Below are 115,343 nucleotides of genomic sequence, written 5' to 3'. Positions count from 1 at the left end.
AGAGGATCTTATGAGCCTATCCCACGAACAAGCTATTCAAGCACTAACAAATGTAAATTGCCGCAGTAACTTTAATATCAAAAACGTTACCGAATATATGCTGCCAGAGTTAAAAGAGGCAGTGTATTTACACCTTGATGCCAAAACCCCTTTGTTGATTATTCGACCCGCCTTTGAGGTATTTTCCAGCGAATTAGCTACTATTGAAGGTGTACATGCAAAATATGATTATCATCATAATGCGCAAATGACCCGTTTTCCGACTCGACGCAATAAAGGTCTATCAGAAATTCACTACGGTTTAGCCTTTAAGTTTGATAATGAAAAAGCGGTTGAAGCCTTTATTAATCGATTAATTGAAATCGTAACTGGCTAAAAAATCTGAACACATTGTGAACCCTATATAAGGAGGCTTGCCATGACACACCCTTTTGATATTAATCAATTTAATTATCGCTCAACGGGTAAGGGCTCCGCGTTAATATGGTCTCATGGTTTGCTTGGCTGCATGCAAAGTGAAGATGCGTTAGGGATTTATGCTTGGCATCGATTCCCTAAAAAACTCACCCTATTGCGATTTGATGCTATTGGTCATGGTTTATCTGCCACAACAAATAACAAATCAGACTATCTTTGGACAAGCCTTGCTGAAGATACCTATCAACTCGGCACTAAGGTGCTTAGTGATACGGCAGTCGTGTTAGGCGGTCAGTCAATGGGCTGTGCGAGCAGTTTATTTAGCGCCATTCTTCATCCTGAATGGGTTAAAGGGCTGATTTTGATGAACCCGCCTACCGCCTGGGAATTAAGGTTTAAGCAAAAAGAGTATTATCACAAAGTTGCTAAAGCCGCCAAAATGCTTGGTGGTAAAGGGTTGGCTAAAATTAATGCCAAACATATTGATAGAATGCTGCCTTCGTGGCTGATTGACGCTCATAAACACAGCGTTTTGGGCATGCTTGATGGCTTAAAAAGTATGAAGCGAGGTAGCCTTGAACAGCTGTTTTTAGCCGCAGCTGAGAATGATTTTCCAACACATGAGCAATTAGCTAAGCTTAATATTCCTTGTTTAATCCTTGCGTGGGACGGTGATGAAACGCACCCTTTGTCCTGTGCGAAAACCTTAGCTGAAGTGCTGCCTAATACGACTTTGCATGTAGCGCAAAGTATGGCTGATGTTGACGAATGGCCTGAACTGATCATCACCTTTTGTCAGCAACTAGAGTAATTACACGATACATATCACATTTTAAGCTATTATTTACTTATAACATGTTTTTTGCTTTAGTTTTTCAGGGTGTTAGTCGATATAGTCTATTATAAATGTGTGTGTTAATTACGAATAAATAAGGATTTTTATGAATTGGCAATGGATTGGTAATCTTAAAATTTCACAAAAACTAGCATTTTTAGCACTTCCCCCTTTACTTATTTCCATTATTTATGGCGGTATGTTTGTCTATAATCAATATCAAACAAAGCAACAACTCAATCTTATTCTAGTATTAACTGAGTTAGCGGTAACCAATAGTGCTTTTGTACATGAACTGCAAAAAGAACGCGGAATGAGCGCGGGTTTTATTGGCTCTAATGGTCAATCTTTCAAAGATGCTCTGCCAAAACAGCGGCAGCTGACTGATCAACAAATTAATATATTTCATGATGTTGCAGAAAGCTCTGATTTACCACCAGTATTTAGCGATAAATTATCTCAAGTGACTCAATCATTACAACAACTGCAGCAGTTGCGGGTCTCTGTTGATTCATTAACCATTTCGGTTGCGGATGAAGTTAAATATTACACCCACATGAATACGTTACTATTATCTATGGTCGACAATGCAGCTGATGAAACCAGTATTAGTGAGTTGGCGCTACGATTAAAATCTTTTGCTGCATTTTTACAAGCTAAAGAGCGCGCAGGTATTGAACGTGCGGTATTAAGTACGACCTTTGGCCAGCAAGGTTTTAAGCCTGAAATGTTCCGAAAATTTGTCACGCTAGTTGCGGAGCAAAATACCTATGCTGAGCGTTTTATCGCGTCGGCATTAAGCGAAGATGGGCAATTATATAAAGACGCATTACAATCAGCGGCGTTTACAGATGTTGATAATATGCGCAATATCGGTTTTTCGCAAAATACCGATGCAATAGCACAACAAAACCCAGAAGATTGGTTTAAAACATCAACTGTTAGAATAAATATTCTTGCCGATATCGAACAAAAATTGGCACAAAGGCTACAGCAATTGGCGCAATCTAAGCTAGATTATGCCTCCCAGCAAATGTTTACTTCATTACTGGCGTTAATTATAGCGCTGTCATTTGTTGTGCTTGTGACTCTAAGTATTGCTAAATATTTACATGTTAGCTTACGAAAAGTACAACAAACCATTACTCATGTAGGGGCTAATTTTGATTTAACCACTCGCATTGACCATCAAACCTCTGACGAGTTTGGCCAGCTGGCATTGTCCTTTAACAGCATGATGGTGGAATTTGAAAATATTATCATGCAAGTGAGGAAAAATGCGCTCAGTTTGGTCAATGCTGTAGAAAAGATGAATGGCTTTACCAGTGCAATGCAAACAGATGTATCAGAAGGTTCTGCTGAAGCTGAGCAAGTCGCGTCAGCGATGACCGAGATGAGTGCTACCGTTACCCAAATTGCGGCTAATGCCGTGCAAGCATCAGAAGCATCTGCTCAAGCTAATTCAGAGGCTAAACTGGGTAATAGTGATGTGAGTAAAACTAGCTATGCGATTAAAGCGTTAGCGAATGAGATTAGTGATGCCGCCACAGCAATTCAAAATTTAGATCAAGATGTGCATGATATTGTCACTATTTTGGATGTGATCAGCTCTATTGCTGAGCAGACAAATTTATTGGCACTTAATGCTGCTATTGAAGCTGCAAGGGCGGGAGATCAAGGACGAGGTTTTGCTGTTGTTGCAGATGAAGTACGTACATTGGCACAACGTTCTCAAAAATCGACTGAAGATATTAAAACGATGACTGATAAGCTTAAAGCGGGTGCTGCACTGGCGGTTAAAGCGATGGAACGTGGTAAAGAACAAGCTGATAAAAGTGTGGATGAAGCAGTGCATGCAGGTAAAGAGCTTAGCCTTATCGTAGAGCATGTAGGTGTGATAGATAGAATGAATGAGCAAATAGCGACTTCTACACATGAGCAATCTGCTGTTGCGGAAGAAGTTAATCGTAACGCATTAAAAATTAGTGAAATTTATCAACATACCCAAGATATAGTCCATCAAATTGCTGAGTTGAATGACCTACTCCTAAATGATGCCAGTGGTATGTCGGGAACCGTCAGTAAATTTACCTTATCAAAATAGGTTTACTACCACTATCACTATTAATATTAGTAAAATACAAGCCGAGCATATGCTCGGTTTTATTTTGGGAACGTTAAATGGATTTATGTAAAGATTATCTCACCAGCAACAAAGCTACCTGGAATGCTCGAACTCAGGTACACGTAGCCTCGAAATTTTACGACGTCGACGGTTTTTTAAATGGCGCATCATCATTAACTGAAATTGAGACGCATGAGTTACCCGACGTTAACGGCAAAACCTTGCTTCACTTACAATGTCACTTTGGTTTGGACAGCCTATCGTGGGCTAGAAAAGGTGCGATTGTTACCGGTGTCGATTTATCGGATAGTGCGATTGAAAAGGCTAATGAGCTTGCATCTGCAATTAATGTCGATGCTCGCTTTATTTGCCATGATGTTTATCAATTTGGTGAATTAGTTAAACCTGAGTTTGATATTGTATTTACTTCATTTGGGGTAATTTGCTGGTTACCTGATTTAACCCTTTGGGCCCAAACCATAGTCAATAGTTTAAAGCCGGGGGGATTATTTTATATGGCCGAATTTCATCCATTTAATGACGTAGTGGAAGGCTATGGTTATTTTAATCGCGCTCAACCGGATATAGAACAAGAAGGTACTTATACTGAAAATTGTGATGGTACTGAACATACTGTGGTTACTTGGGCACATCCGATAAGCGATGTGATTAATGCATTATTAGCTGCGGGTTTACAGCTTAAGCATTTTAATGAATTTGACTATAGCCCTTATAATTGCTTTGCAGGGCTAAGCTTGGATGAAAGTAGTGAAGTCCCACGTTATCAGATGATTAAAAATAACCAAGCGATGCCTTTGGTCTACTCGTTGAGTGCAATAAAATTATAAAACTTTGCCTATACTGCATTGTTTTTGGGGATAGTACCTATGAGGTAAAGCGAGTTCTATAATCTTTCAGATAGGGAAGATAATTCAGTAAGTGCTTTTTCGAAATCAAGTACCTCTACAGCATCACATAACGCAGTGAAGTTGTGCTCAAGGGATAGCTTCTGGGCTCGGTTACTTTGAAGTAGTTCAGCGATATCGACAGCTTTGAGATTAAAATCGTCTAGGTGTTGCTTAAGTTCAGCTAGGATCAACTTCAGTTCAGTGAGGGTATATTCAGCTTGCTGCGGTGCTGACTCTGAGGGTTTTATTTGTGATTGATTGAGTAAAAGTGCATGAATACTCGATAGATCCGTTTGTGCTACAAAACGTAATTGTTCAGCTAGGTCGACACAAAGCATATCAAAGGCTGAAGCATTAGAGTCATAAGCTTGCTTTAGCTTAGTTTCACACTCACACAAATCGCGATACAATGATGATAAGCCCGTTGATCCTGCACTGCCTTTAAGAGTATGGACAATTCCCAGTATTTCTTTGGCATTTTTTTGCGCGATCATCAATGCCAAATTTTGCAGTTGTTGCTCCAAATTGTCTTCAAAAACGCTGATTAAGCGCCGATAGAATTTCTCATTCCCCCCAAAAGGTTGTAGTAAATTTTCGAGCGTCTTAGTTGTCGATTCTGAGCTACACTTATCTGTGATATTTTCATCAATGTCATTGACCGAATGCTGATTAACAGGCTCTTTATTCGTTTTCATAACTATGGTTCTCGGCTTATGATGACTTTTTAAGTTTACTATATGTAAAGATAATAGCAGCTTAATCGATATCTTGTTGCTGAATCCAGCACTTATATCTATCTATATAGATAATCCTGAGCTATTGTGAATCAATGATTTTATTCAACAACTTAGTTTGCTATAAAGAAATTATCATACAATAATTAGTAAATCAGTTTAACTCAATTTTTTGGGGATCCCCATCATACTGGAGCCTGCATGCCACTAGAGAAAATTTTACACGTAGAAGATGCTGAGACAATTCGAGTTATCGTCGAAATGGCTCTGGTTGATATATCTGGGTTTACTTTAGTATCTTGCGATGGTGGTTATGAGGCCATCAAACAGGTGGAGCACTTTACGCCAGACCTAATATTGTTAGATGCCATGATGCCGGGTATAGATGGTTTACAAACGCTGGCTGAAATTCGTAAAAAACCCCATTGCCAAACAATCCCAGTTGTTTTTATGACCGCGCGTATTCAGCAGTCGGAAATGCAAGAATATTTGAATGCTGGCGCAGTTGCTGTTATTGAAAAACCCTTCGATGCTATGAGTCTTGGCGATAAATTAGAATCTATTTATCAGGCTTACTTTGCATCACAAGACACAAATAATCCGGAGTAACTGATGCAAACTCCTTTGTTGCCTACCTGCGAGAAAGAAAGACTTATCGTATTACAAAATACTGGGCTGCTAGATACGCTGCCAGAGCAACGTTTTGATCGCTTAACCCAGTTAGCAAAACTGTGCCTAGGTACAGAAATCGTGCTTGTATCATTGGTTGATACCGACCGACAGTGGTTTAAATCTAAACAAGGTCTTGATGCCTGCGAGACCGGCCGAGATATCTCATTCTGTGGCCATGCCATTTTATCAAAGGGCATTTTTGAAGTTCCAGATACCTTACTTGATAGCCGATTTGCAGATAATCCTTTAGTGCTAGACGCACCATTTATTCGCTTTTATGCCGGTGTGCCTTTGGTGGTTAAAGGGCAAAATATTGGCACACTTTGCTTTATTGATAGCCAGCCTCGCCATTTTACTGAAAAAGAGCGCCAGATGGTATTCGGGTTTGCTAAGAGTGTTGAACAGGAAATTCACGACAGATTACAAGAGCAGGCCCATGATCAATTAGCGGCAAGTGAGTTACTTTATCGCTCAGTTCTAGAAGGAACGCGAATAGGGACTTGGCAGTGGAATATTGAAACCGGTGAAACGGTTTATAACGATCGCTGGGCTGAGATTATTGGTTATCAGCTTGAGGAGCTTGAACCCATTTCGATAGAAACCTGGATAGCTATGACACATCCAGATGATTTAGCTAACTCTAATATCTCACTCCAAGAGCATTTTAATGGTTTAACCGAGTTTTATGATATTGAATGTCGAATGAAACATAAAGACGGCCACTTTGTATGGGTACATGACAGAGGTAAAGTGGTTTCATATACCGCTGATGGTAAGCCTCTTATGATGTACGGCACCCATGCCGATATCACCACACAAAAGCATAACCAGTTAGCATTAATGCACAGCCGAGACCAGTTTAAGACTTTGGTCGCCAATATCCCTGGGGTGACTTACCGATGTAAAGCCGATGAGCACTGGACTATGCTATTTATGAGCGAGCATATCTACTCGCTTGTAGGCTATTCTGCTAGTGATTTTATCGATAATACTGTGCGCAGTTATGCCAGTGTTATTCATCCAGAAGACAGGGTACTTATAGTTAATCTTGTTGAAAAAGCGATACTGAATCTATCTAGCTGGGTAATCACTTACCGTGTGTTGCATCAAAATGGTTCAGTTATGTGGGTGGAAGAGCATGGCGCCGCCGAATATGATAGTAACGGAGTAGTGCAGTTTCTCGACGGTTTTATCATGGATGTCACTAAAGAAAATAAGCTGCAGGACCAATTGTTAAAATTGACCCAGCAGCTTCCTGGTGTAGTTTATCAGTTCCAGTTATGGCCTGACGGACGCAGTGCGTTTCCTTATGCTAGTGATGCAATTAAAGATATTTATGGTGTGACACCGGAAGAGGTTCTTAGCGATGCATCGAATGCATTTGCCAAAATTTATCCTGAAGATTTAGCTGCTGTTGGCCACAGTATTGAGCAATCTAGTCAACAACAGACTATCTGGGAACAGGAATATCGTGTTTACCGGGATGACAATTCACTTATGTGGCTATCTGGCAAAGCTACACCTGAAATGATGCCCGACGGCAGTACTTTATGGCATGGTTATATTCATGATATTACCCAGACTAAAGAATATTACCTCAAACTTGAGGAACTCAATTTACAGCTTAATGTTGCCCAGCAAAGTCTTGACTTAGCCAGTGAGCAAGCTCAAATTGGTTATTGGCATGCATCGCTTAAACATGGAACCTTATGGTGGTCGCCGATTATTTATCAGATTTTTGGTTTTGACGCACAGGATATCGTGCCGAGTGTGACACTGTTTAAAAGCGCTGTTCATCCTGACGATATTGATAAAGTGGAAAAAAGTGAGCAGCAGGCACGCTTGACAGGTATTCACAACGTGGTTCACCGCATCATTAAGCCTAACGGTGAAGTGCGTTGGGTACATGAATTAGGGCAATTGGTTACTGAAGATAAAAATCCAGATCTTCTCATGATAGGATCTGTGCAAGACGTTACCGACAGAATGAAATTACAGCAAATGAAAGATGAATTCATCTCAACGGTAAGTCATGAGCTTCGTACCCCCTTAACGTCTATTTATGGCGCCTTAAACTTATTACAGTCTGGAAAAATTGTCACTTTACCCGCTAAAGCGGAGAAGCTGATAGACATAGCAAGCAGTAACTGTATGCAACTCAGTCGCTTGATCAATGACTTATTAGACATTGAAAAACTTGCGGCAGGTAAAATGTTATTTGAAATGCAGCGCTTAAATATAGTGCCGCTTTTACAAAGAGCGATTGATGATCATCAGCCATACGCAGACCTGCATAATATCACTTTAGCATTACAACTGGATGAGTCAATGGATGAGATTTGGCTATTTGTTGATGAACATCGTTTGTTACAAATTTTGATCAACTTTCTCTCTAACGCAGTTAAATTTTCACCAGCTACAGGAAGCGTTACTTTGTCGGCGACGATTATTGCAGGTGAGGTTGAGATTGCCGTACAAGATCAAGGAGCCGGTATACCTGAAGACTTTCAAGATAAAATTTTCGAAAAGTTTTCCCAAGCCGACGCCAGTAGTTCTAAAGCTAAAGGCGGTACTGGTTTAGGCTTAGCACTGTGTAAGGAGCTTATTGAAGCAATGAATGGCAGCATTGGCTATAACTCTGAACCAGGCTGTGGTTCTCGGTTTTATATTCGATTACCCGTTGCAGGTGATATGTAAGGCTTTACTGTACCTTGATTTGTGCAGCATGATTAAGGCTGCTTTTTTGTGAAACTTTAGTATCAGTGCACAAGGTTAATTACTGCAGTGCACTTTTCATCAGTCTAGAGTGATACACGTGTTGTTTTAACTCAACCATGAATCAAAAAAGTAAGATTAAAAATGCCGCTTACTTCTAGTCAGAAATAAGCGGCAGTTTCATTTTTAGTTATTAATATTTATCAAATATTAATAACTTGCTACTAAACTTACACCCGAATAGCTAGTGTATCCTAACATCATTACATGGTAGGTGGTTTCCACTGTAGGGGTTAGTGAACAGGTTTCATTATTGCCATTTTTGTATGGACGGCAATCAAAACTGCTCGTGCTAGGCTGGCTACCGGCTTTAACATATAAATCCGCATCGCCGTTGCCACCACTCATCGCTACAGTCAATGTTTTGTTTGCGGGTACAACGACTTTATAGAAAGTCTGCGAACTGCTAGTGCCAGTTAGGCCTGTTCTTGCTACGCCATTGACTAGACAATCACTGCCTGAGCAACTGGTGCCGCCTCCTACGCTATAGTCAGCCATTAGGTTAGCATTTGAGTAGGCTGCATAACCCTGTACCATGACATACCACTTACCCGCAGCTGGATTGGTAAAATCACAACTTTCATTATTGCCCGTTTTATAGGGGCGACATTGATAACTATTCACTGTCGGTTTGATACCTTGACTGACATAAATGTCCGCATCACCAGATCCTCCAGCTAATGCAATGGCAAGACTTGAAGCATTTGCTGGCACATCGATGAAATAATAGTTCGCTGAACCCTGAGCCCCAGAAGTACTAATAGCTTGTCCATCTAAAAGCTCAGTATCTGTTGGCGGTGGGCAATTAGTACCACAACCACCCACTTCGTCTAACGAGAATAGCAGTGTGTTGGGTGAGCCCGTTTTTGCATCAGATACTTTACCGCCACTGCCACGCGTGGTCAGTAAGCTTGTCACTTGAGCTGGCGTCATAGTTGGAGTTTGATTAAGATAAACCGCAGCAACACCAGCTACATGGGGAGCTGCCATTGAGGTTCCGCTGATGGTATTTGTTGCACTATTTGAAGTATACCAAGCTGAAGTAATGCTTGAACCTGGGGCATAAATATCAAGACAAGTACCATAGTTGGAAAAACTTGAACGGGAGTCAGAGCTTGTTGTTGAGCCTACTGTGACAGCATTGGCTGCACGAGCAGGAGAGTAATTACAAGCATTGCTATTGTCATTACCAGCAGCGACAACAAAACTGATACCTGCTGCAACAGCAGCATTCACTGCATCATCGGTTGCTTGTGATGCGCCGCCACCTAAACTCATGTTAGCAACTGAAGGGCCTGAGGCATTATTTTTGACCCAGTTAATACCAGCAATGACGCCTGAGTTACTGCCAGACCCACTACAATTTAGTACGCGAACACCGACGATGTTAACGTTTTTGGCAACCCCGTAACTTGAACCACCAATCGTACCCGCTACATGTGTACCGTGACCATTACAGTCAGTGGCATCAAAGTCATTATCAATAAAATCATAACCACTACTGGCGCGGCCACCAAATTCATTATGGCTAGTCAGTACTCCAGTATCAACCACATAAGCTGTGACACCAGAACCATCGTAATCATAGTGATAGTTATTATCTAAGGGTAAATCTCGCTGATCTATTCTGTCTAACCCCCAGGTAGGGCTTCCCTGATTACCACTGGCCGTTATCACCGGTGAGATAGACATCATTTGATCTTGTTCTATGTATTTAATTTTGGGGTCATTTTGAAGTTCAGCAATTTGTTTGGCATTGGCATTAATTAATACACCATTTAATGCACTACCAAAGTTTTTTACTACGCTAATATCGTAGTTAGTGGCCAGTATATTCGCTTGCTGAGTTGAAAAGTCAGCTAAGGCTGATACGTCTTGAAGATTCAACACGCTAGGGGTATTAAATACCACGATATAATTATCTTTAATCGCTTTTGAACTGTCGACTAGAAGTAATTCTGCTGCCTGGGATTGAATTGGAAGTGTGCTCAGAGCTGCCAATACCGCAAGGGCTATTTTATGTTTTTGTATCATTTGATTCTCCATATTGTTGTTGCCTCCATGAATGTCGAGACTTATCCAAAATAGATTAAAAAGTGACACATTTGTTTATTTTTTGTAGTGCGCCGGTTGGGTTTTAGGTTGATTTGGTAACAATTTGTTTACATGTTGAGCATGAAAGCCGACTTGCAGATCCTAGAATAAATTACAGTATTAGTAATAAAGTAGGGGGTGGGAAGTTGGTTGATTTTAGTGAAATTTATTAATTTTTATATCTATCATGCCTTTAGGTATTTCTCATTCTAATTTTAATGCTTTTTTTGTAAGTCTTAAGGTGGGGGTTGTGGTTTGATTTTTAGGTTAAAAGTATTAATCTTTTCTGCGATTGGTTGTTATCTTATGGAGGAAATGAGATGGCCATTTATTAAAAGGTCATTTTCAATCACAGAGATAAACATGTTTAGTTTCTGATAAATATAAGTATTTTAGTTAACCGAAACAAATGTAATCCCCTTTACTATATTGTTCTGTATAAATAATTGGCTCAAAAAAACCAGTCATTTGACTGGTTTTGTGTTTTGCTGGTTATTATGGATTGCGAGTACAGACTGTTAATACAGCTTGCTAATCACGACAAAAATAGCGTGATTAGCGCTGCAACTACCTGAGCTGTAACTTTAGCCGTTATTTCAGCTGCTGTAGCAAATAGGCATACACTAAGCTTGAAAGCTCGGCAGCTTGTTTGTTGTCTGCTGCACCAGCATGACCACCTTCCATATTTTCGTAATACAGCACATCAATTCCCATAGACTCCATTTTAGCGACCATTTTACGGGCGTGCCCAGGGTGGACACGGTCATCACGGGTTGAGGTGGTGAAGAAGGCCTTAGGATACTTTTTGCTTTTATCTAAATTATGGTACGGCGAATAAGTTTTAATATAAGCCCATTCTTCAGCGATATCTGGATTACCATACTCGCCCATCCAGCTAGCTCCCGCTAACAATTGACTGAAGCGTTTCATATCCAATAACGGTACTTGGCATACCACAGCATTGTATAAGTCAGGGCGGCGAGTCAGCGCTGCGCCCATTAATAGGCCGCCGTTACTGCCGCCTTGAATGCCTAAATGCTGGCTTGAGGTGATGTTTCGGCTAATAAGATCTTCTGCTATGGCTTCAAAATCTTCATAGGCTTTATGACGATTTTGCTTTAACGCCGCCTGGTGCCAAGCTGGGCCATATTCGCCACCACCGCGTATGTTTGATAATACGTACACACCGCCTTGTTCTAGCCAGTTTTTACCTATGGTTGCTGAATATTTAGGGCGAAGTGAAATCTCAAATCCGCCGTAACCGTAAAGTAGGGTTGGATTCTTACCATTGAACTTCAGGTTTTTATCCATCACCACAAAGTAGGGTACTTTAGTGCCATCTTTTGAGGTGGCAAAGTATTGTTCAGTAACAAATCTTTCAGCATCAAACTGTTGTGGCAGCGACTTTAGTTTATTGATCGCTAATGTATTACCTTGCACTTCATACAAGCTAGAAGGCTCGAGAAAGCTGTTGTAATCGACATAGAAATCATCTCTGTCTTGCTCTATGTCAAAAATAGTCAGGCTGCCGTTAGCATCGAATGCCACCGGAGTTTGTACCCAGCTGCTGTCTGCTTTGGGCTCAAAACGTAACAGTTTGCTTTTTACATCTTCCAGGTAGTTAACGTATACCGCGCTTTTGCTAAAAGCGACCTGCGCGATAGCTGAATGGGCATCAGGGGCGGTTAATAACTGGTATTCTGGTTTGGCGCTAATAAGAGAGGCGACAGGCGCATAAACGACAGCCCCTTGAGCCAGTTTTTGACTGGTTAGCTCACTTTTAAGTTCAAGATAGATATTACCCTTGAAGTAGCCTTTAATTTCAGCGTCTTTGGGAATATTCAATTCAGTGAGTTTGCCTTGATCATAGACAAAGTGACTGGCAGTGTAGAAAGTATGATAATCGCCAATTAACACTATTTTCGATTCACCATCATCCAGTACCTGAGCGCCTGCGGCGACTGAGCTTTTATCTGACTGATAAATAAAGCTGGCTTTATCTAAGGCAGTGCCGCGTTGCCAAAGTTTGACTACGCTAGCATAGCCTGAATCTGTCATGCCTTCGGTGCCGCCAAAATCTGTCGCGACAAAGACTTGATCCTGGTTTAACCAGGTGAGATCAGATTTTGCTTCGGGTAATAAGAAACCATTTTTAATAAAGCTTTTAGTTTTTAGATTAAATTCCCGCACTTCAACCGCATCTGCGCCGCCACGGGAAAGTGATACTAAACACAGCGTATTGTCAGGGGTGTGACAATTAATGCCTTTAAAGACCCAGCTGACATCATCGGCTTTGGCAATGGCATCTATGTCTAAAACCGTTTCCCATTTAGGGTCATCTTTTACGTATTCGGCTAAGCTAGTACGGCGATATATGCCACGAACATGGGTTTCGTCTTTCCAAAAATTATACAGGTACTCACCCTTGCGTTCGGCATAGGGGATCCTGTCTTTACTGTTTAAAATAGCCAGTGAATTATCTACTAAGGTTTCAAAACCTTTATAAGACTTTATGGCTGCTGCGCTGTGGGCATTTTTTTCAGTTACCCAAGCCAAAGGCTTTTTACCTTCGACCTCTTCAAGCCATTGAAAGCTGTCTGTTTGCTCTGCCATTAATGCTGCCTTTACTGTTGTTTGTTGTACTACTGCTTGTTCCGCAAAGGCCGCTGTGGCGGTTATGCTACTTAAGACGCACAATGAAACGAGTGCCTTATTCATGTCCTTATCCCTTCTGCTACGGTTATTAGATCGGTAATCGCTGACTAAGCTAACCGAATCACGATATAAATCAAACAAGCGTGATGCATTTTTATTGTTATAAAGCTGTAAATATTTACTGCTTATTGGTTGTTATCCAGCTTATTTACTAGCATGGATTAAGACAATGTATTAGGTGTATTTTTTTTAATAAAAAAGCCTCAAGGTAACTCCTTAAGGCTTGGGTTTGACGCTATCGTGACTATGTCGCGATAAGAGAACTTACTGCTGGCACTCTTTAAGCAACTTAATAAAAAACTCGCTCCCTTTACGCTGAGCAAATTCGATATTTCGCTCTGGTATTGACTCAGGATCATCATAATCCGCTAAGGCCTTTTCCATACTAGCCTCTCTGATAAGATGCAATGTTGGGTAAGGGGAGCGATTAGTATAATTGGCTGGGCTATCTTGAGGTTCACCATCAAAACAATAGTCAGGGTGAAAACTGGCTATTTGGAACACTCCTTCAAATCCTTGCTCAACTAAAAGGTCGTTGGCTAAATCAACTAGGTCAAGATAGGGATAAAAGCCTTCAAATCCTCGGGGCAAAATAAACAGCGTAGTTTCAATGTCTGGTTGCTGTTCAAGTAAAATACATTCCATCACAAAGGCTTCAAGCACCTTTTTTACTTTAGCTTCTTCACAGGCGTAGTATCTAATGGTGCCGCGCTCCACTTCACGTCGTGCAAATGGGCAAATATTATATTTTACAATTACCCGCTTAACCCAATTTTCTGATTCAGCAATGCATGGATGTAAATCTGACATAAATTAGCCTATCTTTTTAATGATTTGGAATGACCATCGGAATGATGGATGCCACGAGTAATATTGCCATACTGATATTAAATATTCGTTGTTGGCGTTCATTTTTAAGAATGCGCTTTAAGGCGACACCAAAGCCAAGCCAAACGATGGCGCAGGGAAATGCGACACACAAAAACACACCGGCAATAGTGATAACTTGAGGTGTGAGATCCTGGTGTACAGTGGTGAATGTGGCTATTGCGCCCACAGCCATAATCCAGCCTTTGGGATTTACCCATTGAAAAGCCGCTGCCTGTAGAAAGCTAAAAGGCTTGCTGATTTTTTTACCTTCCATCTTGCTACTGCTATTGGCAATAAGCCATGAGAGGTATAACAAATAGCTTATCCCTAGCACTTTGATGATGGTATGTAAGATGGGGTAGGTTTGAAATACCGCTGCCATGCCTAAGCCTACAGCAAGGATCATTAGCGGAAATCCAAGGCTAATGCCAAGAAGGTGAGGTACACTTTGTTTAATACCAAAGTTAACACCTGATGTCATTAACATGATGTTATTAGGGCCAGGGGTGATACCTGAAGAGAATGCAAACAATGCAATGGCGAAGACCAGTTCCATTTTGAGTCAATTTATCCGGATCAATACATTAATGGCTGGCATTCTAACCAGTAACGTAATGACAATCTAATAAAAAGTTTACAAGAATAGATACTCGTTAATAAATTATTGTTATCTTAAGTTTATCGGGTTAATTGACTCGAATATTTTTCGCGATTTTGTATCAAACTCTGCACTAACACTGCACTAACACTGCACAATGTCATCTGAGTCAAAGGTGGCGAAAATAGGGCCATTATTTATGTTAAAACACTTTAGTCAGTTTATTCTCTCTGTTTGTATGGTTATGCTAACAGCGTGTTCCGCCTCCAATATCGAGTCGATTCCAACAAGCCGCGTTACTATGGTTACTAGCGGTGATTTATCTTCTGTTGCCAAAACCTATGCCTGGCATGCAAGCATGTTTTCAGTCCATACAACCAATAAAATAGATGAACAAACCTTAAAGACTCAGTTACGTGACTCAGTAGATAAGATAATGGCTGAAAAAGGCTATCTGGTGGTAAATACTACTGACTCTCCACAAATGACGATTGGTTTTGGTATGGCATTAGCATCAGAGATGAGCGATGCTGAAATATTAGCTAAGGCCGGGTTAGTGCCAGGGCTTGCTACTCAGGGAGTGGATAGCGAACATGAAAAAGGTTCTGTGCTGATAGCCTTATTTAATCCAATCGTCGAACAACCTTTCTGGCGTGTGTTAGCCCAAGGCTTTACCGAACCAGATAACAACATGGCACAAAGAGAAGCCCGTTTTGATAACTTAGCCCGAATGATGCTTAATTCGGTTCCCAAAGCAGATTGATTTAAGCTGTTAAATATCCATGCCAACAAGTAATACTTATTAAAAGGTTTTGATATAAAAATACAGCATTGTTGGTTAACGGTTTTGTTCCAGTGGTATCATCATAATATTAATGGTTTAAACGTAATTCATGCCGATGTTCCTGGTTGTAACGAGCGGCACAGATACTACAGCGTTGTTCAGTGGGATCGCTTTGTAAGCGTGATGCTTCTATTTCTGATTCACAATCTGAACATAGACCATATAAGCCTAAATCAAGTTGGCATAATGCGGCGTCTAAACGCATTAGGCGCTCAAATGAGCCGCAATCGGTAAGCTTTAATTCGCCAAGATAATCAATAAGGTTAGATAAATCCATTTGCTGAATAATATTGAGCTGCAGATCTGCAAGATGCTGCTGAATAAGCCCAAGACCAATTTCTGATCTAAGCGCTATCTCAATTTTTGATAATTGCGCTCGAATGTCCTGATTTTTCACCACATAACCTTTATTAGAGATAATCAATATAGCATGCCATTTTACGGGCTAGAAAAACCTGAGTTATGATGAAGATCAATTCTGAGTCAGATTTTAGCCATCAAACAGCATGTGTAGATTAAATTTTGTTAATCTACACATGCGAAAAAGACAATTAACCGAAAGGTTGGTAGGAGAAAAGTAACCAATATCTAATTGAGTTCGTGTTGTGCTTTGTTTAACACAGATACAATTTCATCGGCGGTTTTAAATACTCTTAATTCACGAAATAAATCATCTGCTTGTGGGTATTGTCTATTCAAATAACAAAACCATTGTTTAATCCGTGCAGGCAAGTAATCTGCTTTTTTACCACTCAATTGTTTATCGGTATAACCGAGCAGTAAATCTAAGGTTTCAGCCCAAGTATAAGGTTGGCTACCATTTTTGATACACGCCCCTAAATTAGGCAATGAAATTGCGCCGCGGCCAATCATAATGTCGCTACAGCCAGTCACTTCCATACAGCGTTTTGCATCGGCTTCATTCCATATCTCGCCATTGGCAATAACAGGTATAGGTAAGCGTTTTTTAACTTCAGTGATGTATTCCCAATAAGCAGGTGGCTTGTATCCATCAACTTTACTGCGGGCATGGATGGCTATTTCACTCGCACCTGCTTCATATATGGCTAGAGCATTTTCCATAAACAGTGACTTATCTTCGTAACCTAAACGAATTTTAGCGGTAACCGGCTGTTCAGCTGGTACGGCTTGGCGCATGGCTTTTACAATATTATGAAGACTATCAGGGTATTGAAGTAAGACAGCGCCACCTTTATTTTTGTTAACAATTTTTGCTGGGCAGCCAAAGTTAACATCTACACCACGGGAGCCAAGTTCAACCGCACGAACAGCATTCTCAGCCATCCACTCAGGATGTTGACCGAGTAATTGCACTCTTACCGGTGTACCGTTAGGTGTTAAACCATTATTGTGCAGTTCAGGGCATAGCTTATAGTAGACTTTTTCAGGTAATAGTTGATCCACCACACGCACAAATTCGGTAACCACTAAATCAAAAGGGTTAATAGTGGATAAAATATCGCGCATCAAATCATCAACTACGCCTTCCATCGGCGCTAATACAAGTCGCACAGCATTCTCACAGGTTAAAAATAAAGGGCGTCATTTTAACCTGAAACTCGGATGATGCCAGTGTTAGTTTTACAGGCTTAAGCTTAAAATTTAAAAACGTATTGAAACCATCAGGATATGCTCTATGATTAAGTAGCTTTGTTAATTCCTAACAGCTTTAGGAATGGCAAATGTTGATCAAGTTAAAATTATTTTAAATTTTTTGAAATTTATTATTTAGTCGCTAGGTCTTTATATGCAAGCCAGCAATGATGTTGGTCATCATTCAAAATTTATTTACAAGGAATCAAAACATGAACTCAATTAAGCAAACTACCTTAGCAGTGGCTTTAGGCGCAGTAGTAATGAGTGCTGGCATGGCAACAGAAGCACAAGCAAACCCATTTGGATTCGAGCAACTGACCCAAGGTTACCAATTAGATGGTGGCGAAGGTAAATGTGGTGAAGGTAAATGCGGCGCTGACATGAAAAAAACAGCTGAAAAAGCGGCTGAAGGTAAATGTGGTGAAGGCAAGTGCGGCGGCGACATGAAAAAAAGCGCTGAAAAAGCAGCCGAAGGTAAATGTGGCGAAGGCAAGTGCGGCGGCGACATGAAAAAAAGTGCTGAAAAAGCAGTTGAAGGTAAATGTGGCGAAGGCAAGTGTGGCGGCGACATGAAAAAAACTGCTGAAAAAGCCAAAGAAGGTAAATGTGGTGAAGGTAAGTGTGGTGGTAACAAATAACCACAAATTTATCTAAACAATTATTCTCCAAATAAGGCCTGTTTTCAGGCCTTATGTTTATTGTAAATAAGTACTTTGTTGTAAGGATTTGTCTATGTCTGCTGCCCATCAAATAATGCCTAATGCGATGGTAGGTTTAGGTCTTAGGCGGGAAATGTTGGACGAGTTCTGTCTGCTTACTCCTAAAGCGATAGAGTTTTTTGAAGTGGCACCAGAAAACTGGATGACCTTAGGCGGCAAATATGCGCGCCAATTCAAACAGCTTACCGAACGTCATCCCTTCTTTTGTCATGGGCTCTCGTTGTCGATTGGCAGCCCTGCACCACTTGATACTGAGTTTGTCAAAAATATCAAAACCTTTTTAGACTCACATAAGATTGAAATTTACTCAGAACATTTAAGTTATTGTTCTGGGGCTGGGCATATGTACGATTTAATGCCAATACCGTTTACCGAAGAGGCGGTTATCCACACTGCCAAACGTATAAAGCAAGTTGAAGATATTTTAGAGCGACCTTTTATTGTTGAAAACGTGTCTTTTTATGCCGCTCCGGGCGCGCAGATGACTGAGCTAGCGTTTGTTAATGCTGTGCTGACTGAGGCTGATTGTAAACTGTTGCTCGATGTGAATAACATTTATGTTAATTCCGTTAATCATCAATATGACGCTAATGCATTTTTAGCAGCTATGCCTACAGAACGTATCGCTTACTTGCATATTGCGGGACATTATCAAGAAGATATTGACTTAATGGTTGATACTCATGGGGCAGATATTATCGATCCTGTATGGGCATTATTGCAGGAGTGTTATCGCATTCATGGGGTCAAACCTACCTTGTTAGAACGTGATTTTAATATACCGCCGACAGAAATATTATTGCAAGAAATCAACCAAATACATGCATTTCAACAGCAAGCAACAGCGGCACTAACAGTGAGGAAAGCCTAATGGAATTTACTGCCATTCAACAGGGCTTTATGAACTACATACGTGATCCTAGTCAGCCATTACCTGAAGGTATTGAGCCAAGACGTATGACGATTTACCGTGAGTTATTCTTTAATAATATTAATGGCTTTATTTCTAGCGCATTTCCGGTTGTTAAAACTCTGTACCATGAATCAAACTGGCTTGCGTTAGTACAACAGTTTTTTGTTGAGCATGATTGTCACACGCCTATATTTATTGAAATAGCAGGCGAGTTTTTAGCGTTTTTACAGCAGTATCAATTAAAACCGACTGACCCGATTTTTCTATTAGAGTTGGCGCATTATGAATGGTTAGAATTAGTGGTTGCCACCACTCAAGCTAGCCTAACACAGCAAGCACTAACCATTGAACAGTTAGCGACTTGCCCGTTGCAAATATCAGCCTGTGCAAAAGTGGCGCAATACCAATTTGATGTGCAACATATTAGTGTAGATTATCAGCCAGTTGAACCGCCTGAGCAACCGCAATATTTTTGTGTTTACCGTGACCTTGACGATGAGGTGGCATTCTTACAGTTGAACCCATTAACCGCACAGGTATTAGCATTAGTTGCACAGCGTACCGATTTAACAGGGAAAAATCAGCAACAGCAGAACTTCACATTAGCTGAAATAGTCACTTGGTTAACAGAGCAATACCCACAGATGCAAACCGAGGTATTGACCAATGGATGTGTGCAATTGTTGTCGCAAATGGTTGAAAAAGGCATTGTCGTTACCAGTCGATAATATTGACAATAAAGGCCATAAAAAATTTAAGGTTTTTATTGTCAATGATTCCCAGTAAAATGCCGCCGTTGTGATCCGGTTCACGTTTTTTGCGTAATATATAACGCGATATGTTAACTGGAACACAGGTCAAACATAACCAAGTTCTTTTGCCGAAGGAAATATCATGAGCGAGCCGTTTAAAGATCCATTCAACATTTTTTATTTAATTGGTTTTATTGCTGTTTTACTTATTCCGACACTGCCAGCCACATTAACTTGGTTAAAAATATCTGGCTTAATTTAGACCAGGCATTAGGTTATAATAACCAGCAAGACCAGAGCCACTCATGTAGAGTGGTTTTTTATTTTAGGGTGACTAAGTATGATACTAAAGCGCGGCTTATATCTTTGCGTAGGACTACTTAGTTTAATACTTGGCATCATCGGTATTATTCTGCCTGTATTGCCAACAGTGCCTTTTATCCTATTGGCAGCATTTTGTTTTGCGCGTTCAAGTGACAAACTGCACCTATGGTTAATGACACACCCTTGGTTTTCTGAAGCATTACATAATTGGCAAACTAAGCGGGCAATGGATAAATCTTTAAAGCGCCGCGCGATGATAATGACCACATTAAGTTTTGCGTTAAGTATCACCATAGTGCCCATTATTTGGGTGAAAGCGATGCTGTTTTGTATGTTGTGTGGTTTGTTGCTTTATTTGTGGCAGATCCCAGAGTTAACAGAATAATTGCACAACAGTTGCAAGCCATAGACAACAGGCTTAAGATCGCTTCTATAATTAAAATAGTCCCCAGTGGGGCTTTTTTATTGCAATCACATTTAAAGAGTTCTCATTATGATGAATAAAGACAGTTTAGCGCTGATTAAGCAAAGCATTAAAACCATTCCTGATTACCCTAAAGCGGGCATCATGTTTCGCGATGTCACCAGCCTTTTAGAAAATGCAGAAGCTTACAAAGCCACTATTGCTTTATTAGTTGCACATTATCAATCTAAAGGCTTTACCAAGGTGGTAGGCACTGAAGCACGCGGTTTCTTATTTGGTGCACCTTTAGCGCTTGAGCTCGGTATCGGTTTTGTGCCGGTGCGTAAGCCTGGTAAATTACCGCGCGAGACCATCAGCCAAAGTTATCAACTAGAATACGGCAAAGACACTTTAGAAATTCATATTGATGCGATAAATGCCGATGACAAAGTGTTAGTGATTGATGATTTATTAGCCACAGGTGGCACAATTGAAGCAACGGTTAAGCTAATCCGCCAATTAGGTGGTGAAGTTAAACATGCAGCCTTTGTTATTTCATTACCTGAAATTGGTGGCGAAGCACGCTTAAAAGGCATGGGCATAGAAGTATTAAGCTTATGTGAGTTTGAAGGTGAGTAAGCAGCTTTATCAACAAGGATTGAATTGTTGATAAAGCCAGCTAATAGCCGCCAAACAATAGCCTGTGGCTGTTTTGCATGTTATTGTTTGGCATAATTAGCGGGATCAATTCCCGAACTTTTTAGCTTGGGGAATTGCATGTCTTATCAGGTGTTAGCCCGTAAATGGCGCCCTGCCAAATTTGAACAAATGGTCGGTCAAGCGCATGTGTTATTAGCGCTGACTAACGCATTAAGTCAGCAACGTTTACATCATGCCTATTTATTTACCGGCACCCGTGGGGTCGGCAAAACCAGTTTAGCGCGTCTGTTTGCCAAAGGCTTAAACTGTGAGCAAGGCGTGACGGCAAATCCTTGTGGCGTATGTTCAAGTTGTGAAGAAATCGCTCAAGGTCGATTTGTCGATTTAATTGAGGTGGATGCTGCTTCACGAACCAAAGTAGATGACACCCGAGAATTATTAGATAACGTCCAATATCGTCCTTCACGTGGCCGCTATAAAGTCTACTTAATCGATGAAGTTCATATGCTTTCTCGTAGCAGTTTTAATGCCTTGCTTAAAACCTTAGAAGAGCCTCCCGAACACGTAAAATTCCTATTAGCGACAACTGACCCGCAAAAGTTACCTGTTACCGTGCTGTCACGTTGTTTGCAGTTCAATTTAAAAAGCTTATCCCAAGAAGAAATTGCCAAACAGTTAGATTTTGTTTTAACCCAAGAGCAATTACCCTTTGAAAACCAGGCGCTGACGTTATTAGCTAAAGCAGCCAATGGCAGTATGCGTGATGCATTAAGTTTGACCGATCAAGCCATTGCCTTTGGTTCTGGTCAAGTGATGCATCAACAGGTACAAACCATGTTGGGCAGTATTGACCAGCAGCAGGTTATTGCACTGTTAAAAGCCCTGTGTGATGCCGATATTGAACCTTTAATGCAAACGGTTTCCAAGGTGTTAGCATTTGGTGCTGATGCGCAAGAAGTACTGCGCAGCTTATTGGAATTACTGCATCAAATCACCTTGACTCAATTTGCTCCAGCAGCGGCGCAGTCATCTTTATATAGCGAACAAATTTTGGCTTTTGCCCAGCAAATATCCGCTGAGCAAATTCAGCTCTACTATCAAATGTTACTGGCTGGACGCAAAGACTTACCTTTTGCCCCGGATCCAAAATCAGGTTTAGAGATGGCTTTATTGCGCGCAGTTGCATTTGTGCCAGAAAAACAAGCTAAGCGCTGGGTGACTGGCACGCCAGCTAAAGTCGATTTGACTGAGGCCGCGTTAATATCGCAAGAGGTCATAGAGACTCGCCCAAAGTCCGCAACTGAAAATGTTATTCAACAGTCTTTAGCCGCTGATACTGAAGAAGCGACGGGTATTGAGATCACTAGTTTAGAACTCGCCAGTATTGAAAATATTAGTGCTCAAGCCAGTGATACTAAAACAGTGGTTGAGCAAAGTACGCCGTTAGCTGCCCACTCGCACTCTCAACTTCAACCTCAACCTCAAGATGACCTTGACGATAAGGCTGTCGTTGATAATGAAGATGATGCGGCGGCAGAATTAATTGCCCAGCAGGCCATGGTGCTTAATCAGGCTGAAAGTATGGGCTTTGCTAGCAATAGCACTGCTACCAAGATAATTGACAGTGAAAGTGATAGTCAGACTGACATAAGCCTTCAATCTGAAACGGAACTGACTATTACGGCTGCAGTTGAGCCTGAATTTATTGATCATAACCAGTCAAGTGATCAACTAAGTGATCAATATTCTACCACCGACTATGGTGACTATAGTGATATTCAATACGGTGACGATGACGGCCAAGATAATAGCGACTATGAAGATTATCTTGCTTATAATCAGCACTCTGCTGGAGATGCATCACTTACTCCGCTTCAGCCAACAAAAGGGCTTAAAGCTGATAGTGAACAATTAGATCCATCCGTCAGTTCATCAGTTCAGCAACATGATGGCATAATAAACAATACCGATGGATTGGTTGAGTTGGATGATGACCCATTAGATGACATTCTCGATCTCGTATTAGCCAGTAGAGACACTTTATTGGCTGAAGTTATTGCCCATAAAGCGCAGGATGAAGTAGATGCTTCACATAAAAAAGCGGCAGATAAACAGCAAGCTAAGCAATCTAAGCTGGGCAGTGTTAGCACCCTTGAGCTTAAAAGTAATGATAAAATAGCACCGCAGCAATCATTGGCCCAAGATGAAGAGCCGCAAACTGTCATAGCAGAGTCTACTTCTCCAGCGACAACAACTATACCAACTCAAAACACTCACGCCCATCAAGCTGATACCGTTTATGACAGGCCACCTTGGGAAGCACCAACAGATGAAGAGCTGGCAGAAAAAGTCCAGTCAAGATTATCGCAAAGTGAGTCTTTAAGTTTACCTTCAGAGCCAGCTATATCGTCTGTGCCAACTGAACCATCACTTGAGCAGCATAAGACACCTGTTGGTATTGATTCCAATGATACGATAACTAATCATGTCGAAATGGCGGATGTAGATACTCAGCAGCATGTACAAGTTGAACCTGTGGCTGAAACGATACCTGCTATTGGTTACCCCACAGTTATCGGCCATAAAATTACTGGTCATACTGTCGACTTACATTGGTATCAAGTCATGGCACAAGTTAAAGTTGGTGGGCGCGTTAGACAGCTTGGGGTGAACTCTTTGTGTAAAGAGGTATCAAACCCGATACAACTCACCCTAAAACCGGATCAAAAACATCTGTGTGCAGATATTGCTATTGGCCAATTACAAGCTGGGTTATCGGCGTTTTTACAACAAGATATTCAAGTGAATATTGATATTGGCCAAGACTCGAAGCGGGAAACGCCATTGGAGCTACGTAAACGTTTTCACCACGAGTTAGTATTACAAGCTAAGCAATCGATACTGACCGATGACAGTGTAAAGTGGATGATAGATCAGCTTGCAGCTCAATTAGATGACGACTCAGTGGTTTATCCACCTGAGCAGCTTAATACCGTGGCGGAACAAATCCCCGCATTGCTCGGATAAGAGCCTTTCATGGGCAAAAATTCACTTGTTATACAATTCATAGCTTAGATATAGTGAAGTTTGACAATAGCCATTAAGCGTTAACCTTAACTTTGAATAGGTTAGCAAGTTCGCAAATTTATATTAACCCGTTTGCTAATCTGATTAATTTCAGTAAAATCAGGTTAATTTTGGCGACTTGCTATAACTCAGATTATTTAATAGAGAAAGAGAAAAGATTATGTTTGGAAAAGGCGGCATGGGCAACTTAATGAAGCAAGCCCAAATGATGCAAGACAAAATGGCTAAAGTGCAGGAAGAAATTGCCCGTATGGAAGTTGTTGGCGAGTCTGGCGCAGGTTTAGTTAAAATCACCATGACAGGTGCACACAATGTGCGTCGTGTTGAAATTGATCCAAGTTTGATGGAAGACGATAAAGAAATGCTGGAAGATTTAATTGCAGCAGCATGTAATGATGCCGTTCGTCGTGTTGAAGAAAATCAGAAAACTAAAATGGCTGAAGTGACTGGCGGTATGCAATTACCACCAGGCATGAAAATGCCGTTCTAATACGAGTCCATTACCACAATTTCAATCACGAAATGGTGGTAATAATAAAAAGCTCAAGCCGTGATGGCTTGAGCTTTTTTGATCTCGATTTCTAGATCAACCTACTTATTATAAGCACCACTGGCATAATGTAACTCATAGCTGTGGCTGTAAATTTCTAAGATATTACCAAATGGGTCTTCCATATAAATCATCCGGTATGGTTTTTCACCAGGGTAATAGTAACGGGGCGCTTTCATACGTTTTTTACCACCAGCGGCAACAATTTTCTCTGCTAAACCTTCAACATCAGGGTCTTGAACACAGAAGTGAAATATTCCTGTTTTCCAGTACTCAAAGTTATTTTCTGGGTTTTCCTGATTATTGAATTGAAACAGTTCTACGCCAATTCGATCACCGGTAGACATATGGGCAATGTTAAATGACTTCCAGCCAGCACCAAACACATCGGTACACATTTCACCAATAGCACTGTCATCTTCTGTTATTTCAGTAGGCTCCATAATTAAATACCAGCCCAGAACTTCCGTGTAGAATTTTACCGCTGCCTTGATGTCGGGCACTGAAATACCAATGTGTGAAAAACTGCGTGGATAATTGTTTGTCATAAAAACCTCTGCTGTTACGGATGTTTTGTTTCAATGAGGTTAGTGTATTTAAAAATAACTTCATTTAAAAATTATCATAAATACTCATTATGATAATATTTTGTTATTATTTTTTGTTGGATGTTTAAATAGCACTATATGTGAGTTATCTGGTGTTATGAATAGGAGGTGATGGAATGTTAAATCAACAGTGGTTAACCACGTTTATCTCTTTAGTTGAGCTTGGGCATTTTACCCAAACGGCGGAAAAGCTTTTTATGACTCAGCCCGGAGTGAGTCAACATATTAAAAAGCTTGAACAGCAGGTGGGTAGTGCATTGATTAATCGCATTGGTAAACGATTTGAACTGACTGAAGCCGGTCTAGCCGTTTATCATTATGCGTGCCTAATGCAAAGCCAGCAGCAGGCATTACTTGACAATTTAGCTGTCGATACGCCCTTTTCAGGCGAGTGCAAAATAGGCTGTTCTGGCTCAATGGCGTCTTTGCTATACCCTTACTTGCTCAAAGAGCAACAAAATCACCCTGATTTACGCATGTATTTAGAAGCGGGTCCTAACAAACGAATTATTGAAAGTGTTTTAACCAATCAATTAGATTTAGGTATTGTTACTCAAAATGTGGTGCAACCTGAGCTAGTGAGTACACAGATAGGTCTTCAGTCTTTGTGTTTGGTATTACCTAAAATGGTGGCAGGAAAACCGTATCAACCTAATATCAACTTTGAGTCATTAACCCTGCTTGGGATGATAGAGCATCCTGATGCCCATTATTATTGGCATCAATTAAAGGCTGCTTTTTTTCAAGCCGAATCGACTATAACAATAAAAACAAAAGGTTATGTTAATCAGCTTAATCAAATATTATTACCCGTCGCTAACGGACTTGGCTTTACTGTATTACCTGAGTTTGCGGTAAGAAGTTTTGTGCAACAGGGAGATATTCAAATAGCAAAAAATAAGGATGGACAAGCATTAATCGTTTTTGAGCCATTATATTTAGTGAATAAGCAACATCGTGTACTGGCAACACGTTATCAAAACATTATTCGTTTAATTAAATCGCTAATGTAAGCTTTAGGATAAATTGTTCGCTTACCTGCATTAAACAGATAAGCTTGGCAACAATGTTAGTTAGCGGGTGCCACAGGTATTAGGCTATGGCCGCTAATGCTGAATTTACATCGGTGAACTTGAATGTAAATCCTTCTGACAACGCACGGGTTGGCAGTACATATTGACCTTCTGTGAGTAATTCTGACATTTCTCCCATGGCTAATCTTAACGCTAGAGGTGGGGCGATAATTTTTGCTGGGCGATTTAATGCTTTGCCCAAGGCAGATGAAAATTCGGCGTTACTAACAGGATTTGGGGCTGTGGCGTTGTAAATTCCCCGTGTTGTTGGGGTCGTCAACATCCATATAATTAATGCCACTAAGTCATCCTGGTGTATCCAGCTCATTCCTTGTTTGCCTTTCCCAATTGGGCCGCCTAGGCCTAATTTGAATGGGGGTAACATCTTGCTTAATGCACCGCCATTTTTACCCAGCACTATACCAATGCGAGGTATGCATACTCGAGTGGTTGATGAGTCTGCTTCAATGGCCAGTTGTTCCCATTTTTGACATATTTGATGACTAAACTCATCATGAAATTGGCTATGTTCGTCAACTGGTTCCTGGCCTTGTCTGCCGTAATAACCGATAGCTGAAGCACTAATGAATGCTGCTGGGGGGCGTTGGCTTGAAGCGATTAATTGACTTAGCTTTTGAGTAATATCCCAACGGCTATGGCAAATGCGGATCTTCTGGTTTTTAGTCCAGCGTTTAGCCACAATCGGTTCGCCAGCTAAATTGATTACCGCATCGAAATTGTCTAAATTGTTCAGTTGGGCGATATCTTCAATAAAAGTATGATGGGTGCCTAACACTTTTGCGGCTTGATTAATGTCGCGGGAGAGGACAGTTAATTTATGTTCAGCCAGTTTGGCAACCAAATGTTTGCCAACAAAGCCGGTTGCACCAGTGATTAGTATATTCATATGCCACTCTAGCCAATAATTTTAAATGCAGTATACAGTAACATACGCATTATAATCTTGAGTTGATCAATACCAAACGTGCTCAATACTGTTAAGTAGGCTTTTGATAACAAAGCTCCATTGATACTGAGTCGGCAAATCTAAGTGCATGTGGCTTGTCAATTTCAACACTAGCAAACTCAACCCAATGATGCTCACTGGCTATTTCTAGGGTCTGGTTGGTCAAGTTTTCCAGTAATAAGAAACGATTGTTTTCAATTAAGGCAATGATTTTTTTTGTTATAGTGCGATAATTGAGAGCGTCTGCTAGGTTATCACTATTGCGAGCTTTGTCTGCACAGTAATGAATGATGACATTAATGATGACATCTTGTTGGTTTTGAATTTCATCTTCTTTAATGCCGATATAGGTACGTAAACGAAGATTTTTAATGCGTATAATAGCGGTTTCTGGTTTCATAATATTTTTCTAGTAATAAAGATTTTTCAATGAGTAAGCTTAACATAACTAATTTAGCACTTCGGTAGCAACAAGGATTTTTCTTCTATGAAGGGTATACATCAATCGTCTATGGCGGTTCGCAGTTTCATTGTAATGGCATGCGTAGTGATTATTCTTGCGGGCATTAAAACGGCCAGTCCTATTGTAGTGCCTTTTGTGTTATCGGCATTTTTAGCAATGATTTGTAATCCTGCTATTACGTTAATGTGTCGGTTCAAAATTCCTAAAGCGCTAGCTGTGATGCTGCTGATGTTATTCATTGTGCTAATTGGTTTATGGCTAGCAAGTTTAGTCGGCAGTTCAGTGAATGAATTTTCAAAGCAAATGCCAGTTTATCGTGCCCAATTAATAGAGCAGTTTGCATGGGTGCTCGATAAACTCCAATCGTTTAATATTAATATCTCCCGAGATAAAGTATTAGAGTATTTTGATCCCGGTATGGCCCTAAGCATGACCACTAATATGCTTTCTGGTGTGGGTAATGTGATGGCTAATTTATTCTTAATCATTTTGACCATTGTATTTATGTTGTTCGAAGCACAAGACATGCCTAAAAAATTCCATCTGGCGCTAGATGATCCTGATATGCGTTTAAAGCAAATCGATAAATTTTTAAATTCAGTTAATCAATACATGATGATTAAGACGTTAGTCAGTTTAGCAACCGGTGTGATTGTCGGCATTGGCTTATCGATTATAGGTGTTGATTACGCCTTGTTATGGGTCGTTATCGCTTTTTTGTTTAATTACATTCCTAACATAGGGTCTATTATTGCCGCTATCCCTGCTGTGCTATTGGCTTTTATTCAGTTTGGTCCCGGCACGGCAGGGGCAACAGGATTACTTTACTTTGGCACCAATATGGTGATGGGTAATGTGATTGAGCCTAAGTTTATGGGGAAAGGTTTAGGCTTATCAACCTTAGTGGTTTTCCTGTCATTAATCTTTTGGGGATGGCTATTAGGCTCTGTTGGGATGTTATTATCAGTCCCACTGACCATGGTGGTTAAAATTGGCATGGAATCGAGTCAGTCGGGTATGTGGTTAGCGATTTTATTAGCAGACAATGTCGACGATGCAGAAGATAAAATGACCGAGTTAGACTCTGAGGCGCAAGCCAGTAGCGAAGAAGTAGAAGTTGACAATGTGGAGGGTGAACCAATCGCTGCGGTGAATAAGCTGGATGATACAGATGATGAACCTAGTCAAAAGAGCTAATATTTCTAACTGAGTCACTCATATTTACCACTATATAAGTACGGCCAAATAGCCCTACTAAAACGATATCAATAAGCTAATATACTTTTAATATTAAAATGTTAATAGCTAAAATGAATCCAATTTAAAATAGAAAGATAAGAGAATACAGTATATTTATGTCTGGATTAATAACAGCCTTGAGTCAATTTACTTTTGATAATGAAGTTCAGCGGGTGTTTCATGGCCGTGGTGGTTTATTCCAAGGTGAAGAACACCTGTGTCTCGATTGGTATCCTCCCGTGCTACTGCTGACCAGCTTTAAATCATTGGATGAGCCAGAACAGCAAGCCTTGTTTACGGCCATCACCGAACAGTATCATCAGCAAGCTGACAGTAAAGAGTTGAATTTGGCATTTCAACATCGAAGTGGCGGGCAAACAGTGACTGAACTGGTCAGTGGTAGTGTGCCAGATAATCATGTAGTAACAGAGCAGGGCGCTTTGTTTAATGTGCATATCATGCGTGGACAAAATCATGGCTTATTCTTGGATATGGCAAATGGTCGACGCTGGGTACGGCAGCATGCTCAAGGTAAAAAAGTATTAAACTTATTTGCTTACACCTGTGGTTTTTCGGTCACGGCATTACTTGGTGGCGCAGATGAAGTGGTTAATATGGATATGAGCAAAGGTGCCCTCAGTATAGGCAAGCAAAATCATGTATTAAATGATTTACCTCAAGGTGCAAGATATCTTGGTCATGATATTTTTAAATCCTGGGGTAAGCTGACTAAATTGGGTCCCTATGACTTGATTGTTGCCGACCCTCCAAGTAATCAAAAGGGCAGTTTTGTGGCGACCAAAGATTATGAGCGTTTATTGAAGCGTTTACCTAGTCTACTTGCTGATAATGGCGAAGTGTTGTTGTGTTTAAATGCACCGGAATTAGGCTGTGATTTTTTAATGCAGCAAGTGTCCGACAATGCACCGCAACTACATTATGTTGAACGTATCGCCAATCCCGATATTTTTGCTGATATTGATGAGCAAAAGTCGTTAAAAGTACTGCGTTACTCACTCAGCTAGCATAGCCTATGTGCTCTCAGTGAACTATTTAACTGAGAGCCGTTATCTTTATTTTACCCATGCTACCTATTTTTCTGCTCAGCGGTCTCCTGGACCTAGGTCATCGTTTTACCTTTAAATTACGATAATGCCCTGTATTTTGCCCCTTCATTTTGCCCGTGAAATATTCACCGCTATTATCTTTAAGCAGCTATTTTTGTTAAATAACCTCAACTCGAGGGAAGAGATGAATTAATTGGATTGATATAGTCAACACTCCAGAGTTTCCCTTCAAGCTGAACTTTACGCTGTTAGCCAAGGCGGATTTACACGTCAATAGCTAGCCTATTGTAAGTAAATTCAACACAGTTAGCGGTGCAAAAAACGGTTTCACCTGCATTTATTATTCCGAGTTGATATTAAATAATATATTTAATCGATATTTATGCTTCAGACACTGCATGTTGAGTAATTGTTTACTTATTTTTAATGATCTAGATCAACTAATCACTTGTTTACCAATTTGTGAGTATATAGATCGCAAATTGTTTAACGGTAAAATCCATGTAAACCGAAATAATGACAATGACTTATTCATTAAGTCCCCCATCCTAACCACTCCTGGAGGCTCCATGAGTAAAGACACTAAAAGTGAAAAAAGTCTCGAATTGAAAATTTTTATCTTCTTGACGGTCTTCCTTGCACCTATTTTATCGGTACTTCTGGTCAGTGCTTTAGGCTTTAGCATCTGGTTTAGTCAAATTTTAACTGGCCCGCCAGGTGTTGGGTAATATAAAAACAAAAAATGAAAAATAAACATGTGAGTGTGATTAATGAGTAATGAACTTCACGTAACCAGTTTAATTGTCCAAGTACATCCAGACAAAATGGCTGATGTTAGACAAAAAATAATGGCAATCAAAAACGCAGAGCTTTCAGCAAACAATGACGTCAAGCTTGTTGTGGTGATTGAAGGTACAAGCCAAAAATCATTAATGGATGATATTTCGACAATTAATGCATTACCCGGCGTGTTAACAGCGACCATGGTTTACCACCAAAGTGAAGAGCTTGAAGAGGGTGAGATATGAAAATGAATAGACGTGATTTTATGAAAGCTAATGCCGCAATGGCAGCAGCGAGTGTCGCTGGATTAGCATTACCTGCAGCTGCAAGTAACCTAATTACCAGTTCAGAACAAACCAAACTTGAGTGGAATAAAGCCCCTTGCCGTTTCTGTGGTACAGGTTGCTCTGTGATGGTTGCAACCCGTGATGGTAAAGTCGTTGCGACACATGGTGATGCGAATAGTGAAGTTAACCGTGGTTTAAGCTGTGTTAAAGGTTATTTTCTATCCAAAATCATGTACGGCCGTGACCGCTTAACCTCGCCTATGTTACGTATGACCGATGGCAAGTATGACAAGCACGGTGAGTTTACTCCCGTTAGCTGGAGTACGGCTTTTGAAACCATGGCACAAAAGTGGAAAGCAACCATTAAGGCAAAAGGACCTACTGCTGTTGGCATGTTTGGTTCTGGTCAATGGACTGTTTGGGAAGGTTATGCCGCCGTTAAGCTAATGAAAGCTGGCTTTGGTACCAACAACATCGACCCTAACGCGCGCCACTGTATGGCTTCTGCTGTTGCTGGTTTTATGCGTACCTTTGGTATTGATGAACCTATGGGTTGTTACGATGATATGGAAGCGGCTGACGCGTTCGTATTATGGGGCTCTAACATGGCAGAAATGCACCCGATCCTTTGGACTCGAGTGACAGACCGTCGTTTAAGCGCGCCCCATGTAAAAGTCGCGGTATTATCGACCTTTGAGCACAGATCATTTGATTTAGCTGATTTGCCAATGGTGTTTAACCCGCAGACAGATTTGGCTATTCTTAACTTCATTGCTAATTACATTATCCAAAATGACAAGGTCAACTGGGATTTCGTCAATAAGCATGTCAATTTCCGTAAAGGCACCACTGACATAGGTTATGGCCTACGTGCGACTCATCCTACCCAGATGAAGTCTAAAAATGCCGATACCGCAAACGATTCAACCCCAATCGATTTTGAACAGTTTAAAAAGTTTGTTGCTGACTACGATGTGACATCGGTCAGTAAATTATCAGGTGTACCTGAGCACAAACTGCTTGAGCTTGCCGAGCTGTATGCTGATCCTAAAATTAAAGTGACCTCATTTTGGACCATGGGCTTTAACCAACACACTCGTGGTGTTTGGTGTAATAACTTGATGTACAACATTCACTTACTTGTGGGTAAAATTTCTACTCCAGGTAACAGTCCATTCTCTCTTACTGGCCAGCCTTCAGCTTGTGGTACTGCACGTGAAGTGGGCACTTTCTCGCACCGCTTACCTGCTGATATGGTTGTGACTAACCCAGAGCACAGAAAAATTGCTGAAAACATTTGGAAAATTCCAAGTGGTATTATTCCAGAAAAACCTGGGTTTCATGCCGTTGAGCAAAGCCGCCGCCTTAAAGATGGCGATCTAAATTGTTACTGGGTCCAAGTTAACAATAACATGCAGGCTGGCCCTAATATAAACGAAGAAGGCTTACCGGGTTACCGTAACCCAGATAACTTTATCGTGGTGTCAGATGCCTATCCAACAGTGACCACCCAAGCTGCAGACATGATTTTACCTACAGCTATGTGGGTTGAGAAAGAAGGCGCTTACGGTAATGCTGAACGTCGTACCCAGTTCTGGCATCAAATGGTCAAAGCACCGGGTGAGTCTAAGTCCGATTTATGGCAGTTAATGGAGTTTTCTAAATACTTCACCACTGACGAAGTGTGGCCTGAAGCGGTATTGGCAGCAAATCCGCAGTTTAAAGGTAAGACTTTATATGAAGTCTTGTATCAAAATGGCAATGTCGAAAAATTCCCACTTGCTGATGCGGATCCTAAATTCCTCAATGATGAAAATGAGGCATTTGGTTTCTATGTTCAAAAAGGGCTGTTTGAAGAATATGCTACCTTTGGTCGTGGCCATGGTCATGATTTAGCTGATTTTGACACATATCATAAAGAGCACGGTCTTCGTTGGCCTGTGGTTGATGGTAAAGAAACCAAATGGCGTTTCCGTGAAGGTTCAGATCCGTATGTCAAAGCGGGCAAAGGCTTTGAATTCTATGGTAAACCAGACGGTAAAGCGGTTATTTTCGCATTACCTTACGAACCCGCAGCGGAAGCCCCAGATGAAGAGTTCGACCTTTGGCTATCAACGGGTCGAGTGCTTGAACATTGGCATTCAGGTTCAATGACTCAGCGTGTACCAGAGCTTTATAAAGCTTTCCCTGATGCCGTGTGTTTTATGCATCCTGAAGATGCTAAAAAACGTGGTTTGCGCCGTGGTGATGAAATTAAAGTCATCTCGCGTCGAGGGGAAATTAAGACACGTGTAGAAACTCGTGGTCGTAATAAGCCACCTGTTGGCTTAGTGTTTGTACCTTGGTTTGATGCAAGTCAACTGATTAATAAAGTGACCTTAGATGCTACCGATCCAATATCTAAGCAAACAGACTTTAAAAAGTGTGCCATTAAGATTATGAAGGCATAAGGGGAAGACACATGAACATTATCAAAGTTGCGTCAATGGTTGCGATTTTAGGTTTATCATTCAGCGTACTGGCGACCAGTGTGCCTGAAGACCAGATTGATACCTTACGTTTGGCGCCAATTAATATCGAACCAACACCGCCAGCAATGCAGCAAGTGCTTAATACTGATTTAAAGCAAATGCGTAATTATCCAATGCAGCCACCTTTGATCCCTCACAAGATTGATGGTTACCAATTAGATTTAAAGGTCAATAAGTGTATGCAGTGCCATGCTCGCAATAGCACTGGCCACTCTCAAGCACCTATGGTTAGCGTGACTCACTACATGGACAGAGATAACAACTTCTTGGCTGAACTTTCTCCAAGACGTTATAACTGTACCCAGTGTCATGTGATTCAATTAGATGCCAAACTACTGGTCGAAAATGACTTTGTCGACCTCGATCATCTAATGGATGCTACAGCACCTGCTAAGCATTAGGAGTGACTATGTTGGCTAATTTGTTTGAAAAGCTAAAAGTTGTTTGGAAGGTACTAAACCGTCCGAGCGTTCATTACAGCCTTGGGTTTCTGACATTAGGTGGATTTGTTGCAGGGGTAATTTTCTGGGGTGGTTTTAACACTGCGCTTGAGGTGACCAACACAGAGAAATTCTGTATCGGTTGTCATGAGATGGAGAATAACGTCTATCAGGAATTACAAAGCACGATTCACTTCACTAACCGAAGTGGTGTGCGTGCAACCTGTCCTGATTGTCATGTTCCGCATAACTGGACCGATAAAATTGCCCGTAAAATGCAAGCTTCAAAAGAAGTGTGGGGCAAGGTGTTTGGTACAATTAACACCCGTGAAAAGTTTGAGGCGAAACGTCGTCACCTAGCTGAAAATGAGTGGGCCCGTCTGAAGGCAAATGACTCACTTGAATGTCGTAACTGTCATAACTTTGATTATATGGACTTTACTCGTCAATCAAAGCGTGCGTCACAAATGCATTCAACGTCATTGGCAAGCGGTGAGAAAACCTGTATCGATTGTCATAAGGGGATTGCACACCAATTACCTGATATGGCGGGTGTAGAAGGTTTCTAACCGTTAAGGCTAATACATGATCATAAAAGACCAGCTTGCTGGTCTTTTTTTTTACTTTAATCAGTAAAAAGTAGTTAGATAGCAACCCATTATATTTTTAATAAGCTATGATAAATTAATACCAATTTACCAAGAAAAATTGTCAATCATCATATTGATAGGGATATTTTTTGTATTCTCGAAGGAGATATTATCGGCGTGAAAATATCAGTGTTGAATGTGGTTATTTTAATTGGCTTGTTGTGGACTACGTTCACAGCTGAGTCATTTGCTCAAACTGAATTAGACTCAAATTCAGTTGTAACCGCGACACATTTACCTATCGAATCTATTCCCATCGTAATCCCGGATTGGATTATCGATGAATTACAACCTACAACCCTAAGCCCGCAGCAACAGCGGCAAGAGTTAGCCTGGTTTGCCACTCAATCCATACCCTTTAAAGGTATGACTATTCGAGTCGTATCTGAGCGTATAAATACCCATATATATGAATCTGAAGTACTGGCCAAAGCATTCTATCAATTAACCGGTATCCATGTTATCCATGAGTTAACGGGCGAAGATGATGTGATTAAAAAACTGTCGGCTCAACTGATGACAGGGTTAAATTTATATGATGCCTATATTAATGATAGTGACCTTATTGGTAGCCACTTTCGCAGTGGTCAAGTTACGCCCATTAATGAACTGTTATTATCAGATTCTGGGAAATATGCGTTACCTACTTTGGACCTTAACGATTTTATTGGTTTACAGTTCACTACAGGCCCTGATGGTGTGATTTATCAGTTGCCGGATCAACAATTTGCTAATTTGTATTGGTATCGTAGTGATTGGTTCGAAAATCCAACCTACAAAGCTTTATTCAAAAAAAATTATGGTTATCAATTAGGAGTGCCTCAAAATTGGCAAGCTTATGAAGATATCGCCCGTTTTTTTAGTGAAGACATTCGCTCAATTAATGGCACAAAAGTCTATGGTCACATGGATTATGCCGCGACAGATCCGTCATTAGGTTGGCGAATATCCGACGCCTGGTTGTCAATGGCGGGCGTTGGGGATATTGGCTTGCCAAATGGTCTGCCAGTGGATGAATGGGGGATTAGAGTTGAAGGATGCCAGCCTGTCGGGGCAAGTGTTGAACGTGGTGGCGCGCTTAATAGCCCAGCTGCTATATATGCTATTGATAAATTTGTATCATGGCTGGAATATGCCCCTGAAGAAGCTAAGCGCTTAACCTTTTCAGAGGCGGGTAAATGGCTTGCAACGGGGCAGGTTGCTCAACAAATATTTTGGTATACCGCTTTTGTCGGAGACTTAACAGATCCTGGTTTAGATATAGTTGATCAAGATGGTATACCTAAATGGAAAGTGGCTCCCTCTCCTGTGGGTAAATATTGGCAAAAAGGCATGAAGTCAGGCTATCAAGATACAGGCTCCTGGACATTTTTGAAAAATACCCCCAAGCAACAGCAATTAGCCGCTTGGCTGTATGCCCAGTTTGTGGTGTCAAAATCAGTATCACTGAAAAAGACGCTTAAAGGCTTAACGCCAATTAGATTGTCGGATATTGAATCAAAAGTCATGACCCAAAAAGCACCTTATCTTGGTGGGTTGGTTGAATTTTATCGCAGTAAAGCCCGAAATGTTTGGACTCCTACAGGAACAAATGTTCCCGATTACGCTAATATGGCAGGGTTCTGGTGGCAATATATTAGTCAAATTGTCAATGGCACATACACTTCAAAACAAGGTCTAGATGCATTAGCTGAACGTATGGATAAGCATTTGTCCCAGCTTGAGTTATCGATGGTTAATATCCAATGTGCTCCCAAAATGAATGCAAGCCAACCCGCAGAATATTGGCTATCTCAGCCGGGTTCACCCAAAAGTGAAATACTAACGGAAGAACAAGGGCGTACCTTACCCTATGAGGAGGCTATTCTTGTTTGGCATTAAAGGCTTAATATTACAAGTAGTCTTATTGGTTGTGCTGTTTTCAAATTATTTGAAAGCGGAAAAGCTGACCATTATTACCTATTCAGAAGTTCCCTTTGCATCGCAAAATGAGGACAAAAAACAAGGTTTGGTAATCGAGCTTATTGAGGCTTTATTTAACCAAGCAGGTATGGAATATGAAGTATTATTTTATCCACTCAAACGGGGTATGGCGATGGCTGCATCGGATAAAAATACCTGTGTACTCCCGATTGAAAGAAATCAGCAACGTGAAACGCATTTTAGTTGGATAGGTCCAGTGATGCTGTCTCGATATGGTTTGTTTAGCCGTAAACCTCTGCTCGATCCACTTATTACCCTCAGTGATGCTAAATCCTCAAGTATTGGCAGCTTTCTGGGCAGCGGCATAGGCGAGTATCTGATCAATTCAGGCTATGAAGTTGAATTAACTAATAATGATAGATTGAATATTAAGAAGCTTGAACGTGGGCGTATTAATTTTTGGGCTGCGGATATCGTCAGTGCTAAAGCATTAATGAAAAATGAAGGCCTAGCATTCATTGAACCTGAATTGATTTTTTATACTTCAATTAGAGCCATGGCTTGCCATTACGATTTACCAGAATCAACCCAGAAATTGTTAAATGATGCACTACTATTTTTGTATAGAAGTGGTTATATGGCGCAATTGAATAAAAAGTACGGTTTGGAGTTATAAAAGGCAACCTAAGCAGATTGCCTTTTAAGAATGCGTACAATTAACTTTTCAGCTGTGAATCAATGATGTCAGTTAAATAGATACTAAAATCATGGCCATGATGCTCAAGCATCTTAGGGAACATTGAAATAGGCGTTAAACCCGGAAAGGTATTAATTTCATTCAATAGAATTTGATTGTCAGCGGTTAAGAAGAAGTCAATACGCGATAAATGACGTAGTTTCATCCCTTTAAAGGCTTTTATGGCATAAGCGCGAATTTGTTCGCTAATCTCATCGGGGACATTAATAGCTTCGATAAAGGTTTTAGCCTTGCTGTTAGTGGCATACTTTTCATCGAAAGTATAAAAGTTATTACTGTCGCAGACAATTTCGCCCGGTTTTGTCGCCACGATTTCACCTTGGTATTCATAGACGGCCACTTCCAGCTCTCTGGCAACTATCGTTTGCTCGACAATCACATAGGGTGAATAGCTAAACGCCTCTTTTAATATGTTGGCAATGTGAGTTTTATCATCGACTTTATAACAGCCGACAGATGACCCCTGAGATGCCGCTTTAATAAATAGTGAACCCCATTTATCAAACGCTGCAGTAGCTTGGGCTATTGCGTCATCATCATATTGGTGCAGAAAAATATACGGCGTATTAGGCACGCCTAACGCGCTAAACCACATTTTGGCGGTGATTTTGTTAAAGCAATTGCTTGATGCTTCTGATTCACAGCCAAAGTAGGGTAATTGGATTAAATTAAAATAGGACTGTATATCGCCAGTTTCAGCGGGATATCCATGAATACAAGGGATAACATAATCTACCGGCCATGTTGATATTGTTTCATCTTCGAAACGAACTTCACGGCGGTTAGTCAGTTCACAGACTTTTCCGTCTTGCGTTTTATAATGACCGTGTTTATCTAGCTCTAAACGCAGTACCGAGAATTTATCTGACTTAGCCAGCGATGACTCGAAAAACTTAACCGACATTAATGAAATATCGTGTTCTGCGCCGCCACCACCACATAACAGTAGCAGATTAATTTTTGGCATGGTTGCTCCTAAAAATGAATAAAATTGGGCTAGATGAATGGGCCCTGAAATGACCTGCTTATAATAAAGATCCCCACTAGGTAATGGCAAGTGGAGGTTAACAATATTTCAGTTATAAACAGCAGCAAAGCTTAATTATCTAGGCTCTGCTGTTTTTTCGCAGACAAACCGGATCAAAGTTTGCTCAAATGCGGCTATTGTGTACTTTTTATAAGTGAATTCAATGCCGTTTTCGATACAAACATCTGCTTGAAGTACACTTATTTATTTCAAACTAAGGCTAGCTAGCCTCAGTTTTAATCTCAGCATTCAACTCAGTATTCGCTTCAGGAGCCCATAAACGCAGTGCTAATCCTGATGCTCGGGTGGTGACTTGTTTCGCCGCTCGCTCAAACACAGTGGTGCTGCCCAAACAATAGAAGTGATTCTTTGCTCGGGTAATCGCGGTATAAACTAGTTCTTTAGTTAGCAATTGCCACTGGGCTACACTTGGCCTTGGCGGCAGCACAAAGCTGACTTGATCAAACTCACTGCCCTGGGATTTATGTACCGTCATGGCAAAGCAGGTATCATGTTTAGGGAGTCTTGCGGGTAACACTTTTAATAAATTGCCATCAGCTTGGATAAAGTGTGCCATTAACCGAGCCGGATTTTGCTGGTCCTGTAAAATCAGGCCAATATCACCGTTAAACAGGCCTAAATTATAATCATTGTTTTGAACTATGATTGGCCGCCCAAGGTAAAACTCTTGCTTTGGTTGAATAAGCTGAGCTTGGCGCAAACTGTCAGTAATCGCGATGTTCATTCCGTCGACTCCGTACTCTGATGCGCGCATGGCGCACAGCATACGATACTGATTATATTGCTCAATAATTTGTTCAGCGCCATAAACAGGCGTATTGGCGACATTATTATTAAACACATTTTGATTGAAATGTATCATGTCTAAGTACGGCTGATAAGCGCTGACGGACAAGGCTAATAACTGCTGTTTACCAGCGTTGTCTTGATTAGCACTGATTTGATTGGCGCTAATTTTATTGGAATGGGTTTGATGCTCAAACCAGTTCAGTTCAGCATAACCGTGCTGCCACACTTGACGGATATGGCTGATATTCGCGTCATTAACCGCATTTGCCAACTGACCAATACCCGCATCACCCTTAAATCTGTGGCTATGCATCAACATACATAAGCTGTCGCCAAACTGACTGCTAGTATTATGCGTGTCAGAATTATTTTGAGTATTGTTATTGTCAAGGGTATCAATAAACTGACTCACATCTTGCCCAGTAAGCCGTTTAATGTTGTCAGCTTGCTGCTGACTATAATGCATACGCCAGGGCGCCAGATTGGTTTGATCTGCGTTGATGCCAACGTTAATGTCAGTTTGTGCAGTTTGTGCAGTTTGTGCAGTTTGTTTTAGCCCCTGGCAAATATCAGCTAACACGGCTCCGGCCTCTACCGAGGCTAATTGATCTTGATCGCCTAATAAAATTAACCTGGCGTTGTCCGGCAGTGCGCTTAATATTTTGTTCATCATAGGTAAGTCGACCATTGATGCTTCATCAATGACCAGCAAATCAAGTCGCAATGGATTGTCTTTGTTATGCCTAAATTGATGGGAATGCGGTATGACACCGAGTAAACGGTGCAACGTAGCGGCTTCTTCAGGTATCGCCTCTAATGCGGTCAATAGTGCTTGAGGTTGCTGATTTGCGGTTAAGCTTTGTCTTAAACGATTTTTCGAGGCTTTGATTGATTCACTCAGTCTAGCTGCCGCTTTACCTGTTGGGGCCACTAATCGAATGGTCATACTCTGCTGAGTCAGTAATAACAAGAGTAACTTGGTGACTGTGGTGGTTTTACCGGTACCCGGGCCGCCAGTAATGACGGCAAGCGCTTTGGTTAGCGCGGTTGCTGTGGCTATTTTTTGCCAATCGAATTGATGGCTATTATGGATTTGTGGTGGGAATAAATCATCTAAATAGCCAGGCAGTAATGGGTTGTCGGCAAGTATATTAATACTGGCAAGTTGGCGTAATTTAAGGGCTACCTGAGTTTCGAACACATAGTATTTATTCAGATAGAGTCGATTAAATTCGATGATCATTGGCGTGTTATCACCTGGCAGACCGATAGCATTAAGCTGGCTAAGTTGTTCAATTAATTGATTGTGATCGACCGTGATTTGACATGATGCTTCAGCACTCACCGCAAAAGGGTGGCTACCAATGTCTTCTGCCATTGGATTAGTTAGCACAATATTATGCAACACTAAACAACTGTGCTGATTCGACAATTGCTGACTTAGTAGGGTGCAGATTAATAGCAATAAATCACTGTCTACTTGGTCAACTGAATCGGTATTATCAACACTCTTGATATCGCTTGTGGGCATAACGCTAGAGGCAGCCATGTTTTCAATATTGGCCAGCTCAAGGGCAAAGTGTCTGTCTAACGCGGTGATCAATTTTGCTTGTTGCCACTGTTTAAGCAATTGAGCCATGGGGAGCGTGGTGGTTAACATATTATCGCTTCTCCGCGTTATTATGACTGATGTGTTGGCTTGCTGGAGTGTCCAGTTCAGGATGAGAAAATAACTTATCCAACTGGTCGATAAGGGCGGCTTCAGGTTTATCAAAAAAGACCCCTGAGCCAACAGCATCAGGACTCATACCCCTGAGAAATAGGTAAAAACAGCCACCAATATGCTGATGATAGTCATAGTTTGGCATCCGCAGGCGTAAATATCGATGCAGGGCTAGCGTATAAAGTATGTACTGTAAGTTATATCTGTGACTATTGATGGCTTTAGCCATCGATGTTTGGCTGTAATCGTGCAGCTGGTGGCCTAAGTGGTTGGACTTATAATCTGCAATATAGAACTGACCTTGATGTTCGAAAGTTAAATCGATAAAGCCTTTTAACATGCCCTTTAAGGTGTCAAAGCTGAAGCTATTCTCATAACCAAATTGTGCTAATAAGCGATTAAGCTTTTCAGCATGCAGTTCAGTGATCGGTATATAAAACTCCATTTCCACCAGGGTTTGTTGTGGGGTTAATTCCTGTAAAAAAATAGGATGTTGGCCCGCTTGGTTTGATGTATTTAGCAAGGTTTTCACTAAGGGAGTGGCCAGGATTTGTTGATACCACAAGGTTAAAGGCGCCAACCAAACTTGTTGATCAAAACCATATTGCTGCATCGCTTTGATTAAGGCGGGCTGAAGCTCAGTGTCTGCCTGGGTGAAATCGAATAGCTCTAATACTAAATGCATAAAGCTACCGGCATTGGCGCCGCGCTCAAAGCTAAATCGGTCTAAAACATGTGCAGCAGGCAGTTCAACCTCAATAAGTGTTTCTTCACTAAAGTCTTCATCATCGGCGCCGGGAACGGTTTTTTCATGGGCAAGATGTTTTACTAACCCAGAATAACTGCCTACTCGCCAAGGTAAGCCAAGTTTTCGAGTGGTTTGCTTGGCAGCATAGGTTTGTTTTGTATCAACATTGTCTACTAATACCGTATTGTCGATAATGTCAGTCACTTGGCTAACACTGATGGCATCAATTGTGGCTAATTGAGCCACTTTGGCTGCCATTTGTTCGCCATCACAATCCTTATCTGTAATGCCTAATAAATAACCTATGCCCGTTTCATACAGCTGTGAGCTTATGCCGGCTTTTAATTGCCGTGATTGATTGGCGATATACAGATAACAGGCATAAATTGGACGGGTTAACGCCACATATAATAGGCGTAAGTCTTCCGCTAGGGTTTCACGTTTATATTGCTCCCAACCTTCATCACTGCCATAAATATCCCAAATTAATTTACCCTGGTGATGATATAGCATCGGCTCAGGACGACGATTACCGCCTCTGGCGAGACTGATAAAAGGCACAAAACAGATGGGATACTCAAGACCCTTTGATTTATGAATGGTGACAATTTGCACCAGATTTTGCTCACTTTCTAAACGCAGCTGTTGCTCATCTTGACCTTGGGTACCGAGCAGCTGTTGTTCAAACCAATTGATTAATGCACTGCTACCGTCTAACTCAGTGGCCTTTTGTTGCAGTAACTCACATAGGTGACGAAAGTCGGTTAAGCGGCGCTCGCCACTTGCGCTAATGCTGATAAATTCATCGTCATCTGCTGTTGAGTTTACACTAGCGTCTTTGACAATATCAGGTTCGGACGATATAGCGTTGGCAGGCTTAGCTAATAGTCGATGCACTAGTTTAGTGTCATTGGCTAGACTAAGTAGCGCAGGCATAATGCCGCTTGATAGCCACAACTGGTGCCAGTGAGTAAATAAGTCCAACACCTTTTGACGCAGTGACTCGTCCTGATTAAATTGATGAATTTTATTGGCGTTATAGCCTATTAATTCCGTGGCCAGCGCGGCACGAATGGCGCGCTCATCTTTGGGGTTAGCTAATGCTCGCAGAATAAGGGCGGTTTCTTTGGCTTCATTGGTATCAAACACACTATCGCGACTTAAAAATACCGCGCCAATGTTGCGGGCACTTAAGGCCGCTTTTACCACAGCGGCTTCGTTTCTGTCCCTGACCAATACGGCAATATTTTTGGCAATTAATGCTTCGCCATTGATAACACATTCGCCCGCCTGTGCTTCTGTCAGTAAGCGGGTTATTTCTACGGCCGCATCATTGGCAAGCAATTGACGAGCGGTGGTTTTGTTTAGCCCAGTTTGCTCGTTTTCTTGAAGCAGTTTTATCCGCAGTGCCGCTGTTTGTTCAGTCGCTTCAATCAATATCTTTTTTTGTGCTGATACAGGGGTTTTGACGGGATCATAGGGAATAGCATCGCTGATAAATGGATCGTCATGCTGATTGAAAAAATGATTAACACCGTTAACTAATTGCGCTGAAGAGCGGTAATTGGTATCCAAACTATAGTGCGCTTCGGTCTGATTACGGGCGTTAATATAAGTAAAAATGTCCGCACCGCGAAAGGCATAAATGGCTTGTTTGGGATCGCCAATCATCAAGATGCCTATGGCGTTATTAGGCGTGGCTGATTGTGGTTTGGTAATGCCTGAGCCGCCCGTTTGTGAACCGTCTGCTTGTGCGCTGTGCGGATCAAATTGAGGCGCTTGATAGACGGTATTAAATATTTGAAATTGTAATGGGTCGGTATCTTGAAACTCATCGATTAGCGCAATTGGAAAGCGCTTTGCTATCGCGTTAGGCAAGGTGTCAGGATTATGCTCAAGAGCTTGCGCCAGGCTAGTTAACAAGTCATCGGGCGTCATCAAATTACGCTGATGCTTCTGTTGCACAAATCGTTGTTTAATGCCGGCTTGGGCGCGGACTAAAAATGCAGGAATAATGGCAGTAATTAACGCCATTAAACGCTCGATATGATCCAGTAGCGGCGCATCTTGCGCTGAGGGGATTTCACCGCCTTTATTTAATCTCAGTTCTGATAACGCTAATTGCTCCATTGGCTTTAACGGTGGTAAACCTTGGCCATAGACCACCCAGTGGGTTAAATCGTCAAACAGTTGCAGTAACTTGGGATAACCATCGGCTTTTTTACCAAAGCGTTGACCGTTTAAAGGCAAGTCCATTAACAGTGCTAGCATAGCCGGGTGTTCAGCAGGCCAGCGCAGTTTAAAGCGCTGCAGACTTTGCACTAGTGACTCAGATAATTTAATGAAATCTGGCGGAGTGTCAGAGGCTATCGCCTGGCTTGCACCTAATAACGCGCGTACTTTTTGAGCGAGTTTTTCTGGTTCGCCAAAAGTATTACTGATCTGTTGTGCTAAAAATAATGGCAGCGGATAACAGGCTTCACGCCAAAAATCGCGCACAGCATGGTGTAAGTATTCGCTGTCATCTAAGGTGAATTCTGATTCAAATAGCAATGACGATTCAAATGCCATGTCGGCCAAAATGCGCTGGCAAAAACCATGAATAGTGAAAATAGCGCCTTCGTCGAGTGACTTAAGCGCCAAATCGAACCGTTTTAGGGCAATGGCTCGCTCATCCTCTGGGATCTGCTGATAAAGCTGTTCAACAAAGTGATCATCAGTCGCGACGCCTAAAAAACGTTTGTAAGCAATTTGGATCCGTTTACGTATTCGGTCTCGCAGCTCTTCAGTGGCGGCATTGGTAAAGGTTACCACTAAAATTTGTTCACACAATAAGGGGGCTTGTCCGCCATGGCCGAGCAGCAAACGCAAATATAAACCCGAAATTGTATAGGTTTTTCCTGTGCCCGCACTGGCTTCAATCAGGCTAGAACCCGCAAAAGGCAAGTTGAGCGCATCCAGTGCTGACACGGTAATATTAGCTGATTTGGCGTTATTCATAAGCGGTATATTTTGCTCCAATGCAGTGTGCTTGCCGTTGTGTAATATGTCTGTTCAACAGGTGAAACCCGAGTGTTAATCGCTAACCGCTAATGACTTATATTAGCGGTTTTGGCTATTTCAGCGACCTGTTGTGTCACCGCCTCACCACTGACAAAGTCATCTAATTCACCGAGTTTGCCCTTATGATATAAGCTCACCATCGGTTGTAATAAGGTATTGACTAACTGGCCAAATATAGCTTGACTAAAATCATCTGGAAAAGTGAACAAGCGTTGATGGTGAGGCTCAAAACCTTCACCTAATTGTGTTTGATCGTCTCGCCATTGTTTTTGTGCGGCAAACAGTTTTTCACTGTGTGTGCCGTCGGTTTGTGCATAAAGCCAAGCTGTACGGGGCGGAAAACATAAAGGCTGACGCTGGCCATCAAGATAAGTTTGCACAAATTGCGCAAGTTGTAACCTGGCATGTTCGGCATCGATAGGGGAAAAACAATGAAAATGGCCCATATCTAACAAGTAACTGTACTTGATAATACCTTGTGCATTAAGGCATAAATGACGGATAAAGCACTGGACTAAATCTCTACCGTGGGCTGTGCCTGGTCGATAATTGATTAAGCCTTTAGGGCTAACATCATCGATGCGTCCAACCAAATTTATGTGACTTAAGTGCTGATTGTTCGCCGAGTTGATTGACATAGTTAAGTCGATATTAATCGATTCGCTGGTTTGCTCATTTTGTAAAAAATGTATTCGATTAATCAAAGGGGCTATATCGCGTTGATATTGCGATAATAAAATATCATCAAATGGCGCCATAGGTAGACTACCACTGGCTTTGAGTTGGTTAAGCAGCTCAATATCGACATCGCTGTTAACTTGACATAAGGCTGAATCGATAAGATTAGATTGCAATTTATAGCGGCCTAAACCGTCTAAACTGAACGGCTCGTCATTATCATCGGCTTGTAAATTCAAGTTTAAATCAACTTTTAGGCTACGGTTGAAGAAAAACTGCGCCGGATTGCGAAAGAAACGAATTAATGCCGACAGCTCCAGTTCATCACTTTGGTCGTGGTGCTGATGATTATTGGCATTATTGGAGCTTTGCGTGTCATTTTTTTCTGCAATAATCGGTTTTTGTGGATTGAAAAACCGTTGATCATATTGTTGGTCTAATGGCGGAGGACACCAACGCTGATGATAGCTTTGCAAGGGGCTATCTAGGGTGAATAATTTATGATCAAAGGGTTGTAATGGTTGAGCTTGAATAAGTTGCAGGCTGACGGCCTGTTCAATGAGTTCAATATCATCCTCGGTTAATGTGTTACTTAATAAGTGCTCTGGCAGATAACTCATTTGGCAGAACTCAATTAACTCTGAAATCAACATCGAGGGGATACGTTCAGCATTGTCACGCTCGCTGTGACCAATGTAACTGACATAAAGTTGCTCACGCGCAGAAAGTAGCGCTTCTAAAAACAGGTATCTGTCATCTAATCTGCGCGAACGGTCGCCTTTTTGGGCGCCAAAATGCGCCATTAAATCAAATCCGACCGGATGTTGTACTCGCGGGTAAACGCCGTCGTTCATGCCCAGTAAACAGACAATTTTAAACGGAATTGAACGCATAGGCATTAAGGTACAAAAGTTCACACTGCCGGCAAGGTAGCGCTGGCCCACGCGCGAGTCATTTAAGGTTTGATTAAACCATTGCTTGAGTACTTCAATATTAATCTGCGCTTGATGACCTGCTTCGATAAGTTCATCTGATAAGCTGGCAAGCGCATTTCTGATGGTGAGTATTTGGCTCTGTTCATCGTCGATAGTTTGATAGAAGTCTTCAATTAATTGGTTTATTTGGCTTAATCTATCAGCGGTTGAACTGGGCTTAAAGAATGCTTGGGTATGATCGTCAATCGCTTCCAAAAAGTTCAGCAATTTCCCCAAGGCTTGTGCCGATTGGCCTTCAACACCACTGACTGGCAGTATGCCTTGATACATAGGTGATTGGTCATTAAGGGCATAACCTAAAATTAAGCGTTTGATGCCAAATGACCAGGAGTTTTGGCCAAAGGCAGGTAAGCCTAATTGGGTGCGACTGTTGGCATCTCGTCCCCAACGCACATTGGCATGGTCAAGCCAACGCTTAATAATATCAAAGTCATCTTCATCTAATTCAAAGCGCCTTAAAATGGCCGGCACTTCTAAAATAGACAGCACCTCTGTTAACCCAAAACGGCTTTGATTGATGTTCAGTAAGGTTAAAAAGCTATTAATTAACGGCGATTCCTGGGCGGCACCACGGTCGGCAATGGCATAGGGAACAGCTAATTGCTGTGGCCCTTTACTGGCGCGTTGAAAGCTTGAGTAAAATTGACTGTTAACTGTGCCAAATACCGCATCAATATAAGGCGCGTAGGCGGCAACATCTGGCATCATGACCACAATGTCTTTTGGCTCTAAAGTCGGGTTAGCGTCTAATAAATTTGCGATATGATCGTGTAATGTTTCTACTTCCCGCAGTGGGCTATGACAGCTGCGCAGGGTAATTGAGGTGTCACTGTTTTTAAGTAAACGGCGTTTATCAATTTGCTGATATAACCTGGCGTCTGGCCCTAAAGCTTGCCCTAGGGTTTCCATTTGTAAAATATCGTATTGAACACCGTGCAATAGGTTATTCGGTGTTGGTTCGACATAGCAGTCATAACTGAAATTAGTGTTTTCTGGGGGTAAACTCAACAGCAAATCTAATAACTCGCGTCCCATTTTGCCATTATTAGCCAGTAATGGATTACCCACCTCAAGTTTGTCTTCCCAATCTTCGGCGAGTTGTTTTTTGTGGGTGTATTTTAACGCCATTCTGGCCCGGACTTTAGGGTCGATAATATCGCCCCAATAGTGCTGGCAAGGGCTCAGTGCCAGCATAACCACTTCAATACGTTGCGCTAGCGCATGAATAACTTCTAATGTTTGTGGTGGCATTGAGGAAATGCCAAATACAAATAACCGACTAGGCAACATACTGATATCAGTCGTTGCGTCTGCTAAAGCATTCAGTAAGGACTGGTGTAAATTAGCGCGGTGATATTGGCTCGCCTCTAGTTCAGTATGATTGTAATGCACTAATGCGCGCCAAAGCTTAGGTTGCCATAACTGGTTTTCATCTAAGCTAAAACGTGAATTAATTTCAGTCAGTGGTTGGTTGTTTTCCCACGCCTGGATCCAATTTGGGCGATAAACCAAATATTGGTCAAAAATATCGGCAATGCGATTTGAAAGTTGATACAACTTAATCGCATCTTGTGAGTTGGATGAGGTGTTATTCTCGCCCTCAAGGTTGCCATTATTTAAATAGTGTTGCAAAGGGCTGTAATCTGCGTCATCAAGCAAGCTTGGGATTAAATCCATCAACTTCCAGGTCATTGCCGCTTTGGTAAAGGCGTTTTCCTTTGGTACATTGGGCAGTAATTGATGACAAAGTTGCCAAATAAAGCTCGACGGTAAAGGGAAGGTGAGTGCTGCGGCTATGTGGTTATGTTTAGCCACTTCTAAACGCAGCCATGTCGACATGCCGGGGCTTTGTACTAACACTTGTTCGGTCGTCAGCAGGCTAGTATTAGGCAAAGGGGTTGCCAGCATTTTAGCTAGTTGCTCAGACAGAACCTCCATTTGATTGGATTGAATTAATGACAGCATAGGGCACTCGCAATAGAACATCTTATGCCATTCTATGGGGTTAGCTCGCTCGCATCAACGACTAATATTACAATGTTATTTCAATTGCTTAATCATTAGCAGTTTAAGCCTTAATGACCAATATAGGCGCGTATATTGGCGTAAGTTTTGTTTATATTGCGGCGCTGAAAGTGGCTGGTATTTTAAAGCGACAAAACAATCGGTAAACAGATTAAATTGCTGCAGTAGTTGCGGCTGTATTTCAGTTAGCTCAAGTGCTAATTGTTGCGCATAAGCTAAAGGTGGCTGTTGTTGTGGGCTAGAAACGCCTTTTACACTCAACAGTTGGGTAATGGTTTTATAGCGGCGGATGATTAAATCTTGTTTTGGTTTAAATTCAAATAACCCGGCAAAGTAGGCAATAAATAACAAGATGATAAGGATGGATACCAACATTGCGATGGCTATTTTACTGGTATTGATATCACCGAGTAACTTTTTCAATACCTGCTGTTTACGTTGCTCGTCAAAGCCTAACACCCACACGCTCCAGTAATAGTCCATACTGGCAATTTGATTACGTATATCGTTTAACCATGGGTATTGCTTCATCCTTAGGCTACTAAAAGGGCTGTCTAACAAATAGCTAGATTGACTGTCAAATGTGGCGTCAAAGCCATCTAAAATACGTTGTGGGGCAATCATGGCGGTGGGGTCAAAACGCTGCCAGCCTTCACCTTCAAACCACACTTCGGTCCAGGCGTGGGCCATATATTGATAAATACTGTAATAGCCAGCTTTGGGGTTGTATTCGCCGCCTTGATATCCGGTAACCATACGCGCAGGAATTCCACTGGCACGGGCTAAATAAACCAAAGCAGAAGCATAATGGGCACAGAACCCCGCACGATTCTCAAATAAAAAGTCATCAATTTGCTTATCACCAAGTACGGGCGGGCTAAGCGTGTAGTAATACGCTTGCTCAGCAAAGTAATTCATCATGGCGTTAATACGGGCTTTAGGCTGCGGGTATTGCTGGCTAAATTGTTGTGCTAAACGCCAGGTTTGCGGGTTGGCGTTTTCGGGTAAGGCTAAATTAATACTGCGGATGTTCGGCGTTAAATTTTCATCCATCACACTATTAGGGTAAGACACCACACGATAACTCTGGCGTTGGGCTACCGGCCGCATGGCGTAAAGACTGTAGTCGGATAATTCTACAATATTACTGTCTTGACTAAAGGCTTGGTCAAGGCCGTATAACCAGCGCTGGTGGCTTGGCTCACTAATGACCACATACTCCAATTTATTAATCTTTTGACTGTCGTCTTGTGGTAAAGCGCGATTGAATTTTTGGTAAAGTGATTGACCCTGTAAATCTTTTATATTCGAGTCCTGTCGCCAGGTTTTACCATCATAGCTTTCCATCACTAATGTGCGCCAATAGAGATCCGCATTTTGGGGGCCTAATGTGCTGCCGTCAGAATTATCAAAGCCGACTCTAAAAGCAAGTTCATCAGAGCGAGTCAATTTACTGATATCACCAAATGACATTTCATCCGATAAGCCAGTTTTGGCCGCTTTCATATTGGGCATCAACCACAGCGGGCCTAAACGAGGAAATACCACGAACAGTAATATCGCGAGTGGGATACTTTGAAGGATAATTTTTAAGCTAAAACGTAAGTTAGTTAAAGGTTTTCTGTTATCTTGATAAACGCTTACCAGTACGCTGGTATTGATAATGGCGACAAGGGTTAAGTGTAAGGTATTAATAATGGCTTGTTGATCTAGCAAGGTCAGCGCAATGATGAAGTAGCCCACTAATACCACCACTTTAACATCTCTTTGTTGGCGCATTTCGATGTATTTCAAAGCGTAACCCAAAATTAACAGGTTAATTAGCGCATTTAACAATCCAATTTGCGATGACACCAAACCTAAGGTTACCGCAGCAGCTATTGCGAGGGTATTGACCAATAATTTAGGCGGAGCTGCCACTTTGCCGTAATAAATTCCCATGCGCCAAACAAAGCAAATGGCGCAAATGGCCATAGTCCAAGGCGTTGCGTGTGAAAACTGCGGCGTTAAAACCGCTACGTTGGTTATTAATAACCAAAACAACGTATTGCGGCTAATGATGCTGTCAAAGTTATCGTGCATCATCGCCTCCTGGTTTTTTATCAATATTAATATTGAAACTTGGGCGGTACATGGCAATGGCTTTTTGGCACGCTATTCGATGGCTTTCACCACTACTTTGACCTAAGGTGTTGTGGTTGAGTATTAAGCCAAACACTTGATTTTTTTGAGTAAGATAATTCACTTGCCAGCACAGCTTACCTAGCTTTTGTTCTAAATCATGCCCTTGGGTATCATCAAGTGACAACCATACCGGTGAGCCTTCAGGTTCATTAAATTCTTTAGTTAGCATGCCTTTGCCCTGGGCCCATTGTTTCCATGCTACTTGTTTTAGAGACTCGCCCATTACATAGCCGCGTAATCCTGTGTAGTCATCAACCCCAGGGCGAATTCTGCCATGACTGATGTCATTATTATCATCACGGCTTTGACTGGTTAAATGAATGTCGCATTCGAGTGGTTTTGCAAAAATAACTTGGTGCAAATCGAGATCAACATACGACCATGCTTTAAATAGCCCTAACGGAAAATGTGACCATACCTTAATACGTCCAGGGGTTAATAAGCCACGCTTTGGGTGTGCATATTGCACTGTTGCAATCGATTGTTCTTCAGTTTGTGCCAAGCGCACATGACGCTGGCCGCTAAATTGCAGGCAAATTTGTTGATGAGTCGTATCAGGGTGTTTTTGTTTGGTATGTCCGGTCAACATTATCGGGAAGGCATGCGTTTGTTCGGCGTAAGCATCTGCTGGAGTGATAGCGTTAAAAGTTAATCCGGCTAAATTTTTGTAGCTGTAAAGAATACAGGTATGAAAAATGCTTGCTAGTAATAAGCTAAGTCCGATCACTAAGTTGTTTTGGTAGTTGGTGCCAAATAAGTACAGTAGGACGATAAGTGCTAACCAGGCTAAACCAAATGCGCTGGGCAGGATGAAAATACCTTTGTGGCTCAATGTGACTCTTTGTTGTGGCGGTAATCTACGGCTTATCCACCTGGACCACTTTTTTTAGCAGAATTGGGCACCAGCCGCATTACCCAACTTTGCCGCTCAGGGAGGTGAGTGTTAGCTTGACGACTTTTGCGGCTAAACATGTTCAAAACCATTAAAGAATGGGATTAACGCTGGCAAGCAGCGTATCAGACAAGGCCTTAGCTTGAAATTGGCCATGTGCGCTTATTCGGTGCTCTGCCACTGCATGAAACACCGTTTGAATATCTTCAGGCACCAGATAGTTTCGCTGTTCAATGACAGCCCAAGCTTTTGCTGCTTGCAGTAGGGCTAAGCTTGCGCGAGGTGATAATCCACTTGCTTGGTTTTGCTGACGGGACATATCAATAAGTGCTAATAAATATTTAAGTACTGCATCGGACGCTGAAACCTGATTAACTTCTGCTTGTAGATCCATTAATTCAGCAGAGGTTAAACATTGCTTTAATGGTGGACGTTTATGACCGTGATGTTGATTTTTTAGCATGGCCATTTCAGCTTCTGCGCTTGGGTAACCAATCGATATCCGCATCATAAAGCGGTCTAGTTGGGACTCGGGCAGAGGAAACGTACCTGACTGATCCTGGGGGTTTTGGGTGGCAATAACAAAAAAGGGATTAGGCAGCGGGTAGGTATGGCCATCTTGAGTAATCTGTTGTTCTGCCATGGCTTCTAGCAGCGCACTTTGGGTTTTCGGACTGGCGCGATTTATTTCATCGGCAAGCAACATTTGATTAAATATTGGTCCTTTATGAAACTCAAACTTTTGCAGGTTTTGATCAAAAATAGATACCCCTAAAATATCAGCGGGCAACATGTCACTGGTAAATTGTATTCGTTGGTAACTCATGCCTAAACTGGTGGCAATACCGTGTGACAAACTGGTTTTGCCCATACCAGGTAAATCTTCAATAAGCAGATGTCCCTTGGCTAAAATACACGCAACCGCTAATTTTATCTGCATCGGCTTGCCAAGCAAAACTTGTTCAAGTTGGCTTATTAGCTGTTTGATTGTGGTATGGGACACAGTTAATCCTCTTTATTTTAATATTGATTTAATCGCCCTTTTTAGCGTTTGAGTTGACGGCAGGTTGGTCGTCAACTCAAACGGAGACTCAATAAGCGTAATTCAGTTCTTGTTTGGTAAACATATCGGCTTTAGGGTTATCTTGTTGTAAATAAATCATTCGATAACTTAATACCGCTTGAACATATTCACGGGTTTCAGTGTATGGGATGGTTTCAATAAAGCTCATCGCATCTAATGATCCATTAGACGCTTTTAACCAACGTTTTACACTACCAGGCCCTGCGTTATATGCAGCTGTTGCCAATACTCGATTATTATTGAATTGCTTTAATAACTCGGCATAGTAGGCACTGCCTAACATGACGTTAACGCTTGGCTTATATAAGTCTTTTACGTCGTTAAAGGGAATTTTGTTCTTTTGTGCTGTTTGTTTTGCTGTAGCAGGCATTAATTGCATTAACCCCCTGGCACCCACACCTGAGGTTGCATAGTAATTAAACGCACTTTCACGGCGTGAAATAGCCCTAATTTCATTAATATCGACTTTATACTTTTTGCTGGCGTTAACAAATTCTTCATTGGCGGCATTAGGAAAACGCAGATTTAATGCGTTCCATTGTTGCCCTTGAATACTTGACTCAACACTTAAGTCATACCAGTCTTGCTCAAGCGCATAAAGTCCATATTCAGCTGTCATGGCTTTATCATGGCGACGCATGAGATATATCCACTCAGTACGCGAATCTAAATATTTATCAATGGCCCTTAGCTCTATGACTCTAGACATTCCGGGGTCATCTAATAACTTTGCGCGTAATACTTTGTTGGAGGTTAAGTTGTCATCATTAAATGACAAAGGTTTATTGATAACTTTGGCGGCATTAAAACCGTAAAAATCCCGTTGTTGAGACAGCACTAAATAGTTGTCCTGTGCTTTTTTAGTATCCTGTTGGTCATTCATGCGTGCTTGCCAATATTGCCAGCGAGAATGCTCTTTACCTTGCTGACTTAATTGCGCTAGGTAAATGTTTACGGTATTAAAATCCTGCTGGCGGATAGCCCAGCGAAGGCGCATTTCATATAAGTCATCAGATGCCAATAGCGGTAACATAGTATCAATATGATCGATTAATGCTTCTTCTTGGTAAATCAATCCACGCCTGACCAGATAATGATTTAATTGACGATCTTTGGCCTCACTGAATCGACCCGCTTTTTGATATTTAACGTAAAGTTTAGTGGCTTGTTTAAGGTCTTTTCTGGCAAGTTTTCTTAAGCCTGCATCGACAATATCACTCACAATAGGTTTGGAGCTGCTAAAAAGTTTGGTATTTCTTAATATATTAGGGTCTTTGTATACCTTTAATAGCAGTTCAGCATCGTTACGATGTTTGCTGACTTTTTGGCTTAAATAACTTAATAAACCTGTTTGTCCTGCATCAAAACTGAGCAGCATTCGCCCCCATATTAATTCCTGGGTACGGTAGCCATCTTTGGCCCACTGAGTAAATAAAGGATCACATTCTTTAGGTCTAGACTGACCATGCAGCCATAGTCGATCTGCGCCTTTGTATGCAGCAGTTTTATCACCCGTTGCTAATTGCGCACGTAAAAAATAGCACTGTAAACGCATGTCATTAGGCGTTGTCGGTGAGATAGCTAAAAAGTCTTGCCAGCGCTGGGTATTACCAGCGTTCATCAAATAACGATATCGAGCTGAATTATACAAAGGCATGGTATTGAACTGCTCGATGGCACTAAAGGCTTTATTGCCCGGCATACGCACAATGTCATCAATACTGGTGTGATAATCAAGATAAATGGCTAATGGATAATCACCTAGCTGTTTTCTGAGTTGTTGATAACGGCTGGTTTGTCCGCTGTCTAAGGCTTTTTTCGCATCAAGATATTGCTGCTGTTTAGCCGTGTAGGCATTAGCAGGGGTGCTAGATAAAATAGTCAGCGCTGTGACAACGAGTAAGGTTGTTAGTCGTTTAGGTGAACATGTATTAATCCATGTAGTACGCATTTAAATGAGAATCTCCGCCTCAGTACATCGTTTGCGATAAAGTTTTTAAAATAAGTTTTTCGATAAATTGCTAAAACATCAACAGTATTAAAGTAAATAATTAACTGATGATTAATTTTGCCATTTTATCCTTCAGTTTTGTCTAATGACTCATCGAGTGCGCGGTTAAGTATTTGCTTACCAATCTGCTTGCTAGAGTCGACCCCCAGGCATTGTAAGGTATGCGCCTGGCGTATTAAGTTGCCTTTACCCGAAGATAATTTAGCCATTGCTTGCTGATAACTTTTATCAGCAGTCTCAAGCGCACGTCCTAGTTTGTCCATGTCATCAATATAACTGCACAATTTGTCATATATTTTAGCCGCTTGCTTAGCAATGGTTTGTGCATGTTGATTCTGATGTTCGTAGCGCCATATGTTATTAATGGTCCGCAAAGCGACTAATAAATTGGTTGGACTAACCAGCATAATATTTTGCTCTAGGGCAAAATTAATTAGGCTAGGGTCGTACTCTATTGCCAGTAAAAATGCCGGTTCAACAGGGATAAACATTAGCACATAATCTAAGCTTTTTAGTCCATGTAGTTTATGGTAATCCTTTTGACTGAGTCCCTTGATATGCATTCGAATGGATAGGGCATGATCTTTTAACGCTTGCTGGCGAATATCTTCATCATCATTGTTAAAGTAGCGCTCATACGCAACCAACGACATCTTGGCATCAATCACCACATCTTTGTTATCGGGTAAATGAACAATCACATCGGGTTTAAATCGTTTACCGTCATCATTCTTTAAATCTTGCTGGGTGTCGTATTCATGTCCTTCACGTAGGCCACTTTCTTGCAATACTCTTTCAAGAATGACTTCGCCCCAATTACCTTGCTGTTTATTGTCACCTTTAAGTGCTTTGGTCAGGTTGATGGCATCTTGGCTCATTTTTAAATTGAGCTCACGTAAATGGTTTAATTGATGTTTTAATGCACTGCGCTCAGATTGTTCATGATTATACGACTGTTGAATTTGTTGCCTAAATCCATCTAACTGCTGTTTAAGCGGGCCTAGAACGCCGTCAATTTGAGTGACATTTTGTTGTTTGAAACTTTCACTTTTTTGCTCAAAAATACGATTGGCAAGGTTTTCAAACTGTACTTTTAATCTTTCTTCAGCCACTTCCAGTAAATTGATTTTATCTTCTAATGCTTTGTTTTCGGCTTCGCTTTTAGCCATCATGGTTTGCTGCATGGCATTAGATTTTGATAGATTAAGTTGTGACTCTAATATTTTTCGATGGCTGTCTTCTAATTGTTGCTCTAAGTGAGGAATACGCTCAACTTGCGCCTGCGCTCTAGCAAGTTGGCTAATATAAGATTCCAGCTTAGACTGGAGATGATTTAAGTTATCAATTTTATCATCGAGGATATCTTGGATTTGAACAACTTGACGTTGCTGCTCTATCAAAGCCAAAGTCGCTTCAGCTTCGTATTTTTGTTTTAATTGTTCCCAACGTTGACGGGTCAACCTTTGGTTAATTAATGCACCTATTAAAAAACTTAATAACCCTATAGCAACCATGGCGGCTATTTGTGGCGGTGTGAAATCAACAACGAATGGCATAACCTAACCCTTTGAAATAGAAACGCGATAAGGTTCGCATGCAAAAGTTTGGCCTGCAAGTATTATGGTGAACAATTTAATGTTTTTTCAGTGATTCGTTTATTTTTGAATCGAAATGAAATTTTATCGCGTATTAACCTGTCTAATGGGTAGTTGTAATACAGTATTGAGGGAATAACATGGTGAATAAAACACGCTTTACTAGGGGAATTAAACGCCAATCGGCATGGGATTTACCGGATAATCAAGTTACCCCTGAGTCTGTTTTTAAAGACAGACGCAATATTGTTAAAGCCTTAGGACTGGGTGCTTTAGGTGCCAGTATTCCAGGATATGTACAAGCCGGTTTATTTGATTTTGGCAGCAGTAAATCAACGCCTCCATTTACCACCTCACCATTGCAATTTGCCCAACCTAAAGCATTTGTTATACCAGACACCTTAACCCCAGAAGATAAAATCACCCGCCATAATAATTTTTATGAGTTTGGCACGAGTAAACAAGACCCTTTTGAAAACGCACAACAATTTAAGGTCAACCCCTGGTCACTGCAAATTGAAGGGTTAGTAGACAAGCCAATAACCTTAGATTTAGACGATTTAACTAAACGCTTTGCATTAGAAGAGCGAACCTATCGATTACGCTGTGTTGAAGCATGGTCTATGGTGGTGCCCTGGGTCGGTTTTTCACTAGCCAGTTTATTAAAAGAAGCTGGTGTGAAATCATCCGCAACCCATGTTGCATTTGAAACCTTGTTTGACCCAGATCAAATGCCCGGGCAGAAAAGTCGCTTAATGGGCGGGGGTATTCATTACCCTTATGTTGAAGGGCTAACTATGGCTGAAGCAATGAACCCATTGGCATTTCTAGCGGTCGGTTTATATGGCAAAACGCTGCCACCGCAAAATGGTGCGCCTGTTCGTTTAGTTGTACCGTGGAAATACGGCTTTAAAAGCATTAAATCGATTGTGAAAATTCGGGTTATGGACAAGCAACCACCCACCAGTTGGAATCAGCTCGCGTCTAATGAGTATGGTTTTTATGCCAATGTTAACCCACAAGTTGATCACCCAAGATGGTCACAGGCATCGGAGCGAAGCATAGGTGAGGGTGGCTTATTTTCAGCTAAACGCATTCCTACGCAAATGTTTAATGGTTATGCTGACACTGTTGCCGATTTATATAAAAACCTCGATTTAAGGAAATATTATTAATGCGGATCACTCCACGGGGTTTGTGGTGGTTAAAAGGCGGTTTACATATCGCCTTCATATTGCCGATGTTGTACTTGGTAAATTTGGTATTAAGTGACAATGCTGGCGGCGACCCTGTGCAATACATTATTCATTATACCGGCATGGGGGCTTTAAATAGTCTGCTGGCAGCCTTGGTGGTTTCACCTTTGGCAAAATACCTCAAACAAGGGCTGTTATTACAAACTCGGCGCTTAATTGGCTTATATGTATTTGCCTATGCAACATTACATATCAGCGCATTTATCAGCTTAGATTTATTGTTCGCCTGGGGCTTTTTACTCGAAGAAGTGATCAAACGACCTTACATTTTGGTTGGCGCGTTAGCCTATAGTATTTTGCTACTACTGAGCGTGACCTCGTTTATGGCGGTTAGGAAGAAAATGGGCAAGCGCTGGCAACAACTGCATAACTGGGTTTATCTAGTCGCTTTACTAGCACCAGTGCATTTTTACTGGTCGGTTAAATCTGAAATTATTGAACCCAGTATTTATATTGTGATTTGTTTGGCGTTAGTTTACTTACGCAAGCAAAAGCTAGCGAAATACTTGCCGTCGCAGCAGTAACTTTTGTGAAATACATCGCCTCGCATTTTATGTGGGGTGATTAATAATATAAGTGTAATCCTTTGTTTTTTCTGGTTAAGCCATTACAGCAATAGGCGGCGAATAACGTAAAAGCCATCACACCAGCCATAATGCTAGCCAGTCTAAGCCAGGGAGCATCCATCGTTATACGCATTTGCACAAAATCAACCGTTGATACTCCCCAAACAAAAATACAGCCCAGCACTAAACCTAACTGTAACAGTCGTGAGACAACGGCATGTTTTACAAACATTAAACAGGGTAAAATGGCAGCGATAATGGCCAGTTCCACATGGTTAAACCGAAGAAAATGCGCGCCAATTAACCAATAAGCGATTGAAATAATCAACACTCTCCACCACATAAATAACCTCCAACATCAATTTTGCCTCATTCTACGCCCGATTAAAGCAGTATTATGTTTGCTTGTTCACATTTAATGGATTCACGCCACCATAGCGACCACAAAATATCGCGCGAAGATCAACTAGCAAACAGATCCAGATGATTTAACCGTTATTAAAGGCATGTATTGCGTTATAGCATTAAAGAAACTGGTGTTGAGCGCGATGTAAATCGATTTGCAGTGCTTCACAGCATTTGAAAAATTTAGCGGCTTGTGTTGTTGTGTTGTCGACTTTGTAAACTCTACTCGCTTTATTACCCTGCCTTAATCTTATTAAGTCTATGAAAGTGATACTTAAAAACTTATTTTTTAGGCATTCATTTTTTGGGGGTATGCTATCTTTTTATATACCAACTTTTTGATCACTCAAACCGACCTAGTCGATCTTAGTGGTTGAATAAGTTTAGCCATCTAGTTAAACATTTTCGATTAACTCAATTGTCCTATGACTTGAAATAATGAGTGGTATTACCTTTACTTTGCCTTACAGCCTCGTTATGTTTTCTCAGGATATCAGCGTATAATTATAGCAATCGTATATTTGGAATGTTAATTATGAATTTTAAAGTAGAAAATTATGGTGTTAAAGCTGTACAGCGGCCTAAAATAAAAGCGACCAAAGAGCTTGATCTATCGGGCATATCTGGTCAGCAAATTGTAAAGTCAGAAACAAAATTGGTTTTGAGAACTCACGTTCAAACATTTAAGAAACTGGCTTTCATGTAATGGATATAATTTGCTTTCCATATGAAAGGGTTGTTGAAATCAATACCTATATTCTTGAAACTGAACCTGGAATGAAGGGAAGCATCGATCTTTCAAAACTTCAGGGAGCTTTAAGTCGTATTGATAATGCAATCGTTTATAACGGTCTCGACGATGTTTTTGAAATAGCAGCAAAATATACTGCAAGCATTGCCATATCTCATGCGTTGCCAGATGCCAACAAACGAACGGGTTTAGCCGTGGCTTTTGAGTATTTATCGCTTAATGATTTTGAGTTGATTTCGGACAATGATTTACTAGCAGATGCTGTAAGAGATCTAGTTTTAGAGATCATAACAGAATTGGATTTTGCTGATATTCTTTATGCTCAATATGAAAAAGAGCAATGTTCTCAATCTAAAACATAACAAATCTCTTAAACGTAACTAAAACAGTGGGTTAGGTTTCGCTTCGCGATTATAGCCGACTATTATTTCGGCTTAGCCAAATGCTGACTCAATCGAGTGTATTATCCTCATTGAATCAGTTAGACTTAAAAAAGATGTGATGGAACACCACAATGACAAGGGAATTGCAATTGAACACTTACAAATCAAGCCTCATAATCAATTCAAAACTGCTTTACAGCCTAGCGCTCGGATCAAAAAAAGCAAATTCCTATAGCATAACGTGTATCCATTAACCTGGACTCGGCATCAGCCAAGTCCAACAAGCGATTTGTGCTATGCAAACAGCGCAATGCGCAAATACTAAAAGGTTATATTTGAGGGAGTATTTTGCATAAATATTTAATAATTATATTCATAATCACCATTCAGTTATTTTCTTCAAATGCGAAGGGTGAAGCCTGCTCAGTAATGAAAAATGAACGTGATAAGAATGAAGTGGTCAATATTGCTGGCCTAACGGTAATTTCTGGCGAAGATTTAGAGCAACAAATGCAGAAAGCGGGTCTGGTTAAGAATTCAATTTCTGCAATTATTTGCTTTAGGAAAAGCGTAGTGCCGACACCTAATGATAAGCAGGTATTACTTCTTGGTTATCCATTTTACATTGGCTCCAAAGATAACGGGGAAAGCAAAATGGTTATTCTTGAGTTTACTCAAAAAGATGGTTACCGAACCCGCCTGCTCTCTGGACAGCTGACAGGCGCAGAACAAGACGCAATTGCACTAGTTTTAAGCAGTTATTGAACCCAATATAAAAATATAATAAGTCAATCATGTTCGCCCAACAAGTTGGGCTGGGACGCGCAAACTGCGCGCGCCCCATATTGAAGCGTCATAAGCAAAGTTCACCACAAACAAAAATGGCTACTTGATGTAGCCATTTTTATGGGCGTTTAGCGTGGTTTTTATCGTAAACGGGCTTGTTTCTCTGCCAATCTTGCTAATGTCGCTATTTGTTGGTTTGCGGCTTCACTGATTTCTAGCAATTGCTCAAGAGATAAAAAGCGGGGTTCGCGCATGTACTGCACTAATTTATCGTGGCTGGTGACAAACTGGTCGTCCCACTCAGGTGCACTTGTCAATTTTACTGATGAGTTATCAGTTATCAGTTATCAGTTAACTGAGTTATCGAGAACTATTCAGCCAGTTTATAAGGCTAACATCGTGTCATCGAGAACCCTTGAACACACGGCTATTTGCTGCCTAAGGTAAAGCGACTGCGTTTTAAAGACTTAGCAACAAATGGGGGAGTATTAGGCAGTTATTTAGACTTCAGCTTTCGCCTAGACTAAAGAGTGATTGATTCGAGGTGTTTTAACTGATAAGTTACTATTATTATTGATAAATAAAGCAACATGGATGTTTGGTTTTGATTGGCATTCTGTGAATGTTTATCGAATTCAGGTTAGAACGCTGTTATATTTCAAGGAAGTTGTAGTGGATGCTCGGCAGAAAAATGAAATCATTCATTTCCAGCGGGTTATGATGTCTTTAATCGATATTAGGTATACGAAAGACTTGATAAATGAAACGGCTCAATCTGATATTAATGAAAATATTCAAAGAGCATTTCATGAATCTGTAATTATCTCTTATAGTAGGCCTTTTAGCGGAAATGACTCAGGAGACTTGCGTACGGGCTTCTTAAAGCACTTTACCCCTTCACAGAAAGACATGCATAATCGAGTTATAAAAACATTAAGAAATCAAGTTGTTGCTCACTCAGACTCTAAAGCTTATGGAGTTAATTTTAGTGTAACTGAAATAGATGACATCAAATGGGTTTGGCCTTTCATGACTAAAATCCCACACTTGCTAGATAAAAGTGATCTCAAACTTATTAATGAAAATTGCCAAATAATAGAATCGTGGCTATTTGAAGAGCAGACACGAATAAAGAACTTCTTGCCTTGTGGTAGCTATTGAAATATAACAATAAAATCAATAATAACACGTAACAGTTGGCAACGTTTCGCTTCACAATTTTAGCTAACCATTACTTAGCCTGTTATTTGGGCGTTGAGGCTGTAGAATTACTCTTCTTTAAGAAAAACAGCCTGTTTTATGGGTTCCAAATGAATTACCTAGTGTCTTAAAAGCGCTTAGGACTGATTTCAGGAGCTCGTTTTTTAATTGAATTTGGCTGTTAGAGTTATTCTACAGTCTCGTTAGCTTTAATAAGGAAATTATAGTGAAATTTTCAAAATTACTAACCACTTTTATGTTAGTACTTTCATTTAACACGCTCGCAAATGACGAAATAGATAAACTCACATTGCCAATAATGGAATCGATTCATAAGGGAGAAAATAGCAATGTTTTTTCAATGGCTTTTCCAAAAGGGAGTCCAAGTAGAAAATATTTTTCAGATTCTGATATAGAGCAATACGACAATCAGTTTCAAAATAGTTTTAAAGCTTTAGGTAAATCTAGCGGTTATTTTGAGTATCTTAATTCTGATATTCCTGATGTATTAGTCTTAAAATATTTTGTTGTCAAATTTGACGTAGAGCCAGTAATTATTAAGTTTGTGTTGTACAAGCAAGATAAATTGTGGCGTATTAACTCCTTCCAAGTAGACGATACATTGGATGACTATTTGGAAGAGTCAGCTAAACATAGGTTAGGTGCTTTAGGTCACCAAGACATCCGAGCTGAAATTAAAGCTAACAAGTTAATTAAACAAGACTAAATAAAAGCATGGCCACCCACGATTATTTTTACCTTTGACGTAAGGTCCATAACAGTAACTCGTTTTAACTTGTTATGTCAGAAAAGCAAAAAGCCAGCGATTAAGCTGGCTTTTTTAATTTGGTCGGTATGAGAGGATTCGAACCTCCGACCCCTTCACCCCCAGCGAAGTGCGCTACCGAGCTGCGCTACATACCGAATTTTGTTGCATTACTAAGCTTCAAATTAGTGGGGTAAACTTAGTGAGCAAGCACTTTATCAATTGAACGGGCTTGGCGCAAGCACTTAGTTAATCAGCATTTATTGACTGATTATATTCTATTCAAGTTAACTCATTTGACGCTATTAGAAGGCCGGCTTCGCGTTACATGCCATTAGTTAGTTTTGATATAATCGGCGACCTTCACGCATGACTTGAATCAACTCTGGCGCACTCATTTTCTTGTTAAGACGTCGTTCAAATTTTGTATCGTATATACGGTACTTTCCATATCGGCCTAGAACGGTTATCTCATTCTTTTGATAAATCGCAAATTCACGGCTATTACCAATATATACCCAAGATTCTTGGTTAGGCTCTAATAAACTTCTGCCAGAACTGTATTTCTCACTGGCTGTTGTACAGCCCAATACTTTGCTTAAAATCGTTGGCGCAATACCGTAGTGGCTGGTGCGATAATGAATTTCACTGGGGTTAATGTTAGGCCAGTGGATGATTAATGGCACTTTAACATTGTCAGGAGACAAATCGCGCCTTGCATCTTCAATACTGCTGGTGAAAACCTGGCCGTGGGTGCCAGTAATAAACACTATGGTATTGTCATCTATTTGAGGCAACAACTGACTAAGCTGATTATCAATAAACTTTAAAGACTGGCGATATTGGTTAAACAGCACCTTTTGTGCCGATTTTAATGACGTTGGCGCTTTTATGGTTTCAATGCCCAAAAAGCCTACTGGTGTATCATAATCTTGTGGTGCAGATAGGTTAAGTACTGCAAACCAGGGTTGGGTTTGATTGTGTTGCCATTGATTAAGGGCTGTAATATTTTGAATATCGGTTGTGGCACTGCCATCTTCACTGACACTGATATGGGGTTGAAACCCTTTAAACATAGCGCCGGTTGATGCTAATTCAGCCTGTGAGCGGGCGGTAAATAGTCCTAGCTGATAACCCTGGCGAATTAATTCCTGGTTCATGACGGGTGACATAACACCAAAATCTTGCTTGTCGCTATAATTGCCTTGTAAACCATACATTAAGGTAAACATACTGCTTTTAAACTGAGTGCCACCAGTATAATGCTGGGTAAAGTTAAGTGACTCGCGGGTGTATTGGCTTAAAAAAGGCATGGTGACGTCATCAACCATTGCAGCTTGTAAGCTATCAATAGCAATGACTAGCACATTGGTTGGCGTGTCAGCCTGACACTGCAGTGGTTCAATGGGGTAATGCAAGTTTGACGTTTGCGGAACAATATCACTGGTCACTTTGTTGCCATCAACCCCGTGTGATTCCATAAAGGTTCTGGCTGTTGCTGGATATGAAACCGGATAGGCGTCATCAAAACGGGTGATGTCGGTAATATTGGCGGCATCAGCCCAAATATGAATTAAGTGGCTACTAATAAAACAGGCGCCAACAAATAGCACTACTTTATTGCCCCATTGTTTCTTTTGAATTTTATCGATTCGCTTCCAGATAAAGTTGGCCGCGGTGAGTTCAATAACGATAATGACAATGGGGGTGACGATATAAGAGGTGCTATGCAGTAAGGCATTTAAATCTTGCCAGGCTAAATCAAATGCAAACGGGCTGAGATGAATACCGTAGTCATCATAAATAATCGTGTCGTAGAGTAGAATATACAAAGCCATTGAGGCGACAAAGGCGGCATATCCTCGTAGAATTTTGGAGTAGGGTAAGATGATACTGACTGGAAAGATAAAAATTACGTACACAATAAAGGCTAAAAATGTGTAATGCCCTATGGTACTTAACGCAAGATAGCCCCAACTTATAATGGAGTCTGGTTGGCCGACACTGCCAATATAACGGGAACCAATAATCATGGCGAGCAAGCCATTGAAAAAGGCAAACCAATGCCCCCAATTTACCAGGCGCGAGACTTTATCTCGTGTCATCTGCTTTCTGCGCTCGATCATGCCTTAATGGATCCCTTCTTAGATAGATTATCGATAGCTAACAAGGTCTGTTAACTCACTTTCAATGCATTATTTAATGGACTGAGTTAGTGCCTTAGCAAACTGCTCCGCAACCATTTGACGAGATTCTGTTGGGACTTTCTTTTCTAATAAATGAGAGACGCAATTGCCTAATACCATTAAGCTTAAATCGGTAGGGGCTTGATGTTTGTTTAATAGCGCTAACATCTCACTGATTAAGGCTTCTACTTGGGTGTTGCTGTATTTTGATTTAATGGCCATGTTTTTCTTGTCTAAATAAGTTCTCAATTGTTGTATATGATAACGGATTTCAATCAAGCTCGCCTCATGTTTTCTATACCTTCATGATTAAAATCGTTATATCATGCTCAGTCTTCTTAGCAATATTTGTCTCACCAAAGGTTATCGCATTTATGACGATTAATATCGAACAAGCCATTATTCATGAAATATCTCTCGACAGTCAGGGGCTAATGGCCTGCCGATTACGTCCGCAACCTTTATTAAATAGTAAAGCTGTTGAGGCTATGCTGGAAGAATTACATCAAACCTATTCAAGTAAAGCAGGTAAAGGTTTTGGCTATTTTGGTGTGCCAAATGAAGATGGCGATGCTAATGATGCGTTTGCTAATGCACTTCAATCATACCGTGAAGGTCAGTCAGGCTTTGTTGATTTTACCGTGAGTGCCAGTAAGTTACTTCAGCAAGAATTAACCAAGTATGACTTCTCCCAGGGCGGTTTTTTATTGATGTCATGTTATTCCGCCATGGCCAGTGATTATCTGTTTGTTGCGCTGCTTAGTGCTAAGTCATCAATGACAGTGTTAGATGATATGGAGCTGTCACAGAATAATCATTTAGATTTAAACAATATTCAATTAGCTGCGCGTATTGATTTAACCGAGTTGCAGGCAGATAAAGCCTCAAAGAAATATATCTCATTTATTCGCGGCAGAGCAGGCCGTAAAGTGGCTGATTTCTTTTTAGATTTTATGGGTTGTGTTGAAGGCGTAAATACAAAAGCACAGAACAAGACCTTGATTCATGCGGTTGAAGACTTTGTCGCTGGCAGTGAATTAACCAAAGATGAACGTCAACAATGTCGCGACAAAGTGTTTGAATACTGCGCTGAACGTGCCGATGTTGGCGCCGACATTGAAGTAAAAGATTTGGGTGATGAACTGGCTGATCAAGGCATGGAATCATTTTATGATTTTGCCTGTGGTGGCAATTATGAATTAGATGATGAATTTCCCGCAGATAAAGCCAGTTTGCGCAGTTTGAAAAAGTTTTCTGGTACTGGTGGTGGCGTGACTTTAAGTTTTGATGGTGGCCATTTAGGTGAGAGAGTTATTTATGACCCAATATCAGACACCCTTTTAATAAAAGGTGTTCCGGCTAATTTAAAAGATCAGTTAGATCGTCGATTAAAGGGTGAATAGTCTGATATTGTACTTAAGCCTGATGTGTTAAGCATATTGGCAAATTTGAGTATAAAAGCAGCATTTTAAAATTAAGCGCCTACCACAGGCGCTTTTTTTAGGGTATTAAAGGCTAAAAACACCACTTTGAGACCATATAGCAATATAAATGGGTATTAATTGTACTTTTTACTTTTCATTAGCTTTTAAATTAGTAAACTAGCGCCAGTTTTTACCAACATCCTGCAGGGTAACACAATCGTGTTAACCGTGTGTAAATGGGGGACTTCTATGATTACCGCTTACGCCTACAAAAATCATCAGCTCACAATTACTGAACTTTCTATTGAAGACTCTTTGCCGAATAATATTCTCTGGCTGGATTTATATAAACCAGATAGTGAACAACGTGATTGGTTGAGTCGATTTTCTGCTGAGGAAGTGTCCGACCAGGAAGATATCAAAGAAATTGAGGCATCTGCTCGATTTTTCCAAAACCAAGATGGTTTGCATATTAACTCGTTATTTCCACAACGGGTTGGCTCTGATGTCAGAGCGGTCAACGTTTCATTTAATTTACGTCAGCATTTTCTATTAACCATACGTGAAGAAGATATCGGCTTAATCCGTTTACTGCGTAATTATATGCGTTTAGGCCGCCTAGATACCGAAACCCCAGAAGGCTTATTATTAGAGTTATTCACCCTTAAAGTGGATTATCTATCTGATTTGATTGAAGACGTGTATAGCGTACTGGACAATTTGAGTGAGCAGGTTTTTAATGACGAAGAACTGGATGCCGTATTTAAACAAATCACTTTGCAAGAAGACTCCAATGGCAAAATTCGCTTAAGTTTACTTGATACCCAGCGTTCATTGCGCTATTTGCAACGTTATTACCGACAACATTTGTCCGATGAGAACCTGAAAGACATTCGTGAAATGTTATCGGATATTGAATCTTTAATGCCACACAGCCAGTTTATTTTCGATAAATTAAAATTTTTGCTTGATGCTGCTATGGGTTTCAGTGGTTTGCAACAGAATAAAATTATTAAAATTTTCTCGGTATCGGCGGTGGTGTTTTTACCCCCAACCTTGATTGCCAGTAGCTATGGAATGAACTTTGCTTTGATGCCAGAGTTAGATTGGCGTTTAGGTTATCCGATGGCGGTGGGGTTAATGTTTGCCAGTGCAGCAGGTACGTACTTCTTTTTTAAACAAAAAGGCTGGCTATAGCATTTGCGCAAGTTTGACAAAATGGGCAGTTTAACACTGCCCATTTTTGTATTTATTGGTTTTTATACTGCGTTTATTAGCCTTGGCCAAATGCGTAGCTAATGGTTTCTCTTGGATTTAAATACTTATGAATTTTTTCGGGTAAAGCTGCGGCCGGAAGACTTCTTACAATACTCATGCCTTCTTTTTCTAACTCAATGATTGGTGATTGCGCTACAGGAACTATGGGGTCATATGCAACGATTGACGGAAATAAAATATTATTTAAATTTACCGACATAACTAAGCCAAAATGACCATTTGACAGTTCTACAATGCTACCTGGCGGATAAATCCCTAGCATTTTTATTAATTTTTGTACGTATTCTGCATTCAACTTATTTTTATAGTTTTTATACAATAAGCCTAAGGCGACACTGGGGGTTTTAGCTTTGACTAAATGACTGCCGTTACATAAATTATCGTATGTATTGACCACCGCAATCAGTTGAGAATATTTATCCAGCTGAGCCGCTTTTAATCCTTGCGGGCTGCCACTGCCATCTAAATACTCATGATGATTGGTGATCATCGGCTTCGCTTCTTCCGGAAAAGTGTCAGCTAACTTTAAAAAGTTAATGCTCATTAACGGGTGCTGCTTGACTAGATTTTCTTCTGGTGTTGATAATGGCACTACTTTATTTAAGATATTTGAGGGGATTTTTAATTTACCTATGTCATGAAATAAGCAGCCAATACCCAATAACTCAATTTCTTCTCGGCTCCAGCCAAGTTCTTTCGCCATTAACATACACACCATGGATACATTTAACGAATGGTGGTGGATAACATCTTTAGGGTTAGCGTTTTCCATTAAGTGTAACGCGAGGTTATCTTCATCCAGTAACAGATTGGTAAGATTACTGATGAGATCTTTTGCCTCACTGACAGAATTAAGTGGACGACTGGCTATTTTAGCAACCATTGAGTGCATCATTGACACTGAACGCTCAAATTGCTTTTCAGTTTTTTTGATATTGCGCTTTAGTTTTTGCTGCTTATCGATACGTTCTGATTTGTAATCGAGCATATCTTGTTTAATGGTATCAAGTGAAGCTTCATCGACCGCTTCTAAATCCGAAGGGTTATCCGTAGTAACAGGTTGAATATCACTTCTTTCAGGATCGTAAAAGACATCTTTTACGCCTAATGATTTTATCAACTCAATTTGAGTTTTAGAGGTTATTTTGAACTTACTGAATAAAAAAGGATGATCTTTCCACGAGACAGGCAAGCTAACGTAAACACCAACTTTAAGTTCTGATACCGCTATTTTGACATTTTTTTTCATAAAAGTGGGTGATTAGACTCAGGTCAGGTTCATAGATAAATATGGTTAAACGTTAGATAGAATAAAACTTACTCAGACTTTACAAATAGGTAAGTTACATGCAGCATATTAACATTAACTTTAAAAATTAAGCAGTGAATTATGGACTTTATTGAAGTATACCCCAATGCGATTAGTGATGAATTATGTGATAAGTTGATCGATGCGGTAAAACATCATCCTAGTGTGATCCAAGGCGTTACTGGTAATGGCGTTGATCTCAGTAAAAAGTTTAGTCGTGATCTTATGTTAGATCAACACGCTGATTTAGCCGAGTTACGCAATGAATTACTGCAGTTAACACTGGCCAATAGTGTTGATTACTTCAAAAAGTACGCATTAGCATTGATGGGAGCTGTGTCAGTTTCCGTTAATGATGAAAATGGCCAGCCGGTGGCACTGCAACCGGAAAATTTTGAAAAATTAGGTGCTGATAAAGTTAACGCCATTGTGCGGTATTTATTCCGTAGTGGTACGATTAATATCCAGCACTACCAACAAGGGAAAGGTGGTTACCCCCATTGGCATTCAGAGCAATTCCCCCAGGAAGGTCACAACGAAGCCTTACATCGAGTTGTGCTTTATATGTTCTACTTAAATGATGTAGAAGAGGGCGGAGAAACTGAGTTTTATTACCAACAACAAAAAATAAAACCCAAAAAGGGAACCATGGTTATAGCGCCAGCGGGCTTTACCCATAGTCATCGCGGTAATATCCCCTTAAGTAGTGATAAGTTTATCGCAACGTCATGGATTATGTTTAATCGTGCAGAACACTTGTATGGCGCAGTTGCGCCAAGTTCAGCTAAAACATAACGGTCATCAACAGGTACTTGGTTTATTGGTTAGTAGCAGGTAATTCGATAATAAATGAAGCGCCCTCTAAATAACTGGTTTGTATTTCAAAGGTACCAGCGTAACTGCTAACAAGCTCAAAACAAACGGCTAAGCCGATGCCTTGGCCGTTATGTTGTGTATCGGCGCGAACTCCCCGTTGAAAGATTTTTTGTTTGTAGCCCTCTTCAACACCTGGGCCATCGTCATCGACTTGTAACCTCAGCAAGCCGTCGTGCTGCTGGGCTGTAATTTCGATAGTACTAATGCAGAATTTAGCGGCGTTCTCAATCAAATTGCCGCACAGCTCCATTAAATCCCCTTTACTGACTGGAAAGGCTAAGTCATTAGGGCAGTGGACAATGAAGTTAATGTTTTTCCTTTGATATAATTTTGACAACATTAATACAAGCTGATCAAGTATCGGCTTGATATCAGTGTGTTCTTTTAACAAACCTTGTCTGCCCATCATGGCGCGTTTTAACTGGTACTTGACCAAATGATCCATGTCTTCTATTTGGGTTAAGATTTGCCGCTCTTTTTCCTGCGAATTTAAAGAGGTATCGTCAATTAGCGCGATACTGGCTGCTAGCCGAGTTTTCAAACTGTGGGCTAAGTCATTCATGGCATTTTGATAGCGAGTTTGGCGTTGCTGATTTTGATCCAGCAGTTGGTTTAATGATTGGGTAATTTCTTGTAACTCGACAGGATAGTCATTCGACAGATTTTGCTGTTTGCCCTGCTTAAGTTTGAGTAACTCCTGTTTTAGTTGCTTTAGTGGCAACATACCCCAATAAGCGGCGCTAACCAGTAAGAAAAATGCTGCACCTAATACAATAGCAAGCCTGAAATACGTGAGACGATTAAACTTTTGCAGTTCTTTTTTCATGGCTTCAGCATCTTGAAGTATTAACAGATGGAACTGCTTGCCCTCGATTAAGGTGCTGAGTTTAAAGACTAGGTATGTGTGCAAGCCTTCAAATTCAAGAAAGTAGGCTTGCGAGTCGTCTTTGATGAGGTTGTATTTTTCACAAATGTTAGTCAAGGATAAATCTTTAGCCAGTTCAGAACGCCATAAGCCGGTATATTGCTCGTTACAGGTGGCCATTATGTAGCTGGTTTCAATGTTGTCGTTATCTTGTGCCTCGGTAATAGGGACTAAATTATTTTCGCGAAATTCTGCGGCAATAACTGGCAGTTCTGCAATATAGTCAGCCGTAATCTGAGTATAACGATTTTGGGCATTCAATAACGTCACTAGCCAGGCAAACCCAAACCCTACTAAGGCAATAATGCTTAAGGAGGTAATAAGCATCCTGGTGAGTAAACGTTTCTGCGGTTTTAACATTAGTTGCATGGTAAATTGAATTTATATCCTTGGCCACGTATTGTCATGATGGCATCTTCGATACCGCCGTGGGCTAACTTTTTTCTTAAACGGCTTACCATCACTTCAATCGTGTTAGGGTCGCCTTCTTTATCGGCGTAAACCACATCTAATAAGCGCTGTTTGCCAACTACTTCATGGTTGTGGCGCATCAGGTATTCTAATATGTGGTATTCAAACGCAGTAATGTCTAAATGACAATCATTAAGAGACACTTGTTTACTGGCTAAATCCACCGACAGTGTGCCACAGCTAATTACCGATTTTACAAATCCTGCACTGCGACGTACCAATGCATCAAGCCGAGCAATTAACTCTTCTTTTTGAAAGGGTTTTACTAAATAATCATCAGCACCGGCATTGAGGCCTTCGACTTTATCTTGCCAATTTATTCTGGCTGTGAGGATCAGAATAGGAGCGGTAACATTGGCGTCTCTCATCGACTTTATTAAACTGATGCCGTCCTGATCGGGCAAACCTAAATCAACAATAGCGATGTCAATCGGGTAATTAGTCGCTTGATAAAAGCCTTCTTGAGCCGTCGCGGCAATTTGGATCTGATTACCCAGTTCGCTCAATTGCACATTTAAGTGATGAGATAAAATAGGGTCGTCTTCAATCACTAAAATTCGCATAGTTAGCTCCTGATGCTAAATGCCAATGTGTAAGTACTTCACTTTTGACTATTTATTGCTGGGTGCAGACTTTAAAAATCGTTAATTAAGCTCACAGCTATAGTCGCCGAAACACCGATAAAAATAATACCAACTAACAAATCAATAATGTGACTGACACTTAATAATTTGGCTTGAATGAGTGGCTTAGATAACACCAACGCTAATAAGCTAAACCAGATAAGTGACAAAGAGAATAATAGCGTGGTTGCTGCAATTTTGGTTATTAAATTTACCTCTGGTGTGATCAAGACAGTGAATAAGGTAATAAAGAAAATCAATGCTTTGGGATTGAGTAAATTAGTCAGCAATCCTATTTTAAAGCCTTTAAATATTCCGAAACTGACAGTGTTGTGTTTATCTGCAGCAGATGCTTGCGTTGGTTGTTCGGTTGACGCTGCTATTGATTTAAAGCGGCTCAACGCTGACTTTAGCGCTTGAAATCCCATCCAGGCTAAATAACTTACCCCAATACATTGCACTAAGGTATAGGCCAGAGGTGACTGGCGGATCATTAAACTAATGCCCAATAATGATAATAATGTATGAATTAAAATGGCGATGGCAATGCCGAGCGCACAAGCGACAGCAGCTTGTCTACTTTGTTGACTGGCCATTTTAACGATAATGGCAAAGTCAGGGCCTGGGCTGATTAAGGCGATAATATGAATAGCAGCCAAGCTAGCAAGTAAGGTAAAATCCATTTAAACTCCTGATAAATAAAATTTTGTTTATTATCCCGAACTGAGGTTATTTATAAAGGAAAAATAAAAAAGGCGCAATCAATGCGCCTTTAAATAGTTGAAAAATAAATTGAGCTAATAATGCAATTATACTGAGGTTTTTGATGCTGCCTTGGTATTCAATACCTGTTCTTCAAAACTGGTAGCTGCTTTACCTGCTTGAGAGTCATTAAAGATATCTTCATTGAATGCATCCTCAGACTTTGCAATTATCACAGTGGCAACCGTATCACCGGTGACATTAACAGCAGTTCTTATCATATCAAGCAAGCGGTCTACCCCAATAATTAATGCAATACCTTCTACTGGCAAGCCTACTTGATTTAGCACCATTGCAAGCATGATAAGTCCAACACCGGGTACACCAGCTGTACCAATTGACGCTAATGTTGCGGTTACAACGACCATGGCATAATCAGTTAGGCTTAATTCAATGCCAAAGACCTGGGCGATAAATACTGTCGCGACACCTTGCATTATCGCAGTACCATCCATATTAATGGTGGCACCTAACGGCAATGTAAATGAAGCAATTTTATTATCAACCCCCATGCGATGTTCAGAGGCTTCAATGGTTACAGGTAAGGTAGCGTTTGAACTTGCGGTACTAAAAGCAAACAACTGCACATCTCTCATTTTACGTAAAAACATCAGTGGACTTAAGCCAGAGAATACTTTTAGTAGAATGGGATATACAACTAATCCTTGAATGAGTAGAACCACAACAACAAGTAGGAAATATTTGACCACACTGCCAAATGTCTCCATTCCCAGTGTTAAGCTTAATTTTGCCATTAAAGCGAAAACACCATAGGGTGCTAACTGCATCACCAAGGTAACAACGCGCATGATCACTTCGTTGATGTCGTTAAAGAAGCGAGCAACACGTTCACCACGCTCACCAATATGCGATATCGCAAAACCAAAGATGACCGCAAACAAGATGATTTGCAGCATATTGCCTTGAGTCATCGCCTGAATAGGGTTATCTGGCACAATATTGATAATGACTTCTGACAAGCTTGGGGCTTCTTTTACGGTATATTCCATAGTAGAACTGACTAAGCTGGCATTACCGGGATGAACTAAAATGGCAGCCACGATAGAAATAGTCAGCGCAATAGCGGTAGTAAATAGGTAGAACGAAATGGTTTTTCCGCCTAATCGACCTAGTTTGGAGGGATCACTTAATGAGCAAGTACCGCACACCAATGACACAAACACCAATGGAACAACAAGCATTTTTAAGCTGGAGATAAAAATAGCACCTAAAACGTGCAATAAACCTTCAGTAATGTAGTCTTTAATAAATAAGCTGTCAGGGAAGAGGTTTCTTAAAAGCAGGCCTAATATAATACCTGTACCCATGCCGATTAAAATTTTACTTGTTAGTCCGAGCTGTTTTTTATTGCTCACAATCTTTCCTTCCAATTATTTTTTTAAGTATTGTTTGGCTGATGGACTAAAGCGTAGCAGGAAAGCTTTAGTTATGAAATGGTATGAAAGTTAAAGTTTATACCAAAATGTACCGATTAAAACGACCATGTTGTGGCATAGTTAACAGATATTTGTGTATTATTACCCAATAGGTAACTATTATAAATCATAAGTATTATTTTAATGTAACAGGGAGCCTGACAATGCGGTCAGCAATTAAAGTCTATATAACGTTAATTTGTTCGTTTTTACTCTTCGCCTGTGGTGGCGGTGGCGGCATTACTGATGACGGTAGTGGTGGTGGCGACGGTGGCACATCCCCTGTCACTATTTCAGTAGCATTATCTATTGATAATACTCAAGTGTCTGTCGCTGAACCAGCAAACATTACCGCTACGGTTACTGACTCTAAAGGTCAGCCCATTAGTACTTTAGTCAGTTTTGAATTAAACGATGACAGCTACGGTACTTTTTCTCCGGCAACGGGACAAGTGTCTACCAATGCCGATGGTGTTGCAAAGATCAAACTTGATACCGCTTCTGTAAATACAGGTGCAACTGTTACCGCAACTATTACTTCTGGTGAAACTGCTTCTGTAAATATCACTATGGTCGGTGACGGCGGTGAAGCTGGTGGTGGTTCGCAAGTTTCACTTGTATTGACCAACTCAGCAGGTGCAACAGTTCAAACAATTAGTACACTTTCTCCAGGAAAATTAACGGCTACGGTTACTGGTATTTCTAAGCCGACTATTGTGACTTTTGATACAGATATTGGAGATCTTCCGATAAAAACAGCGGTCACAAATGCTGAAGGTAAAGCGACCGTTGATATATATGCTGGCAGCTCACTAGGTGCTGGTGAAGTGCGTGCTACCTTGCCCACTAACGAAGTAGGCAAAACTATTGTGGTTGTTGGTGCAACTAATGTTGTTATGGGCAGCGGCTCTGGCACAACATTTGTTGCTGGCCAAGCTGAAGTGAGTACTACTAATTTGTCTGCTGGCGGTACAGCAACCATTACGGTAAGAATTCAAGACGACTTAGGTCAACCTTTTAATCAACCTGTTGATGTGAATTTTTCATCGACTTGTGCGACCAAAAATCCTGCTCAAGCAGAATTAAGCTCACCTGTTTCTTCTAGTAATGGTGTTGCTACCTCAACTTATTTAGCACAAGGTTGTGTTGGTGAAGATCAAATAAACGTCACAGCTAATGCCGGTGGCATAAGCTTATCTGCGGTAGGTACTATTAATGTATTACAAGCAGATGTCGGCAGTATTTCATTTGTATCAGCAGAGCCTGAAAATATTAGCATTTTAGGTACCGGTGGTATTGAGTCTTCAACCGTTAAATTTAGAGTGTTAGATAAAAATAGTAACCCTGTTAGCAACCAATCAGTATCATTTTCATTGAATACTGCGGTTGGTGGCGTTGCTATTACACCTGTTATAGCAACAACAAACAATTTAGGCATTGTTCAAACGGTTGTGAATACTGGTACTGTGGCGACGTCATTACGTGTGACTGCAAAAGTTGAAAATGGTGCTGTGCCAGCTATATCAAGTCAATCAAAGCAGTTAATTGTGTCTACAGGTATTCCAGATCAAGACAGTTTTTCACTTTCTGCTGAGTTTGTTAATGCTGAAGGTTGGGATATTGACGGCACGGAAGTGACTATTACAGCACGCATGGCCGATGCATTTAATAACCCGGTTCCTGATGGAACAACAGTGTCATTCACCACTGAAGGCGGCTCTATTGAAGATGCATGCCAAACGGTAAAAGGGGCATGTTCTGTAAAATGGACCAGTCAATTACCGCGACCAGAAGGCGAAGTGATAATTGATGGTACTGGTGATATGTTCCGTAACCCTAATTCAGCTTTAGCTTATGATGCTGCATTAAATGTATACGGTAATATTTACGGCCAAAAATACGGTGGGCGTGCAACCATTACCGCCACGGCTATTGGTGAAGAGTCTTTCCCTGATTTAAATGGTAATGGTCGATTCGATGCCAGCGAACTTACTGAGTTTAGAAATGGTGTTGATGTAACTGGGCAACCGTTTGATCTGAATGATGCGTTTAATGACTACAACGAAGATACCTTGTTTAACCCTCAACAAGCGGGCGGACAAAGTGGTGGAGCATTAGAAGAGTTAGTTGATTTTAATGCTAATGGTACGTTTGATGTTAAAGATGGTTTGTATAACGGCGTATTATGTTCATCTCCTGCGCATGCAGGTTGTGCTGATGGTGTGAACAACTCAAAATCACTTTATGTGCGTCGTAGCCTAGTGATGGTAATGTCAGGCAGTACTGCATACGCTACCGAACGTAGTCAAATTTTAATCGATGATCGTGATGGTCAACACCTTGGTGGCGATATTACTATCGTTGGCAAGGGTTCAGCTTCGGTATTCTTTACTATCTCTGACTTACATAACCAACAAATGCCAGCAGGCTCTATTGTAAGATTTAAAACATCTGCGGGTTCAGTGGTTAGTGCAAGTGAGTATGTGTGGCCAAGCAGCAATTATAATGGTGGTCGTGACTTTGGTGTAACGATTAAAGGTGAAGATGAACCTAACTCTGGTGTGTTCCTGGTTGAGGTTGAAACACCTAATGGCTTAGTGACTGAAGTCGTTTCAATCGGAGTGAGCATTCTGTAATATGGATTAACTATAAATAAAAAGGGCGCTTACAGCGCCTTTTTTATTTATTCGAGAAAATATATTTTGCATAAATCGATCAGTATTTGTGTATGTTCAAAATTACCTTGCAATAAAAAATGGCCATCGCTAATTACGATGGCCATTTTGATAAAGCGAGTAGAAAAATTACTTCTGGAACTGATACACACTACCCAGTTTCAATATTTGGGTTAATTCATCTAATGAAGTGCGAGATTCAATGATCAATTGTGGGTCTGCTAAATCAGCAACGGTTAGGCTATCGCGGTAATGTTTATCAACCCAAGTGTTTAAACGTGTAAACAAGCTGTCATTCATGATTGTGTGTTGATTAACCGCTTCAATCTCTAGCTCATTCATCGCCACGCGAAGACGAAGACATGCCGGTCCACCGCCATTTTGCATACTTTGTTTTACATCAAAGTATTTGACCTGTGTAATTGGAGTGCCCAGGGTGACAAGTTGATTTAAATACGCGAATACAGCAGGGTTTTCTTGGCAGTTAGTCGGCGCAATAATCGCCATTTCACCATTAGGTAAGGTGATAATTTGAGTGTTAAACAAGTAACTTTTAACCGCATCATCAATAGAGACTTGATCGGTAGACACTTTAATAAAGTGTACTTCTGAATTCATTTTTTGACGAATTTCAGCAAATTTTGCCTCAGTATTTAAAAATGCCTGTTCATGGTAAAACAGCACATTCTGGTTACCGACTGAAATCACATCGTTGTGAAATACACCTTGATCAATCACATCTGGATTTTGTTGGATGAAAACACAACTTTCATCTTCAAGTTGGTGCAAACGCGCAACAGCTTGTGATGCTTCTAATGTTTGACGTGCAGGATACTTATTTGGTTTTGGTGCATTGGGATTGGTTGCACTTTGGCCATAGACGAATAGCTCCACACCCGCTTTACCGTAATCACTGCATAAACGAGTGTGATTAGCCGCACCTTCATCACCAAAGTTAGCATGTTCTGGCAAGTGCAGATGATGTTTGAAGTGACGATCGTTATTAAATGTCGCCTTTAATATGCTTCCGGTGGTTAGTGGTTCAATACTTCGGTGTAATTTATCCACCAGGTTAGCCGGGGTAAAATGCACTTTACCATCACGTGTATCGGCGGAAGGTGAGACCGTTGCCGCATTGGCCGTCCACATACTTGAGGCGCTGCAGCAAGCATTCAGCAAAGCAGGAGCTTGCTCAGCAGCTTTTTGTATTACTTCTGAATCAGTTCCGCTAAAACCAATTCTACGCAGTGTATAAAGGTCTGGGCGCTCTTGAGGAGCTAACACACCTTGCACCATGCCTAAATCTGCAAGAGCTTTAGCTTTTAATAGCCCTTGTTTGGCTGCAGCTTTAGGATTAGAGGCTTGTGCGGCATTAGAATATGATGCCACATTACCAAATGATAAACCGGCGTAGTTATGAGTTGGTCCCACTAATCCATCAAAATTTGCTTCAAATTGCTTCATGGCTAATCCTTCATTGATTATTGTTATTAAGATTTCGACATGGAAATAACATTAAATTTGCATGTAAGAAATAACTAAATTACCGCAAGTATACGCAAGCTAAGCGGGTTAACAAGCTGTTTGGTTTTTGTTCAATTAGGCTTTTTTGACTAAAAATGCACTCAAGTTGCTCTCAAAAGTGTTTTATTGAGAAATTAGTTTTAAAAAACGCATATTATTTTTCATTTTTTTTATTTTTGGCTGGAAAATTGCTCATAAACGCACATAAAAAGCAGATTTACTTGAAAGTCTTGTCGCAACACTCTATATATGGAATCAATTTTGTTATTTTCTGAGACTATTTGGCGCAAATCAAACTATGGGTAAATCGTTAGTTATTGTCGAATCGCCGGCTAAAGCCAAGACAATTAATAAGTATCTTGGTAAAGATTTCATCGTTAAGTCGAGTGTAGGTCACATACGTGATTTACCGACTTCGTCCACGTCTGATGGCACTCCTCCAGCTAAAACTGCTGCAGAAGTCCGTAAGATGTCACCTGAAGCCAAAGCTATATATAAGCAGGCTAGAGATAAACAAGCACTTGTTGGCCGGATGGGAATTAACCCTGAAAAAGGCTGGGCAGCGAAATATGCCGTATTACCGGGTAAAGAAAAGGTAGTAAAAGAATTAAAAGCACTTGCAGAGTCCGCTGACCAAATCTATCTCGCAACCGATTTGGACCGTGAAGGGGAAGCCATCGCCTGGCATTTACAGGAAATTATCGGTGGTGATGCTTCACGGTATCAACGAGTGGTATTTAATGAAATCACTCAGTCAGCAATTCAAGATGCTTTTAGTAAGCCATCTACATTAGACACTAATATGGTTAATGCCCAACAAGCACGTCGTTTCCTCGACCGTGTTGTGGGTTTTATGGTATCGCCATTGTTGTGGAAAAAAGTCGCACGTGGATTATCTGCTGGTCGAGTGCAATCTGTTGCCGTGAGATTAGTGGTTGAGCGAGAAAGTGAGATTAAAGCGTTTGTACCTGAAGAGTTTTGGGACATCCATGCTGACTTAAATACCAGCAAAGCTGAACAATTGAAAATGCAGGTGTTGAAATTTCAATCCGCAGCATTTGAACCCATTAATGAAGCTCAAGCCAAAGTTGCCGTAGATGCGTTAAAAGGAGCTTCTTACAAAGTTTCTAACCGTGAAGACAAAGCGACATCAAGCAAACCTTCAGCACCTTATATCACCTCTACATTGCAACAAGCGGCAAGCACGCGTTTGGGTTATGGCGTGAAAAAAACCATGATGATGGCGCAGCGTTTGTATGAAGCGGGGCATATTACTTATATGCGTACCGATTCCACCAACCTGAGCCAAGAAGCGGTAGAAAATGTACGCGAGATGATTGGTAAAGAGTTTGGTGCCAAGTATTTACCTGCAGATCCTATACGTTATGGTAGCAAAGAAGGTGCCCAAGAGGCGCATGAAGCTATTCGTCCTTCAAATGTGGATGTCCAATCTGCGTCGATGACGGATATGGAGCGTGATGCTCAACGTCTTTATGAATTAATTTGGCGTCAATTTGTGGCGTGTCAAATGACACCTGCTCAATATGATGCAACACGTTTGACTGTGGTTGCCGGTGATTACGAATTAAAAGCCAGTGGTCGTACATTACGCTTTGACGGCTGGACTCGTGTGCAACCGCCAATGAGTAAGAAAAACGAAGACACTAGCACATTGCCTATAGTGGAAGTGGGTGATGTACTCACGCTTGATCAACTTTTACCCAAACAACACTTTACTAAACCACCTGCTCGTTACGGTGAAGCATCATTAGTCAAAGAGTTAGAGAAGCGTGGTATTGGTCGACCTTCAACTTACGCGACTATTATTTCAACTATTCAAGACCGTGGTTATGTGCGAGTAGATAATCGCCGTTTCTTCGCAGAAAAAATGGGCGAAATTGTCAGTGAACGTTTAGTTGAAAGCTTTAAAGATTTAATGAGCTATGACTTTACCGCCAGTATGGAACAAACCCTTGATGATGTTGCTCAGGGCAAGCTAGATTGGAAAAAAGTGCTTGATGGTTTCTATGGTGATTTTACCAAGCAATTATTAATGGCAGAAATGGATCCGGATGAAGGCGGTATGCGCCTGAACGATCCGGTTTTGACCGATATCGAGTGTCCAACCTGTCAACGTAAAATGGGTATTCGCACTGGGTCTACAGGCGTATTCTTAGGTTGTAGTGGCTATGCTTTACCGCCCAAAGAGCGCTGTAAGACAACGGTCAACTTAACACCTGGCGATGAAGCCATTAGTGATAATGAAGATGCTGAAACCGATGCGCTTCGTGCCAAGCACCGTTGTGGTAAGTGCGGCACCGCAATGGACAGCTATTTAATTGACGAATCACGTAAACTGCATGTTTGTGGTAATAACCCAAGTTGTGATGGTTACGAGATTGAAAAAGGTCAGTTTAAAATAAAAGGCTATGAAGGTCCTTTGATTGAATGTGATCGTTGCAGTCATGATATGGAACTTAAAAATGGCCGTTTCGGAAAATACTTTGGTTGTACTAATACTGAATGTAAAAACACTCGCAAACTGTTAAGAAGTGGTGAAGCTGCGCCTCCAAAAGAAGATCCTATCTTTTTACCGGAACTTAAATGTACTAAGTCTGATGCGCACTTTGTGTTACGTGATGGCGCGGCTGGAATATTTTTAGCGGCAAGTACCTTCCCTAAATCCCGTGAAACCCGCGCGCCGCTTGTTGAAGAGCTGGTGCAATATCGTGAGTTATTATGGGACAAGTACGCCTTTTTAGCCGATGCCCCTGTTGAAGATGATGACGGCAACAAAGCCTCTGTCAGATTTAGCCGTAAAACGAAAGAGCAATATGTTGCTACCGACGTTGACGGTAAAGCAACCGGTTGGTCTGCTAAGTTTATTGGCGGCAAGTGGGTGAGTGAGTCGGCAAAGTCACCTAAGAAAAAAGCTAAAAAGTAGTTGTTTAATATTGTTTAGTTTACAAACGCCATCATTATGATGGCGTTTTTGTTTGTTAAGTATTTATGAATTGATACGCTAGCTATGTAAAAATGGCTATATTCAACTAAGCTATGCTGGTTGTTCGGCGTTTATCAGTAAGGTTTAAGTGATGTTACAAAGTATACTAGGTTCTTTGGTGTTGTTTGTCAGCCTACAAGTAATGGCGCAAAACACGGTTGTTAATGATGAAGTTAACATTGCTCAAAGTATCGGTGAACATGAGGTCATTGCGGTTGATTATCCACCTTTCACCACCATGGATGTCGACGATCATGGCATTAACTTTTCATTATTAAGCCAACTTATTTCTGGCTTTTATGATTTTAAGGTCAAACCATTATTTTTACCTCCGGCCAGAGCACAGCTGCAAGTTCAATCTGGCCGATGGTGTTTGAGCTTTTTTCCGCCTCCTGAGTCTCAACAAGCTTATTTTGTGCCGTTGAGCCAACAGAAAGTTGTGTTAGGTTTATTTCGTAGAGTTGAGAATACGCCATTTTCTTGGGATGACTTATCTGAGCTGAAAGGAAAAAGTTTAGCCATTATGCGCTACAAACGAGAAGGGGATTTTCATCGGCAATTTATTAATGCCGGCCTTAATATGGTGCCTATTGAATCGATTGAACAAGGGTTTAAAATGCTTAAACATAAGCGAGTGGACTTAGTTTTTTCTAACCAATTCCCTGATTACTTATTTAAGCACCCTGAAATAAATAGCCAAGACTTTCAATTCTCCAACACGCCCATTTTAGAGGCTCAAGTTGGCGTCTATATTAATCAAGCATGTAAAGAGCAATATCATTTACTGCTTCCTCAGCCAAACTAATTATCATCAATTGATTGTTCAGCGGTTAAGTCATGTTATCCCGCAACTTAACTTTCTAGTAAACAGTATTATTATTGTTTGCAGTGGAATATTTTGTTTATGGCTATTTAGTTGGCGGTTAACTCACCTTGGTTATCAGCACAAATGCCAAGAGCGATATTTGCCTATCTACCTAGATAGATACAATGTTATCGACTTACGCCAGTCTTCCTTCCTCGTTATATTTAGATCCTGTTAATGTTTTAAAATCCACCACTCAATCTATCTTCAAACTAAAAAATATCCATTTTCGGTGTGAATGTGGTAGTTTGTTCGTTTGATTTTTTTAAGTGAGTTTATTCATGATAGTGGGTTTCGATTATGGCAGTGCTAATTGTTCAATTGGTGCTTGGATCAATGAGAAAATAGAGTTAATACCCCTTAGTGAAAATTCTAATTATTTACCCTCTACGCTCTATGCCATGGATCGTGAGCTGATAGCTGAGGCTGTTTATAATGGTTTGCCTGAAGCCTTGAAAGCTGAATTTTCTCATTTACGCAGTTCACAATTAATGCGGGCGAAAATAATTCGACATGAACTCGATTTATTGATTGATGAACCTACAGTGTTTGTCGGTCAGGCCGCTATTGATGCTTATCTTGAAATGCCTGAGGAAGGTTTTTATGTCCGTTCACCCAAGTCTTTTCTGGGGGCTACAGGACTGAGAGCTGAACAAGTGGCTTTGTTTGAAGATATTGTTACCTTGATGATGCAACACGTTAAACAACGTATAGATCAACAGTTAACTGCTAAAGGCTTAAATACGGCAACCCATGCCATGATTGGCCGCCCAGTTAACTTTCAAGGTATTGGCGGCGAACAAAGTAATCAACAAGCTGAGGCCATTTTAACCTTAGCGGCTAAAAGAGCCGGTTTTACCTCGGTGGGTTTTCTATTTGAGCCGCTTGCCGCTGGAATGGATTTTGAATCAACCCTTAACAAACCTGCCAATGTATTAGTTGTCGACGTTGGTGGTGGTACTACAGATTGCTCGTTAGTAAAAATGGGCCCTGAATTAATGAGTAACATACAGCGAGATCAAGACTGTTTGGGGCACAGCGGACAGCGTATCGGCGGTAATGACCTTGATATTGCGCTTGCTATGCAAGGCTTTATGCCAAGTTTTGGCAGTGGCAGTGCTATGTTAGATGGTAAGCCTATACCTTCAAATTTATTTTGGAATGCCGTTGCCGTGAATGATATTAGCGCCCAGCGTGATTTCTATCATTTATCCAGCAAGAGATTAATCGAAACCTTGATCAATGGTGCCGAGCAACCTGAATTACTGCAGCGTTTATTGACCATTCAAAAAAATCAGATGAGTTTTCAGGTTGTGCGCCAAGCGGAGATCGCTAAAGTGGCGTTAACCGATTCACCCGTTCATAAAGCTGAATTGTCATTTGTGGAAAAACAGTTAACTATCGACGTCAGTGTCGAGCTATTTGAGCAAGCCATTGCGCCGTCACTGGATAAAGTCAGTCAATTAATGCGCCAGGCTATGAATAGTCTTGATGATCAGGGTAAGGCGTTAGAAAGCCCTGATATGGTTTATATTACTGGCGGTACGGCAAGAAGCCCTGCAATATACAAACAAATTGCTAAAGTGTATCCTCAAGCACAAGTGGTGGTGGGGGATCACTTTGGTTCTGTTACCGCAGGGTTAACTCGTATGGCGCAACAATATTTTAAGGAAGCTTAATGAATATTAACGTGAAATTAGTCGCTTTAGTCGCACTCAGTGGATTAATGATGAGCTGCAGTGACGATGTCGGTAAGGTCAGTTTAGGATTATTTACCACTAAAGATGTGATTATTGATGCAAAACATGACCCTAAAATACCAGGAGTGACTTGTCATATTAGTCGCATTAAAGCAGATTTAGATTTTGCCGACCCTTCAGATATGAGCATTAGTTGTCGTCAAACTGGACCTATTTCGGCAAATGATTTAGCAGACATAGATACCAGTAAAGGCGGTGAAGTGGTCTTTAAAGAGTCGTTAAGTATTTTATTTAAAAGCTTAAAAGTGAGACGTATTTTGGATAAAGAAAATCAAACTTTATTGTATTTATCTTATTCCACTAAAGAAACTAACGGCAGTCATAAGCATGCTTTATCAACTGTGCCGCTTTATGGAACGCAGGCATGGAATGCATTGAAGGTTGATAGTCAAAATTAGTGTCCACACTTATGTAGAATGACAAAATAGGCCGCACCAATATCAATATTTGTGCGGCCTATTTTATAAGCGTTTATTATCTCGAGCAGTGGTTACTTAGCGATAGCCTGATTGTAACGCTCAAAAGCACGTTCAAGATCGGCAATTAAATCCTCTGAGTCCTCCAAGCCGATATGTAAACGAATAAGTGGCTTACTGCTATCCCATTGGGTTGCAGATCTTATTTTATCAATACCGAAAACACCCAAAATTAAGCTTTCAAAGCCGCCCCACGAAAAGCCCATTTTAAAATGCTGCATGTTTTCGACAAAAGCGGTAATGCTTCTAAGATCGCCATCTTTTAAAACAAATGAAAACAAGCCATTCGCGCTGGTAAAGTCACGCTTAAAGAATTCATGACCTGGGCATGTTTCAAAAGCAGGATGTCTGACATGGTCAACCTCGGGACGCTTTGCTAACCAATTGGCGACTTTAAGTCCATTTTTATGGTGCTGGGCCATACGGACTCCTAGGGTACGTAACCCTCTGGCCGCTAAAAATACATCATCTGGCGAAGTTGTTTGTCCCATTAAATAGCTGTTTTCACGTAATTGTGGCCAGTGAACCTCATTTGCCGTTGCGGTACCCATCATGACATCTGAATGACCGACAATGTATTTAGTCGCCGCTTGAATAGAGATATCCACACCCATTTCGAATGGTCTAGAATTAATCGGTGAAGCCCAGGTGTTATCCAGCATCACAACGATATTATGTTCATGGGCGATGCGACTCAGCGTCGGCACATCTTGTACTTCCATGGTGATCGACCCTGGCGACTCAAGGAAGAGTACCTTAGTATTTGGGCGAATGAGATCACGTATGCCTTCACCAATCATAGGATCATAATAGCTCGTTTCTATGCCAAATCCGGCAAGCATTTTGTCGCATAAATCACGTGTGGGTTCATAGGCGGTGTCGACCATTAATAAGTGATCGCCACTTTTTAAAAATGATAATAGTGCCGCACTAATAGCCCCTGCACCGGATGGATATAACGCCGTGCCAAAGCCGCCTTCAAGTTCTGCAATGGCTTCTTGAAAGGCAAAATGGGTTGGCGTACCACGACGACCATAGAATAACTCGCCATTGGTCTTATTTTTAATGGCAAAACGCATGTCGTCCATGGTGTCAAACACCACTGTAGATGCTCTAAATACCGGCGGATTAATAATGCCTTTAGTGTATTTTTTATCTCGACCTAAGCTGACTATTTGGGTTGCTTGTTTACCGTGTTTATTCATTATTAATTCATCCACTAAAAACCTATTTAGCCATCCTAACATCTATACGGCTAAATGAAAGGGGCGAGAGATAGATAATATCGGCTACATAGGCAAAATGGCTTATGTCGTTTCCACTATGGGTAATGTTAAACAAAACTCAACGCCACTTTGATGTATCTCATCCGCTTGAAGTGTCGTTTTGTTAATGTCATCTTCTATTACACTGCTGACATTGCTCGCTTTAATGGTGCCATGGTGAAAATCAGTTACTAATCTTGCGATATACAAGCCTAAACCAAGATGGGGTTTGTTGGTGGGAATTTGTGGCCTTATTGACACCATAGATTCAAAAATCTGCTCGCTCATGTTTTCAGGTAATTTTGGTCCGATATTAGTTATTTTTAGAATCGCCTGTTTATGATATTGATTTAAGCTGACACTAATAGCACTATCTGGCTGGCTAAATTCAATGGCATTACTAATGAGTTTATCCATTAATTGGGCAATGTATTCTGGAACGCCATTACACATCATAACTTTATCTTCAATAAATACGTTAAAACGCTGCTCTGGGTAGGTCATCTGATAACCTTGCATACAGCCACCGATAACCTTTTTTAAGGGAAATGTGCTGCGTTCAGCATGTGATAAGCTGGCTTCGAGATTAGTTGCCTCAGTTAAGTTATTTAAAATCAGATGTAATCGATTGACACCGTCCTGCGCTCTATTGACATATTTTTTACTTGCTTGATCTAGGTTTTGATTGCTGAGGTGCTCTAAAGAGCTTCGAACAACTGCAACAGGGGTACGAAGTTCATGTGATAGCCGCGATGACATGTTTTCTAAATAGTGAGTATATTGACCGAGTCTGCCGACAATATTGGCAAAGCTTCGTGATAAATCACCTATTTCATCTCGATTTCTTGACGGAGTGATTTGATTTCTGACACGTCCCTGGCTGTCTATGGCTAATTCAGCTTGGTCACGTAAGCGGCGAATACGGCTAGAGATGCTCGATGCAAAAATGAATAGTGCCAGTGTGCCCATGCTCATAATCGTAAGAATAACGTTAAATAGCTTTTCCAGTGCCCGATTACGCAAGCTACGGATACCGTGGGTTGTTTCTTCGGCAATTACTGCCCCCATCACCTTGTCATCAATCCAAATAGGGCTCGCAGCCGCTAATACGACCGCTTTACTGTCTGGGGTTAATCGCCAGGTTGATGCCTGTTTACCAGCTAGGGCATTTTCAATATGGCTACCACTTAATTCGGTTGAGTCCTGTAATGAATCGATAAAATCCTGTGGCGGTCTAGTGAGAATTTTATAATATAAGGGTAATAAGTATTGTTTATGGAAGTGTGCCCAGGAGCTTTGAGTTTGGGCGTCATCTAAATCAGCATCCCAGGTATTACTTGATGTGCGAATATCACCTGAACGCGCTAACACTCTGCCATGATTATCGACCACCCAAATGCGTGAGCTGTTGTGGCCCATACCTTTAACAATACTTTCTATTTCAGGCGAAGGCACCAGAACTGTGCCTAATTCTGCTACCGAGTTGGTGGCTGAAGTGCCGACAATATTAATTAAATTGCGCGTCTCATTGTCATCCACATTATGAATAGCGAATCCGAGTTTACTGCCAATCATGTCTAACGGAATACGAAACTCAATATTGTATCCATTAGGGGTTTTCTGCCATTGGCCTTGAATACGATTCTCAGGGATGACGGGCATTGATTGTGTTGGATCTTGAGGTAACTGATAAGCGCTTAACCAGCCATCCTTGGTATTGGCAATGACATAGCGCCTAAATAAATTATCGGGCGCAAGCGTAGCCATCACTAAGTGATCGTTCCTGTCGACCCTTAAGCTATTTTTACTGCGATAAATAACTTGGGAGTCATTAACCTCAAAAAAGCCATAAAGATAACCAGCATATTTACCCACCATATGGGTAAAGTTAAGGTCTATGTCTTGTTGTGCATTTTGTTGATAAACAATGTGTTCTTTTCCATAATACAACTTACGGTGACTGTACAATTGCCAGTCCTCTAACTTTCCGTCAAGTTGAATTGGGCCCGATAATGGATAAGCATACAAGTCGCGGCCCTTTTGGACTTGGGTTAAAAAGCTGGCTTGATTATCAAACAGTTTAGGGCGTTCATGCAGTGCGGTTGCCAACGCTTGAGTGGTACCTTCTAAGGTTTTCTCTTGTCCATGGCGCAAGTACTTTTCCATTTCCCATACATATTCATACCCAAGCCAAGGTAGGCAGAGTAAAAATAGTGACAGTATAATCACTTTAGCCCTTAGGCCTAATGGCAAATACATATTGAACATCTTCCTTACAAGCTGTCCCAGCGATAACCCATACCATATACAGTATCGATACAGTCAAATTCACTGTCTATGGCTAAAAACTTCTTTCTGATCCGCTTTACATGGGACGTAATGGTGCTGTCATCGACATAAATTTTCGCTTCTTGCATTAAATCCTGACGGCTGCGGACATGTCCTGGGTGTTTAGCCATGGCGTGTACCATCCAAAACTCGGTAACGGTTAATTCAATCGGCTGTAACTTCCAAGTGACCTGAATGCGATTGCCGTCAATTTGCAAGTGATTGCGTGTCATTAGATTATCTTCAATCGGGCTTGAACCGATTAATTCTGAACGGCGAAATAATGCCGCAATACGCGCCAATAAATGCGGGAAACTGACATCCTTGGTTAGATAGTCATCAGCGCCTAACCTTAGACCACAAACAGTATCAAAATCGCCACTTCGTGCGGTAAGAAAGATAATCGGCAAGCTACTCGACATTGCTCGTAAGGATTGGCACAGAGTAAAACCGCCATCAATTTCACCTTCAAGGCCAATATCAATGATGGCTAAATCGGGCAGGCGAGCATTGAAGGCTAACATAGCCGTTGGGCGGTTAGGGTAGGCTTGTACACTGTAGCCTTGTTGCTGGAGCACTTCTTTGTAGTTGTCGCGGATAGCGGCTTCATCTTCAACAATCGCGATGCGTTTCATTAATCAGCTAATTCCATAATCTGTTTATTGTTGTGACTATACAGCAATTTATAACGGGTTAAAGGCTTCCAAATCAATTGCCATTTTGTTGCCACAATTGAACATAAGATTGCCATTTTTAAACCCATAAATAGCCATTTCTGTGTTGTTTAATAGTTTCATCGAGTCGAGGACTCATGTCGAACAACTCATTTATCAATATTAAAAACAGGAATGTCATTATGAAAAAGCAACTAGTCGCTATCGCCGTTATCTCATCAGTACTGTTTAGTAACATAAGCTATGGCGCTCAAAGCAACACAATACCAGAACGTGAAAATACTGAAGAACTTGTTGGCTTAAGCTCTGGCATTATATTGGGTGCCGTGGTTGGTGGACCTATTGGTGCTTTTATTGGCGCATTAACAGGCTCATTAATTGGTAAGTCTGTCGGTGATGATTCTGAGATTGAAGCACAACAATCTTTATTATCGCAGCAGCAATATGAAATTAATGAGACTAGCCAAAAAATTGCACAAATGAACCAACAACAACAGTCCTTAGAAGAGGTGAAATCAGAGCTCGCTCGACTTCAAGCGCATCAAAAGCAAACCTTAGCTGAATTAGGTGTGGGAATGAATGTGCAATTTAAAACCGGTTCAAGCCTCATTGAACCTTTGTTTAAGCAACAGTTAGATAATGTGGCTTACATGATGGCATCAATGCCTGAGCTGAATGTTGATTTAATGGGCTTTGCCGATCGTCGGGGGAATGATGATTTTAATCAGGCGTTATCAGAGCAGCGCTTAATTGAAGTGACCAACTACATTGTGGCGCAAGGAATTGATAAGTCACGTTTACAAGGTCAGGCCTATGGTGCCAGCGCGCCAATGCATCCAGATCAGAATTTTGAAAATGATTTTTTCGATCGCCGAGTAACATTAACGCTTATTCCAGAAAGTGCGCAATTAGCCGCCAATTAATTTAACCGTTTGTTCCACTTTATGGATTTAGTTAGCGGCATGAATACCATGCCGCGAAGGAGATGTTATGTTTGTAAAATTGCCCTTTTGGTTGTATTTAGTCAGTGTATGTTATTTCAGCTTTCCCTATTTGAGCCTAGCATCACAAGATGCATACTCGAATCGAACTATCACAAATGAGGCTGATGAAATCACTCAAGGTCTGATTAGCTACCAGATTAATAGTCAGCATAAACAGATGTTTGCCCTAGGTACTCAAGTTGAAATGACAGTATCAGGATTAGTGAATAGGGTGACGGTGAAGCAGATATTTAATAATGTTGAAGACAGCTGGATTCATGCTAAGTATGTATTTCCTTTACCTGAAAATTCCGCGGTTGATGGGATGAGTTTACTGATTGGCGACCGGATAATTGAAGGTGTTATCAAACCAAAGCAACAGGCTAAACAACAATTTGAGCAGGCTAAAAAACAAGGCAAGCAGGCGAGTTTAGTCAGTCAGCAACGCACCAATGTGTTTACCACTCAATTGGCTAATATTGGTCCGTTACAGCAAGTAACCGTTGAAATTACTTATCTGCAAACAATCAGTTATCAGGATGGTTTGTTTAGTCTGCGCTTTCCGTTAGTGGTTGCGCCGCGTTATCGACCGAATTTTCAACGCAGTACATTTTCTGAAACTAAAGAGCTAATATCGCCCATGCTTGAACCTCTAAATGTGCAGCGTAATACTGAGGGACAAAACGCATCAGCAAGCCATAAGGTATCGATAGATATCGATATAGATGGTGGTTTTGATATTACCGAATTAAATAGTCCTTATCACGATATACAACAAAATCAAAATGGACGAAAAACCAATGTAAGCTTGCAGGGCAAAGTGCCGTTAGACCGTGACTTTGTCCTACAATGGCAAACAAGTGTTGGTGATGAAGTGGCTGCCACGGTTTTTTTTCAAACGGGTAAAACCTATCAAGATAAAGCTAATGCTGACGTCAATCTTGACCAGCCAAAAGATATTTATGCGATGGCTATGTTATTTCCGCCCACATTGACTTTAAAAGCTCAGCAGCAAATTAGTCGAGAATTAATCCTTGTTATCGATACCTCTGGTTCAATGGCAGGGGAGTCAATCATTCAAGCTAAGCAGGCGTTGAATATTGCCTTAACAGGACTTAAACCAACCGACAGTTTCAATATTATCGAATTTAATTCTGATGTCAGTGCATTATTCAGTGATGCAAAACCAGCGAATAGTTTGTATTTAGAACAAGCAAAGCGATTTATTGGTTCTTTAAATGCTGATGGAGGGACTGAAATGGCACCAGCATTAGATAGGGCATTGATCTCCAGCATTAACGCTAAAACAGGAAGCCTGAGACAGGTCATATTTATGACGGATGGTGCGGTATCAAATGAGGCACAGTTATTTGAACAAATTAGCTATCAGTTACAAGATTCAAGACTGTTTACGGTCGGGATTGGCTCGGCGCCTAATTCTCACTTTATGACAAGGGCTGCCAGAGTCGGACGAGGGACTTTTACTTATATAGGTAAGTTAGAGGAGGTAGAGCAGAAAATATCTCAGCTTTTGACCAAGATAAGTCAGCCGATATTAACCGATGTTGAATTATATAACCTTGATGGTAGCGTACCGGATTATTGGCCCGCACAGATTGATGATGTTTATCAGAGCGATCCCGTTACAGTCAGTTTTAAAATGCCTGCTGAACAATTACAGCCAGTGATTATTTCAGGCCATATTAATGGCCAATATTGGCAACAACAACTGGATTTCAATCAGGGCCGTGCAGCCGTGGGAATTGATTTACTGTGGGCTAATACACAAATAACCGCATTAGAGCTAAACCAAAGTCATGCGAATCGTCAAAAAGTGGCCAAGCAAGTTGAAGGGTTGGCTTTGCAATATCATTTAGTCAGTAGCCAAACCAGTTTATTGGCGGTTGATGTTACTCCGGTTAATCCATATCACTCTGACAAGTCTGAGCGTCAATTATCGACGTTATTACCTGCTGGGTGGCAAGCAAGTGCGAGTCAGCAAGGTGTGTTACCACAAACTGCGACAGCGAGTCGTTTATGGTTGCTTATTGGAATGAGCTTACTAGCATTAACCTTACTTTATGGTCTATGGCTAAAAGGCTTACTGCCTGCGCAAAGGCTCATTCTAAATAGTGCGGAATAACATTATGTTAGTTAGATTAACAAGAACAATTAACTTGCGATGGATAATTTTTTTTACTCTGCTAATTATAGCGTCAGCAATGATTATAAAGGGAGGATACATGCAAGCTAAAGCTCATTTTGCTCAGTATTTGATTGAGCGTGCATTCGTACAAACCTTGATTGATAACAAGCCGCATAAACCTTGGTCTTGGGCTGATACTCATCCGGTAGCAAAAATACGTTTCATTGACTGGCAGCACAAACTAGATAAACAAGATATCTATGTTTTGGCGGGAATATCAGGCAGAACATTGGCATTTGGGCCTGGTTTATATTTAGGTGGGGCTAATGTAGGTGAGCAGGGGAATACCATTATTGCAGGGCATCGAGATAGCCATTTTCTGAAGCTAAAGCATTTAGTATTGGGAGATACTATCGAGTTGCAAGATGCCCAGGGGCAGTACACTCGTTATCAGGTGACCGATTTACGAGTGGTACACGAAACCCAAGTTGATGAAATGGCCATGACAGATGACAGCCGGTTAACCTTAATAACCTGCTACCCATTTGATAAATTGGGCGGTGATGCAGACCTTCGTTACATTGTAGAGGCAAAGGCTGTATCAATAAGTCCGTCAAGCTTGATTTAATTTAGCTAATTATTAGTTAGATATTGGCATAACACGGTTGCGACCTAGTCGCTTGGCTTCATAAAGCAATTTGTCAGTCGCTTCTATTAGTTGACCGACATCTTGCTTGGGTTTCCATTCTGATACACCAAAAGATGCGGTGATAGAATCAATTACTTTCTCACTGCGTCTATCTTTTACACTGAGTTTTTCTATCGCACGGCGAATAGCCTCAGCAAGATGACGAGCGACTCTTAGCTGGCTTTTAGGCACGATAATAGCAAACTCTTCACCGCCAAATCGATACAGCTTAATGCCGTCACGACAAGCTTCTTGTACACGTTTTGCCACTGTTTTCAAAACAAGATCACCAAGTTGGTGACCAAAAGAGTCGTTAAATTTTTTGAAATGGTCAATATCAATTAAAATAAGACAACAGCCTTCTGGTGCTAACTCAATTTGGGCATTGATATCTTCATTAAAAGCACGACGATTGAGTACATTAGTTAACGCATCATACAGCACATCTTTTTCTGACTCAGCCAAACGTGTTTTAAGTGCGTCAATTTCCGATTGGGCTTTTTGTAATTGCTGGGTAAAACTGACCGTACTGGAGCGAATGTTTTCAGATTCTTTGACTATATTACGCACGACACCGATAACTTGCTCTAATGAAAAACCTTGGTTTTCAAGATCGGCTAAACGCGTAAAGTCTTTATTAATCTGTGCTTGAAATGATTCAGTATCTGAATTGGTGTCTTTTAAAGATTGCGATAAGTCACATACCATGGCATCGAGGTTTTTACGCATATCACGTACATCAAGCTCTACGGGATCTGCTACGTGTTTACGAAATAGTAATTCACTGGTAACAGGGGAGCAGGTTTGATTTTGCTTAATTGCATTATCAAGTTCGGCATTCAACTGTGGATTTTTTTCTCCAACATAGGCATACCATAACGCATAATTAATTGGCGTGGTGGGAATTTGATACTTAAGCATTAAAGGCACGGCTTTTTTTAAGTTAGCTGCTGCAAGCTGTAAAAGCGTGGTCGACATCTTAACCCTCTAATTATCTATAATAATGATAATAAAAATATAGCAGTAATATCGCGGTGTGTAACGCAAAAAAAAAGCATCTAATGATGCTTTTGATTTTTTAATTCTTGATTTAAAAGGTGTACTGTACTGAAATCATTGGTCCAGTAAAGCTGTAGTTAATTTTGTAGTCGGCAATATAAAAGTCTTGGTCTAAGGCGGTTAATGTTTGCTTATAATCTACATCAATTTCATAATAATTAAAGCCTGCAATTAATGACCAATCTTCATTTAATTCAGCTTCTACTACCGCTCGAACATCTACCAATGAACCTGCTATATCGTTATATTTTAGCGAGAAGTACTGTGCATAAGCTTTAAATACCCAACCAGGCGAGAATTCATAGTCACCATAAACACCAAAGTTTGGTAATGGTGCTGTTAAGCTTTTATCTACAACTCTAGGGGTGGTTATTGTTTCACCGCAATATTGCTCAAGCTGAGTGTTGGGAACACATATTCCTATTTCACCTTCAAAAGCCGTTTTAATAAACATGGTGTGTAAACCGACAGAAGCACCTACTGTATAGTTCTCACCCTGCCAAATATCATAACCATAACCTAGACGTAAAATATCAATGTCTAAAGTTGATTTTAAGCTGATACCAGCTTCAACATCATAGGTAATATCTGAATCGGGCAATGTGAACTGAAAGTCTTTTGCAATTTCAGGAGATTGGGCTGTGCGGTGTAAAGATTTATAGTCTAAATAAATATTATGTCTTTGATTGAATGTGTAGGCTAATTCAATAAAAGGTAAAAACTGTTTTTCTTTAAGGTTTAAGTCATTTTCAAAATCTAATGGAAATGTGCCCCCTGTACGAGGGTTAGTTACTACCATGTACGAGTCAGAATTTGCATATAATCCACCAATATTTATAGTGAATGAATCTGGCAAAACATTAACTTGTTCTGGAGTGATGACGTTATTATCATCGGCAAATACTGGGGTTACTATAAACAGCACCGCACACGACATCAAAGTTTTGAACATAAATAAAAACTCCGCATTTATTCTTTTTATAGTTATTGCTCATTGGTGGCAATATGCATTGATTACCCGTTAGATGTTTCTTCTAAATACGCGTCGACAGAAGAAAATGTAGTAACTAAAGATTCACGAGTAGCATGACTAAGTGTGTGTGGCAGAAATGCTGTCACTAGAACACACTCATGATATTAGCATCATGTAAGCAAATGTAAAAACTTTGTTTCATTAAAGTTGCGTCAAATCAAAGTTTTTTGTGTAGAGGATGAAAAATGTAAACTTTGGCCTGTTTCATGCTGTTTTTATCGACTGCAAGTCGAGAGTTAAATATCAAAATTAGGATGATTTGTAGGTATTTAAAAAAACTGATTATTTAAAAATTGACAGCCTTAGCAAAAAATAAAGGAGCTTAAAGCTCCTTTATTTTTAATAGGTTTAAATATTCAGCCTTTAGGCGCTATTTAGTCTTCGGCAGTTGATGTTTCTTCTTCATCATCGCTTACCTCATCGAAGTCGATTTCAATTTCAACTTTTGCAGATTGGCTTGGGTTATGAATGGTGCCAACAACAGCATAAAATGGCTTACCTTTGGCTAATCTAGTGTATTTAGACCAGAGTAATTCGATTGGTGTCGTCGGTGGCATTAACCCTTGGGTCGCTTTAACAAATTGGTCTTCATCTGGTGAACAAGGCAGTTGTGTACCTTCAGATAAATTTTTCAGTGCTTGACCATGTTGCTCAAGTAATTCAGCTTCCTTGTTGGTAAAGTCTCCACAACGTTTAAACCCTTTTGGGAAATTAACATCATCGTAGAAACGTTTGTTGCTTACAAAGCTAGCTGTGCCATTGGCTATAGTGTCAATACTGGCAGCTACATGTGTATATGATTGCTGTGACATGGCATTTACCTATAAGATTAAGTGAATAAAGATTTCAATTGGAGTATTGGCCAGCTTGAAATTTTTTTAAATCAAAATATTTTATCCATTTCGGTGAAGAATTTTTATGGACACGGATTTATTAAAGACCTTTCTTGAGGTTTCAAAGACACGGCATTTCGGTAAAGCGGCTGAAAATCTTTTTTTAACTCGAAGTGCGGTCAGTTTTAGGGTTAAGCAATTAGAAACCTTGCTTGGGGTGGAGTTATTCGACCGTGTTCGCAATAATATTCACCCAACCCCAGCAGGAGAAAGAATGCTGGGCCATGCTGAAGCCGTGCTAATAGCGTGGGAAAGGGCGAAACAAGATGTTAGTTTGCACCAAGATAACTTGTTACAACTAACCTTGGGTACAGGGCATAATATTTGGGATACTTATTTACAATACTTCTTCCAGCCTTTACATCAAGGATTACCCGGAGTATCACTTCGCACGGAGGTGATTACTCCTCAAGCTATGACTCGACAACTGATTGAGCGAAGTATCGACATCGCGATTAGTTTTGATACCCCAAAATTAGAAGAGGTAGACATAGTTAAGTTAATGGATGTGAGTTTGTGTTTAGTGTGCCATCAAGCGGGGATGACATTAAGTAATATAGACACGATAAATTATATTAAAGTAGATTGGGGGACAGCGTTTAATATTGCCCATGCACAGACTTTTACAATGCTACCGGTTCCGGCTCTTCATACCAGTTCGGCAAGAATGGCGCTCGACTTTTTGCTTAACAATGGCGGCAGTGCATTTTTACCGTACTCATTTATTGAGCCGTATTTAGCATCAAAGCAAGTTTTTTTAGTTGAGCAAGCCGCTACGATTGAACGCAGCGTATATGGTGCTTTTTGGACTGGAAATGAACGAAGAGAGCAAATTGAAAAGGCGCTAAAGCTGTTACAAGCTAAAGGGCCTGTAGCGCCAACTTAACCAAGGCAGAAATAAGCAAGTTAAATTCAATGTAACTTGTGCTTCCTGCTTTTTTTAAGACTGGAATTATTACCAAATTAATGGGCCAATAATAACGGCCCAGCATATCCCACAAAATAGTAAACTGAGAAAAACAGCTGCTGAAGCGATATCTTTGGCTTGACCGCTTAAAGGATGCATTTCACCGCCAAAACGATCAACTACCGCTTCAATAGCTGAGTTGAGTAACTCTACAATTAGCACTAAAAAAACGCCTAATATTAGCATTAAGCGTTCTAATGTGCTGACATCTATGAGCAATGCTACAGGGAGCAAAATTGCTGCTAATGCGAGCTCTTGCCTAAATGCTGCCTCATCCCTAAATGCTGCTTTAAATCCCTGTATGGAAAAGCCTGTTGCTCTAATAACGCGTTTAAATCCATGATTATTTTTAGGTTTCATTCAAGCCTACGTTTTATGTACTACACTAAATTCTTTACTGATTATGCCATTCTTCTTTATATTTGTTAATCAAGTATTCAATGTTGGTTAACTTTTGTAACTAGTTTGGTCATGCAAAGGACTGCTCATGAATAAATTTTTGATTTGTATAACCGCTATCAATAACCAGCAAGTAAATCTAAAACACACTGCCACAAACTACAATTTACTCGGTTATTATCTGATTATGATTATGATTATGATTATTGTGTTAATCATGCATTTTGTTTCTAGTGATGCTCAAGCTGAGGAAGTAATACCTAAACCGCAAATACAATTAGCTAAGTCATTAACGGGGGCTATCCACATTGAGGATTACCTTGTTAGTGAAAAATTAGATGGTGTAAGAGGGTATTGGGATGGGAAACAGCTACTGACTAAAAGTGGCAGGTTAATTAATCCTCCTGCTTGGTTTATTAAGGATTTTCCTAATACCGTATTGGAGGGCGAGTTATGGATCGGTCGTGGACAATTTGAAGCTATATCAGGTCTGGTGAGGCAGGCTGAATCAGATGCTGCCTGGCATAAAGTAAAGTTGATGTTATTTGATTTGCCTTTGTCAGAATTAACTTTTGAGCATCGATATCAGCAATTACAAGTCATTGCCGCTAAATCTGAATATTTAGAAGCAATAGAACAGGAAACTATATCTTCCGAACATGAATTATATCAGCGTTTAAAGCGTGTTGTTGCTCAAGGGGCTGAAGGTTTAATGTTACATCGAAAACAAGCTACTTACGTGACAGGTCGTACAGATAACATATTAAAATTAAAACTTAAAAGTGATGCTGACGCTATAGTCATTGGGCATACTGATGGCAAAGGCAAGTATACCGGCGTGATGGGCGCATTAACGGTGAAAATGCCAAATGGAATTGTGTTTGATATTGGTACTGGTTTTAGCGACCTTCAACGTCAAAAACCACCTTCCATAGGCACATTGATAAGTTATCATCATATTGGCTTTACTAAAAATGGGGTGCCAAGGTTTGCAAGCTTTTGGCGGGTAAGGGATGATGAACCTAAAGAACCGTAAGTTTCTGTGGTTTTAATTATTATTAGTATCAGTATTGGAAAGGTAACCTAATGGTGATCACAGAAGTAAAGTCAGTGTTATTTGTCTGCATGGGCAATATATGTCGCTCGCCAACCGCAGAGGCTGTTTTTAGACAGAAAGCTAAGCAATGTCAACTAGATATAAAAATAGATTCAGCAGGTACGATAGCCTATCACCAAGGTAACTTACCTGATCCTCGCAGTGTGAAAGCCGGTAAGGCTCGTGGGATAGATTTTAGTGGTATTCGCGCACGGCAGGTCACTGAGCAAGACTTTGCTGATTTTGATCTTATTCTTGCTGCTGATGCCGCTAATATGAAAGATCTTGTGACACGCTGTCCGAAGCAATATCGACATAAATTATCAATGATACTTGCGTTTGGTGACACAGGTGTCAAAGACCTTAAAAATATCAAAGATGTACCTGATCCCTATTATGGCGGTGACACTGGATTTGAGCTGGTGATAGATTTACTTGAAAATAGCTTGAGCGCTTTGGCTAAGCTTATTGCAAAAAAATAAACAACACAGTCGGCCATACGTTTTTATTAGCTAATACAATAGATAATTATTGGATTAGCTAATAAAAAAAGCATGAAATTCATGCTTTTTGATTTAACTAATTTTAATAGGGTGGTGAATAATAATTACCCTTGGTGGCGTTTACCAGATTGTTTAAGTTTACTCAGTTCTAGTTTTTTCAATCGGTCAGCTTCTTTCTGAGCAATAATACGTTCAACTTCCACTTTTTCTATTTCGATCATTGCTGGCGTTTCTAAACTCAGTAAGCCAATTTTCCCTGAACGGAATTCGTGTAATAACAGTTCTGATGCTTTATGTAAGTCGATACGTCCACCAGGACGTAATGCACCGCGTTTACGGCCAATCTCTTCCAATAACTCAAAATCAGAGTTTGGTAGATTATCAATTTTATAACGCTCGCAAATTAGTTCTGGGTAGGCTTTTAATAAATACTCTGCTGCAAACATTGCCACATCTTCGTATTCCATAGCGGTATCTTTAATAGCACCTGTTACCGCTAATCGATAACTACTTGCTTCATTGTCCACTTTCGGCCATAAAATTCCTGGAGTATCAGATAATACAATACCGTTGCGTAAGTTAATGCGTTGTTGTTTTTTAGTCACCGCGGGTTCATTACCTGTTTTTGCAATAACCCGTCCAGCTAACGTATTAATAATAGTAGACTTACCCACGTTAGGAATACCCATAATCATGGTACGAATATCTTTTTCAATAATATCGCGATGTGGGACTAATTTACGGCATAAATCGGGGATCATTCTGACCATAGCGGGCTGCAGCGTTGTAATAGCTGATGCTTTTACACCTTGCTCGCGTTCCAAGTATTCAATCCATTGCTCGGTCACTTTGGGGTCGGCTAAATCTGATTTGTTCAGCAGTTTAATACAGGGCTTCCCACCACGTAACTGAGTCACCATGGGGTTTTCACTACTATAAGGAATGCGGGCATCTAGCACTTCAATCACCAAATCGACTTGAGGCATAACCTCTTCAATCTCTTTGCGTGCTTTGTGCATGTGTCCTGGATACCACTGAATTGCCATGATGTTGCCTTTTACTACTGAGTAACAATGCCAATATTGTACCTTGAACCCAAATGAAAAGCATAAAAAAAGCGCCTTAAGGCGCTTTGTGGAAGCTTAATGGTTTAAATTACGCCTAATTCACGCAACCTTTCCATTAAATAACTGTCAGCGGTGTGCCGCTCAGACAGCACCACTTCCGGATTAGGATGAAGAAACAAAGGCAGTGAAATACGTGACTTAGTTTTGTCTGCACCTTGTGGGTTTATTACTCGGTGTGATGTGGATGGAAAATATCCCCCTGAGGCCTCTTGTAACATATCGCCAATATTGATGATGATATTACCAAAGTCGCTGGGTACATCCACCCATTCGCCTTGCTTATTCTTAACCTGTAAACCGGGTTCATTTGCAGCCGGTAAAACGGTAATAAGGTTGATATCCTCATGTGCTGCAGCGCGAATGGCACCTAATTCTTCATCACCTTGCATTGGCGGATAATGTAGAATACGTAGTAGTGTTTTTTGGCTATTACTGATCATTTCTGATAGCTGTATCGAATATTTTTCAGCAACATCTGCTGGTGAATATTGTTCTATCCATCCAAGTAACTCGGCTGCAAAATGATTAGCTTGTTGGTAATATTCTAAAATATTATCTCGCAATGAATCGGGTATACGGCCCCAAGGATAGACGTGAAAATATTCTTTGATATCTTTTACGCTATTTCCTTTTGCAGTTTCAGATACTGAAGCAGGAAAAAAGCCATCTTGGGTTTCAGGTTTAAATAAATACGCTTGTTTCTCTTCGCTATTGAAAAATGCGTACCACTCTTGATAAATTGTTTCGACTAAAGCTTGTTTGATAGGGTGGTTTGATAACACCCCAAATCCAGTTTCATGCAATGATTTTACAAAGCGCTCGGCACTGTCAGGTGCACGATAATCAATCGTTTCTAGTTTCATATTAGTTTCTTATTTGTTTTTGACCCGTGGTAATGGTAACGCTTGTCATAGAATGCTGCAATTTTTTGCGGTTGTTCACGGTCTTTTATGTTGAACGATTAGCGGTTAACTAACGTAGAATGATTCAGTTGGTTGGACCAATGATTAAAGTGGAGATAATGAATGCAAGTATTAACTGAATTTGAAAAGTTTGTCATTGAGCAAAAAGGCACTGAAAGGCCTTTTTCAGGTGAGTATGTTAATCACGATGCCGCAGGTCTATATTGTTGTAAAAAATGTTTAGCGCCATTATATAGAAGTGAACATAAGTTTAATGCACATTGTGGTTGGCCAGCTTTTGACGATGAAATTGCTGGTGCAGTCGATCGCATAATGGATGCAGATGGGCAAAGAGTAGAGATAACCTGTCATCAATGTGGCGGGCACTTAGGCCATGTTTTTGAGGGGGAGCGATTAACCGATAAAAATACTCGTCATTGTGTTAACTCCGTTTCCATGGTGTTTAAATCAACCTCAACTTTAGATGATGAGTCGAGCAATGCTTCAGTGCCTTTGTTAGAGCAAGCTACTTTTGGTGCGGGTTGTTTTTGGTGTATCGAAGCGATATTTTTGGCGCTTAATGGGGTTGAGAGTGTGCAATCTGGTTATGCTGGTGGAGAGGAGATACACGCAAATTATGATGCGGTTTGTTCTGGTAAAACCGGTCATGCTGAAGTGGTGCATATCAGCTTTAATCCTACAATTATCAGTTTTGAAGAGTTATTAGAGATATTGTTTAAAAGCCATAATCCGACAACATTAAATCAGCAGGGCAATGATAAAGGTCCGCAATATCGTTCGGTTATTTTTGCGCACACGGCCGCTCAAGTAGACAGTGCTAATAAGATGATTGATGCTTTACAGCAAGCGCAAATTTGGCCTGATCCTATTGTGACGGAAGTAGCTGCTTTTGATGTATTTTATCCAGCAGAAAACTATCACAATGATTATTTTGCTAAACATGGTGAACAACCTTATTGTCAAATGGTGGTAAAGCCTAAATTTGATAAGTTTAAGTCGCTGTTTGCGGATAAATTGAAATCAGCAATCTAAGTCACTGTTAGCGAGCGCCATGTATATTTAGTTCGTATTTTGTATATAAAAAGGGCGACAATATTAATTATTGTCGCCCTTTTTAGCGATCTTTTATGGATATGCCACACAAGATTTCAGTTTGAATTTATGAATCTAACTTGTCATCAGCGACTTTATAATGCGGATCTTCAATTAAATTAACTTCAACTAAATCACCAGCTTTATGCAATAAAGCCACACAGTCTTGGCTTAAATGACGAAGATGTAAACGTTTGCCTGCATTAACATAACGTTCCGCCAAGGTATCTATTGCATCCAACGCGGAGTGGTCTGCAACCCGTGAGTTTTGGAAATCAACAATTACATCCTGCGTATCATTTTGCGCATCAAACAGTTCAAGAAAATGCGCCACTGAACCAAAAAATAATGGGCCGTTTAAACGATAAACTTTCCAACCATTTTCATCTTCACTGACATCAACATTGATGTGTTTGGCATGTTCCCAAGCAAACACTAACGCCGATACAATAACACCGACAAATACCGCAAACGCTAAATCAGTAAATACGGTAACCGTTGTAACGAGTACGATAACGAAAGCATCATGTTTAGGTACTTTACGCATTACCTTAAAGCTTGCCCATTCAAATGTGCCCAGTACAACAATGAACATCACCCCGACTAAAGCTGCTAATGGGATAATTTCAATGAATGCCGAACCAAATAGAATAAATGCCAACAGAGCAAGCGCGGCAGTAATACCAGATAAACGCCCACGACCGCCTGAGTTAATGTTGATCATTGACTGACCAATCATGGCACAGCCACCCATAGCACCGAAGAAACCACTGGTAATGTTACCCACACCTTGACCAACACATTCTTTATTACCACGACCACGGGTATTGGTCATTTCATCGATAACGGTTAATGTCAGTAATGATTCAATTAATCCCACCGCAGCCAAAATACAGGCATAGGGTAAAATAATGTAAAAGGTATCAAAATTGAATGGCACGCTAGGAATTGCGAAACTAGGTAAAGAGCCTGCAATAGTGGCAGCATCGTTGCCACTCATGGTTTTCAAGAAGTCTAACACATTACGAGTATCCATCTCTAAACCAACAACAATTGCTGTTACGGTTAAGATGGCCACTAATGAAGACGGTATTGCTGTGGTTAATTTGGGTAAGAAGTGGATAATGGCCATGGTGAGTAAAATTAAGCCAACCATAATCATCATAGGTTCTTGTGCCATCCAAACCATGTTACCTGCCGCATCTTTAACTTTAAATTGTCCAAGTTGCGCGAGGAAGATAACAATAGCTAAGCCATTTACAAACCCTATCATGACAGGATAGGGTACTATGCGGATGAACTTTCCCAGTTTAAAGACACCCGCTGAAATTTGGATAATACCCGCAAGTACCACAGCTGCAAATAAATACTGTACCCCGTGTTCTACAACTAATGACACCATCACAACAGCCATAGCTCCCGTTGCACCAGAGATCATTCCTGGACGGCCACCGATAACAGCTGTTATTAAGCCCATGATGAATGCCGCATATAACCCGACCATTGGCTCAACATGTGCAACAAATGCAAACGCTACAGCTTCAGGGATCAGCGCAAGCGCAACGGTTAAGCCTGATAGAATATCTGCCTTACTGCTGGCAGTTTTATGACGAATGATATCGAACATTTAGCCTCTATTAAGTTTATTTTAATGATGATTAAGGTCGTAATCTTAACAAAAATCGTACCACTTCTAAACCAATAATCTGACATGAAGAACAATTAATGAAGTTGATATGATTTGAACAGCGAGGAATTAAGCTTATATCAAAATTAATTTAAAAAAAAAGCCATGCTTTAGCATGGCTTTAACTTATTAAACGACTTTGTTATGACTGTGGTTTAGTCATCTCAGCAGTTGCGCTATTAGCAAAATTTGATTTTGCGGCAGCTGGCTTGTCTGTTTCAGCGTAGCTTTTACCTTGAGGTACAGCTTGCTGCTCACGAACTTCAACCGTAGGCTTAGTTGTAGTTGAACTTACCATTGAACCAAAACGACTATTGCTGGCAGGTTTTGGTGCCACAACAACTTCAGTTTTGGTTTGCTCAGCTTTCGGCTCTACAGCTTTCTCAACCACTTTACGCACTATTGGGGCCGGCTTTGCCATAGGCGCGTTAACTGCGGCTTTGGTTGGCTTTGCTTCCGTTGATTTTGACTGCACTCCTTTTACGGGTGTAATAACTTCAGCTTCTTTAGTGACTTCAGCTTTTACCGCAGGTTCAGAAACTGGTAACGCCTCAGTTGTTACAGATACTGATTTTTCAGCAGCAACAGGAACAACTTTAGTTTCAGCTTCGACTTTAGCTTCAACTTCAACTTTACTTTCAACGATAGGAGCTGTTTGTACTGCTTCAACCCTTGTTGATTCAGCAAATGCTTCTACTTTCACCTCAGTAACCTCAGCAACTGATGTGTTAGCAGCTTTACTCTCTAACACTGGTTCAGCCTTTGCAGTAGGTTGATTAACGTCCGCTGCTGTAGCAGCTTGAGTTTGTGCTAGCTCTTCGGTTAACTGTCTATCAAGTTCATCAACAGGTGTGAACACTGGCGCGGTATCAGAAGAAGCACCTTCGTCATCATCACGGCGGCGGCGTTGACCTGCTGCACGAAGATGACGTGGACTGCGGCGGCTGCGACGCTGACCTTCACGTTTATCATCATCAGACTCATCAGTTTCAGACACTGTTTCGGTTACGCTAACCGTTTCATCTGCTGGTATAGTTGCAGTTGTTGCTGCAGTTGTTGCTGCAGTTGTAGTTGGTACCGTTGGAGCAACAGCTTCTACAGTTGCTGCAACACTAGTGTCTACTTTTAACTCAGCTGTTTCTTCCGTCGCTGCGGTTGTAGTTTGTTCAACTGTCGCTGATTTATCGGCTGGTTGGTTATCAGCAGGTTTTTCTTTACGAGGCTGACGCTTACGCACAGGCTTACTATCTTTAGCTGAATTGTTAACTTCAGAATTAGCTTCAGCATTAACGTTAGCTACCAACTCATTTGTCTCAACATTATTAACATCACTTCGCACATCTTTAGCTAAATCCGTTGGTGTGGATTCATTAGGCGTAGTGGTTAACAGTGTTTGGTCATTAGTTTGCTCATTCTCAATGCGTACTTTTCTGCGCATATTACGGCGCTGACGACGTTCACGTGCAGCTTCCTGTTTAGGTGTTTTTTCAGCCGCAACAGTTTTGGTCGGTTTATCGTCACTGACTACCGGTTTGCTAACAGGTTCGGGTTTGTTAGCTGTTTTAGTGTCATCTTTGTCACGACTAGGCTTATTACGGCCACGAGTATTCTTGTTATCAGTTGTTGTCGAATCTTTATCGTTACGTTTGCGACGAGTATCGTTACGGCTGTCGTTGCGACTTTCATTACGATTATCACCGCTATCATTACGGCGGCTGCGACGAGGGTTAGTTTTATCTTGTGTTACCGCAGGCTTAACTACAGGCTTTTCTTTTGTTTCAGTTTCATCACTGCTAAAGAAAGCACTAATTGCAGATGTAATGCGGCTGAATAAACCAGGTGTAGCAGCAACTACAGGCTTAACTGGAGCAGCTTTAGGTTCTTCAACGGTTTTTTGCGGTGCAGCAAAACCTTTTAAAGCTGGCTCTGGTGCTAAGGTACGCTCTAATTTACGTGGCTCGTACAATTCTGATTTAGGTGCTTCAACGCGCTTAAAGCTTGATTCGGTGATTTCATCATCATTTTTACGGCGGATCACTCGATATTCAGGTGTTTGCATGTGCGCATCAGGAATAACATACACTTCTACACCATGACGTTCTTCGGTAATGCGAATGGCTTTACGTTTTTCGTTAAGTAAAAACGCTGCAACATCAACCGGAACAATGGCTTCGATTTGAGTGGTATGCTCTTTAATGGCTTCTTCTTCCATTAAGCGTAAAATCGATAATGCTAAAGATTCGGTACTACGGATAGTACCTTGGCCATGACAGCGAGGACATAAATGTGCAGCAGACTCTTCTAAAGAAGGGCGCAAGCGCTGACGCGACATTTCCATCAGACCAAAACGTGAAATACGACCTAATTGCACTCGTGCGCGGTCATGATGCACTGCATCACGCATGCGATTTTCCACTTCACGTTGATGACGAACAGGCGTCATATCAATAAAGTCGATAACCACTAATCCACCCAAATCACGTAAACGTAATTGACGGGCAATTTCGTCTGCCGCTTCAAGGTTAGTATTTAATGCCGTTTCTTCGATATCACCGCCTTTAGTGGCGCGGGCAGAGTTAATATCGATAGAGGTTAATGCTTCTGTTGGGTCAATAACAATTGAACCGCCAGAGGGTAAACGAACTTCGCGCTGGAAAGCTGACTCAATTTGAGATTCGATTTGGAAATGGGTAAATAAAGGTACTTCAGAATCGTACATTTTGACGCGTTCAAGGAAGTCTGGACGAACTAAGCCAATATGTAATTTAGCTTCTTCATAAATACGTGGATGATCGATGAGAATTTCACCAACATCACGACGTAAATAGTCACGAATTGCGCGAACAATAACATTACTTTCTTGATGAATTAAGAAAGGAGCACCTTTTGTTTTAGACGCTTCTTGAATAGCATCCCAGTGATGCTGTAAGACTTTTAAGTCCCATTTTAATTCAGTTGATTCTTTGCCTACACCCGCAGTACGAACAATTAAACCCATGCCATGTGGCACTTCAAGTTCAGACATCGCTTCTTTTAATTCAGTACGCTCATCACCTTCAATGCGACGAGATATGCCACCCGCGCGCGGATTGTTTGGCATTAATACTAAATAAGACCCCGCAAGACTGATAAAGGTGGTTAAGGCAGCGCCTTTGTTGCCACGTTCTTCTTTATCGATTTGAACGATAACTTCTTGACCTTCCTGCACCACTTCTTTGATGTTAGGACGACCTTGAAAAGAGTAACCTTTAGGGAAGTATTCGCGGGCAATTTCTTTTAACGGAAGAAAACCATGACGATCAGCACCATAGTCAACAAATGCAGCTTCTAAAGAGGGTTCTACGCGGGTGATTTTACCTTTGTAAATATTTGATTTTTTTGTTCATGGCCTGGGCTTTCAATGTCCAGATCATACAATTGTTGCCCATCTACTAGGGCGACACGCAACTCTTCAGATTGAGTTGCATTAATTAACATACGTTTCATGATGACGTGATTCTTCTATAAAGGTCATCAAACAACAATTATTTGCATTACGGGCCTGCGAATAGTTTAGCAGCCTCACGGCTTGTTACAGGCTATATAGGCGCGCAGTACGACTGTTAAACGCATTCTCTGCGTGTCGCGGCCTAATTTATGGCTTATTTTCTAGTGTTTACAAAAACAAGGAATCCGTTGCATTAACAACCAACCCCATAAATATCAGTTTCTTCCAGTAATGCCTAATCGAATCGGTTGTTTGATAACAAGCTAAAATATTGTTCGAATTTGGCGGTTGAAATCAGGCAGTTTTTACATTTTTTTAGACTAAACTTACGGTTTAATTATAAACACATAATAATGACGTGTTTTAAAAACTTATAATTTGTAAATCAATGATTTGCTACCGATAAAGCTCATGTGTAAATTGCACTGAATTTCATTAATTGAATAGGTTGTGAACAGTTTATCCACGGTTTGTCCTCATTCAATGCGCAAATATAGCAATATTAGCTAAGTTCGGCAATCAAAAGCCTATAATCTTTTAAGTGATAATTGTTTCAGTTACCTATTATGGGGTGTTGTGCAATGGATTGCTGTGTTACTGATGCAATTTCTTATTTCCCTTTTCTTTGAAGGCAGCCACTTGTTATTCATTTAAACGTCATTCATGCGTACGGTAGTGGTTTGTAAAACAGCATTTATATAAGAGAGTATGATTGTCCTGTGCTTGTGATAGCCAAGTTTTATTGAAATAAGCTACAATAGCGACGTTCTCACAAATTGGCGCATCATGAATACTGAAACTACCCCCAAGTTCACTTCGTCACCATAGACGAAGATAATGTTGAACAACGAATTGATAATTTTTTATTAACTAAGCTTAAAGGCGTTCCTAAAAGCATGATTTATCGAATCGTGCGAAAAGGTGAGGTGAGAGTTAATAAGAAGCGAATTAAACCTGAGTATAAACTTCAAATAGATGATGTTGTTCGTATTCCGCCGGTCAGAGTGGCAGAAAAAGATAATCGTACAGCACCGTCACCTAATCTATCTAGAGTCTCTCAATTAGAAGAGCGAATTATTCATGAAGATAAGTTTCTTATCGTATTGAATAAACCCGCTGGGATTGCTGTACATGGAGGCAGTGGGGTAGATTATGGCGTGATTGAAGGTTTGCGCTCGCTACGACCTCAACAAAAGTTTTTAGAACTGGTGCATCGTTTAGATAAAGATACCTCAGGCGTCTTATTGGTGGCTAAAAAACGCAGCGCGTTAAAACACCTACATGAGCAGCTACGCAGCAAAACAATGCAAAAAGATTATTTGGCATTAGTACGTGGCGATTGGCAGGCTAAAGACAAGGTCATAAAAGCTCCTTTACTAAAAATTACCTTAAAATCGGGTGAACGCATAGTTAGGGTGAATCCGGAAGGAAAAGAATGCGAAACGCGTTACCGGATTATGCAACGCTTTGAAGGCGCAACGTTAGTAAAAGCAAGCCCAGTGACAGGGCGAACTCATCAGATCCGAGTTCACTGTCAATTTGCTGGTCATGCTATTGCTTGCGATGATAAGTATAGCGAGCAAAAGTTTGACGACAGTATGCGTGCAATTGGCTTAAATCGTTTGTTCTTACATGCTGCAGAATTGAAGTTCACCCATCCTGAAACCGATACCACAATGCAAGTCAGTGCGCCGTTGGATGATGTGTTGTTACAAACACTAGAAAAACTCAAAAAGATTTAATATTAGTTGTGATGACTGAAAAAGTGAATGATATGACATTGCAGAATAAATTTGACTTAGTGATTTTTGATTGGGATGGCACCTTAATGGATTCCATCGGGGCCATTGTGAGCTGCATGCAAGCTGCGGCTCATGATCTTAGTATAGAGGTACCAAGTGAACGTGCTATTCGTGACTTGATAGGCCTTTCATTACCCAAAATACTCAATATTTTATTCACTGATTTAGTTCATCTGCATGAAGATATTGTTAGTCGTTATAGACACCATTTCTTATCAGCTAATACAGTTAGCCCATTATTCGAGGGTAGTGAACTTTTATTAAACCGGCTTTTTACCCATGGTTACACATTAGCTATTGCTACAGGTAAAGGCCGCCCGGGCTTGGACAGGGTATTAGCGCTCAGTGGTATGGGGCATTATTTTGCTGCTAGTCGTTGTGCTGACGAAATGAAAAGTAAACCTGATCCTATGATGATTGATTCTCTGCTTGCACATTTTAATGTGCCCGCCCATCGAGCTGTGATGATTGGGGATTCGGTTCATGATTTGCATATGGCCAATAATGCTGGCGTTGCCGCTATTGGGGTGAGTTATGGTGCTAATTTGGTTGAACAACTGCAAGCTGCTAACCCGTTAGCCATTGTCGATAATGTCGCTGAATTAGTCTATTACCTTTAATCTAATGTGTTACTCATTAGATTAAAGGTAAATAAATCTGCTCTAGTGGGTGAAGTTGCTATGCCAATACATCAATACCTTGCAATGCTAATAAATCAATAAGCTTTATGAGTGGTAAGCCAATAAGTGTATTGGGATCATCGCCTTCAAGCTTGTCAAACAGTGCAATGCCTAATCCCTCACTTTTAAAGCTGCCCGCGCAATACAGCGGCTGTTCAGTCTTAACGTAAAAGCCAATTTGTGCCTCTGTTAGCTGTCTGAAGTGAACTGTAAATTTTTCTATACAACTGTGCATTACCTTGGTCTCAGTGCTATAAACTGCTAGACCAGTATAAAAGGTAATGGCTTGGCCTGAAGCTTTTGTGAGCTGTTTAATCGCATTTTCAACCGTGTAGGGTTTACCCACTATGTCACCATTTATTAGTGCCACTTGATCAGAGCCAATAACGATATTGTTATGCTTATTGTGTTGTGATGATGTGTCCGCAGCGATTAATGCACTACCCGCCAATGCTTTTTGCTGTGCTAGACGCTCAACCAACTGTATTGCTGTTTCATCTATTAGTGGTGATTCATCAATATTGGGGTTAATAGTAGTAAATGGATAATTTAATTTAGATAATAGTTGCTGACGGTAAACGGATGTCGAGGCTAAAATTAACTTTATAGGCATGATTTCTTATCTAATCAGTCTTTGATAGCACAAAGTTTACCATTAATCGTTAATATGCGGTAAATATCGCTGCAAATGCTTGTGTATGCAGGGACTGTTCGGTAAAATTTGCCATCATTCAAATTTAATGTTGGTAGTGATAGAGAGCTTGAATATATCTTAGGGTAGATTTTAGTGCATTTTGCAGAAATTTTCTTTGACTCTAACGTTTTCAAACTATAATATGCGCGCCTTATGCAAACAGTAAAGATACCGGTTTCAATTGATCCTTTTCGCGCCGCTAGTAGCAGTCTTCGTTATGATGGCATAGTTCCTAGTAAGCAGAATAAGCGATTAAATGAGTTATGTGCCGGCGACTGTTCCGACGTAGTTGTGTCGTTGGAATGTGGTGTCGACTTACAGGGGATAGTCTACCTTCGCGGGAAGGCTGTGACGGAGCTCACTCTGCTATGTCAACGTTGCATGACACAATATACTACTGAGGTTACGGTCGAGTTTTGTTTCAGTCCTTGTAAGAATGAAACAGAAATCGATGAGCTCCCGGATGCGTATGACCCAATTGAGTGTAATGATATTGGTGAAGTACGTCTGCATCAATTGATTGAAGATGAATTGATAGTCGCTATGCCGATTATCCCAGTGCATGAAGATACTGATTGCAGTTTGGGATCGAAAGATATAGTTGTAGGCGAGATCGACCCCGCTCATGAGGAGCGTCCAAATCCGTTTGCAGTGTTACAAAAACTGAAGAGCAAGTAATCGTAGGAGACAAGTCAAATGGCTGTACAACAGAATAAAAAATCTCGTTCAAAGCGCGGAATGCGCCGTTCACATGATTCATTGAGCACTGCTCAATTATCTGTAGACGCAACTAGCGGTGAATTACATCTACGTCACAATGTGACTGCCGATGGTTTTTACCGCGGTGTAAAGGTTATCAACAAGTAATTTGTTGACGACTTAATGACGAATCTGACGCTCGCGTTAGATGCGATGGGCGGCGATCATGGTCCCCACGTCACAGTGCCTGCAGCCTTGCAGGCACTGAAATCTAATTCCTCTATTCATATTATCCTTATCGGCAACCAAGCTGAAATCGAACCATTTCTTTCATCAGTTGACCCCACTATTCTATCTCGAATTGAACGAATTCATACTACAGAAGTAGTGGCTATGGATGATCGGCCTGTACATGCTTTACGTACTCGTAAAAATAGCTCAATGCGCGTTGCCCTAGAACAAGTCAGGGATGGAAAAGCTGAAGCTTGTATTAGTGCCGGCAATACTGGCGCGTTAATGGCAATGGCAAAAGTGCTATTGAAAACGCTACCAGGTATCGACCGACCAGCTTTAGTTTCATGTTTACCGACAGTGACGGGCAAGCCTGTTTATTTGTTAGACTTAGGTGCTAATGTCGCATGTGATTCAGAAACCTTATTTCAGTTTGCTGTTATGGGGTCAGTCTTGTGCGAAGCGGTACATAAAAAATCTCGGCCTAAAGTCGCTTTATTAAATGTCGGCATTGAAGAGATTAAAGGTAACGATCAAGTACAACAAGCTGGACGTCTTCTGCAACACACAGATCAACTCAATTATGTTGGTTTCGTCGAAGGTGATGAAATCTACACTGGTAATTTAGATGTAATAGTGTGCGACGGTTTTGTCGGCAATATTACTTTAAAAACCTCAGAAGGTATTGCCAAGCTTTTAGTTCACCAGTTAAAACGTGGTTTAAATAGCGGCATATTTGTTCGTTTATTGTCCAAACTCATCGCGCCACGCATACAAGCTGTACTCAGTAAGATGAACCCCGACCACTATAACGGTGCAAGTCTGATAGGATTGCGCGGAATAGTAGTAAAGAGTCATGGAAACGCTGATGAAGCTGCCTATCTACAAGCCATTAATTTAGCAGCAACTGAAGCGAAACGTCGTCTTCCTGAAATGATCAATGATCGTTTGGAGTCGATTCTTTTAGACATCAATAGCTGATCACATCATATGCATACAAAAATTCTCGGAACAGGCAGTTATCTGCCTGTGCAAGTGCGCAGTAATCAAGATTTAGAAAAAATGGTCGACACCAGTGATCAATGGATTATGGATCGAACAGGTATTTCAGAACGGCGCATAGCAGCCACTGATGAATCAGTGTCGACTATGGGGTATCAAGCTGCACTTAAAGCGCTTGAGATGGCGGGTATAGAAGCAACTGATCTTGACATGATTGTGTGTGGTACCACGAGTGCCCCTAATGCTTTTCCTGCGGCAGCTTGTGAAATACAAGCCATGTTAGGTGTTAAACAAATCCCTGCTTTTGATATTGCTGCCGCGTGTTCAGGCTTTGTTTACGCATTATCTGTAGCAGACCAATTTGTCAAAACCGGCGCGGCTAAAAAGGTGTTAGTTATTGGCGCAGATGTATTATCGCGCATGTGTGGACCTGATGATCGTTCAACGGTCATTTTATTCGGTGATGGTGCCGGTGCTGTCGTGATTGGTGCCAGTGATACTCCAGGTATTATTAATACCCATATATATGCAGATGGCAGCCAGGGGGATTTATTAAAATGCTCATTCCCTCCAAGGGCGAATGAATCCTCAGAAGCGGTCGGTTATATGACCATGAAGGGCAACGATGTATTTAAAGTAGCCGTCACTCAACTGTCAAATGTTGTCACAGAAACCTTGCGGATTAATAATATCGACAAATCCGAAATTGATTGGTTAGTCCCACATCAAGCTAATTTTAGAATTATTAATGCGACCGCTAAAAAATTGAATATGAGTTTAGATAAAGTTGTCTTAACTTTAGCAAGGCATGGTAATACTTCAGCTGCATCTGTACCGATTGCACTAGATGAAGCGGTACGAGATGGTCGAATTCAACGTGGTCAATTATTACTTTTAGAAGCCTTCGGGGCAGGATTTGCTTGGGGCAGTGCGTTAGTTCGCTTCTAATTTCTTTAATTTAATACAGGTAATTAACAATGGAAAATGTGGCTTTTGTATTTCCGGGTCAAGGCTCACAAGCTGTCGGTATGTTAGCTGACTTAGCCCAAGAGCATGATGTGGTTGCACAAACATTTGCCGAGGCTTCACAGGTACTTGGCTATGATTTATGGGCACTTGTAAAAGACGGACCAGTAGAATCATTAAATGAAACCGACAAAACCCAGCCAGCATTACTTACAGCAAGCGTGGCTATTTGGCGTGCTTATCAAGCTAGCGGTAAAGCCATGCCAGCTTATCTTGCCGGTCACAGTTTAGGTGAATATTCAGCTCTTGTGTGTGCAGGTGTAATGCAATTTACAGACGCGGTTAAGTTAGTTGAACTTCGTGGTCAATTAATGCAACAAGCCGTTCCCGCAGGAACCGGTGCTATGTTCGCCATTATTGGTTTAGACGATGCTGCAATTGCAACCGCATGTGAAGCCTCTGCACAAGGCGATGTTGTTAGTCCTGTTAACTACAACAGCCCAGGACAGGTCGTTATAGCCGGAGAGAAAAACGCTGTTGAACGTGCTGCTGCTGCGTGTAAAGCGGCTGGCGCTAAAATGGCTGTAGCATTGCCAGTAAGCGTGCCATCTCATTGTGCCCTGATGAAGCCTGCTGCTGATAAACTAGCTCAGGCCTTAGCTGATATTTCATTTTCAACCCCGATAATTAATGTCATTAATAACGTTGATGTGGCTATGCCTACACTCGGCGAAGAAATAAAAGATGCTTTAGTACGCCAGTTGTATTGCCCGGTTCGTTGGAGCGATACCGTGAATTATATGGCTGAAAAAGGTGTCACTGAATTAGTTGAAATGGGACCGGGTAAAGTATTAACTGGTTTGACAAAAAGAATTAATAAATCTGTTTCAGCCCAAGCAGTCAATGATGTTGCATCATTTGCATCATTTGCTGCATTAACTGAGTAAGGAATAATAATGAGTATTAGCTTTAATTTAGAAGGTAAAGTGGCACTTGTCACTGGTGCTAGTCGTGGTATTGGACGTGCAATTGCAGAAACATTGGTACAAGCTGGCGCAGTTGTCATTGGTACAGCAACCAGTGAGAAAGGCGCAGCAGCGATTCAAGAGTATCTTGGCGACAAAGGTTTAGGTCTTGTGCTTAATGTCACAGATAGCGAATCTGTTGCACAATTATATAGCCAAATTAAAGAAAAAGCTGGCGATGTTGATATTCTCGTGAATAATGCAGGTATTACACGTGATAATTTATTAATGAGAATGAAAGACGATGAGTGGCAAGATATCATTGACACTAATTTAACTTCATTATTTAAATTGTCTAAGCCTGTGATGCGATCTATGATGAAAAAGCGTTTTGGGCGTATCATCAGTATCGGATCTGTTGTTGGTACTATGGGTAATGCTGGCCAAGTCAATTACTCTGCCGCTAAAGCCGGTTTAATAGGATTTACTAAATCTCTTGCAAGGGAGGTTGCATCTCGTCAAATAACAGTTAATGCTGTTTCACCTGGATTTATTCAGACTGATATGACAGATGAGCTGACACCAGAGCAGCAACAGGCTATTATGTCGCAAGTTCCGATGGAACGTTTAGGGCAAGCGCAAGAAATTGCCAATGCAGTATTGTTTTTGGCCTCAGATTCAGCCGCTTACATCACAGGTGAAACACTGCATGTGAATGGCGGAATGTACATGGTTTAAGGACGATTGGTAGGAAACTACCTTCATTTGAGTCAGAGTTAGAAGCAGTGCGGATTTATTTTTGTGGTTAGACCACAAAATCTAAGCTTGCAATGTTATCTAAATCGAATAAACTACTCGCAATCTTACGCAAGTGCGTAATTTGAATAGGAAAGAGAACTAATGAGCAACATCGAAGAACGTGTAAAGAAAATCATTATTGAGCAACTAGGTGTTAAAGAAGAAGACGTTAAATCTGCTGCTTCTTTCGTGGACGATTTAGGTGCCGATTCTCTGGACACAGTTGAATTGGTTATGGCTCTAGAAGAAGAGTTTGATACCGAGATCCCTGATGAAGAAGCTGAAAAGATCACTACTGTTCAAGCAGCGATCGATTACGTTTCTAAGAATCAGTAATCCAAAATTCACAGAGAAAGGCGGCATTTATTGTCGTCTTTTTTTGTTTCTGGCACTCTAAGAAAAAGTAAGCAGTCTTAGCTATTCATTTAAAACGCCTGTTCTAGTAGGTTAACCTCTCTTTATATTTCTCCTTCCGGTTAATCGCCGTTGCTAGATTCATTGGCATTGTACATTCAGAATAAAAGGTGAAAATCATGTCTAAACGTCGTGTTGTTATTACAGGTCTAGGATTAGTGACTCCAGTGGGTAATGATGTCGAATCATCCTGGAAAGCGTTACTTGCTGGTCAAAGTGGTATCGAGCCTATTACTAAATTTGATGCTACAGAATTCAGTACTCGCTTTAGTGGTTCTGTTAAAAACTTTGATGTTGAACAATATTTAACTAAGAAAGATGCCCGTAAAATGGATTTATTTATCCAATACGGCATGGCTGCAGGTATTCAAGCCATGAAAGACTCTGGCTTAGACATGAGCCTAGAGCGACCAGATCGTGTTGGCACCGCAATAGGTTCTGGTATGGGCGGAATGCATTTAATAGAGCAAAATCATAGCGCTTTACTCAAAGGTGGCCCCCGTAAAGTTTCACCCTTTTATGTGCCTAGTACTATTATTAATATGATTTCAGGCCATTTATCAATTATGTATGGCATGACAGGTCCTAATTTTGCCGTCACCACTGCTTGTACAACAGGTGTTCATAATATTGGTTTTGCAGCGCGCACTATTGCTTATGGTGATGCTGATGTGATGGTTGCAGGCGGAGCTGAAGATGTTACTAGCCCATTAGCTGTTGCCGGTTTTGGTTCTGCTAAAGCGCTATCCACTCGTAATGATGACTATCAAGCCGCCAGTCGCCCATGGGATAAGGACCGT

The 115,343-nt window shown here is 40.8% G+C and carries 96 protein-coding genes, 1 tRNA gene and 1 pseudogene (1 of these 98 only partly in view); 56 read left to right on the top strand and 42 right to left on the bottom strand.

What is annotated here, in order from left to right:
- The first annotated feature begins 10 nt into the window (after positions 1-10).
- The 4 genes from ACRWQM_RS10800 (at position 11) to ACRWQM_RS10785 (ending at position 4,225) form a co-directional block, all read left to right on the top strand.
- The gene (locus tag ACRWQM_RS10800; RefSeq protein WP_226410258.1) at positions 11-376 is read left to right on the top strand and encodes a hypothetical protein; all 366 of its coding nucleotides are present in this window, start codon (positions 11-13) and stop codon (positions 374-376) included.
- Between the two features lie 42 nt (positions 377-418).
- Positions 419-1,228 carry an alpha/beta fold hydrolase gene (locus ACRWQM_RS10795; protein ID WP_434929991.1) on the top strand — a complete coding sequence of 270 codons (810 nt, stop codon included), beginning with the start codon at positions 419-421 and terminating at the stop codon, positions 1,226-1,228.
- Positions 1,229-1,358: 130 nt separating this feature from the next.
- Positions 1,359-3,356 (top strand): methyl-accepting chemotaxis protein, encoded by a 1,998-nt coding sequence (locus ACRWQM_RS10790; protein ID WP_434929990.1) that lies wholly within the window; start codon positions 1,359-1,361, stop codon positions 3,354-3,356.
- Between the two features lie 77 nt (positions 3,357-3,433).
- The gene (locus ACRWQM_RS10785) at positions 3,434-4,225 is read left to right on the top strand and encodes a class I SAM-dependent methyltransferase (protein WP_434929988.1); all 792 of its coding nucleotides are present in this window, start codon (positions 3,434-3,436) and stop codon (positions 4,223-4,225) included.
- Between the two features lie 56 nt (positions 4,226-4,281).
- Here ACRWQM_RS10785 and ACRWQM_RS10780 read toward each other — a convergent pair whose 3' ends face one another.
- Positions 4,282-4,980, bottom strand: a complete 699-nt coding sequence (locus tag ACRWQM_RS10780; protein ID WP_434929987.1) for an Hpt domain-containing protein — start codon at positions 4,978-4,980, stop codon at positions 4,282-4,284.
- Between the two features lie 240 nt (positions 4,981-5,220).
- Here ACRWQM_RS10780 and ACRWQM_RS10775 point away from each other — a divergent pair, with 240 nt between their 5' ends.
- Together ACRWQM_RS10775 and ACRWQM_RS10770 are read left to right on the top strand one after the other, a co-directional pair.
- A complete protein-coding gene (locus ACRWQM_RS10775) occupies positions 5,221-5,628 on the top strand; it encodes a response regulator (RefSeq protein ID WP_434929986.1) in 408 nt (135 codons plus the stop codon).
- A gap of 3 nt (positions 5,629-5,631) precedes the next feature.
- On the top strand, positions 5,632-8,388 hold the full coding sequence (locus ACRWQM_RS10770) for a PAS domain-containing protein (protein ID WP_434929984.1): 2,757 nt from the start codon (positions 5,632-5,634) through the stop codon (positions 8,386-8,388).
- 228 nt (positions 8,389-8,616) lie between these two features.
- Here ACRWQM_RS10770 and ACRWQM_RS10765 read toward each other — a convergent pair whose 3' ends face one another.
- The 4 genes from ACRWQM_RS10765 to ACRWQM_RS10750 all read right to left on the bottom strand — a co-directional run bounded on the left by ACRWQM_RS10765 (position 8,617) and on the right by ACRWQM_RS10750 (position 14,701).
- Complete coding sequence (locus tag ACRWQM_RS10765; protein WP_434925858.1) at positions 8,617-10,500, bottom strand: S8 family serine peptidase; 1,884 nt, start codon at positions 10,498-10,500, stop codon at positions 8,617-8,619.
- A 651-nt stretch (positions 10,501-11,151) separates the two neighbouring features.
- A complete protein-coding gene (locus ACRWQM_RS10760; RefSeq protein WP_434929982.1) occupies positions 11,152-13,278 on the bottom strand; it encodes a prolyl oligopeptidase family serine peptidase in 2,127 nt (708 codons plus the stop codon).
- Between the two features lie 261 nt (positions 13,279-13,539).
- Complete coding sequence (locus ACRWQM_RS10755; RefSeq protein WP_434925860.1) at positions 13,540-14,085, bottom strand: DUF1415 domain-containing protein; 546 nt, start codon at positions 14,083-14,085, stop codon at positions 13,540-13,542.
- A gap of 16 nt (positions 14,086-14,101) precedes the next feature.
- Positions 14,102-14,701, bottom strand: a complete 600-nt coding sequence (locus ACRWQM_RS10750) for a LysE family translocator (RefSeq protein WP_434925861.1) — start codon at positions 14,699-14,701, stop codon at positions 14,102-14,104.
- 241 nt (positions 14,702-14,942) lie between these two features.
- On the opposite strand from ACRWQM_RS10750, the gene ACRWQM_RS10745 reads away from it, so the two are divergent.
- Entirely contained in the window at positions 14,943-15,506 is a 564-nt protein-coding gene (locus tag ACRWQM_RS10745; protein ID WP_434929981.1) for a DUF4136 domain-containing protein, read from the top strand.
- 109 nt (positions 15,507-15,615) lie between these two features.
- Here ACRWQM_RS10745 and ACRWQM_RS10740 read toward each other — a convergent pair whose 3' ends face one another.
- Complete coding sequence (locus ACRWQM_RS10740; RefSeq protein WP_434925863.1) at positions 15,616-15,984, bottom strand: TraR/DksA family transcriptional regulator; 369 nt, start codon at positions 15,982-15,984, stop codon at positions 15,616-15,618.
- A 191-nt stretch (positions 15,985-16,175) separates the two neighbouring features.
- Positions 16,176-17,120: a tRNA-dihydrouridine synthase gene (locus ACRWQM_RS10735; protein ID WP_226410248.1), complete on the bottom strand. Its 945-nt coding sequence runs from the start codon at positions 17,118-17,120 to the stop codon at positions 16,176-16,178.
- Positions 17,121-17,413: 293 nt separating this feature from the next.
- On the opposite strand from ACRWQM_RS10735, the gene ACRWQM_RS10730 reads away from it, so the two are divergent.
- From ACRWQM_RS10730 to ACRWQM_RS10700, 7 genes are all read left to right on the top strand, one after another.
- On the top strand, positions 17,414-17,842 hold the full coding sequence (locus ACRWQM_RS10730) for an HvfA family oxazolone/thioamide-modified RiPP metallophore (RefSeq protein ID WP_434929980.1): 429 nt from the start codon (positions 17,414-17,416) through the stop codon (positions 17,840-17,842).
- Between the two features lie 94 nt (positions 17,843-17,936).
- On the top strand, positions 17,937-18,794 hold the full coding sequence (locus ACRWQM_RS10725) for an HvfB family MNIO-type RiPP peptide maturase (protein ID WP_434929978.1): 858 nt from the start codon (positions 17,937-17,939) through the stop codon (positions 18,792-18,794).
- Complete coding sequence (locus tag ACRWQM_RS10720; protein WP_434929977.1) at positions 18,794-19,564, top strand: HvfC family RiPP maturation protein; 771 nt, start codon at positions 18,794-18,796, stop codon at positions 19,562-19,564. Before ACRWQM_RS10725 ends, ACRWQM_RS10720 begins: the two co-directional genes overlap by 1 nt.
- A gap of 364 nt (positions 19,565-19,928) precedes the next feature.
- Complete coding sequence (locus ACRWQM_RS10715; protein ID WP_226410244.1) at positions 19,929-20,297, top strand: YbaN family protein; 369 nt, start codon at positions 19,929-19,931, stop codon at positions 20,295-20,297.
- Between the two features lie 105 nt (positions 20,298-20,402).
- Complete coding sequence (gene apt, locus ACRWQM_RS10710) at positions 20,403-20,954, top strand: adenine phosphoribosyltransferase (RefSeq protein WP_226415957.1); 552 nt, start codon at positions 20,403-20,405, stop codon at positions 20,952-20,954.
- Between the two features lie 138 nt (positions 20,955-21,092).
- Complete coding sequence (dnaX, locus tag ACRWQM_RS10705) at positions 21,093-24,002, top strand: DNA polymerase III subunit gamma/tau (protein WP_434929976.1); 2,910 nt, start codon at positions 21,093-21,095, stop codon at positions 24,000-24,002.
- 220 nt (positions 24,003-24,222) lie between these two features.
- Positions 24,223-24,552, top strand: a complete 330-nt coding sequence (locus ACRWQM_RS10700; protein ID WP_226410242.1) for a YbaB/EbfC family nucleoid-associated protein — start codon at positions 24,223-24,225, stop codon at positions 24,550-24,552.
- Between the two features lie 101 nt (positions 24,553-24,653).
- Here ACRWQM_RS10700 and ACRWQM_RS10695 read toward each other — a convergent pair whose 3' ends face one another.
- Positions 24,654-25,160: a lactoylglutathione lyase family protein gene (locus ACRWQM_RS10695; RefSeq protein ID WP_434929974.1), complete on the bottom strand. Its 507-nt coding sequence runs from the start codon at positions 25,158-25,160 to the stop codon at positions 24,654-24,656.
- 176 nt (positions 25,161-25,336) lie between these two features.
- On the opposite strand from ACRWQM_RS10695, the gene ACRWQM_RS10690 reads away from it, so the two are divergent.
- Positions 25,337-26,233: a LysR family transcriptional regulator gene (locus ACRWQM_RS10690; protein WP_434929972.1), complete on the top strand. Its 897-nt coding sequence runs from the start codon at positions 25,337-25,339 to the stop codon at positions 26,231-26,233.
- Between the two features lie 79 nt (positions 26,234-26,312).
- Here the strand turns inward: ACRWQM_RS10690 and ACRWQM_RS10685 are convergent, their stop codons facing one another.
- Both ACRWQM_RS10685 and folX read right to left on the bottom strand, forming a co-directional pair.
- Positions 26,313-27,200, bottom strand: a complete 888-nt coding sequence (locus ACRWQM_RS10685; protein ID WP_434929971.1) for a TIGR01777 family oxidoreductase — start codon at positions 27,198-27,200, stop codon at positions 26,313-26,315.
- A gap of 91 nt (positions 27,201-27,291) precedes the next feature.
- Positions 27,292-27,660: a dihydroneopterin triphosphate 2'-epimerase gene (gene folX, locus ACRWQM_RS10680; RefSeq protein WP_434925870.1), complete on the bottom strand. Its 369-nt coding sequence runs from the start codon at positions 27,658-27,660 to the stop codon at positions 27,292-27,294.
- A gap of 87 nt (positions 27,661-27,747) precedes the next feature.
- Between folX and ACRWQM_RS10675 the strand changes: the two genes are divergently transcribed.
- The 9 genes from ACRWQM_RS10675 (at position 27,748) to ACRWQM_RS10635 (ending at position 37,319) form a co-directional block, all read left to right on the top strand.
- Positions 27,748-28,920: an AI-2E family transporter gene (locus tag ACRWQM_RS10675; protein WP_434929970.1), complete on the top strand. Its 1,173-nt coding sequence runs from the start codon at positions 27,748-27,750 to the stop codon at positions 28,918-28,920.
- 158 nt (positions 28,921-29,078) lie between these two features.
- A complete protein-coding gene (locus ACRWQM_RS10670; RefSeq protein WP_434925872.1) occupies positions 29,079-29,987 on the top strand; it encodes a class I SAM-dependent methyltransferase in 909 nt (302 codons plus the stop codon).
- 611 nt (positions 29,988-30,598) lie between these two features.
- Complete coding sequence (locus ACRWQM_RS10665) at positions 30,599-30,757, top strand: periplasmic nitrate reductase, NapE protein (protein ID WP_226410235.1); 159 nt, start codon at positions 30,599-30,601, stop codon at positions 30,755-30,757.
- 42 nt (positions 30,758-30,799) lie between these two features.
- Positions 30,800-31,057, top strand: a complete 258-nt coding sequence (locus ACRWQM_RS10660) for a chaperone NapD (protein WP_226410234.1) — start codon at positions 30,800-30,802, stop codon at positions 31,055-31,057.
- 2 nt (positions 31,058-31,059) lie between these two features.
- Positions 31,060-33,549 carry a nitrate reductase catalytic subunit NapA gene (gene napA / locus ACRWQM_RS10655; RefSeq protein ID WP_434932022.1) on the top strand — a complete coding sequence of 830 codons (2,490 nt, stop codon included), beginning with the start codon at positions 31,060-31,062 and terminating at the stop codon, positions 33,547-33,549.
- A gap of 35 nt (positions 33,550-33,584) precedes the next feature.
- The gene (locus tag ACRWQM_RS10650) at positions 33,585-34,031 is read left to right on the top strand and encodes a nitrate reductase cytochrome c-type subunit (RefSeq protein WP_404830054.1); all 447 of its coding nucleotides are present in this window, start codon (positions 33,585-33,587) and stop codon (positions 34,029-34,031) included.
- A 20-nt stretch (positions 34,032-34,051) separates the two neighbouring features.
- Positions 34,052-34,639 (top strand): cytochrome c3 family protein, encoded by a 588-nt coding sequence (locus ACRWQM_RS10645; RefSeq protein ID WP_226415953.1) that lies wholly within the window; start codon positions 34,052-34,054, stop codon positions 34,637-34,639.
- A 198-nt stretch (positions 34,640-34,837) separates the two neighbouring features.
- On the top strand, positions 34,838-36,601 hold the full coding sequence (locus ACRWQM_RS10640; RefSeq protein WP_434929969.1) for an ABC transporter substrate-binding protein: 1,764 nt from the start codon (positions 34,838-34,840) through the stop codon (positions 36,599-36,601).
- Complete coding sequence (locus ACRWQM_RS10635; protein ID WP_434929968.1) at positions 36,588-37,319, top strand: substrate-binding periplasmic protein; 732 nt, start codon at positions 36,588-36,590, stop codon at positions 37,317-37,319. Before ACRWQM_RS10640 ends, ACRWQM_RS10635 begins: the two co-directional genes overlap by 14 nt.
- Before the next feature lie 40 nt (positions 37,320-37,359).
- Here ACRWQM_RS10635 and ACRWQM_RS10630 read toward each other — a convergent pair whose 3' ends face one another.
- From ACRWQM_RS10630 to rmuC, 9 genes are all read right to left on the bottom strand, one after another.
- Positions 37,360-38,367, bottom strand: a complete 1,008-nt coding sequence (locus tag ACRWQM_RS10630) for a D-alanine--D-alanine ligase (RefSeq protein ID WP_434929966.1) — start codon at positions 38,365-38,367, stop codon at positions 37,360-37,362.
- 280 nt (positions 38,368-38,647) lie between these two features.
- Positions 38,648-40,897, bottom strand: a complete 2,250-nt coding sequence (recD, locus tag ACRWQM_RS10625) for an exodeoxyribonuclease V subunit alpha (RefSeq protein ID WP_434929964.1) — start codon at positions 40,895-40,897, stop codon at positions 38,648-38,650.
- A gap of 1 nt (position 40,898) precedes the next feature.
- Positions 40,899-44,708 carry a UvrD-helicase domain-containing protein gene (locus ACRWQM_RS10620; RefSeq protein ID WP_434929963.1) on the bottom strand — a complete coding sequence of 1,270 codons (3,810 nt, stop codon included), beginning with the start codon at positions 44,706-44,708 and terminating at the stop codon, positions 40,899-40,901.
- A gap of 89 nt (positions 44,709-44,797) precedes the next feature.
- Entirely contained in the window at positions 44,798-48,409 is a 3,612-nt protein-coding gene (recC, locus tag ACRWQM_RS10615; protein WP_434929961.1) for an exodeoxyribonuclease V subunit gamma, read from the bottom strand.
- 75 nt (positions 48,410-48,484) lie between these two features.
- Positions 48,485-50,551: a transglutaminaseTgpA domain-containing protein gene (locus tag ACRWQM_RS10610; RefSeq protein ID WP_434929960.1), complete on the bottom strand. Its 2,067-nt coding sequence runs from the start codon at positions 50,549-50,551 to the stop codon at positions 48,485-48,487.
- A complete protein-coding gene (locus ACRWQM_RS10605) occupies positions 50,541-51,485 on the bottom strand; it encodes a DUF58 domain-containing protein (protein ID WP_434929958.1) in 945 nt (314 codons plus the stop codon). The genes ACRWQM_RS10610 and ACRWQM_RS10605 overlap by 11 nt, the downstream gene beginning before the upstream one ends.
- A 151-nt stretch (positions 51,486-51,636) precedes the next feature.
- Entirely contained in the window at positions 51,637-52,548 is a 912-nt protein-coding gene (locus ACRWQM_RS10600; protein ID WP_434929956.1) for an AAA family ATPase, read from the bottom strand.
- A gap of 88 nt (positions 52,549-52,636) precedes the next feature.
- Positions 52,637-54,580: a transglycosylase SLT domain-containing protein gene (locus ACRWQM_RS10595; RefSeq protein ID WP_434929955.1), complete on the bottom strand. Its 1,944-nt coding sequence runs from the start codon at positions 54,578-54,580 to the stop codon at positions 52,637-52,639.
- A 125-nt stretch (positions 54,581-54,705) separates the two neighbouring features.
- Positions 54,706-56,196, bottom strand: a complete 1,491-nt coding sequence (gene rmuC, locus ACRWQM_RS10590; protein WP_434929953.1) for a DNA recombination protein RmuC — start codon at positions 56,194-56,196, stop codon at positions 54,706-54,708.
- A 179-nt stretch (positions 56,197-56,375) separates the two neighbouring features.
- Between rmuC and msrP the strand changes: the two genes are divergently transcribed.
- Both msrP and msrQ read left to right on the top strand, forming a co-directional pair.
- The gene (gene msrP / locus ACRWQM_RS10585) at positions 56,376-57,410 is read left to right on the top strand and encodes a protein-methionine-sulfoxide reductase catalytic subunit MsrP (protein WP_434925884.1); all 1,035 of its coding nucleotides are present in this window, start codon (positions 56,376-56,378) and stop codon (positions 57,408-57,410) included.
- A complete protein-coding gene (gene msrQ, locus ACRWQM_RS10580) occupies positions 57,410-58,015 on the top strand; it encodes a protein-methionine-sulfoxide reductase heme-binding subunit MsrQ (RefSeq protein ID WP_434925885.1) in 606 nt (201 codons plus the stop codon). The genes msrP and msrQ overlap by 1 nt, the downstream gene beginning before the upstream one ends.
- A 40-nt stretch (positions 58,016-58,055) precedes the next feature.
- Here the strand turns inward: msrQ and ACRWQM_RS10575 are convergent, their stop codons facing one another.
- The gene (locus ACRWQM_RS10575; RefSeq protein WP_434929951.1) at positions 58,056-58,400 is read right to left on the bottom strand and encodes a hypothetical protein; all 345 of its coding nucleotides are present in this window, start codon (positions 58,398-58,400) and stop codon (positions 58,056-58,058) included.
- 597 nt (positions 58,401-58,997) lie between these two features.
- Here ACRWQM_RS10575 and ACRWQM_RS10570 point away from each other — a divergent pair.
- The 3 genes from ACRWQM_RS10570 (at position 58,998) to ACRWQM_RS10560 (ending at position 60,361) form a co-directional block, all read left to right on the top strand.
- Positions 58,998-59,168 carry an acetyltransferase gene (locus ACRWQM_RS10570; protein WP_434929950.1) on the top strand — a complete coding sequence of 57 codons (171 nt, stop codon included), beginning with the start codon at positions 58,998-59,000 and terminating at the stop codon, positions 59,166-59,168.
- A complete protein-coding gene (locus ACRWQM_RS10565; RefSeq protein WP_434929949.1) occupies positions 59,168-59,575 on the top strand; it encodes a type II toxin-antitoxin system death-on-curing family toxin in 408 nt (135 codons plus the stop codon). Before ACRWQM_RS10570 ends, ACRWQM_RS10565 begins: the two co-directional genes overlap by 1 nt.
- A gap of 369 nt (positions 59,576-59,944) precedes the next feature.
- Positions 59,945-60,361 (top strand): hypothetical protein, encoded by a 417-nt coding sequence (locus ACRWQM_RS10560; RefSeq protein ID WP_434929947.1) that lies wholly within the window; start codon positions 59,945-59,947, stop codon positions 60,359-60,361.
- 161 nt (positions 60,362-60,522) lie between these two features.
- Here ACRWQM_RS10560 and ACRWQM_RS10555 read toward each other — a convergent pair whose 3' ends face one another.
- On the bottom strand, positions 60,523-60,699 hold the full coding sequence (locus tag ACRWQM_RS10555; RefSeq protein ID WP_434929946.1) for a hypothetical protein: 177 nt from the start codon (positions 60,697-60,699) through the stop codon (positions 60,523-60,525).
- Between the two features lie 277 nt (positions 60,700-60,976).
- Between ACRWQM_RS10555 and ACRWQM_RS10550 the strand changes: the two genes are divergently transcribed.
- Both ACRWQM_RS10550 and ACRWQM_RS10545 read left to right on the top strand, forming a co-directional pair.
- The gene (locus ACRWQM_RS10550) at positions 60,977-61,543 is read left to right on the top strand and encodes a hypothetical protein (protein ID WP_434929945.1); all 567 of its coding nucleotides are present in this window, start codon (positions 60,977-60,979) and stop codon (positions 61,541-61,543) included.
- A gap of 265 nt (positions 61,544-61,808) precedes the next feature.
- The gene (locus tag ACRWQM_RS10545) at positions 61,809-62,309 is read left to right on the top strand and encodes a hypothetical protein (protein ID WP_434929944.1); all 501 of its coding nucleotides are present in this window, start codon (positions 61,809-61,811) and stop codon (positions 62,307-62,309) included.
- 120 nt (positions 62,310-62,429) lie between these two features.
- On the opposite strand, the gene ACRWQM_RS10540 is transcribed toward ACRWQM_RS10545, so the two are convergent.
- From ACRWQM_RS10540 to ACRWQM_RS10530, 3 genes are all read right to left on the bottom strand, one after another.
- Positions 62,430-62,506, bottom strand: a tRNA-Pro gene (locus tag ACRWQM_RS10540).
- 180 nt (positions 62,507-62,686) lie between these two features.
- Positions 62,687-64,474, bottom strand: coding sequence for a DUF3413 domain-containing protein (locus tag ACRWQM_RS10535; RefSeq protein WP_434929943.1), 1,788 nt, complete (start codon positions 64,472-64,474; stop codon positions 62,687-62,689).
- 69 nt (positions 64,475-64,543) lie between these two features.
- A complete protein-coding gene (locus ACRWQM_RS10530) occupies positions 64,544-64,756 on the bottom strand; it encodes a YejL family protein (RefSeq protein ID WP_226410218.1) in 213 nt (70 codons plus the stop codon).
- Between the two features lie 152 nt (positions 64,757-64,908).
- Between ACRWQM_RS10530 and yejK the strand changes: the two genes are divergently transcribed.
- The gene (gene yejK, locus ACRWQM_RS10525; protein ID WP_434929942.1) at positions 64,909-65,937 is read left to right on the top strand and encodes a nucleoid-associated protein YejK; all 1,029 of its coding nucleotides are present in this window, start codon (positions 64,909-64,911) and stop codon (positions 65,935-65,937) included.
- Between the two features lie 270 nt (positions 65,938-66,207).
- On the top strand, positions 66,208-67,155 hold the full coding sequence (corA, locus tag ACRWQM_RS10520; protein ID WP_434929941.1) for a magnesium/cobalt transporter CorA: 948 nt from the start codon (positions 66,208-66,210) through the stop codon (positions 67,153-67,155).
- Positions 67,156-67,231: 76 nt separating this feature from the next.
- On the opposite strand, the gene ACRWQM_RS10515 is transcribed toward corA, so the two are convergent.
- Positions 67,232-68,485: an HD-GYP domain-containing protein gene (locus ACRWQM_RS10515; RefSeq protein ID WP_434929940.1), complete on the bottom strand. Its 1,254-nt coding sequence runs from the start codon at positions 68,483-68,485 to the stop codon at positions 67,232-67,234.
- Positions 68,486-68,626: 141 nt separating this feature from the next.
- Between ACRWQM_RS10515 and ACRWQM_RS10510 the strand changes: the two genes are divergently transcribed.
- A complete protein-coding gene (locus ACRWQM_RS10510; RefSeq protein WP_434929939.1) occupies positions 68,627-69,340 on the top strand; it encodes a 2OG-Fe(II) oxygenase in 714 nt (237 codons plus the stop codon).
- 22 nt (positions 69,341-69,362) lie between these two features.
- Here ACRWQM_RS10510 and ACRWQM_RS10505 read toward each other — a convergent pair whose 3' ends face one another.
- From ACRWQM_RS10505 to ACRWQM_RS10490, 4 genes are all read right to left on the bottom strand, one after another.
- Complete coding sequence (locus ACRWQM_RS10505; protein WP_434929938.1) at positions 69,363-70,715, bottom strand: ATP-binding protein; 1,353 nt, start codon at positions 70,713-70,715, stop codon at positions 69,363-69,365.
- On the bottom strand, positions 70,706-71,380 hold the full coding sequence (locus ACRWQM_RS10500; RefSeq protein WP_434929937.1) for a response regulator: 675 nt from the start codon (positions 71,378-71,380) through the stop codon (positions 70,706-70,708). The genes ACRWQM_RS10505 and ACRWQM_RS10500 overlap by 10 nt, the downstream gene beginning before the upstream one ends.
- 71 nt (positions 71,381-71,451) lie before the next feature.
- Positions 71,452-72,123 carry a LysE family transporter gene (locus ACRWQM_RS10495; RefSeq protein ID WP_434929936.1) on the bottom strand — a complete coding sequence of 224 codons (672 nt, stop codon included), beginning with the start codon at positions 72,121-72,123 and terminating at the stop codon, positions 71,452-71,454.
- Between the two features lie 126 nt (positions 72,124-72,249).
- Positions 72,250-73,578, bottom strand: a complete 1,329-nt coding sequence (locus ACRWQM_RS10490; RefSeq protein WP_226410210.1) for a dicarboxylate/amino acid:cation symporter — start codon at positions 73,576-73,578, stop codon at positions 72,250-72,252.
- A 224-nt stretch (positions 73,579-73,802) separates the two neighbouring features.
- Here ACRWQM_RS10490 and ACRWQM_RS10485 point away from each other — a divergent pair, with 224 nt between their 5' ends.
- On the top strand, positions 73,803-76,274 hold the full coding sequence (locus ACRWQM_RS10485; RefSeq protein ID WP_434929935.1) for a hypothetical protein: 2,472 nt from the start codon (positions 73,803-73,805) through the stop codon (positions 76,272-76,274).
- A 168-nt stretch (positions 76,275-76,442) separates the two neighbouring features.
- Here the strand turns inward: ACRWQM_RS10485 and astB are convergent, their stop codons facing one another.
- Positions 76,443-77,777 carry an N-succinylarginine dihydrolase gene (gene astB, locus ACRWQM_RS10480; protein WP_434925898.1) on the bottom strand — a complete coding sequence of 445 codons (1,335 nt, stop codon included), beginning with the start codon at positions 77,775-77,777 and terminating at the stop codon, positions 76,443-76,445.
- 358 nt (positions 77,778-78,135) lie between these two features.
- Between astB and topA the strand changes: the two genes are divergently transcribed.
- From topA to ACRWQM_RS10460, 4 genes are all read left to right on the top strand, one after another.
- Positions 78,136-80,781 (top strand): type I DNA topoisomerase, encoded by a 2,646-nt coding sequence (topA, locus tag ACRWQM_RS10475; RefSeq protein WP_434929934.1) that lies wholly within the window; start codon positions 78,136-78,138, stop codon positions 80,779-80,781.
- Positions 80,782-80,932: 151 nt separating this feature from the next.
- Positions 80,933-81,646 (top strand): substrate-binding periplasmic protein, encoded by a 714-nt coding sequence (locus tag ACRWQM_RS10470; RefSeq protein WP_434929933.1) that lies wholly within the window; start codon positions 80,933-80,935, stop codon positions 81,644-81,646.
- Between the two features lie 341 nt (positions 81,647-81,987).
- Complete coding sequence (yegD, locus tag ACRWQM_RS10465; protein ID WP_434929932.1) at positions 81,988-83,385, top strand: molecular chaperone; 1,398 nt, start codon at positions 81,988-81,990, stop codon at positions 83,383-83,385.
- Complete coding sequence (locus tag ACRWQM_RS10460) at positions 83,385-83,864, top strand: CreA family protein (RefSeq protein WP_434929931.1); 480 nt, start codon at positions 83,385-83,387, stop codon at positions 83,862-83,864. Before yegD ends, ACRWQM_RS10460 begins: the two co-directional genes overlap by 1 nt.
- A 92-nt stretch (positions 83,865-83,956) precedes the next feature.
- On the opposite strand, the gene ACRWQM_RS10455 is transcribed toward ACRWQM_RS10460, so the two are convergent.
- The 3 genes from ACRWQM_RS10455 to pdsR all read right to left on the bottom strand — a co-directional run bounded on the left by ACRWQM_RS10455 (position 83,957) and on the right by pdsR (position 88,170).
- Positions 83,957-85,147, bottom strand: coding sequence for a cystathionine beta-lyase (locus ACRWQM_RS10455; RefSeq protein ID WP_434932021.1), 1,191 nt, complete (start codon positions 85,145-85,147; stop codon positions 83,957-83,959).
- 102 nt (positions 85,148-85,249) lie between these two features.
- On the bottom strand, positions 85,250-87,475 hold the full coding sequence (pdsS, locus tag ACRWQM_RS10450) for a proteobacterial dedicated sortase system histidine kinase (RefSeq protein WP_434929930.1): 2,226 nt from the start codon (positions 87,473-87,475) through the stop codon (positions 85,250-85,252).
- A gap of 5 nt (positions 87,476-87,480) precedes the next feature.
- Positions 87,481-88,170, bottom strand: coding sequence for a proteobacterial dedicated sortase system response regulator (gene pdsR / locus ACRWQM_RS10445; protein ID WP_226410203.1), 690 nt, complete (start codon positions 88,168-88,170; stop codon positions 87,481-87,483).
- Between the two features lie 221 nt (positions 88,171-88,391).
- On the opposite strand from pdsR, the gene pdsO reads away from it, so the two are divergent.
- From pdsO to ACRWQM_RS10430, 3 genes are all read left to right on the top strand, one after another.
- A complete protein-coding gene (pdsO, locus tag ACRWQM_RS10440; protein ID WP_434925904.1) occupies positions 88,392-89,132 on the top strand; it encodes a sortase-associated OmpA-like protein PdsO in 741 nt (246 codons plus the stop codon).
- A 67-nt stretch (positions 89,133-89,199) separates the two neighbouring features.
- On the top strand, positions 89,200-91,335 hold the full coding sequence (locus ACRWQM_RS10435; protein ID WP_434929929.1) for a marine proteobacterial sortase target protein: 2,136 nt from the start codon (positions 89,200-89,202) through the stop codon (positions 91,333-91,335).
- Between the two features lie 4 nt (positions 91,336-91,339).
- Entirely contained in the window at positions 91,340-91,966 is a 627-nt protein-coding gene (locus tag ACRWQM_RS10430; protein ID WP_434929928.1) for a class GN sortase, read from the top strand.
- Positions 91,967-91,978: 12 nt separating this feature from the next.
- On the opposite strand, the gene ACRWQM_RS10425 is transcribed toward ACRWQM_RS10430, so the two are convergent.
- The 3 genes from ACRWQM_RS10425 to ACRWQM_RS10415 form a co-directional block, all read right to left on the bottom strand.
- Positions 91,979-93,004: a GGDEF domain-containing protein gene (locus ACRWQM_RS10425; protein WP_434929927.1), complete on the bottom strand. Its 1,026-nt coding sequence runs from the start codon at positions 93,002-93,004 to the stop codon at positions 91,979-91,981.
- 112 nt (positions 93,005-93,116) lie between these two features.
- The gene (locus tag ACRWQM_RS10420) at positions 93,117-94,037 is read right to left on the bottom strand and encodes a hypothetical protein (RefSeq protein WP_434929926.1); all 921 of its coding nucleotides are present in this window, start codon (positions 94,035-94,037) and stop codon (positions 93,117-93,119) included.
- A gap of 455 nt (positions 94,038-94,492) precedes the next feature.
- Positions 94,493-94,930, bottom strand: coding sequence for a DUF413 domain-containing protein (locus ACRWQM_RS10415; protein WP_434929925.1), 438 nt, complete (start codon positions 94,928-94,930; stop codon positions 94,493-94,495).
- Positions 94,931-95,036: 106 nt separating this feature from the next.
- Between ACRWQM_RS10415 and ACRWQM_RS10410 the strand changes: the two genes are divergently transcribed.
- Positions 95,037-95,897, top strand: a complete 861-nt coding sequence (locus ACRWQM_RS10410; protein ID WP_434929924.1) for a LysR family transcriptional regulator — start codon at positions 95,037-95,039, stop codon at positions 95,895-95,897.
- Positions 95,898-95,966: 69 nt separating this feature from the next.
- Here ACRWQM_RS10410 and ACRWQM_RS10405 read toward each other — a convergent pair whose 3' ends face one another.
- Complete coding sequence (locus ACRWQM_RS10405) at positions 95,967-96,338, bottom strand: diacylglycerol kinase (RefSeq protein WP_434925911.1); 372 nt, start codon at positions 96,336-96,338, stop codon at positions 95,967-95,969.
- A 127-nt stretch (positions 96,339-96,465) separates the two neighbouring features.
- Between ACRWQM_RS10405 and ACRWQM_RS10400 the strand changes: the two genes are divergently transcribed.
- Both ACRWQM_RS10400 and ACRWQM_RS10395 read left to right on the top strand, forming a co-directional pair.
- Positions 96,466-97,413 carry a DNA ligase gene (locus ACRWQM_RS10400; RefSeq protein ID WP_434929923.1) on the top strand — a complete coding sequence of 316 codons (948 nt, stop codon included), beginning with the start codon at positions 96,466-96,468 and terminating at the stop codon, positions 97,411-97,413.
- Between the two features lie 50 nt (positions 97,414-97,463).
- Positions 97,464-97,955, top strand: a complete 492-nt coding sequence (locus tag ACRWQM_RS10395) for a low molecular weight protein-tyrosine-phosphatase (RefSeq protein WP_434929922.1) — start codon at positions 97,464-97,466, stop codon at positions 97,953-97,955.
- Between the two features lie 125 nt (positions 97,956-98,080).
- On the opposite strand, the gene ylqF is transcribed toward ACRWQM_RS10395, so the two are convergent.
- Entirely contained in the window at positions 98,081-99,022 is a 942-nt protein-coding gene (gene ylqF, locus ACRWQM_RS10390; RefSeq protein ID WP_434925914.1) for a ribosome biogenesis GTPase YlqF, read from the bottom strand.
- A 104-nt stretch (positions 99,023-99,126) separates the two neighbouring features.
- Positions 99,127-99,966, bottom strand: coding sequence for an isopenicillin N synthase family dioxygenase (locus tag ACRWQM_RS10385; RefSeq protein WP_434929921.1), 840 nt, complete (start codon positions 99,964-99,966; stop codon positions 99,127-99,129).
- A 162-nt stretch (positions 99,967-100,128) separates the two neighbouring features.
- Here ACRWQM_RS10385 and ACRWQM_RS10380 point away from each other — a divergent pair, with 162 nt between their 5' ends.
- Complete coding sequence (locus ACRWQM_RS10380) at positions 100,129-101,058, top strand: bifunctional methionine sulfoxide reductase B/A protein (RefSeq protein ID WP_434929920.1); 930 nt, start codon at positions 100,129-100,131, stop codon at positions 101,056-101,058.
- Between the two features lie 127 nt (positions 101,059-101,185).
- Here the strand turns inward: ACRWQM_RS10380 and ACRWQM_RS10375 are convergent, their stop codons facing one another.
- Both ACRWQM_RS10375 and rne read right to left on the bottom strand, forming a co-directional pair.
- Positions 101,186-102,745: a SulP family inorganic anion transporter gene (locus ACRWQM_RS10375; RefSeq protein WP_434925916.1), complete on the bottom strand. Its 1,560-nt coding sequence runs from the start codon at positions 102,743-102,745 to the stop codon at positions 101,186-101,188.
- Positions 102,746-102,947: 202 nt separating this feature from the next.
- Positions 102,948-106,291 (bottom strand): annotated as a pseudogene (gene rne / locus ACRWQM_RS10370) (ribonuclease E).
- Between the two features lie 825 nt (positions 106,292-107,116).
- Between rne and rluC the strand changes: the two are divergent.
- Positions 107,117-108,034, top strand: coding sequence for a 23S rRNA pseudouridine(955/2504/2580) synthase RluC (rluC, locus tag ACRWQM_RS10365; protein WP_434932020.1), 918 nt, complete (start codon positions 107,117-107,119; stop codon positions 108,032-108,034).
- 32 nt (positions 108,035-108,066) lie between these two features.
- Complete coding sequence (locus ACRWQM_RS10360; protein WP_434929919.1) at positions 108,067-108,714, top strand: HAD-IA family hydrolase; 648 nt, start codon at positions 108,067-108,069, stop codon at positions 108,712-108,714.
- Between the two features lie 58 nt (positions 108,715-108,772).
- On the opposite strand, the gene ACRWQM_RS10355 is transcribed toward ACRWQM_RS10360, so the two are convergent.
- Positions 108,773-109,387 carry a Maf family protein gene (locus ACRWQM_RS10355; protein ID WP_434929918.1) on the bottom strand — a complete coding sequence of 205 codons (615 nt, stop codon included), beginning with the start codon at positions 109,385-109,387 and terminating at the stop codon, positions 108,773-108,775.
- A 234-nt stretch (positions 109,388-109,621) separates the two neighbouring features.
- Between ACRWQM_RS10355 and yceD the strand changes: the two genes are divergently transcribed.
- From yceD to fabF, 8 genes are all read left to right on the top strand, one after another.
- Positions 109,622-110,146 carry a 23S rRNA accumulation protein YceD gene (gene yceD, locus ACRWQM_RS10350; protein ID WP_434925921.1) on the top strand — a complete coding sequence of 175 codons (525 nt, stop codon included), beginning with the start codon at positions 109,622-109,624 and terminating at the stop codon, positions 110,144-110,146.
- Between the two features lie 18 nt (positions 110,147-110,164).
- Entirely contained in the window at positions 110,165-110,335 is a 171-nt protein-coding gene (gene rpmF, locus ACRWQM_RS10345) for a 50S ribosomal protein L32 (protein ID WP_226410183.1), read from the top strand.
- A 15-nt stretch (positions 110,336-110,350) separates the two neighbouring features.
- On the top strand, positions 110,351-111,379 hold the full coding sequence (plsX, locus tag ACRWQM_RS10340) for a phosphate acyltransferase PlsX (RefSeq protein ID WP_434925922.1): 1,029 nt from the start codon (positions 110,351-110,353) through the stop codon (positions 111,377-111,379).
- Positions 111,380-111,388: 9 nt separating this feature from the next.
- Positions 111,389-112,348 carry a beta-ketoacyl-ACP synthase III gene (locus tag ACRWQM_RS10335; protein WP_434925923.1) on the top strand — a complete coding sequence of 320 codons (960 nt, stop codon included), beginning with the start codon at positions 111,389-111,391 and terminating at the stop codon, positions 112,346-112,348.
- Between the two features lie 29 nt (positions 112,349-112,377).
- Positions 112,378-113,313, top strand: coding sequence for an ACP S-malonyltransferase (fabD, locus tag ACRWQM_RS10330; RefSeq protein WP_434929917.1), 936 nt, complete (start codon positions 112,378-112,380; stop codon positions 113,311-113,313).
- Between the two features lie 9 nt (positions 113,314-113,322).
- Positions 113,323-114,069 (top strand): 3-oxoacyl-ACP reductase FabG, encoded by a 747-nt coding sequence (gene fabG, locus ACRWQM_RS10325; RefSeq protein WP_235085327.1) that lies wholly within the window; start codon positions 113,323-113,325, stop codon positions 114,067-114,069.
- A gap of 162 nt (positions 114,070-114,231) precedes the next feature.
- Positions 114,232-114,465, top strand: a complete 234-nt coding sequence (gene acpP, locus ACRWQM_RS10320) for an acyl carrier protein (protein ID WP_011496723.1) — start codon at positions 114,232-114,234, stop codon at positions 114,463-114,465.
- Between the two features lie 197 nt (positions 114,466-114,662).
- On the top strand, positions 114,663-115,343 hold the 5' portion of the coding sequence (gene fabF, locus ACRWQM_RS10315; protein ID WP_434925925.1) for a beta-ketoacyl-ACP synthase II. It continues 558 nt past the right edge of the window; the window shows 681 of its 1,239 coding nt (coding positions 1-681); its start codon is at positions 114,663-114,665; its stop codon lies off the right edge, out of view.

Origin of the sequence: Shewanella sp. HL-SH5 (assembly GCF_051163755.1) — a bacterium.
Taxonomy (GTDB): domain Bacteria; phylum Pseudomonadota; class Gammaproteobacteria; order Enterobacterales; family Shewanellaceae; genus Shewanella; species Shewanella glacialimarina.
The sequence above is the reverse complement of the archived record's forward strand: the minus strand, read 5'-3'. Positions and strand labels throughout refer to the sequence as shown.

Excerpts from the sequence above, each read along its gene's own strand:
- ACRWQM_RS10800 (WP_226410258.1), top strand. The coding sequence starts at position 11 with ATGAGCCTATCCCACGAACAAGCTATTCAAGCACTAACAAATGTAAAT.
- ACRWQM_RS10795 (WP_434929991.1), top strand. The coding sequence starts at position 419 with ATGACACACCCTTTTGATATTAATCAATTTAATTATCGCTCAACGGGT.
- ACRWQM_RS10790 (WP_434929990.1), top strand. The coding sequence starts at position 1,359 with ATGAATTGGCAATGGATTGGTAATCTTAAAATTTCACAAAAACTAGCA.
- ACRWQM_RS10785 (WP_434929988.1), top strand. The coding sequence starts at position 3,434 with ATGGATTTATGTAAAGATTATCTCACCAGCAACAAAGCTACCTGGAAT.
- ACRWQM_RS10780 (WP_434929987.1), bottom strand. The coding sequence starts at position 4,980 with ATGAAAACGAATAAAGAGCCTGTTAATCAGCATTCGGTCAATGACATT.
- ACRWQM_RS10775 (WP_434929986.1), top strand. The coding sequence starts at position 5,221 with ATGCCACTAGAGAAAATTTTACACGTAGAAGATGCTGAGACAATTCGA.
- ACRWQM_RS10770 (WP_434929984.1), top strand. The coding sequence starts at position 5,632 with ATGCAAACTCCTTTGTTGCCTACCTGCGAGAAAGAAAGACTTATCGTA.
- ACRWQM_RS10765 (WP_434925858.1), bottom strand. The coding sequence starts at position 10,500 with ATGATACAAAAACATAAAATAGCCCTTGCGGTATTGGCAGCTCTGAGC.
- ACRWQM_RS10760 (WP_434929982.1), bottom strand. The coding sequence starts at position 13,278 with ATGAATAAGGCACTCGTTTCATTGTGCGTCTTAAGTAGCATAACCGCC.
- ACRWQM_RS10755 (WP_434925860.1), bottom strand. The coding sequence starts at position 14,085 with ATGTCAGATTTACATCCATGCATTGCTGAATCAGAAAATTGGGTTAAG.
- ACRWQM_RS10750 (WP_434925861.1), bottom strand. The coding sequence starts at position 14,701 with ATGGAACTGGTCTTCGCCATTGCATTGTTTGCATTCTCTTCAGGTATC.
- ACRWQM_RS10745 (WP_434929981.1), top strand. The coding sequence starts at position 14,943 with ATGTTAAAACACTTTAGTCAGTTTATTCTCTCTGTTTGTATGGTTATG.
- ACRWQM_RS10730 (WP_434929980.1), top strand. The coding sequence starts at position 17,414 with ATGAACTCAATTAAGCAAACTACCTTAGCAGTGGCTTTAGGCGCAGTA.
- ACRWQM_RS10725 (WP_434929978.1), top strand. The coding sequence starts at position 17,937 with ATGTCTGCTGCCCATCAAATAATGCCTAATGCGATGGTAGGTTTAGGT.
- ACRWQM_RS10720 (WP_434929977.1), top strand. The coding sequence starts at position 18,794 with ATGGAATTTACTGCCATTCAACAGGGCTTTATGAACTACATACGTGAT.
- ACRWQM_RS10715 (WP_226410244.1), top strand. The coding sequence starts at position 19,929 with ATGATACTAAAGCGCGGCTTATATCTTTGCGTAGGACTACTTAGTTTA.
- dnaX (WP_434929976.1), top strand. The coding sequence starts at position 21,093 with ATGTCTTATCAGGTGTTAGCCCGTAAATGGCGCCCTGCCAAATTTGAA.
- ACRWQM_RS10700 (WP_226410242.1), top strand. The coding sequence starts at position 24,223 with ATGTTTGGAAAAGGCGGCATGGGCAACTTAATGAAGCAAGCCCAAATG.
- ACRWQM_RS10695 (WP_434929974.1), bottom strand. The coding sequence starts at position 25,160 with ATGACAAACAATTATCCACGCAGTTTTTCACACATTGGTATTTCAGTG.
- ACRWQM_RS10690 (WP_434929972.1), top strand. The coding sequence starts at position 25,337 with ATGTTAAATCAACAGTGGTTAACCACGTTTATCTCTTTAGTTGAGCTT.
- ACRWQM_RS10685 (WP_434929971.1), bottom strand. The coding sequence starts at position 27,200 with ATGAATATACTAATCACTGGTGCAACCGGCTTTGTTGGCAAACATTTG.
- folX (WP_434925870.1), bottom strand. The coding sequence starts at position 27,660 with ATGAAACCAGAAACCGCTATTATACGCATTAAAAATCTTCGTTTACGT.
- ACRWQM_RS10675 (WP_434929970.1), top strand. The coding sequence starts at position 27,748 with ATGAAGGGTATACATCAATCGTCTATGGCGGTTCGCAGTTTCATTGTA.
- ACRWQM_RS10670 (WP_434925872.1), top strand. The coding sequence starts at position 29,079 with ATGTCTGGATTAATAACAGCCTTGAGTCAATTTACTTTTGATAATGAA.
- ACRWQM_RS10665 (WP_226410235.1), top strand. The coding sequence starts at position 30,599 with ATGAGTAAAGACACTAAAAGTGAAAAAAGTCTCGAATTGAAAATTTTT.
- ACRWQM_RS10660 (WP_226410234.1), top strand. The coding sequence starts at position 30,800 with ATGAGTAATGAACTTCACGTAACCAGTTTAATTGTCCAAGTACATCCA.
- napA (WP_434932022.1), top strand. The coding sequence starts at position 31,060 with ATGAATAGACGTGATTTTATGAAAGCTAATGCCGCAATGGCAGCAGCG.
- ACRWQM_RS10650 (WP_404830054.1), top strand. The coding sequence starts at position 33,585 with ATGGTTGCGATTTTAGGTTTATCATTCAGCGTACTGGCGACCAGTGTG.
- ACRWQM_RS10630 (WP_434929966.1), bottom strand. The coding sequence starts at position 38,367 with ATGCCAAAAATTAATCTGCTACTGTTATGTGGTGGTGGCGGCGCAGAA.
- recD (WP_434929964.1), bottom strand. The coding sequence starts at position 40,897 with ATGTTAACCACCACGCTCCCCATGGCTCAATTGCTTAAACAGTGGCAA.
- ACRWQM_RS10620 (WP_434929963.1), bottom strand. The coding sequence starts at position 44,708 with ATGAATAACGCCAAATCAGCTAATATTACCGTGTCAGCACTGGATGCG.
- recC (WP_434929961.1), bottom strand. The coding sequence starts at position 48,409 with ATGCTGTCATTAATTCAATCCAATCAAATGGAGGTTCTGTCTGAGCAA.
- ACRWQM_RS10610 (WP_434929960.1), bottom strand. The coding sequence starts at position 50,551 with ATGCACGATAACTTTGACAGCATCATTAGCCGCAATACGTTGTTTTGG.
- ACRWQM_RS10595 (WP_434929955.1), bottom strand. The coding sequence starts at position 54,580 with ATGCGTACTACATGGATTAATACATGTTCACCTAAACGACTAACAACC.
- rmuC (WP_434929953.1), bottom strand. The coding sequence starts at position 56,196 with ATGCCATTCGTTGTTGATTTCACACCGCCACAAATAGCCGCCATGGTT.
- msrP (WP_434925884.1), top strand. The coding sequence starts at position 56,376 with ATGGTGAATAAAACACGCTTTACTAGGGGAATTAAACGCCAATCGGCA.
- msrQ (WP_434925885.1), top strand. The coding sequence starts at position 57,410 with ATGCGGATCACTCCACGGGGTTTGTGGTGGTTAAAAGGCGGTTTACAT.
- ACRWQM_RS10575 (WP_434929951.1), bottom strand. The coding sequence starts at position 58,400 with ATGTGGTGGAGAGTGTTGATTATTTCAATCGCTTATTGGTTAATTGGC.
- ACRWQM_RS10570 (WP_434929950.1), top strand. The coding sequence starts at position 58,998 with ATGAATTTTAAAGTAGAAAATTATGGTGTTAAAGCTGTACAGCGGCCT.
- ACRWQM_RS10565 (WP_434929949.1), top strand. The coding sequence starts at position 59,168 with ATGGATATAATTTGCTTTCCATATGAAAGGGTTGTTGAAATCAATACC.
- ACRWQM_RS10550 (WP_434929945.1), top strand. The coding sequence starts at position 60,977 with ATGTTTGGTTTTGATTGGCATTCTGTGAATGTTTATCGAATTCAGGTT.
- ACRWQM_RS10535 (WP_434929943.1), bottom strand. The coding sequence starts at position 64,474 with ATGATCGAGCGCAGAAAGCAGATGACACGAGATAAAGTCTCGCGCCTG.
- ACRWQM_RS10530 (WP_226410218.1), bottom strand. The coding sequence starts at position 64,756 with ATGGCCATTAAATCAAAATACAGCAACACCCAAGTAGAAGCCTTAATC.
- yejK (WP_434929942.1), top strand. The coding sequence starts at position 64,909 with ATGACGATTAATATCGAACAAGCCATTATTCATGAAATATCTCTCGAC.
- corA (WP_434929941.1), top strand. The coding sequence starts at position 66,208 with ATGATTACCGCTTACGCCTACAAAAATCATCAGCTCACAATTACTGAA.
- ACRWQM_RS10515 (WP_434929940.1), bottom strand. The coding sequence starts at position 68,485 with ATGAAAAAAAATGTCAAAATAGCGGTATCAGAACTTAAAGTTGGTGTT.
- ACRWQM_RS10510 (WP_434929939.1), top strand. The coding sequence starts at position 68,627 with ATGGACTTTATTGAAGTATACCCCAATGCGATTAGTGATGAATTATGT.
- ACRWQM_RS10505 (WP_434929938.1), bottom strand. The coding sequence starts at position 70,715 with ATGCAACTAATGTTAAAACCGCAGAAACGTTTACTCACCAGGATGCTT.
- ACRWQM_RS10500 (WP_434929937.1), bottom strand. The coding sequence starts at position 71,380 with ATGCGAATTTTAGTGATTGAAGACGACCCTATTTTATCTCATCACTTA.
- ACRWQM_RS10495 (WP_434929936.1), bottom strand. The coding sequence starts at position 72,123 with ATGGATTTTACCTTACTTGCTAGCTTGGCTGCTATTCATATTATCGCC.
- ACRWQM_RS10485 (WP_434929935.1), top strand. The coding sequence starts at position 73,803 with ATGCGGTCAGCAATTAAAGTCTATATAACGTTAATTTGTTCGTTTTTA.
- astB (WP_434925898.1), bottom strand. The coding sequence starts at position 77,777 with ATGAAGCAATTTGAAGCAAATTTTGATGGATTAGTGGGACCAACTCAT.
- topA (WP_434929934.1), top strand. The coding sequence starts at position 78,136 with ATGGGTAAATCGTTAGTTATTGTCGAATCGCCGGCTAAAGCCAAGACA.
- ACRWQM_RS10470 (WP_434929933.1), top strand. The coding sequence starts at position 80,933 with ATGTTACAAAGTATACTAGGTTCTTTGGTGTTGTTTGTCAGCCTACAA.
- yegD (WP_434929932.1), top strand. The coding sequence starts at position 81,988 with ATGATAGTGGGTTTCGATTATGGCAGTGCTAATTGTTCAATTGGTGCT.
- ACRWQM_RS10460 (WP_434929931.1), top strand. The coding sequence starts at position 83,385 with ATGAATATTAACGTGAAATTAGTCGCTTTAGTCGCACTCAGTGGATTA.
- ACRWQM_RS10455 (WP_434932021.1), bottom strand. The coding sequence starts at position 85,147 with ATGAATAAACACGGTAAACAAGCAACCCAAATAGTCAGCTTAGGTCGA.
- pdsS (WP_434929930.1), bottom strand. The coding sequence starts at position 87,475 with ATGTTCAATATGTATTTGCCATTAGGCCTAAGGGCTAAAGTGATTATA.
- pdsR (WP_226410203.1), bottom strand. The coding sequence starts at position 88,170 with ATGAAACGCATCGCGATTGTTGAAGATGAAGCCGCTATCCGCGACAAC.
- pdsO (WP_434925904.1), top strand. The coding sequence starts at position 88,392 with ATGAAAAAGCAACTAGTCGCTATCGCCGTTATCTCATCAGTACTGTTT.
- ACRWQM_RS10435 (WP_434929929.1), top strand. The coding sequence starts at position 89,200 with ATGTTTGTAAAATTGCCCTTTTGGTTGTATTTAGTCAGTGTATGTTAT.
- ACRWQM_RS10430 (WP_434929928.1), top strand. The coding sequence starts at position 91,340 with ATGTTAGTTAGATTAACAAGAACAATTAACTTGCGATGGATAATTTTT.
- ACRWQM_RS10425 (WP_434929927.1), bottom strand. The coding sequence starts at position 93,004 with ATGTCGACCACGCTTTTACAGCTTGCAGCAGCTAACTTAAAAAAAGCC.
- ACRWQM_RS10420 (WP_434929926.1), bottom strand. The coding sequence starts at position 94,037 with ATGTTCAAAACTTTGATGTCGTGTGCGGTGCTGTTTATAGTAACCCCA.
- ACRWQM_RS10415 (WP_434929925.1), bottom strand. The coding sequence starts at position 94,930 with ATGTCACAGCAATCATATACACATGTAGCTGCCAGTATTGACACTATA.
- ACRWQM_RS10410 (WP_434929924.1), top strand. The coding sequence starts at position 95,037 with ATGGACACGGATTTATTAAAGACCTTTCTTGAGGTTTCAAAGACACGG.
- ACRWQM_RS10405 (WP_434925911.1), bottom strand. The coding sequence starts at position 96,338 with ATGAAACCTAAAAATAATCATGGATTTAAACGCGTTATTAGAGCAACA.
- ACRWQM_RS10400 (WP_434929923.1), top strand. The coding sequence starts at position 96,466 with ATGAATAAATTTTTGATTTGTATAACCGCTATCAATAACCAGCAAGTA.
- ACRWQM_RS10395 (WP_434929922.1), top strand. The coding sequence starts at position 97,464 with ATGGTGATCACAGAAGTAAAGTCAGTGTTATTTGTCTGCATGGGCAAT.
- ylqF (WP_434925914.1), bottom strand. The coding sequence starts at position 99,022 with ATGGCAATTCAGTGGTATCCAGGACACATGCACAAAGCACGCAAAGAG.
- ACRWQM_RS10385 (WP_434929921.1), bottom strand. The coding sequence starts at position 99,966 with ATGAAACTAGAAACGATTGATTATCGTGCACCTGACAGTGCCGAGCGC.
- ACRWQM_RS10380 (WP_434929920.1), top strand. The coding sequence starts at position 100,129 with ATGCAAGTATTAACTGAATTTGAAAAGTTTGTCATTGAGCAAAAAGGC.
- ACRWQM_RS10375 (WP_434925916.1), bottom strand. The coding sequence starts at position 102,745 with ATGTTCGATATCATTCGTCATAAAACTGCCAGCAGTAAGGCAGATATT.
- ACRWQM_RS10360 (WP_434929919.1), top strand. The coding sequence starts at position 108,067 with ATGACATTGCAGAATAAATTTGACTTAGTGATTTTTGATTGGGATGGC.
- ACRWQM_RS10355 (WP_434929918.1), bottom strand. The coding sequence starts at position 109,387 with ATGCCTATAAAGTTAATTTTAGCCTCGACATCCGTTTACCGTCAGCAA.
- yceD (WP_434925921.1), top strand. The coding sequence starts at position 109,622 with ATGCAAACAGTAAAGATACCGGTTTCAATTGATCCTTTTCGCGCCGCT.
- rpmF (WP_226410183.1), top strand. The coding sequence starts at position 110,165 with ATGGCTGTACAACAGAATAAAAAATCTCGTTCAAAGCGCGGAATGCGC.
- plsX (WP_434925922.1), top strand. The coding sequence starts at position 110,351 with ATGACGAATCTGACGCTCGCGTTAGATGCGATGGGCGGCGATCATGGT.
- ACRWQM_RS10335 (WP_434925923.1), top strand. The coding sequence starts at position 111,389 with ATGCATACAAAAATTCTCGGAACAGGCAGTTATCTGCCTGTGCAAGTG.
- fabD (WP_434929917.1), top strand. The coding sequence starts at position 112,378 with ATGGAAAATGTGGCTTTTGTATTTCCGGGTCAAGGCTCACAAGCTGTC.
- fabG (WP_235085327.1), top strand. The coding sequence starts at position 113,323 with ATGAGTATTAGCTTTAATTTAGAAGGTAAAGTGGCACTTGTCACTGGT.
- acpP (WP_011496723.1), top strand. The coding sequence starts at position 114,232 with ATGAGCAACATCGAAGAACGTGTAAAGAAAATCATTATTGAGCAACTA.